Source organism: Neisseria zoodegmatis (assembly GCF_900187305.1).
Classification (GTDB): domain Bacteria; phylum Pseudomonadota; class Gammaproteobacteria; order Burkholderiales; family Neisseriaceae; genus Neisseria; species Neisseria zoodegmatis.
This window is the reverse complement of record NZ_LT906434.1, coordinates 1,838,318-1,953,660: the sequence shown is the minus strand read 5'-3', so window position 1 is coordinate 1,953,660 and position 115,343 is coordinate 1,838,318. Positions and strand designations below refer to the sequence as shown.

Annotated in this window: 93 protein-coding genes, 3 tRNA genes and 2 pseudogenes (2 of these 98 running past the window's edge); 50 read left to right on the top strand and 48 right to left on the bottom strand. The window is 50.8% G+C overall.

Going from position 1 to position 115,343, the window contains the following annotated elements; all coding sequences use genetic code 11:
• The 15 genes from CKV66_RS09155 to tagF form a co-directional block, all read right to left on the bottom strand.
• A protein-coding gene (locus CKV66_RS09155; protein ID WP_085363668.1) for a type VI secretion system Vgr family protein crosses the window boundary here: on the bottom strand, nt 1-1,237 show its 5' portion. 1,037 nt of this gene lie to the left of the window's left edge; 1,237 of the gene's 2,274 nt are visible here — the first part of the coding sequence; the start codon lies at nt 1,235-1,237; its stop codon lies off the left edge, out of view.
• A gap of 134 nt (nt 1,238-1,371) precedes the next feature.
• Nucleotides 1,372-4,929 carry a type VI secretion system membrane subunit TssM gene (gene tssM, locus CKV66_RS09150; protein WP_085363584.1) on the bottom strand — a complete coding sequence of 1,186 codons (3,558 nt, stop codon included), beginning with the start codon at nt 4,927-4,929 and terminating at the stop codon, nt 1,372-1,374.
• Between the two features lie 31 nt (nt 4,930-4,960).
• Nucleotides 4,961-6,226, bottom strand: a complete 1,266-nt coding sequence (tssL, locus tag CKV66_RS09145; RefSeq protein ID WP_085363583.1) for a type VI secretion system protein TssL, long form — start codon at nt 6,224-6,226, stop codon at nt 4,961-4,963.
• 24 nt (nt 6,227-6,250) lie between these two features.
• The gene (gene tssK / locus CKV66_RS09140) at nt 6,251-7,594 is read right to left on the bottom strand and encodes a type VI secretion system baseplate subunit TssK (RefSeq protein ID WP_085363582.1); all 1,344 of its coding nucleotides are present in this window, start codon (nt 7,592-7,594) and stop codon (nt 6,251-6,253) included.
• A gap of 31 nt (nt 7,595-7,625) precedes the next feature.
• Nucleotides 7,626-8,252, bottom strand: coding sequence for a type VI secretion system lipoprotein TssJ (tssJ, locus tag CKV66_RS09135; RefSeq protein ID WP_085363581.1), 627 nt, complete (start codon nt 8,250-8,252; stop codon nt 7,626-7,628).
• 157 nt (nt 8,253-8,409) lie between these two features.
• Complete coding sequence (gene tssH, locus CKV66_RS09130; protein ID WP_085363580.1) at nt 8,410-11,058, bottom strand: type VI secretion system ATPase TssH; 2,649 nt, start codon at nt 11,056-11,058, stop codon at nt 8,410-8,412.
• An 81-nt stretch (nt 11,059-11,139) separates the two neighbouring features.
• Nucleotides 11,140-12,180, bottom strand: a complete 1,041-nt coding sequence (gene tssG / locus CKV66_RS09125) for a type VI secretion system baseplate subunit TssG (protein WP_085363579.1) — start codon at nt 12,178-12,180, stop codon at nt 11,140-11,142.
• Entirely contained in the window at nt 12,177-14,153 is a 1,977-nt protein-coding gene (locus CKV66_RS09120) for a type VI secretion system baseplate subunit TssF (protein ID WP_085363578.1), read from the bottom strand. The genes tssG and CKV66_RS09120 overlap by 4 nt, the downstream gene beginning before the upstream one ends.
• Nucleotides 14,146-14,661: a type VI secretion system baseplate subunit TssE gene (gene tssE / locus CKV66_RS09115; protein WP_085363577.1), complete on the bottom strand. Its 516-nt coding sequence runs from the start codon at nt 14,659-14,661 to the stop codon at nt 14,146-14,148. The genes CKV66_RS09120 and tssE overlap by 8 nt, the downstream gene beginning before the upstream one ends.
• A 32-nt stretch (nt 14,662-14,693) precedes the next feature.
• A complete protein-coding gene (locus CKV66_RS09110; protein ID WP_085363576.1) occupies nt 14,694-15,509 on the bottom strand; it encodes a type VI secretion system accessory protein TagJ in 816 nt (271 codons plus the stop codon).
• Between the two features lie 160 nt (nt 15,510-15,669).
• The gene (locus CKV66_RS09105) at nt 15,670-16,152 is read right to left on the bottom strand and encodes an Hcp family type VI secretion system effector (RefSeq protein WP_009115598.1); all 483 of its coding nucleotides are present in this window, start codon (nt 16,150-16,152) and stop codon (nt 15,670-15,672) included.
• A gap of 79 nt (nt 16,153-16,231) precedes the next feature.
• Nucleotides 16,232-17,731, bottom strand: a complete 1,500-nt coding sequence (tssC, locus tag CKV66_RS09100) for a type VI secretion system contractile sheath large subunit (RefSeq protein ID WP_085363575.1) — start codon at nt 17,729-17,731, stop codon at nt 16,232-16,234.
• Between the two features lie 34 nt (nt 17,732-17,765).
• Complete coding sequence (tssB, locus tag CKV66_RS09095; RefSeq protein ID WP_085356906.1) at nt 17,766-18,284, bottom strand: type VI secretion system contractile sheath small subunit; 519 nt, start codon at nt 18,282-18,284, stop codon at nt 17,766-17,768.
• Between the two features lie 70 nt (nt 18,285-18,354).
• Nucleotides 18,355-19,422 (bottom strand): type VI secretion system protein TssA, encoded by a 1,068-nt coding sequence (gene tssA / locus CKV66_RS09090; RefSeq protein WP_085363667.1) that lies wholly within the window; start codon nt 19,420-19,422, stop codon nt 18,355-18,357.
• Between the two features lie 4 nt (nt 19,423-19,426).
• Nucleotides 19,427-19,981 (bottom strand): type VI secretion system-associated protein TagF, encoded by a 555-nt coding sequence (gene tagF / locus CKV66_RS09085; protein WP_085363574.1) that lies wholly within the window; start codon nt 19,979-19,981, stop codon nt 19,427-19,429.
• A 323-nt stretch (nt 19,982-20,304) separates the two neighbouring features.
• On the opposite strand from tagF, the pseudogene CKV66_RS12895 reads away from it, so the two are divergent.
• From CKV66_RS12895 to CKV66_RS12615, 8 genes and pseudogenes are all read left to right on the top strand, one after another.
• Nucleotides 20,305-20,901, top strand: a pseudogene (locus CKV66_RS12895) (DUF6531 domain-containing protein); the annotation flags it as partial.
• A 2,172-nt stretch (nt 20,902-23,073) separates the two neighbouring features.
• On the top strand, nt 23,074-24,576 hold the full coding sequence (locus CKV66_RS12630; RefSeq protein WP_231990547.1) for an RHS repeat domain-containing protein: 1,503 nt from the start codon (nt 23,074-23,076) through the stop codon (nt 24,574-24,576).
• Nucleotides 24,576-25,178 carry a hypothetical protein gene (locus CKV66_RS09075; protein ID WP_085364561.1) on the top strand — a complete coding sequence of 201 codons (603 nt, stop codon included), beginning with the start codon at nt 24,576-24,578 and terminating at the stop codon, nt 25,176-25,178. The genes CKV66_RS12630 and CKV66_RS09075 overlap by 1 nt, the downstream gene beginning before the upstream one ends.
• A 219-nt stretch (nt 25,179-25,397) precedes the next feature.
• Nucleotides 25,398-29,636 (top strand): DUF6531 domain-containing protein, encoded by a 4,239-nt coding sequence (locus CKV66_RS09070; protein ID WP_095197874.1) that lies wholly within the window; start codon nt 25,398-25,400, stop codon nt 29,634-29,636.
• 37 nt (nt 29,637-29,673) lie between these two features.
• On the top strand, nt 29,674-30,318 hold the full coding sequence (locus tag CKV66_RS09065; protein ID WP_095197873.1) for an Imm43 family immunity protein: 645 nt from the start codon (nt 29,674-29,676) through the stop codon (nt 30,316-30,318).
• Nucleotides 30,319-30,536: 218 nt separating this feature from the next.
• A pseudogene (locus CKV66_RS12890) lies at nt 30,537-31,580 on the top strand (RHS repeat domain-containing protein); the annotation flags it as partial.
• 380 nt (nt 31,581-31,960) lie between these two features.
• On the top strand, nt 31,961-32,359 hold the full coding sequence (locus tag CKV66_RS09055; protein WP_085363109.1) for a hypothetical protein: 399 nt from the start codon (nt 31,961-31,963) through the stop codon (nt 32,357-32,359).
• A 348-nt stretch (nt 32,360-32,707) separates the two neighbouring features.
• Nucleotides 32,708-34,051, top strand: a complete 1,344-nt coding sequence (locus CKV66_RS12615) for a DUF6531 domain-containing protein (RefSeq protein WP_331716172.1) — start codon at nt 32,708-32,710, stop codon at nt 34,049-34,051.
• A gap of 494 nt (nt 34,052-34,545) precedes the next feature.
• Here CKV66_RS12615 and CKV66_RS09045 read toward each other — a convergent pair.
• From CKV66_RS09045 to CKV66_RS09010, 8 genes are all read right to left on the bottom strand, one after another.
• Nucleotides 34,546-34,639 (bottom strand) — tRNA-Ser (locus CKV66_RS09045).
• Between the two features lie 139 nt (nt 34,640-34,778).
• A complete protein-coding gene (gene icd / locus CKV66_RS09040) occupies nt 34,779-36,017 on the bottom strand; it encodes an NADP-dependent isocitrate dehydrogenase (protein ID WP_085363098.1) in 1,239 nt (412 codons plus the stop codon).
• A gap of 267 nt (nt 36,018-36,284) precedes the next feature.
• Nucleotides 36,285-36,375, bottom strand: a tRNA-Ser gene (locus CKV66_RS09035).
• Between the two features lie 20 nt (nt 36,376-36,395).
• Nucleotides 36,396-36,486, bottom strand: a tRNA-Ser gene (locus tag CKV66_RS09030).
• Between the two features lie 81 nt (nt 36,487-36,567).
• Nucleotides 36,568-37,347: a peroxide stress protein YaaA gene (gene yaaA, locus CKV66_RS09025; RefSeq protein WP_085363097.1), complete on the bottom strand. Its 780-nt coding sequence runs from the start codon at nt 37,345-37,347 to the stop codon at nt 36,568-36,570.
• Between the two features lie 189 nt (nt 37,348-37,536).
• Nucleotides 37,537-37,980, bottom strand: coding sequence for a ricin-type beta-trefoil lectin domain protein (locus CKV66_RS09020; RefSeq protein ID WP_085363096.1), 444 nt, complete (start codon nt 37,978-37,980; stop codon nt 37,537-37,539).
• A 129-nt stretch (nt 37,981-38,109) separates the two neighbouring features.
• Nucleotides 38,110-38,313 carry a methionine-binding protein gene (locus tag CKV66_RS09015; RefSeq protein WP_085363095.1) on the bottom strand — a complete coding sequence of 68 codons (204 nt, stop codon included), beginning with the start codon at nt 38,311-38,313 and terminating at the stop codon, nt 38,110-38,112.
• Nucleotides 38,314-38,376: 63 nt separating this feature from the next.
• Entirely contained in the window at nt 38,377-39,321 is a 945-nt protein-coding gene (locus CKV66_RS09010) for a class I SAM-dependent methyltransferase (protein ID WP_085363094.1), read from the bottom strand.
• A 311-nt stretch (nt 39,322-39,632) separates the two neighbouring features.
• Between CKV66_RS09010 and CKV66_RS09005 the strand changes: the two genes are divergently transcribed.
• Nucleotides 39,633-41,132 carry a surface lipoprotein assembly modifier gene (locus CKV66_RS09005; protein ID WP_085363093.1) on the top strand — a complete coding sequence of 500 codons (1,500 nt, stop codon included), beginning with the start codon at nt 39,633-39,635 and terminating at the stop codon, nt 41,130-41,132.
• A 117-nt stretch (nt 41,133-41,249) separates the two neighbouring features.
• Here the strand turns inward: CKV66_RS09005 and recN are convergent, their stop codons facing one another.
• The gene (gene recN, locus CKV66_RS09000; RefSeq protein ID WP_085363092.1) at nt 41,250-42,917 is read right to left on the bottom strand and encodes a DNA repair protein RecN; all 1,668 of its coding nucleotides are present in this window, start codon (nt 42,915-42,917) and stop codon (nt 41,250-41,252) included.
• A gap of 393 nt (nt 42,918-43,310) precedes the next feature.
• Between recN and glyA the strand changes: the two genes are divergently transcribed.
• On the top strand, nt 43,311-44,561 hold the full coding sequence (gene glyA / locus CKV66_RS08995) for a serine hydroxymethyltransferase (protein WP_085363091.1): 1,251 nt from the start codon (nt 43,311-43,313) through the stop codon (nt 44,559-44,561).
• A gap of 192 nt (nt 44,562-44,753) precedes the next feature.
• On the opposite strand, the gene CKV66_RS08990 is transcribed toward glyA, so the two are convergent.
• Entirely contained in the window at nt 44,754-45,887 is a 1,134-nt protein-coding gene (locus CKV66_RS08990) for a PilT/PilU family type 4a pilus ATPase (protein WP_085363090.1), read from the bottom strand.
• Nucleotides 45,888-46,039: 152 nt separating this feature from the next.
• Here CKV66_RS08990 and CKV66_RS08985 point away from each other — a divergent pair, with 152 nt between their 5' ends.
• From CKV66_RS08985 to CKV66_RS08965, 5 genes are all read left to right on the top strand, one after another.
• Complete coding sequence (locus CKV66_RS08985) at nt 46,040-46,744, top strand: 5'-methylthioadenosine/adenosylhomocysteine nucleosidase (protein WP_085363089.1); 705 nt, start codon at nt 46,040-46,042, stop codon at nt 46,742-46,744.
• A 312-nt stretch (nt 46,745-47,056) separates the two neighbouring features.
• Entirely contained in the window at nt 47,057-47,377 is a 321-nt protein-coding gene (locus CKV66_RS08980; RefSeq protein WP_085363088.1) for a DUF5339 family protein, read from the top strand.
• Nucleotides 47,378-47,681: 304 nt separating this feature from the next.
• A complete protein-coding gene (gene mfd, locus CKV66_RS08975) occupies nt 47,682-51,308 on the top strand; it encodes a transcription-repair coupling factor (RefSeq protein WP_085363087.1) in 3,627 nt (1,208 codons plus the stop codon).
• A 73-nt stretch (nt 51,309-51,381) separates the two neighbouring features.
• Nucleotides 51,382-52,362 carry a hypothetical protein gene (locus CKV66_RS12610; RefSeq protein WP_231990476.1) on the top strand — a complete coding sequence of 327 codons (981 nt, stop codon included), beginning with the start codon at nt 51,382-51,384 and terminating at the stop codon, nt 52,360-52,362.
• A gap of 244 nt (nt 52,363-52,606) precedes the next feature.
• Nucleotides 52,607-53,143 (top strand): REP-associated tyrosine transposase, encoded by a 537-nt coding sequence (locus CKV66_RS08965; RefSeq protein ID WP_085363086.1) that lies wholly within the window; start codon nt 52,607-52,609, stop codon nt 53,141-53,143.
• Between the two features lie 167 nt (nt 53,144-53,310).
• On the opposite strand, the gene CKV66_RS08960 is transcribed toward CKV66_RS08965, so the two are convergent.
• Complete coding sequence (locus CKV66_RS08960; protein ID WP_085363085.1) at nt 53,311-54,780, bottom strand: DASS family sodium-coupled anion symporter; 1,470 nt, start codon at nt 54,778-54,780, stop codon at nt 53,311-53,313.
• Between the two features lie 582 nt (nt 54,781-55,362).
• On the opposite strand from CKV66_RS08960, the gene CKV66_RS08955 reads away from it, so the two are divergent.
• The 3 genes from CKV66_RS08955 to mobA are packed head-to-tail and all read left to right on the top strand — an operon-like array spanning nt 55,363 to nt 56,665.
• Nucleotides 55,363-55,611 (top strand): MoaD/ThiS family protein, encoded by a 249-nt coding sequence (locus CKV66_RS08955; RefSeq protein WP_085363084.1) that lies wholly within the window; start codon nt 55,363-55,365, stop codon nt 55,609-55,611.
• A 4-nt stretch (nt 55,612-55,615) separates the two neighbouring features.
• Nucleotides 55,616-56,077 (top strand): molybdenum cofactor biosynthesis protein MoaE, encoded by a 462-nt coding sequence (locus CKV66_RS08950; protein WP_095197872.1) that lies wholly within the window; start codon nt 55,616-55,618, stop codon nt 56,075-56,077.
• Nucleotides 56,078-56,080: 3 nt separating this feature from the next.
• A complete protein-coding gene (gene mobA / locus CKV66_RS08945; RefSeq protein ID WP_095197871.1) occupies nt 56,081-56,665 on the top strand; it encodes a molybdenum cofactor guanylyltransferase MobA in 585 nt (194 codons plus the stop codon).
• Nucleotides 56,666-56,951: 286 nt separating this feature from the next.
• Here the strand turns inward: mobA and galU are convergent, their stop codons facing one another.
• The 4 genes from galU to ampD form a co-directional block, all read right to left on the bottom strand.
• Complete coding sequence (gene galU, locus CKV66_RS08940) at nt 56,952-57,824, bottom strand: UTP--glucose-1-phosphate uridylyltransferase GalU (protein WP_085363083.1); 873 nt, start codon at nt 57,822-57,824, stop codon at nt 56,952-56,954.
• A gap of 117 nt (nt 57,825-57,941) precedes the next feature.
• Nucleotides 57,942-60,389, bottom strand: a complete 2,448-nt coding sequence (gene ligA / locus CKV66_RS08935) for an NAD-dependent DNA ligase LigA (RefSeq protein WP_085363082.1) — start codon at nt 60,387-60,389, stop codon at nt 57,942-57,944.
• Nucleotides 60,390-60,609: 220 nt separating this feature from the next.
• Nucleotides 60,610-61,878 carry a cell division protein ZipA C-terminal FtsZ-binding domain-containing protein gene (locus CKV66_RS08930; RefSeq protein ID WP_085363081.1) on the bottom strand — a complete coding sequence of 423 codons (1,269 nt, stop codon included), beginning with the start codon at nt 61,876-61,878 and terminating at the stop codon, nt 60,610-60,612.
• A gap of 54 nt (nt 61,879-61,932) precedes the next feature.
• Nucleotides 61,933-62,538 carry a 1,6-anhydro-N-acetylmuramyl-L-alanine amidase AmpD gene (gene ampD, locus CKV66_RS08925; RefSeq protein ID WP_085363107.1) on the bottom strand — a complete coding sequence of 202 codons (606 nt, stop codon included), beginning with the start codon at nt 62,536-62,538 and terminating at the stop codon, nt 61,933-61,935.
• A 206-nt stretch (nt 62,539-62,744) separates the two neighbouring features.
• On the opposite strand from ampD, the gene mltG reads away from it, so the two are divergent.
• From mltG to CKV66_RS08870, 11 genes are all read left to right on the top strand, one after another.
• The gene (gene mltG / locus CKV66_RS08920) at nt 62,745-63,740 is read left to right on the top strand and encodes an endolytic transglycosylase MltG (RefSeq protein WP_085363080.1); all 996 of its coding nucleotides are present in this window, start codon (nt 62,745-62,747) and stop codon (nt 63,738-63,740) included.
• Between the two features lie 170 nt (nt 63,741-63,910).
• Nucleotides 63,911-64,537, top strand: a complete 627-nt coding sequence (tmk, locus tag CKV66_RS08915) for a dTMP kinase (RefSeq protein WP_085363079.1) — start codon at nt 63,911-63,913, stop codon at nt 64,535-64,537.
• A 132-nt stretch (nt 64,538-64,669) separates the two neighbouring features.
• The gene (locus tag CKV66_RS08910; protein ID WP_085363078.1) at nt 64,670-65,929 is read left to right on the top strand and encodes a DUF2254 domain-containing protein; all 1,260 of its coding nucleotides are present in this window, start codon (nt 64,670-64,672) and stop codon (nt 65,927-65,929) included.
• 285 nt (nt 65,930-66,214) lie between these two features.
• Complete coding sequence (locus CKV66_RS08905) at nt 66,215-66,820, top strand: DUF4230 domain-containing protein (protein ID WP_085363077.1); 606 nt, start codon at nt 66,215-66,217, stop codon at nt 66,818-66,820.
• A gap of 33 nt (nt 66,821-66,853) precedes the next feature.
• Complete coding sequence (tpx, locus tag CKV66_RS08900) at nt 66,854-67,348, top strand: thiol peroxidase (protein WP_085363076.1); 495 nt, start codon at nt 66,854-66,856, stop codon at nt 67,346-67,348.
• A 148-nt stretch (nt 67,349-67,496) separates the two neighbouring features.
• Complete coding sequence (recD, locus tag CKV66_RS08895) at nt 67,497-69,233, top strand: exodeoxyribonuclease V subunit alpha (protein WP_085363075.1); 1,737 nt, start codon at nt 67,497-67,499, stop codon at nt 69,231-69,233.
• Nucleotides 69,234-69,310: 77 nt separating this feature from the next.
• Nucleotides 69,311-70,495: an acetylornithine/succinyldiaminopimelate transaminase gene (locus tag CKV66_RS08890; protein ID WP_085363074.1), complete on the top strand. Its 1,185-nt coding sequence runs from the start codon at nt 69,311-69,313 to the stop codon at nt 70,493-70,495.
• A 466-nt stretch (nt 70,496-70,961) separates the two neighbouring features.
• Nucleotides 70,962-71,195 (top strand): hypothetical protein, encoded by a 234-nt coding sequence (locus tag CKV66_RS08885; RefSeq protein ID WP_085363073.1) that lies wholly within the window; start codon nt 70,962-70,964, stop codon nt 71,193-71,195.
• A gap of 205 nt (nt 71,196-71,400) precedes the next feature.
• Entirely contained in the window at nt 71,401-71,706 is a 306-nt protein-coding gene (locus tag CKV66_RS08880) for a hypothetical protein (RefSeq protein ID WP_085363072.1), read from the top strand.
• Between the two features lie 508 nt (nt 71,707-72,214).
• Nucleotides 72,215-73,582, top strand: a complete 1,368-nt coding sequence (locus CKV66_RS08875) for a cytochrome ubiquinol oxidase subunit I (RefSeq protein WP_085363071.1) — start codon at nt 72,215-72,217, stop codon at nt 73,580-73,582.
• Entirely contained in the window at nt 73,582-74,577 is a 996-nt protein-coding gene (locus CKV66_RS08870) for a cytochrome d ubiquinol oxidase subunit II (protein WP_085363070.1), read from the top strand. Before CKV66_RS08875 ends, CKV66_RS08870 begins: the two co-directional genes overlap by 1 nt.
• Before the next feature lie 210 nt (nt 74,578-74,787).
• Here the strand turns inward: CKV66_RS08870 and CKV66_RS08865 are convergent, their stop codons facing one another.
• Together CKV66_RS08865 and CKV66_RS08860 are read right to left on the bottom strand one after the other, a co-directional pair.
• Nucleotides 74,788-75,384 (bottom strand): response regulator transcription factor, encoded by a 597-nt coding sequence (locus tag CKV66_RS08865; protein ID WP_085363069.1) that lies wholly within the window; start codon nt 75,382-75,384, stop codon nt 74,788-74,790.
• Nucleotides 75,377-77,098, bottom strand: coding sequence for a sensor histidine kinase (locus CKV66_RS08860; protein ID WP_085363068.1), 1,722 nt, complete (start codon nt 77,096-77,098; stop codon nt 75,377-75,379). Before CKV66_RS08860 ends, CKV66_RS08865 begins: the two co-directional genes overlap by 8 nt.
• A gap of 187 nt (nt 77,099-77,285) precedes the next feature.
• Here CKV66_RS08860 and CKV66_RS08855 point away from each other — a divergent pair, with 187 nt between their 5' ends.
• A complete protein-coding gene (locus tag CKV66_RS08855; protein ID WP_085363067.1) occupies nt 77,286-78,638 on the top strand; it encodes a cytochrome c in 1,353 nt (450 codons plus the stop codon).
• Nucleotides 78,631-79,545, top strand: coding sequence for a c-type cytochrome (locus tag CKV66_RS08850; protein ID WP_085363066.1), 915 nt, complete (start codon nt 78,631-78,633; stop codon nt 79,543-79,545). The genes CKV66_RS08855 and CKV66_RS08850 overlap by 8 nt, the downstream gene beginning before the upstream one ends.
• A gap of 796 nt (nt 79,546-80,341) precedes the next feature.
• On the opposite strand, the gene rpiA is transcribed toward CKV66_RS08850, so the two are convergent.
• The 12 genes from rpiA to CKV66_RS08790 form a co-directional block, all read right to left on the bottom strand.
• Entirely contained in the window at nt 80,342-81,007 is a 666-nt protein-coding gene (gene rpiA / locus CKV66_RS08845; protein ID WP_085363065.1) for a ribose-5-phosphate isomerase RpiA, read from the bottom strand.
• 75 nt (nt 81,008-81,082) lie between these two features.
• On the bottom strand, nt 81,083-81,562 hold the full coding sequence (gene ispF / locus CKV66_RS08840; RefSeq protein ID WP_085363064.1) for a 2-C-methyl-D-erythritol 2,4-cyclodiphosphate synthase: 480 nt from the start codon (nt 81,560-81,562) through the stop codon (nt 81,083-81,085).
• A 232-nt stretch (nt 81,563-81,794) separates the two neighbouring features.
• The gene (gene thiD, locus CKV66_RS08835) at nt 81,795-82,616 is read right to left on the bottom strand and encodes a bifunctional hydroxymethylpyrimidine kinase/phosphomethylpyrimidine kinase (protein WP_085363063.1); all 822 of its coding nucleotides are present in this window, start codon (nt 82,614-82,616) and stop codon (nt 81,795-81,797) included.
• A 401-nt stretch (nt 82,617-83,017) separates the two neighbouring features.
• Complete coding sequence (locus tag CKV66_RS08830) at nt 83,018-83,656, bottom strand: alpha/beta hydrolase (protein ID WP_085363062.1); 639 nt, start codon at nt 83,654-83,656, stop codon at nt 83,018-83,020.
• A 75-nt stretch (nt 83,657-83,731) separates the two neighbouring features.
• On the bottom strand, nt 83,732-84,064 hold the full coding sequence (locus CKV66_RS08825) for a (2Fe-2S) ferredoxin domain-containing protein (RefSeq protein WP_085363061.1): 333 nt from the start codon (nt 84,062-84,064) through the stop codon (nt 83,732-83,734).
• Between the two features lie 70 nt (nt 84,065-84,134).
• Nucleotides 84,135-84,926, bottom strand: coding sequence for a polyamine aminopropyltransferase (locus tag CKV66_RS08820; RefSeq protein WP_085363060.1), 792 nt, complete (start codon nt 84,924-84,926; stop codon nt 84,135-84,137).
• 99 nt (nt 84,927-85,025) lie between these two features.
• On the bottom strand, nt 85,026-85,517 hold the full coding sequence (locus CKV66_RS08815) for an acyl-CoA thioesterase (RefSeq protein ID WP_085363059.1): 492 nt from the start codon (nt 85,515-85,517) through the stop codon (nt 85,026-85,028).
• Between the two features lie 103 nt (nt 85,518-85,620).
• Nucleotides 85,621-86,685, bottom strand: a complete 1,065-nt coding sequence (corA, locus tag CKV66_RS08810) for a magnesium/cobalt transporter CorA (RefSeq protein ID WP_085363058.1) — start codon at nt 86,683-86,685, stop codon at nt 85,621-85,623.
• A 160-nt stretch (nt 86,686-86,845) separates the two neighbouring features.
• Nucleotides 86,846-87,445 carry a type IV secretion protein Rhs gene (locus tag CKV66_RS08805; protein WP_197697450.1) on the bottom strand — a complete coding sequence of 200 codons (600 nt, stop codon included), beginning with the start codon at nt 87,443-87,445 and terminating at the stop codon, nt 86,846-86,848.
• A complete protein-coding gene (locus CKV66_RS08800; protein WP_085363057.1) occupies nt 87,435-87,980 on the bottom strand; it encodes a DUF2062 domain-containing protein in 546 nt (181 codons plus the stop codon). Before CKV66_RS08800 ends, CKV66_RS08805 begins: the two co-directional genes overlap by 11 nt.
• A 262-nt stretch (nt 87,981-88,242) precedes the next feature.
• Nucleotides 88,243-89,706: a S41 family peptidase gene (locus tag CKV66_RS08795; protein ID WP_085363106.1), complete on the bottom strand. Its 1,464-nt coding sequence runs from the start codon at nt 89,704-89,706 to the stop codon at nt 88,243-88,245.
• A gap of 462 nt (nt 89,707-90,168) precedes the next feature.
• Nucleotides 90,169-91,530, bottom strand: coding sequence for a murein hydrolase activator EnvC family protein (locus CKV66_RS08790; protein ID WP_085363056.1), 1,362 nt, complete (start codon nt 91,528-91,530; stop codon nt 90,169-90,171).
• 335 nt (nt 91,531-91,865) lie between these two features.
• On the opposite strand from CKV66_RS08790, the gene CKV66_RS08785 reads away from it, so the two are divergent.
• On the top strand, nt 91,866-92,741 hold the full coding sequence (locus tag CKV66_RS08785) for a DMT family transporter (protein ID WP_085363055.1): 876 nt from the start codon (nt 91,866-91,868) through the stop codon (nt 92,739-92,741).
• 75 nt (nt 92,742-92,816) lie between these two features.
• Here CKV66_RS08785 and hemF read toward each other — a convergent pair whose 3' ends face one another.
• The 3 genes from hemF to CKV66_RS08770 all read right to left on the bottom strand — a co-directional run bounded on the left by hemF (nt 92,817) and on the right by CKV66_RS08770 (nt 97,843).
• On the bottom strand, nt 92,817-93,722 hold the full coding sequence (hemF, locus tag CKV66_RS08780) for an oxygen-dependent coproporphyrinogen oxidase (RefSeq protein WP_085363054.1): 906 nt from the start codon (nt 93,720-93,722) through the stop codon (nt 92,817-92,819).
• Nucleotides 93,723-93,826: 104 nt separating this feature from the next.
• Nucleotides 93,827-95,965 (bottom strand): polyribonucleotide nucleotidyltransferase, encoded by a 2,139-nt coding sequence (gene pnp / locus CKV66_RS08775; RefSeq protein ID WP_085363053.1) that lies wholly within the window; start codon nt 95,963-95,965, stop codon nt 93,827-93,829.
• A 342-nt stretch (nt 95,966-96,307) separates the two neighbouring features.
• Nucleotides 96,308-97,843: a phospholipase D family protein gene (locus tag CKV66_RS08770; RefSeq protein WP_085363052.1), complete on the bottom strand. Its 1,536-nt coding sequence runs from the start codon at nt 97,841-97,843 to the stop codon at nt 96,308-96,310.
• Nucleotides 97,844-98,713: 870 nt separating this feature from the next.
• Here CKV66_RS08770 and CKV66_RS08760 point away from each other — a divergent pair.
• The 16 genes from CKV66_RS08760 (at nt 98,714) to CKV66_RS08680 (ending at nt 113,249) form a co-directional block, all read left to right on the top strand.
• The gene (locus tag CKV66_RS08760) at nt 98,714-99,289 is read left to right on the top strand and encodes a lytic transglycosylase domain-containing protein (RefSeq protein WP_085363051.1); all 576 of its coding nucleotides are present in this window, start codon (nt 98,714-98,716) and stop codon (nt 99,287-99,289) included.
• A gap of 132 nt (nt 99,290-99,421) precedes the next feature.
• Entirely contained in the window at nt 99,422-99,778 is a 357-nt protein-coding gene (locus tag CKV66_RS08755) for a TrbC/VirB2 family protein (protein WP_197697449.1), read from the top strand.
• Between the two features lie 101 nt (nt 99,779-99,879).
• Complete coding sequence (locus CKV66_RS08750) at nt 99,880-100,314, top strand: VirB3 family type IV secretion system protein (RefSeq protein ID WP_085363050.1); 435 nt, start codon at nt 99,880-99,882, stop codon at nt 100,312-100,314.
• The gene (locus CKV66_RS08745; RefSeq protein WP_231990475.1) at nt 100,214-102,649 is read left to right on the top strand and encodes a VirB4 family type IV secretion/conjugal transfer ATPase; all 2,436 of its coding nucleotides are present in this window, start codon (nt 100,214-100,216) and stop codon (nt 102,647-102,649) included. The genes CKV66_RS08750 and CKV66_RS08745 overlap by 101 nt, the downstream gene beginning before the upstream one ends.
• A 120-nt stretch (nt 102,650-102,769) precedes the next feature.
• The gene (locus CKV66_RS08740) at nt 102,770-103,426 is read left to right on the top strand and encodes a type IV secretion system protein (protein ID WP_085363048.1); all 657 of its coding nucleotides are present in this window, start codon (nt 102,770-102,772) and stop codon (nt 103,424-103,426) included.
• A gap of 78 nt (nt 103,427-103,504) precedes the next feature.
• Entirely contained in the window at nt 103,505-103,762 is a 258-nt protein-coding gene (locus CKV66_RS08735; protein WP_085363047.1) for a hypothetical protein, read from the top strand.
• A 62-nt stretch (nt 103,763-103,824) separates the two neighbouring features.
• On the top strand, nt 103,825-104,835 hold the full coding sequence (locus CKV66_RS08730; protein WP_085363046.1) for a type IV secretion system protein: 1,011 nt from the start codon (nt 103,825-103,827) through the stop codon (nt 104,833-104,835).
• 602 nt (nt 104,836-105,437) lie between these two features.
• Nucleotides 105,438-106,310 carry an antA/AntB antirepressor family protein gene (locus tag CKV66_RS08720; protein WP_085363044.1) on the top strand — a complete coding sequence of 291 codons (873 nt, stop codon included), beginning with the start codon at nt 105,438-105,440 and terminating at the stop codon, nt 106,308-106,310.
• Nucleotides 106,311-107,347: 1,037 nt separating this feature from the next.
• Nucleotides 107,348-108,052, top strand: a complete 705-nt coding sequence (locus CKV66_RS08715) for a virB8 family protein (RefSeq protein WP_085363043.1) — start codon at nt 107,348-107,350, stop codon at nt 108,050-108,052.
• Nucleotides 108,053-108,228: 176 nt separating this feature from the next.
• Nucleotides 108,229-108,903 carry a TrbG/VirB9 family P-type conjugative transfer protein gene (locus CKV66_RS08710; RefSeq protein WP_231990474.1) on the top strand — a complete coding sequence of 225 codons (675 nt, stop codon included), beginning with the start codon at nt 108,229-108,231 and terminating at the stop codon, nt 108,901-108,903.
• A 14-nt stretch (nt 108,904-108,917) separates the two neighbouring features.
• Nucleotides 108,918-110,219 (top strand): type IV secretion system protein VirB10, encoded by a 1,302-nt coding sequence (gene virB10, locus CKV66_RS08705; RefSeq protein ID WP_085363041.1) that lies wholly within the window; start codon nt 108,918-108,920, stop codon nt 110,217-110,219.
• 196 nt (nt 110,220-110,415) lie between these two features.
• A complete protein-coding gene (locus tag CKV66_RS08700; protein ID WP_085363040.1) occupies nt 110,416-111,516 on the top strand; it encodes an ATPase, T2SS/T4P/T4SS family in 1,101 nt (366 codons plus the stop codon).
• A gap of 40 nt (nt 111,517-111,556) precedes the next feature.
• Entirely contained in the window at nt 111,557-112,225 is a 669-nt protein-coding gene (locus CKV66_RS08695) for a DUF2786 domain-containing protein (RefSeq protein ID WP_085363039.1), read from the top strand.
• Between the two features lies 1 nt (nt 112,226).
• Entirely contained in the window at nt 112,227-112,442 is a 216-nt protein-coding gene (locus CKV66_RS08690; protein ID WP_197697448.1) for a hypothetical protein, read from the top strand.
• Complete coding sequence (locus CKV66_RS08685; RefSeq protein WP_231990473.1) at nt 112,439-112,969, top strand: thermonuclease family protein; 531 nt, start codon at nt 112,439-112,441, stop codon at nt 112,967-112,969. Before CKV66_RS08690 ends, CKV66_RS08685 begins: the two co-directional genes overlap by 4 nt.
• 52 nt (nt 112,970-113,021) lie before the next feature.
• Nucleotides 113,022-113,249 (top strand): hypothetical protein, encoded by a 228-nt coding sequence (locus CKV66_RS08680; protein ID WP_085363038.1) that lies wholly within the window; start codon nt 113,022-113,024, stop codon nt 113,247-113,249.
• Here CKV66_RS08680 and CKV66_RS12230 read toward each other — a convergent pair whose 3' ends face one another.
• A complete protein-coding gene (locus CKV66_RS12230; RefSeq protein WP_157739162.1) occupies nt 113,250-113,639 on the bottom strand; it encodes a hypothetical protein in 390 nt (129 codons plus the stop codon). It abuts the gene before it with no gap.
• Nucleotides 113,640-113,675: 36 nt separating this feature from the next.
• Between CKV66_RS12230 and CKV66_RS08670 the strand changes: the two genes are divergently transcribed.
• Entirely contained in the window at nt 113,676-114,065 is a 390-nt protein-coding gene (locus CKV66_RS08670; RefSeq protein ID WP_157739161.1) for a single-stranded DNA-binding protein, read from the top strand.
• A gap of 58 nt (nt 114,066-114,123) precedes the next feature.
• Nucleotides 114,124-115,343, top strand: partial view of a type IV secretory system conjugative DNA transfer family protein gene (locus tag CKV66_RS08665; protein ID WP_085363035.1) — the 5' portion only. It continues 961 nt past the right edge of the window; only the first 1,220 of its 2,181 coding nucleotides appear in the window; it begins with the start codon at nt 114,124-114,126; its stop codon lies beyond the right edge, outside the window.

Below are 115,343 nucleotides of genomic sequence, written 5' to 3'. Positions count from 1 at the left end.
CGGCCGAGCCTTGCGTTACGCGCACCCAATTGGAGCTGTTTTCATCCATTTTGCCGTAGCGGTCCCAATGGAATTGGACTTTAATATCGCCGTATTCGTTGGTATAAACTTCTTCTCCGGCCGGGCCGGTTACCGTTGCGGCCTGCGTGCCCAACACTTTCGGTTTGGGTGTTTTCAGTGGCGGGCGGTATTGGTACGACTTCGGCAATACGCGGAATGAGATTCTGAATTTGCCGATACGGTCGCCGGTGGTATAGCCGGCTTCTTCAAAATCGTAGTTTGCCTTCAAAATCGTATATTCGGTATTGGATGACGAATGCGGGTGTCTGCTCAGAGTAAACGTATAGCCCGGAGCAACCGTTAATGCCGTGCCGGAGCCGGTAATGACTTTGGTTTGGCTCTTCAAATCTTCACTGCGCACTTGGCTGTAATTCTGCGCTTCGGAAACATCGCTGAAGCCGGTATAGAAATCATAGTGTTCCATGGTTACCGAGCTGAAATCGTGAACGGAATCCTGCGATTTCATCGGCACTTTGGCATTTTTGTAATTGTATTCTTGTGTAACGAACTGGCTGGATTTAAGAGAGTCCCGCTCTTCCCAGATGTCGATATAAGCGGTGCTGGGCGCACCCGGCGCGGTTTGGCGGGAGTGGTAAGGAATGTTGGAAGAAGGAATCGCCTGCAAAATGCCGACATCGTCGGCGATAACCAGCTCGTGCGAGCCGTTGCTGTGGGTGAAATAATAGTAAATGCCTTCTTGTTCAAACAAACGGTTTAAGAAATGAAAACTGGTTTCTTGATATTGAACGCAAAAGCCTCTGGTGCGATAACCTTTTTGGCATTTAACCTGATAAGGAAAACCGAATGCAGATAAAACTTCGTTGGCAATATCGAGCACCGATTTATCAACAAACACCCTGCTGTCTACATTTTGAGTGAGATACCACATAAACGGGCGGGCGGTACAAGCATAAGCATGGTAGCCCTCTTCGTCTTCATCTTCGCCGATGTAGCCGAAATCGGTAACCAAGCCGTTCAGGTAGCGCGGGCTGCCCGCTTCGGTATCGATTTCCAATGTTACCGGCTGGCCGATGATGTCTTTGCCTTGTAAATTGGAATCTTTAGAAACAAATGTGATATTGAATTCAAAAAGGTTGGAAACGGATTCTGTGCCGAGCATCTTTTTGAATAACAGTTGTGGTCCCAAAGGTGTATGAGCAACGATTGTTCTATTCATTTCGGGAAATTCCTTATTCACATTAAAAACCAACATTCCGTTTGTTAAGCGCCTAAACCTTTATTTTTAATCATTTGCAGGTGGATTTCGGAATGTGTTATTTCAGACGGCCTGCTTACATCCTCATTAGACGCTTAAACGCACTGAAAATTCCTTAATTTATTTAAATTAAAGGGGTTCGATGCGGTAGAAGTGGTAAATTCAACCACAACGTTTTTGCCTTGGATGTTGTATTCAACCACGGTGGTGTTCCCTGTTTGGCGGACGATTTTCCCTTTTTCAATCAGGCGGAAGATTGACCACGGCCCGGTTGCGCTGATGCCTGCGCTGTTGATTTGGGGGGAAGAAATGTCTATTTTGGCCAAAGCGTTTTCATTTTTAGACGGCCAGGTAAAAGTTGCAGGGTTAACAGGCCCGTGGCTGTATACATAGCTTTTGCCGTCATACGAAATATTCACACTTTCCAAGGCGGCATCCAGAATCAAAACCTTAACCGAAAAATCAAACGTTGGTGTTTCCGAACCCTTATCAAAATAGCCTTGTCGGATGGCCGCTATGTCGTCCAATTTGGAAAAACGGTCTTTAAACGCGCTGTTTTTGGCCGTTAATGTTTCCAGTTTGTCCGAACGGGCCAATACGGCGGCTTCGCCTGACAAGTTGGTAAACTTGCTGTAAGTGCCGTTGGGGCCGAAGATGTTGGAAAAGCTTTCCAAGGCAACATTGTTTTCCGACCCTCTTTCGAAAGGGTAGCCCTGTTGGCGGGTTTCTTGGCAACTGTCGGTTAAGGTGGCCAATTGTTTTTCCAAAGTAGACATGAGTTTTTCATCAACAATCTTATCGGTATTTTTCAAGATAATCTCAGAAAAATTGTCCAGCATTTGGCGGAAAGGAGAGGGCAGCCGGTTGACTTCGGCCTTGTATTTCACAAAAGGATCGTCGGGAGGCAGATCCACCCCTTTTTCTACTGCAACGTTAACGGCAACCAAATAAACATACAAATCGTTGATGGCTTCGGTAATACCGTTAATTGCGGGAGGTTGATCATTTGCGGTTTCTGTCAGTATATGGAAGTCTGCAAAAGCATCGTCAACAGGCGTTGCCTGCTTCAAAGCGGCCAATTCGTTTTTCACATTGGCTTCACCTTCAGCACTTAAAAGCTTGGAGAGGCCGGCTCTGTTTAACCAATCGGCAATTTTGCTGCCTGCTTTTTCTGTAACCCGATTATCAATGGTTAGCGTCGTGTTATCGCTAATTCCTTTGATGATATTAGCCAAAGGGGAATTTTTTTCAGACAGCAGTTTGGCAATCTGAATGCTCTCGCGCGATGATTTCGGCGTAACCAATGACAAGTCGGCTAAATAATGATTCCATACTCTGATGTAGTTGCTGAAATAGAGCCTCTGGGCATCGGAAAGAACGGAAGCCTTGCTTTGGCTTAAAGAGGCGTAATTACCCAGCACCCAATTATCTTCGTTAAAAAACTGTTCTGCCGATTTAACCATGGCAGGTAATACTTTGGTGATGTATGTCTCTTTGGTATAGATGAAGTTAATCGGTTCTTTTAAAGCCCCGCCTGTTTTGCGACGGAACAACAAGTGGCTTTGCACACCGCCCATGCTGGAAAAGGAAACAGGCGTCACCCCTTCTTTTCCTGAGCGGGCAACCGCATTCACGGTATCTTCCAATACCATGGTGGCAATATCCCTTTGGGCAATTTCCTGACGGCGGCGCTCTACCAAGGCTTCATCATAGGGTACGCTGGGCGTGATGCTTTGCTTGGAAAGGATTTGGTTTAACGCTTTCTCGACAGATTTTTTCTGCTGCTCGCTCATGCCTGAAGATTCTGCTTTAGACAGATTAGACATCAGCCAGTTTTGCATAAAAGCCGCATCGAAATGTTCTTTATTAAACATCATCAGATAGGCTTTTAAAGCGTTATAGCCATTGATGCCGTCTGAACCGCTGGTTGTGCGCAGAAGCTCGTCCAGCTTATAGCTGATTAAAGGCATTACGTTGTCTTGGAGAATTCTGCGGTAGGCAGATTCACCCACGTCCTCCATTTGAGCGCCTTGATACAGACCCATGCGGTAGCCGAGGGGAGGGGACGAGAGATCGGGAATTTCGCTGCTTCTGGTGGTGTCTCTAACGTGTTCTGCAAACGTTACCGCTTTAAGCAAATCGGGCGCATCCGCATATTTTTTTGCATCCATGCCCAATTTAGTTGCTTTGCTGCCGACCTGTTCCAAATAGGAACGGTTATTGGAGTAGCTGTTCAACATCATGGTCAAGCAGGTAATTACGGTAGCCGCAATCGCGCCGACGCCGAGCCAATACAGCATTTGGTTTTTGACGAACCAAGATTTATTTTCCCCGGCTAAGTTTGCTTCGCTGAGGATAACGTCGGAAAACAATCTGTTCAGGAAGAAGCTGCGATCAGAGGTCTGAGCTGCGGTTCTCTCCGAATCTAAGTATTTTCTTGATAATTGGAAATCGCTTTGCAAACCTTCCAAGATGGGATTGAGATGCTGCCCGGTTTGAGTACCGCTTGAAAAGTAAACACCTCTCCATGCAATCGGTTGCTCAAATTTAGAAGATTTGGATAGCTCTTTAAAGAGGGAAAGCACGGCTTGGTTCAGACGTTCAAACTCCTCAGGGAAAGCAAAAGCAGCAGCTTTGTCTTCAGAAGATTCCAATTGATGGATGGTACCCAACATAGACGAGCGCAATTTATCCACAATCTCCGATAAGGCATTGGATGCGGTGGCAATCGGCGTTTCCATTCCTTCTGTGTCAGACAGGGAAATGCCTAAGTATTGGTTTCTTTGCTCTTCTGTTAAATGAGTGAAGAATTTATCAAAACCATGTAGCAAATCCAGTTTGGTAATCATGAGGTAAACAGGGAAATGAATACCTAGTTTGGTATGCATTTCGTGGATTCTTTTGCGCAGCTCTGCCGATATTTCCGTGATATTGGTTTTACCGCCCAATAAGTCGTCCACACCCACAGTAACTAATACACCATTAATAGGTTGTTTGGGACGGTAGCGTTTCAGCAACGATACAAATTCTTCCCAGTCGCTGGAATCTTTATTGCTGTGGTTGTCGTGCAGAGACAATCTGCCGGCAGTATCCAGCAATACAATTTCATCAGATAAAAACCAATCGCAATCCCGTGTGCCTGCCAAGCCGCTGACAGACGTTCCCAAAGTGCTTTCCAGCGGGAAATTAAGGCCGGAGCGTTTCAGGGCTGTGGTTTTACCGGAGCCTGCTGCACCCAAAACGACATACCACGGCATTTGGTAAAGGTATTGGCCTTCTTCCAATTTCGCCAATAAGCTGTTTTTCGATTTGGAAAACTTGGCGTTTTTCAGCACTTTGTCCATCTCGGCAAATTGGCGGCTCATAGAGCTGATATCGCTTGCACTTTTCAAAATGGGTTCTTGTGCAGCTTTGATTTCTTTCAATAAAGCAGCATTACGGCGCGACTCGCGATATTGGCGGAATACGGCTTTAGCCAACCAAATACCGATAATGGCGGCACACACGGCAAAGCGCACGACTTTACTCGCTAAAGGACGGATTTCTCCTATGGAAATCAGCGGGCCGATAAACCATACCAATATAATCAGACCGGCGATACCCAACATTACCCATAAAGAACGGGAACCTAGAAAATAAAGAATTTTTTTCATGTTTGTTTTTCCGTATCAATCCAATTTCAGATTATTGACCTGCACTGACACCGCTGCTCGGTTGGGCAGCCGGAGCGTCGGTTTGTACTTCCACTGCGCTGCCCAATTTAGGGCCGCTGCCGGTCGTGAACAGGGTAATTTCAACCCGTCGGTTTTTGGCTCTGTTTTCCACCGTATCATTCGGTACAACAGGGTTGGTCGAACCGCGTCCTTCCGAACGGATACGCGTTCCGCCGTTTTTAACGTAAGTTAAGAGAATTTCTTTTACCGCATCAGCCCGACCTTGAGAAAGATGCCAGTTAGACGGGAAGGTCAAACTTTGGATAGGCTTGTCATCGGTATAGCCTGTAACGACAATTTGCCCCTCGACGCTGTCCAAAGCCTGACCGACCGTTGCCAAAACGGGGTAGTATTGGTCTTGAATCTGTGCGGAACCGGATTCAAACAAACCGTCGCCTAAAATGGTTACCGTGCTTCTGTCTTGAGAATCTTCAACAGAAACCAGTTTTCTGGCAATTTCGTTTTCCAATAAAGGCCGCAGGCGGATGGTGTTTTTGGTTTCCTGCTGTTTAGGTGCGACAGCGGGAAGTTTGAGGCTGTTTACTTTTGTGCTGGCGGTATCAAAGTCATCGCCCAACGACCATTGCATCGCGAAATAGCCTATTCCCAAAGCAACTGCGCCTAATACGCCTACTACCCATAAAGGAATGGTCAGCCGCTGTTTTCGCTGGATGGTATTGGTAACAATCGGATCGTGCTTGAAGAGATTAACGGTTTGATCCGGCCGTTTGCTGTGAATCAAGGCGAGCAAGTCTCTTTTGATTTTGTCGATTTCCAATTCGCCGCTGTTTAAAACTTGGTATTTGCCTTTGTAGCCGAACTGCAGGCACAAGTACATAAACTCTAATAAATCGATGTTTTTATCAGGGTCTTGCTTTAAGTTTTGAATAATTTCAAAAAAGCGCTCACCGCCCCATGTCTCATCGTAAAAGGACACCAGCAGGCTGTTTTTCGACCACGTTTCATCTGCCCAGCCTGCACGGACGGCCAACTCGTCTACAAAGGTACACAAGCAGTATTTCGCAGCTTGAATGGCATCATATTTCGCTCCGTTTTTCTCAGCATTCTCTTCAAAGTTATTGATTAAAAGAGAAAACTTATTAATCAGGCTGTCGGTAGGGAGTTGACTGGTGGTTTGCTGCATGGCATTCACCAAGATAAAAACGGGTTTGGCAGCTTCAATCAAAGGGTTGTAGATATTTACTGCGCTATGTGCTGCATTATTCTGGTTATTCATAATGAAATTCCAAATTAAACCAAATTAACTCAAAGACTTAATTGCCCAAAATTCAACATCTAAATTCGGAAAATTACCGGCTAAATGGAAGGCCATGCCTGAAGAAGTGTCAAACATGTCCCACATCTCGTGTTTTTTATCCAACTCGAAATAAACATAGCCGCTATGGTAGGGCAATTCTCTCGGTGCAACGGATAAGGCGTGTACTCTGATTCCGGGCAGGTGGTAGGCGACTAATTCTTTTACTTTTTCCACCGTGCCTATCTTCACCACGCTTGGAATTTTTTGGCGTAATGCTTCGTTCGGCATATCGGCTTTGATGGCGAGAACGAATGAAGCTTTATCCAGCAGGCTTTGATCAGGCGTTTGGGCAACGTGCGTTGCCTCGTCGCGCATGTCGAGAGGAATTCTGATCGCTCTTTGCTCAAGCACGATAGAAAGTGATTTACGCAGATTGAAAAATAATTTGCCGAAGCATGAGGCCAAGTCGTTGTGCTGATACACAGGAATTTCGCCTACTTTGCGGGCAGGTAAGAAAGTCATCAAATCGGCACACAACTTCGACAGATTAACAAATAATTGTTCCGGATGGGTTTGGCGGGCGCCTTCATTTTCATGGTGTAAATAGGCCAAATATCTGTTGATGGTTTGCAGCATCATGAAATCCATCACTTCAACAGAACCCCCGGTATTGGGATCGTTTACAGCATTGGCCAAGCTATTGCTTTTCTGCATCAAAAGGCCGTATATCTCTGAAATATAAGCCTTTAAATGCTGTTGCTTTTGGCTGCCGAGACAGGGTGGGATATAGGATTCGTCTAAGACCACCTCGAAATCTGCCGAACTGGAATGGATAAGCGCTATGGGGAGGGCAGTTTGTCCGCTGGTAACATCGCTTTCTAAAACCAGCATGGGGTTAAGTTCTGCCAACGTAACTTGGCGGCCGTCTAATTCGGTATTGGTGGTATCTGCAAGTGTTTTATCAAATGCTTTATAGCGGTGAGGGGCAGTTGAGTCTTGATCCGGAAAGCAAATCTCATTGTTCACGGAAGAGGGTAAGTTAACGGCCAAGCAGATTTTTGTGTCTTTAATATTGGCAGGAACGGTTAAGCTCAGATTTTCGAGTTGTTTCTGAGAAAGTAAAAAGACCGAGCCGTCGGGAAACACGCCTTCTGCTTCACGAATACCGATTACCCCGCGCTTGAGGCCGTCTGAATCCAAAACCAGTGAAGAAAATCCCCAAAAATAGCCTTCACGGGAAACGGCCAATTGACGTAAACCGGATTCAATGTAACGTTCAAATTGCTGGAAATGTTGGGGAGTAATGAAGATTCCCTCAGACCAGACTACTTTTGCTTCTATCGCCATGTTTTCAACCTAAATCTTCTATATAAAGTTATTATTTTTCTTCACGGAAAACGCCTTTGCTAAGGTCGCTGTCGTGTTTGTGAACTTTGCCGCTTTCTTTAATGCGTTTGTTGTCGGGGTGACGCTCTTTATATTCTTGAAGCATGTTTCTCATTTCTGCTTTTGACAACTGACTCAATTTGTTTTTGCCGAGATTTAAATAGAAATAATGCTTGCCGAATTGATACCAGCGTTTTTTCTGTTTCAACAATGTCAGTTGCCATTCGCTGTTATCCAAATCGCGATAACTGGCTACCACGCCTAAATATTTCAGGTGGGAATCCATTTTAATCGGCAATATCGTAACCGTATCCGGGTGCAGCATGAATTGGTTTTGCTGGATTAATTTATCGCCTAAAGTTTCTTTGGCATTGTTGGTAAGCTCGAAATAGTTTGCTTTCTTAAACTCGCCATCGGAAGACAATTGATATAAATCCAAGCGGATGGGTGAAGGGCGACCGACCAAATCGGGGTTTACATCAGGCGAAACAAGGATTTGGACATCAATCTTCTCTCCGCTTTCATCGGATTCTTTCGGCGGTTTATGATTGGAAGCACATGCGCTCAATACTAAAGGTATTGCCAAGAATAATGTATATTTCATTAATTTTTTATGCATTTCGACTGCCTAATCTTGGTTGGTAATTTATTACATTGTTTAGCATGTAATAAATCTCATCATTTATATATTATGTCGTTTGATAACTTGTGTTTACATTATACAAATTGTAAACATTAAGCGTTAGAAAGGCGAAACATATTTTAGTTTTTCCTTTTTACTTAACATTATCTTTTTTCTTGAATTTATATTTGTAGGTAAAGTCATGGTCTTTCACGCCGATGCTCACTGCCGAAGCCTGTTTGCCTTGCGTTGCGCAGGTAAGCAGTTCGCGGCTGATTTGCGGCAGAACGGTATTGGTGAGAATCGCATCGATCATACGGCCGCCCGATTCGACTTCGGTGCAGCGCGAGGTAATCAGTTTCAGCACTTCGGGTGAATAGGTCAGGTCGATGTTGTGGTTGTCCTTGATCCGTTTCACGATACGGCCCAATTGCAATTCAACGATTTTTGCGAGCATGTCGTCGGATAGCGGATAGTAGGGGATAACCTGCATGCGGCCCAGCAGGGCGGCGGGGAAAACTTTCAGCATGGGCGTGCGCAAGGCTTTGGCCAAGCCTTCCGGAGTCGGCAGCATGTCGGGGTCGTCGCACATGTCCATAATCAAATCCGTACCGACGTTGGTAGTGAGGATGATGATGGTGTTTTTGAAGTCGATGTAGCGGCCTTCGCCGTCTTCCATCCAGCCTTTATCGAATACTTGGAAAAAGATTTCATGCACGTCGGGGTGCGCTTTTTCCACTTCGTCGAGCAGGATAACGCTATACGGTTTGCGGCGCACGGCTTCGGTCAGTACGCCGCCTTCGCCGTAACCGACATATCCCGGCGGTGCGCCTTTCAGGGTGGATACGGTGTGCGCTTCCTGATATTCGCTCATGTTGATGGTAATCACGTTTTGCTCGCCGCCGTACAGGGTGTCGGCCAGAGCCAGCGCGGTTTCGGTTTTACCCACACCGGAAGGGCCGGCCAGCATGAAAACGCCGATGGGTTTGTTGGGGTTGTCGAGATTGGCGCGCGAGGTTTGAATGCGGCGGGCAATCGCATCCAAGCCGTGGCGTTGGCCGATGATGCGTTTGTTTAAAGTATCGGCCAGTTGCAATACGGCCTCGACTTCGTCTTTCATCATTTTGCCGACGGGAATGCCTGTCCAGTCGGCCACCACGTCGGCAATCGTGCGGCTGTCGACCAACGGCATCACCAGCGGTTGGATGCCTTGCAGTTCTTTCAGTTTATCGACCAGTTCTTTTTGGCGTGCGTACAACTGCTTGCTTTCATCATCGGAAGTTTCTTGCCCTGCCTGCATGATTTGTTCGCGCACGGCCAACAGCTCGGCAACCAAGCCGGTTTCTGTTTGCCATCGTTCTTCCAATTCTTTCAGACGGCCTTCAACTTCGGCCAGTTCTTTGCCGATATTCGCCATCCGTTCTTCGGAATCGAAACTGAGCTTTTTCTCACGTTCCAGATGGGCTTGTTCGAGTTTTAATGCTTCGGATTTTTTTTGCAGATACTCGATGCTGCTGGGTACGGCGTGCTGGCTGACGGCAACGCGCGCGCAGGCGGTATCGATCAGGCCGACGGCTTTATCGGGCAGTTGGCGTGCGGGAATATAACGATGGGAGAGTTTCACGGCCGCCTGAATCGCTTCGTCGAGAATAATCACATTGTGGTGTTTTTCCAGCGAGGCGTTCAACGCTCTGAGCATGTTGACGGCTTTTTCTTCGTCGGGTTCGTCTACCTGCACGACTTGGAAACGGCGGGTGAGGGCGGGGTCTTTTTCAAAATATTTTTTGTATTCCGCCCATGTTGTTGCGCCGATGGTGCGCAGTTTACCGCGGGCCAAAGCGGGTTTGAGCAGATTGGCGGCATCGCCCGTGCCGGCTGCGCCGCCCGCGCCGATTAAGGTGTGGATTTCGTCAATAAACAGCACAATCGGCGTGGGGCTGGATTCGACTTCGTCCATCACCGCTCTGAGCCGCGATTCAAATTCGCCGCTGATGCTGGCACCGGCTTTGAGCAGGCCGATGTCCAGCAGAATTAATTGCACGTCTTGCAATCCGGGCGGCACGTCGCCTGCGGCCAAGCGCAAGGCCAACGCTTCGACCACGGCGGTTTTGCCGACACCGGCTTCGCCCGTGAGAATCGGATTGTTTTGACGGCGCCGCATCAGAATGTCAATGATTTGTCTGATTTCGGCATCGCGGCCTGTGAGTGGGTCTATTTCGCCGTTTTTGGCTTTTTCGGTAAGGTTGCTGCCGTATTTGGCCAACGCGCTTTCTTTGTGAGTGGCAGTAGGCTCCGAAGATAAGGCGTTTTTAGCGGCATCGAGATTTTCTTCCGAACCGGCGGTAATGGCGATGATGTCGTCCGCCAGCGTTTCGGGTTTGATTTTGAGGAATTCCGATGAAATGTTGGCCAAGATGCCCTGCAAGGTTTTATTTTGCAGCATAGTATAGAAAATATGCGCCGTGCGGATTTTGTCGGTGCCGAATTTCAGCGAGCTGTATGTCCAAGTTTGTTCGACAAGGGTTTGGATATGCTCGGAAAAATCGATAACGGCGGTGGCGCCGGCAGGCAGTTTTTCCACGGCGGCCAATACGTCTTTGCGTACTTTCGCTTCGTCTAAATTGAAACGGTTTATCAGGCAGAAAATGTCGGTTTTTTCGGTTTGCAGCAGGGAATGGAGCCAGTGCACCAGCTCGACATAGCTGTTTTCCCGAAGGCGGCAGAATGTGTAGGCATTTTCCAGAGTTTTGTATAAGGTAGTATTCAACTTACCGAATAATACGCTGCGGCTGATGTCTGACATAAGATTTCCTTAAATAATCCAACATGTCCAAAACGGTTTGTAAGAGGCTTTTATCAGGATGAGGCCGTCTGAAAAAGCCGTTTAACGGTTGCTGACGATTAAGTCTTCAGCGTTGCGGGAAACATTGCCCAGCCAAGTCGACAAGCCGAGCTGGGTTTGCCCGCCCAAATCCATCGGGGGAACTTCTTTTTGCATCAAAACGGGCTGTATGTCCCATTCGTATTCGTCTGCGGCAAACAGGCGCACCCATTCCCGCAGGCGGGCGGTGTTGGTGCCGTCTTTAAAAAACGACCGGTAGGCCGGCAGAGTCAGCGGGCCGATGATGATGCGGAATTTGCTTTGAACATCGTAAAGTTTGTCGCCCAGCAGCAAACCTTCTCCCAGCATATAGCCGCCTGTTGCGCCGATTTGCGTTTTTTCTTCGGCAACTTCAACCCAGTATCCGACATTGGTTTGAATGGTAACGGGCGCTTTGAAATAGCGGTTGAGCAACTGTTGCAGGTTGGCGGCGGAGCGGCTTTGCTTCATCAGCAAACCGGCAAAATAACGCTTGGCAAATTCGTGAATCAGGCCTTCGTTGTGTATGGGCGGGGTATTCAGGCCGTTGAAGCTGGCGATGTATCTGCCGAAGCGGTCGTCGGCGTTTTTGTCTAAAGAAGTAATGCTCTGCGCGTTGGCCCATGCCCGATAAAACAAGACCGCCAAACGGTGTTGCAGCATATTGGCAAAGCCCGTCCATGTACGGTCGCCGTGCTGGTGTTGGCGCTCGTAGGCATATTCGGTCAAATGCAGGGGAAGGGGGCCGGAAGGGCCGAACAAACCGAAGCCGTTGATGGAAATTTCCGCATAATGGGGCGACAGCGTTACCGATTGGATGTTGCGCGGGGAAAAAATAAGCGAAGGCTCTTGGCGGATTCTGATTTTTTCCATTTTCGGGCTGACTGCCTTGCCCAACATCTTGCCGCCGGTAACAAATTTAACCGACTCAAGCTGGCGCAAGAGTGAAAAGTAGTCATATTTATACGGCTGGGAAGCGACTTTGTTTAAAAAACCGGTGAGTTTTTCATCCCAAGTATCGTCCGGCGGGTCGCCGAAATCCGTTTGCACGTTAACCGGACTCATATGATCACCCTTTCTCCCACCGCGGTCGGCCACGTGGCCACATGCCCTTGTTGGAGCGTGTCGATTTGCAGTTGTATGAATGAGTTGATCGACACCAAGCGCCGGAAATAATGGTTTAAAACCGAGCCGAACAGGAAGGGATGGATGCCCCCCAATTGTGCGTCGTCGAGCGTAACGGTGATTTTGATGCCGCGCACGGGAGCGGCGGTGCCGTGATGGCGAACCACTTTATTCACGACGGCGGTGTCCACCCGCGTGATCGATTCAATCTGTTTCTTCAGCAAATCGTTTTCGGAAGAAACAAACACCATCAATAATTCTTTCAAGGTAACGGGGGCATTTTCTTGGTCGGTGTTCAGCAGCGACAGATAGTTCAGGCTCAATTGGTTTAAAAACGGCCAAAGCGTTCTGTCTTCGCTCACCGCTGCCTGAGGCCGCGTCAGCTTCGAAATCAGTTTGATCGAGCTGACGGGCAAAAAGCCTTCGATCAGAAAATCCGACTCGCCATCACGCGGCATCATCAGCGGCAAATCCCTGCTGGTACACCAAGCATCAACGGAAAGGTGCTGGATGCCCGAATTGAAGGCGTAGTCTTTATTGTCGGCCAGCGACAGAAACACTTCGCTGCCCAGATAGGAAGAGCGGAAGCCGTTTTTAATGGTGTTTTCAGACGGCATCCTGTCTGCCCGCCGTGCCGAAAAATAAGAGTGTTGGGTTTGCGCTTCAGGAAACAAACCCATATCCGGCGCTTTGTACATCGGCGAAAAAACCACGGTTTGGCGGTTGTTGGTGTCGAAGCCTTTTACCTGCTCGATAGAGTGGACTTCGTAATTCAGCGGCTGGGTGCGGTCGATAACGACATGGTGTTCCCGATCTTGAATGTTCACGGGGAAGCGCGCGCTCTTTTTCCTGAATAGATTTACCACCGGCACGGCGTTTACGGAAAAATCTTCCACGCCGACCAGCTCCGTCAGCTCGGGTATTTTGTGGCTGAACAAAAATGACAGGCTGAAATAGCGTTTGCGGTAAGTGATGATTTTCTTATTGATGCCCTTATCGCTCACAATTTCTTCCAGCTGTTCGGGCACTTTGGGCAGATGACCTTCTTTTTCGGCCTGCCGGACAGCTTGCTTGATATCTTTTTGGGCAATAAACAGGAATTTTTCCGGTAACCGCGCATATTCCTGAAGAATCCGAAATGCGCTGACCGATTTGTCCAGATTGAAAGACAAGGCTTCGTCTTCGCTAAATCCGCTGTGTTCCGGTTTGGACGGCAGCAGGTAGTGCCATTGTTTGGGGTTTTCATAACTGTGGCAGACTACGCCCACGCATTCGGAAGCCAGCAGGAACAGCAAAGAAGACGATTTGGAAAGCTCCGTGCCTAAAAACACAGGCAATGTGTCCGGCAGCATTTCCGAACAGGCTCCGGGTACGCTGAGCGAGAAATCCAAGCGTAGGGCGGATTGCACTTTTTTACCGGAAGAGGGTTTGAGCATGGGAAGCGTACCCGGCAAATAGCCGAGCGAATCGGTATATTTGGCTTTTTCTATCCGCAGCGGCAGGATTTCGGTGGTTTTGGTTACCGAAAACGGGCAGCTTACTTTGAATTCGTCAATCGGCAGCGACCTTAATATTCTGCCGCGCTCCAGCAGATTGATAACATCGGCGTTGTATTGGCCGGCAGGTTCTAAATTGACAATGGCCGCCGCTGGTTTTTGGTTGATGAAGTCGGGGTAAACGACTTCTAAAATTCTTTGCACGAAACGGGGATATTCCGCATCCAGTTTAAGCTGGGTGCGGGCGGTGAGAAAGCTCACGCCTTCCAGCAGCCGTTCGACGTAAGGGTCGGGAATGTCGGAAGTATCCAAGGCCAGTCGGGAAGCCACTTTGGGATATTTGAGCGCAAACTCCCTGCCCATTTCTTTCAGGAAGGCCAGCTCTTTATTGTAATAAGACAGTAATTTGTTATTCACGGCCCGTTCCCCCTTCTAATAAATTAAACAGCCCGGTTTCGATATCCATACTGGTTCGCAGCAGGAATTCTTTTGGATAAGGGTTGAGTTTCAGATGGCCTTTGATTTCAATAATCAGTTTGTTGTGCAAGGCATCGTCGTCATCGTCTTCGGTGTTCACAATCACTTGCAGCGATTTGCTGTCGAGCCGCGGTTCGAAATCAATAACGGCCTGCTTGATGTTTTGCTCCACGTTCTGCCATTCTATGTCGGAAAAATTAACGCCGGAAAGGGGCGGAATGCCGTAGTTGAGCGTGGACGAACGCACGTTTTCGGGCAGGTGTTGCTCCATGGTTTCCGCTTGCAGGTTGCAGGTGTTCAGCAGGTAAAGAATATCGCGCAGCACGGCTTGCCGATATTGGTCGAGGTTGATGGCCTGATCGGGTCGTGCTTCTTTTTTTTTGCGCGGTTCTTCGTCGGTGAGTCTGTCGAACAAAGAAGGCAGCAGTTGGTTTTTGAATGGCGACATGATTAATTGCCGTGGCTGACGGATGGGTGGGTTTAACGGTGTTGTCCGAATTTAATGCTGCGGATATCCAACAGGCCGAAATCGTGGTTGTCGGTGTACAGCATCTTCTGGCCGATGCCGGTAAAAAGCTGGTCTGCCGCTTCAACCCAGTCGGTTTGCGCGCATTGCAGCAGCAGATCCGACCATTCCGATTCTGCCTCGGGTAAAACGGCATAGCGGGCGGGGCTGGTGCATTGGATGCATTCGCCGTGGCTGAATGTGATTTCAGACGGCCTCCAAATCACGTCGAGCAAGGAAGCGGGTGTTTTGAAAGCAATGCTTTCGATGGAACCCCAAGTTTGCCAGTAGTAGTGGCCGCGGTAGAAGTATTCGTAAACGAAAGCGGTACGCACGTCGCCGTCTATGATCCAACTGCCGGATGCATCGGCAACCGATTTGTCTGCCAGAAGATAGGTAATGTTTACCGGTGTTTCGTCGATGTCGTCGGATAAAGCGGCGTAGCCGTCGGCAAGAGCCGCGCTTTTTTGTTCTGCCACATGGGCGACCAAAGAGAGTTGTTTTTGCAGAATATCGAGCTTGCCGGCGTGCTGTTCCAGCGTTTTCGGCTTTTGCTGTGCCGCTAAAACAGCTTGGCGGCGCATTTCGGCTTCGATATTTTCAATAAGATAAAGCATCAGGGGCTTTTGGGTGTTGGGAAAGAGCTTTTGGTATTGCCCGATCTGTTTCAGCGCCTGGTCCCATTTTGCGCACAGGCAGAGATATTGAATCAATGCCAAACGGTGTTCCTGATTGTCGGGATTTGAACGCACCAGTTCAATCATGTCCGATAATTTAGTTTTCAAATCCATCTCAGCAACTCCTTGTTTATTTTTGTAGAAAGTGCAGTAAGAGCGAAAGCCCGAATCAACTTTTCAAGAAGGATAGAGGCCGTCTGAAAAGTGTATATATGTAAAGCCTGACTTAAAACGCCTTTTAAGCCAGGCTTCTCCAACTAAACGTGCATAAAGATTATGCAGATTTGTTTTCTTTGATGTTGAAGGCCATCTGAACTTCGGCGCCTTTGGAACCTTTATCGGTTTGTTCCCAATATTGGTTTTTCACTTTGGCAGCTTGGAATGAGTAACGCATTTTCAGCGCGTCATTGCCTTGTACGCCGATGAATTTCACACCGGTTACCAAAACGTCTTCCAATGTGGTGCGCGAATATTCGATTTGTTCGCCGCCGGCTTTGCACACGGAGATTTCTACTTTGCTCAAGTGTTGGCCGGTGGCACAGTTTTTCAGAATGGTCGGAGCGGCTTTATCGATGGCGGCCACTACGGTCAAGTCGTTAAAATTCACTTTACCGGCACCGCCGCCGCCGCCGCTGGTCATCGAACCGGGTTGCTCGGCACCCCAGTCGAAACTTTCGATATTGGTCCAGTCTTTGTGGTTGGCATCTTTTGATTCACCGTTTACACCTTCAACTTTCATGAACATATCAATAGCCATGTTTTACTCTCCTTGTTAAGAAATTTAAGCGATCAGACAACAGGGCATGAGTATGCCCGACTAAATAAACCAAACCCGACTATTCCTGTTTAGCCGAAGGCAGTTTGGAAACTAAGCGCAATGAAACGGTAAGCCCCTCAAGTTGGTAGTGCGGCCGCAGGAAGAATTTAGAAGTGTAGTATCCGGGGTTGTCTTCCACTTCTTCCACCACTACTTCCGCCGCCGCCAACGGTTTGCGGGCTTTTGTTTCTTGGGTAGAGTTAATCGGGTCGCCGTCTACATAATTCATAATCCATTCGTTCAGCCAGCGCTCCATATCTTCGCGTTCACGGAAGGAACCCACTTTGTCGCGCACGATACATTTCAGATAGTGGGCGAAGCGGCAGCATGCAAACAGATAAGGCAGGCGGGCGGACAAACGGGCATTGGCCGTAGCATCGGGATCATAATATTCGGCAGGCTTGTGCAGGGATTGCGCGCCGATAAACGCTGCCAAATCGGTATTTTTGCGGTGGATCAGCGGCATGAAGCCCAGCGCTGCCAGCTCGGCTTCGCGGCGGTCGCTGATGGCGATTTCGGTCGGGCATTTCATGTCCACGCCGCCGTCGTCGGTCGGGAAGGTGTGGCAGGGCAGGTTTTCAACGATGCCGCCGGATTCCACGCCGCGGATAGAAGTACACCAACCGTAGTATTTGAACGAGCGGTTGATGTTCACCGCCATCGCATAGGCCGCGTTGGCCCAAGTGTATTTGTTGTGATCCGCGCCTTCGGTTTCTTCTTCGAAATCGAATTCGTCCACAGGATTGGTGCTGGCACCATAAGGCAGGCGCGACAAGAAACGCGGCAAGGCTAAGCCGATGTAGCGTGAATCTTCGGAATCACGCAGGCTGCGCCACGGTGCGTATTCGGCGTTTTGGAAGATTTTGCTTAAGTCGCGCGGATTGGCCAATTCCTGCCAAGATTCCATCTGCATCAGTTTGGGCGATGCGCCGGCGATAAACGGGCAGTGTGCGGCTGCGGCAATTTTTTCGAGGCTGTTGAGCATTTCCACATCGGGTGCGGAATGGTCGAAATAATAGTCGCCAACCAAGCAGCCGAAAGGCTCGCCGCCGAACTGGCCGTATTCTTCTTCGTAAATGCGTTTGAATAGCGGGCTTTGATCCCAAGCCGTGCCTTTAAAGCGCTTCAGGTTGCGGGCGACTTCTTTTTTGGAAATCGGCAATACTTTGATTTTCAGCAGGGTGTCGGTTTCGGTATTGGTAACCAAATGATGCAAACCGCGCCATTCGCCTTCCAGTTTTTGAAAATCTTCGTGGTGCAGAATCAGATTGATTTGTTCGGAAAGTTTTCTGTCGAGTTCGGCAATGATTGCTTCGATGGTTTGATAAGTGTCGTCTGAAATCGTAACGACATTTTGCAAGGCTTGTTGAGCCAATGTTGCTACGGCGTTGGTTACGGCACTTTTGGCTTCTTCGGTTTTGGGTTTGAATTCTTTTTGCAGCAGTTGTTCAAATTCGCTCGCTGCAAACGCGGTTTGCGCGCCGCCGCCCCCTTGGATATCTAATTGCTTTTCAGCCATGATTCACTCTCGCTTTATTGGTTTTCATCCGAAATTACTGCCCGTCTTTGGGTGTTGCTTTAGGTGCGGCCGCAAGGCTTTTCAGCAGCTCGCTGTCGCCCAAGACTTTTCCGATCAATTCCTCCGCACCGCTCTTGCCGTCCATGTATGAGAGCAGGTTGGAAAGCTCCGTGCGCGCTTGCAAAAGTTCGTTTAGAGGTTCTACTTTTTTGGCTACTGCGGCGGGTGAGAAATCATCCATGCTTTCAAATTCCAGCTCTACGTTCAAATTGCCTTCGCCGGTGAGCGTGTTTTTCACGTTGAAGGCCACGCGAGGTTTGAGGGCTTTCATACGCTCGTCGAAATTATCTACGTCGATTTCCAAAAACTTGCGTTCGGCCAAATCAGGAAGCGGTTCGACAGGTTTGCCGACCAAATCAGCCATCACGCCCATTACAAACGGCAATTCGATTTTTTTCTCGGAACCGTACAGCTCTACGTCGTACTCGATTTGTACCCGCGGAGCCCGGTTGCGGGCAATAAACTTTTGACCAGATGATTTGTTTCGTGACATGTTCAGTAACCTCTAAATGATTAAAGTTGTTTTGTCCAAACAAACTTTAGCTTATTACAAATAGACTATTTCACTCGTTGGAAGTTCCTGTTTCTTCTTCCGGTTTGCCGATTAAAACTTCCAAATTGGCAATGCTTTCTGGACTGATATCTTTCATGATGTCGTAGAAGTCCATATTCATCAGACGCTGTACCCTGCGGATAAACAGCGGGGCAGGGTGGCTGGGCTCAAGGGTTTCAAAATAGACGCAGATTTTCTCCAAAACCAAATCGACATCGGCGCGGTTTTTAATATTCAGACGGCGCCACGCATCGGCATCTTGGAAAGCCGTTTGCTCTTGCGTGCCGGTTGAGGCGGAGATTTCGGCTGTGTGGTCTGTTTGTTCCGCCTGTTGCGGCTGCGGTGTGCTGCCGTCGTTGTAATTGACGGCTTTATGAATCAGAGTGAGCGGCTTTTGAATGACCTCGAAATTGAGGGAATGCTCGTCTTGCAGTTTGGTTGAGAAAGTGCTTTGGATGTCTTTCAGATGGCCTAATGCTTGGATTAAAGCCACCAATTCCGGCTTGCCGGTGTCGGCGCTTACCCTGATGTCGAGCATCAGCCGGTCTTTTCCGCCCGGATAGCTTTGCGGATCATTGCCTTGTAACACCGAAACCGCTTCTTTGACGGTAACCGGTTGCTGGGTCAGCCCGTTTACCAGCAGTTTGGCCGGAAAAATTTCTTTAACGATGCCGTCGAGCGTAGTAAAAGAACTGAGCGCATTGATGCGGTAAAACGGGTCGTATTCACCGTCTTCATCTTCGAGTTTGGGGAAGACTGAATCCCAATATGAATCAATATTGGCTTTAACGGCTTCGCAGCCGGCGCAAAAACCGGTGAGCCCGTGTTTGGCAGTGAGGGCTTGCGTGTAATAAGCCAAGACGCGCAGGTCTTTCGATTCGGCCAGCAATTGGTTGCATAATTTCTCTACCGTTGCCCAATCCGGTTCTTCCGCCGGAATAATGGTGTCGCCGTATTGCTGCTCGGGCTTGCCTTCCGCCGCGCTTTGCAGTTCCAGAAAGCGGCTGTCGTATTCGATATTCACCCCTTCAGGAGCATCGGCGGAAATAGGTTCGTCCCATCGGGAAAATGTTTTCATCAGTTTACGATCCAAATAATTTATTAAACAGAGAGCACGAGGGTTCGCCTTCGTGTTTTATATGGCGGCCGCTTTCGCTTTCCTGCCAAAAACTGCCGGTATCGCCTGAATTAGATAAATAGTTTCGGAAAGGTTCGGATAAAAGAACGGGGCTATGGCTTGTGTCGGCGTTAAAGCAATTTTCGATAGCGCACTTGCCGTTGTTTAAGGTGTTGCGGAAGAAATCTGTTTTTTCAGCAATAAAGCTGATGGAATCTGATAAGTCGGAATGAGAGTCGGGTTTGCAGAATAATACGAAAGGATATTGCCTTCCGGTTTGGTCGGCGCTGAGAGCGGTGATGCCCGTATAAGCCATACCGTCGGATAGCTTGATGCAAAATAGCCAAATTCGCGGCGCGGCAAATGTTTTTCGGGTAAACGGGATTAATCTGTCTTGGCTGGTGCAACGGCCAAACCAGCCGTCCCAAAAATGTTTATCGTCGGCTTGCAGATTATCGGAAACAATAAAATCGCGAGATTGGCTTAGTTTGCCGAAAAAATAGACTTCTCTTTGTAGCATTAATCGTAATCCCAACAATATGGATGAAATGACGATTATTCCCCTACGGATATTTTTATTTTGAATTTTTCGGCTACTTTACCATAATTTTGATTGGTGCATTAACACTATTTATTTTCAGACGGCCTAACCATTTACCTAAGTTATTCTTATTGAAAGGAACAAATATTAAGTTCTGTTGTCTGACTTAAGATTACTTTTGGCCTCTTGAAATGCAAAGCGGCATTTTCAAATGAGCAGAAGCGATTTAAAATTTACTTCAGAAACCTGCGGGCGCTCTATTTTTAATTTTAAAAACAACAGAATTTTGACGGAGTAATCTCATGGCATCTTTCGGCAACACCATAGGCATTCTCATTCCCCAGCCTTCCGCGCCGGCCATGGTATCCCAAGGCTCCGCCAATCCGCCCGAACCGCTGACCAATGCCGCCGGCCCCGTTGATGTGATTGAGATGGTGGCCGATGTCGCTTCTACCGCTTTATCGATTGTTTCCCCCGACTCTGCCGTATCCGCAGCCGTTGATGTGGCTTCTACCGTGATTTCCTTAGCCTCGATGATTCCCGGTGTGCCGGGGCCGAAGCCGCCTACTAAAAAGACCGTTAAAGGGTTCAGTGGCGGCGGTGGAATGGGATTTAACGGCGGGCTGGTTACTCAGGGGAAAGGTAAAAAAGGCAGGGGGCGTAAAGGCAGACCTGCAGGAGGAAGGGGAGCCGGTTCGGGAGGTTGTCCGTGTAAAGGCGGTGGCAAGGGCGGTGCAGTCGGTCGTCCGGTGAATGCCATACTGGGTATTAAAGTCCTTCCCGAAGAAACCGACTTTGTTTTCGATTCCCCTCTCCCCCTAATCTGGCAGCGCAGCTACTATTCCGACCAACCCGGCAACGGCTGGTTGGGGCAGGGCTGGTCGCTGCCGTTTTCGATGCGGTTGGAACGGGTGGAAGACGGTTTCCTCTACATTGACGAACAAGGCCGGGAAATTCCGCTGCCGGATATCGACGACGAGCAAGACGAACCGCAATATGCCGATAATGAAGACGACTTCGACACAGAAGAGGCCGACCCCATTGCCGACCCTGCGGAAGAAGACCCCTACGGTTTGGAAGATGCCTATTTCGACCACGAAGAGCAAATCTATTTTTCACAAGTTTCAGACGGCCTCTACCAAATCGCCTCACCTGACGGCGGTGCCCGTTTATGGTTCGCCGAAGTCGACGAGGGCGACGGCATTTACCAGCTCATCGCCCAACTCAACCGCAACCATCACCACATCCGCCTTTGCTACGGTGACAACGGACTACCGCACAGCGTTTACGACAGCAACGGCAGGCAGTTCCAATTACATTTCTCCTCCATCCGCCTAAACGACAGCGACGAAGTATTCGATGCCGCTGCCGAACACGGCGTATTTGTCGGCAAAGACGACAATCTTTACGTCAACCGCCTAACCTCGGTTACCTTCAACAGCCGCGAACTGGTGCGCTACGGCTACGACGGCTACGGCGATTTGACCGCCGTTTACGGCCGCGACGGCAAACGTCTGCGCGGTTTCGCCTACCGCAACCACATCATGATCGAGCACAACCAGCCCGACGGGTTGGTATCGCGTTACGAATACGACCGTTACGACACCGACGGCAAAGTGCTCAACAGCCATACCAATCTCGGCGAAGCATGGACGTTCGACTACCGCGAGGGCTACACCCGCGTTACCGACGCATTGGGCAGGGAAGAAATTTACGGTTTCGACGAGAACTACGAAGAAATTTACCACATCGATGCCGCCGGCCACCGTACCGATAGCGAACGTGACGACTGGGGGCGGGTTACCCTTCAACGCGACGAACTCGGCCGCGAAACCCGTTTCGGCTACGACACCTTCGGCAACGTGATCAGCATCACCGCCCCCGACGGCAGCCGCACCCAAATCGACTACCACGACACTTTAAACCTGCCGGTTGCCGTCAACGACCCCGCCGGCAGAATCACCGAATACGCCTACGACGGGCGCGGCAACCTGATTCAAATTACCGACCCCGCCGGCCACAGCACCGGGTACACCTACAACGAACAATGGCTGCCCGCCGCCATTACCGACGCACTGGGCAAAACCAAACAGCTAGAATACGATTCAGACGGCCGACTGATCCGCTATACCGATTGCTCAGGCCAATCCACCCGTTTCAGCTACACCGAATACGGCGACTTAGAAACCGTTACCGATGCCCTCGGCCATACCACCCGCCATCATTACGACGCAGCCGGCAACCACATCCGCAGCGACTACCCCGACGGCAGCAGCGAAAGTTTCGAATACGACCGCATCAACCGTCTGATTGCCCATATCGACGGCCTCGGTGCCAAAACCGAATACGAACTGGCGGTGGACGGCTTACCGGTCAAACGCACCAACGCCCTCGGCCATAGCTTCGGCTACCGTTACGACCAAGCTCGCAGATTAACCGTCCTTACCAACGAAAACGGCGACAGCTACCGCCTCGATTACGACAACACCGACAACCTGATTCAAGAAACCGGCTGGGAGGGCAAAATCACCGGCTACGCCTACGATGCCGCCGGCCAACTGAGCGAACAAACCGAATACGGCCTTTCAGACGGCCCCAAAGCCGACCGCCCCGAGATTTGGCACATCCACCGCTTCAAACGCAATATCCTAGGCCAGCTTGTAGAAAAAACCAGCCGCCGCATCGACGGCACCCCCGTTCCCGCCGAAGAGGGCAAACATTACAGCCGCACCCGCTTCGACTACGACCCGCTGACCGGCAATCTGGTTAAAGCCCGCAACCGCCACAGCAGCGTCGAACTCGTTTACGACGTACTCGACCGGCTCGTCAGCGAAACCACCGTCCACAACGGCCAAAGCGCCAGCGTCGGCTACGCCTACGACCCGCTCGGCAACCGCATTCAAACCGTTCTCCCCGACGGCCGCAGCATCAACTACCTCTACTACGGCAGCGGCCACCTGCACCAAATCAACCTCGACGGCGAAACCATCAGCGACATCGAACGCGACCGACTGCATCAGGAAATCCAAAGAACCCAAGGCGCCTTAACCAGCCGCTACGACTACGACCCGATGGGCCGTCTGAAACACCAAACCGCCACCGCCAACCGGACGTTGCAGCACAACGGCAAACTCAATACCCTGGTCGGCGGCGCAGTGCGCCGAAGCTACCGCTACGACAAAGCCGGCAACCTGATTCAAACCGCCGACCAACGCAGCGGCGTATTGGATTACGTGTACGACAAACTCGGGCGGATTGAAAGCGCCGTCAACAAACAAACCGGCAGCAGCGAAAAGTTCGCCTTCGACCCCGCACACAATATCCTGTCGGATAAGGTTTCAGACGGCCTCAAAGACACCCAAGGCCTGTCTGAACACCTTTCAGACAGGCATCACACAGGCCATCTGAAAGGCCGCAACATCGGCAAAGGCAACCGCCTCGAAGCATACAACGGCACCGAATACACCTACGATGCCTTGGGCAATATGATTTACCGCCAGCTGTCCAACGGTGAAAGCCAGTTGTTCCAATACGACAGCGAAAACCAACTTATCCGCGCAGAGATTAAAAAGCCCAAAGGCAATACCGAGATATGGGAATACGCTTATGATCCGTTCGGGCGCAGACTGAGCAAAGAGCGCAAAGACAAATTGGCGTGGACGAGCACCGCGCCGAAACGGACGCATTTCGTTTGGGACGGAACAAGACTGCTTCAGGAGTATAGCCATAAGGGCAGCTATACCTACGTTTACACCGACCAAGATTCTTACGAACCCTTAGCCCAAGTCTTTGATAACCACAAAGACCAACAACAATATCTTTTTTATTTCCACAACAATCAGATTGGCACACCTCATGAGATGACCGACATTCACGGTAATTTACTGTGGTATGGCAGTTACTCGGCTTGGGGTTCTATCGCGTCTGAAAAGCGCATCTATGAAAACATTCATCAGCCGTTCAGGTTGCAAAACCAGTATTTTGATGAAGAGACGGGGCTGCATTACAACCTGATGCGGTATTACGAGCCTGATACAGGCAGGTTTATCAACCAAGACCCGATTGGGTTAATCGGTGGAGAGAATTTATATCGATTTGCACCGAATACCCAAATGTGGATAGACAGATTGGGTCTTTGGGGAGATATGAATGGTGCAAGTGCCACAATTTCGGCTGGTGGGTTTAGTAAAACTTACCATAGTTCAAAAACTGGTCATGCAGAAATTAATGGTTTAAATGATTTTTCCCGAAGAGGGTTGTTAACCGGGCAGGATATACAGATTAGTAATATTATGGGTGAATTCCGTTCTAGCGACCCAAGGCCTGTTGGTATGTGTACAAATTGCCGTGCTGGTATTTTTGATATTTTGAAAAGCGGTGGAGCAACAAGTGTGTCTTTCCCTGAAACCAGAGGAAATGAAGTTTTGGGAACGATAAAAATTGATGCCTCAGATTTTGACAATGTGCGTAAAGAATTGAGAGATGTCCGCAATATGTCTGGAACTGACCGAATGCGCTCAGATGCAGCTTGGGCAGTTCTTCATAAGTATAACAAACATGGTAAATGCAAATAATGATTATGAAAGAAATAATTTATATAGATGAAAGTTCATTTGAATACGACCCTAAAGTAGGTTATTTAAATATAACTTGTGAATTGCCTTTTATATGTGAAAGGGATACTTTGTATGTTGAAAACCCCAACCCTGATGATGAGAAATTTACTGTACTAAATATTGCTTCTCCCTCAAATGATACTTTGGAAGTACATTTGAATTCTGACGATTGGATTGTTGTTAAGAGTGATTTGGATATAAATAAATACTTATTCAAGGAAATTATTGGAAATTTTAGATATTTCAATGAATATTGTAACAAAGATGATAAATTTAAATTTGTTTTTAAGAAAAATGATTTAGAAAGTTTCGATTTGTACAGAGATGATGATAATGGAGATTTGGTATTTTCAATTTCCCTTTTTAAAGAAAAGGAAACGTATTATCTAATTGTTTTTGAGCCTGACAAGCCGTGGAAAAGAGATAAAGTTAGTGATTTTCAATTTTCTGGTAAGCAACTTACCTGCCATCTCGAAAATGGTGATACTTTTAATTCTAAAATCATTTGCGTACCTTATATTGAAGATATTATTAATAATATATCTGAATTACTTAGATAATAAACAAGATTGGATTACCAAACCTAACAAAACCTTTCTGTTGGTAAACCCAATAAAAATTTTAAATTTAGTCAAACCTTTTCAGACGGCCTAAACCACCCAAGGCCGTCTGAAACCACGCGCCCGATAATTCCGTTATAATCCCCCTTGTTTTTTATTTTTCCAGACGGCCTACCCCCTTTGCCGTTTTAACCAACCTTTGCTTAACCCCGAACCGTCATGGCATCTTTCGGCAACACCATAGGCATTCTCATTCCCCAGCCTTCCGCGCCGGCCATGGTATCCCAAGGCTCCGCCAATCCGCCCGAACCGCTGACCAATGCCGCCGGCCCCGTTGATGTGATTGAGATGGTGGCCGATGTCGCTTCTACCGCTTTATCGATTGTTTCCCCCGACTCTGCCGTATCCGCAGCCGTTGATGTGGCTTCTACCGTGATTTCCTTAGCCTCGATGATTCCCGGTGTGCCGGGGCCGAAGCCGCCTACTAAAAAGACCGTTAAAGGGTTCAGTGGCGGCGGTGGAATGGGATTTAACGGCGGGCTGGTTACTCAGGGGAAAGGTAAAAAAGGCAGGGGGCGTAAAGGCAGACCTGCAGGAGGAAGGGGAGCCGGTTCGGGAGGTTGTCCGTGTAAAGGCGGTGGCAAGGGCGGTGCAGTCGGTCGTCCGGTGAATGCCATACTGGGTATTAAAGTCCTTCCCGAAGAAACCGACTTTGTTTTCGATTCCCCTCTCCCCCTAATCTGGCAGCGCAGCTACTATTCCGACCAACCCGGCAACGGCTGGTTGGGGCAGGGCTGGTCGCTGCCGTTTTCGATGCGGTTGGAACGGGTGGAAGACGGTTTCCTCTACATTGACGAACAAGGCCGGGAAATTCCGCTGCCGGATATCGACGACGAGCAAGACGAACCGCAATATGCCGATAATGAAGACGACTTCGACACAGAAGAGGCCGACCCCATTGCCGACCCTGCGGAAGAAGACCCCTACGGTTTGGAAGATGCCTATTTCGACCACGAAGAGCAAATCTATTTTTCACAAGTTTCAGACGGCCTCTACCAAATCGCCTCACCTGACGGCGGTGCCCGTTTATGGTTCGCCGAAGTCGACGAGGGCGACGGCATTTACCAGCTCATCGCCCAACTCAACCGCAACCATCACCACATCCGCCTTTGCTACGGTGACAACGGACTACCGCACAGCGTTTACGACAGCAACGGCAGGCAGTTCCAATTACATTTCTCCTCCATCCGCCTAAACGACAGCGACGAAGTATTCGATGCCGCTGCCGAACACGGCGTATTTGTCGGCAAAGACGACAATCTTTACGTCAACCGCCTAACCTCGGTTACCTTCAACAGCCGCGAACTGGTGCGCTACGGCTACGACGGCTACGGCGATTTGACCGCCGTTTACGGCCGCGACGGCAAACGTCTGCGCGGTTTCGCCTACCGCAACCACATCATGATCGAGCACAACCAGCCCGACGGGTTGGTATCGCGTTACGAATACGACCGTTACGACACCGACGGCAAAGTGCTCAACAGCCATACCAATCTCGGCGAAGCATGGACGTTCGACTACCGCGAGGGCTACACCCGCGTTACCGACGCATTGGGCAGGGAAGAAATTTACGGTTTCGACGAGAACTACGAAGAAATTTACCACATCGATGCCGCCGGCCACCGTACCGATAGCGAACGTGACGACTGGGGGCGGGTTACCCTTCAACGCGACGAACTCGGCCGCGAAACCCGTTTCGGCTACGACACCTTCGGCAACGTGATCAGCATCACCGCCCCCGACGGCAGCCGCACCCAAATCGACTACCACGACACTTTAAACCTGCCGGTTGCCGTCAACGACCCCGCCGGCAGAATCACCGAATACGCCTACGACGGGCGCGGCAACCTGATTCAAATTACCGACCCCGCCGGCCACAGCACCGGGTACACCTACAACGAACAATGGCTGCCCGCCGCCATTACCGACGCACTGGGCAAAACCAAACAGCTAGAATACGATTCAGACGGCCGACTGATCCGCTATACCGATTGCTCAGGCCAATCCACCCGTTTCAGCTACACCGAATACGGCGACTTAGAAACCGTTACCGATGCCCTCGGCCATACCACCCGCCATCATTACGACGCAGCCGGCAACCACATCCGCAGCGACTACCCCGACGGCAGCAGCGAAAGTTTCGAATACGACCGCATCAACCGTCTGATTGCCCATATCGACGGCCTCGGTGCCAAAACCGAATACGAACTGGCGGTGGACGGCTTACCGGTCAAACGCACCAACGCCCTCGGCCATAGCTTCGGCTACCGTTACGACCAAGCTCGCAGATTAACCGTCCTTACCAACGAAAACGGCGACAGCTACCGCCTCGATTACGACAACACCGACAACCTGATTCAAGAAACCGGCTGGGAGGGCAAAATCACCGGCTACGCCTACGATGCCGCCGGCCAACTGAGCGAACAAACCGAATACGGCCTTTCAGACGGCCCCAAAGCCGACCGCCCCGAGATTTGGCACATCCACCGCTTCAAACGCAATATCCTAGGCCAGCTTGTAGAAAAAACCAGCCGCCGCATCGACGGCACCCCCGTTCCCGCCGAAGAGGGCAAACATTACAGCCGCACCCGCTTCGACTACGACCCGCTGACCGGCAATCTGGTTAAAGCCCGCAACCGCCACAGCAGCGTCGAACTCGTTTACGACGTACTCGACCGGCTCGTCAGCGAAACCACCGTCCACAACGGCCAAAGCGCCAGCGTCGGCTACGCCTACGACCCGCTCGGCAACCGCATTCAAACCGTTCTCCCCGACGGCCGCAGCATCAACTACCTCTACTACGGCAGCGGCCACCTGCACCAAATCAACCTCGACGGCGAAACCATCAGCGACATCGAACGCGACCGACTGCATCAGGAAATCCAAAGAACCCAAGGCGCCTTAACCAGCCGCTACGACTACGACCCGATGGGCCGTCTGAAACACCAAACCGCCACCGCCAACCGGACGTTGCAGCACAACGGCAAACTCAATACCCTGGTCGGCGGCGCAGTGCGCCGAAGCTACCGCTACGACAAAGCCGGCAACCTGATTCAAACCGCCGACCAACGCAGCGGCGTATTGGATTACGTGTACGACAAACTCGGGCGGATTGAAAGCGCCGTCAACAAACAAACCGGCAGCAGCGAAAAGTTCGCCTTCGACCCCGCACACAATATCCTGTCGGATAAGGTTTCAGACGGCCTCAAAGACACCCAAGGCCTGTCTGAACACCTTTCAGACAGGCATCACACAGGCCATCTGAAAGGCCGCAACATCGGCAAAGGCAACCGCCTCGAAGCATACAACGGCACCGAATACACCTACGATGCCTTGGGCAATATGATTTACCGCCAGCTGTCCAACGGTGAAAGCCAGTTGTTCCAATACGACAGCGAAAACCAACTTATCCGCGCAGAGATTAAAAAGCCCAAAGGCAATACCGAGATATGGGAATACGCTTATGATCCGTTCGGGCGCAGACTGAGCAAAGAGCGCAAAGACAAATTGGCGTGGACGAGCACCGCGCCGAAACGGACGCATTTCGTTTGGGACGGAACAAGACTGCTTCAGGAGTATAGCCATAAGGGCAGCTATACCTACGTTTACACCGACCAAGATTCTTACGAACCCTTAGCCCAAGTCTTTGATAACCACAAAGACCAACAACAATATCTTTTTTATTTCCACAACAATCAGATTGGCACACCTCATGAGATGACCGACATTCACGGTAATTTACTGTGGTATGGCAGTTACTCGGCTTGGGGTTCTATCGCGTCTGAAAAGCGCATCTATGAAAACATTCATCAGCCGTTCAGGTTGCAAAACCAGTATTTTGATGCTGAAACGGGGCTTCACTATAACTTCTTCCGTTACTACGAAGCAGAGACAGGACGTTTTACCAATCAAGACCCAATAGGTTTGGTTGGTGGGGAGAACCTGTATTTTTTTGCGCCTAATACGCAAAGATGGATTGATATTTTAGGATTATCTCCAAGTAGTATTTTAGATAGAGCACTTGGAGGGAAAGTAGGAGATAGACTTTCTGCGCACCATTTAATTCCAGTAGAAATTTGGGCAGAAAAGAAAAATTTCTTAGATAGCATCGGACTTCAGGATCAACGAGATCGGGCTAGTAATGGCTTATTGATACCCGGCAGTAGAGCTGCTTATTTGGATGGAGCAGGGAAAGGTATGAGAGTTTATCATAGTTCCAATCATCCAAATTATAGCGATATGGTAAGGCAACGGTTAAATGCTATAGAGCAATCCAAGATGTCTGATAAAGATAAAAGAAGAGCTGTCCGAAAACTTCAAATTGAGTTAAGAAGGCGAATTTGGGCAGGGAATGTTCCCCATCTTACATGTGGCAATCAGAGAAATAGAATGAATTAGTTTAGTAATTATGTGAATTATTAAGGAGGTTTTTGTTATGGATAATTTTTATGCAATGTTAGTGGATTATGAAGGTAAAAGCTGCCCAGGAAAAATCCTTGGCTTATTTTCTACTGAAATGATGAATCCTAAAAATGAACTGTTTCATTCAGTAGATATGAATAAAGAGATATTTCAGATTAATCAGGAAAAAATATATCTAAATTTATGGAAAAAACAAAATGTAAATTTTGATTATTACTCTGATTCCTCTTCTCATATTTTTTCAAAAGAATGTTGGAGCTTAATTAGTAAATATAAAATTGCTCCTCATATATCTATTCCTTTGACTGTTGCCATTTCTGACCAAGCTATAGCTGAGGAAAAATCGTATAAACTCTTCGTATTTGAGAAAAAGCAATTTTTTGATGAACAAACATCTATTTTCCAAATAGGAGAGATGGGAACTATATTACCCTCTAAAATAAACTTTACAGATACAAAATATGATTTATTTCAGTTAAATGACACCATATTGCATAATGTGTTAATAGTAAGTATAGAGCTTATGGATGTTTTAAAAACTGCTAATTTGGATGGCTACAAATTTGTTTCTTTGGATAATTTATTAGATACATTTATGAATGACCATCATTTAGATATAAGTGATTTCATTAAACCTAAACATAGAAAATTACCATAATAAATTGTAGCCTGTATTGTATTTAGGCATATGGGTCTTGCTAATCTTTATCTTTCAAGGCCGTCTGAAAAAAACTAGCTAAAATCTTTTTCAGATGAGCTACCGTTCTTTAACAATTTCAACTTGCCAGCGACATCGAACGCGACGCACTGCACCGGGAAACCCGCAGAAGCCAGGGCGGATTAGACAGCCTGTACGGTTACGACCCCCAAGGCCGTCTGAAAAACCAACGCACCGTCGGCAACCGCAACCTCCGAAACACACACGCCGCAACCGGCGGCGCAGTACGCCGAAGCTACCGCTACGACCAAGCCGGCAACCTGATCCAAACCGCCGACCAACGCAGCGGCGTATTGGATTACGCGTACGACAAACTCGGGCGGATAGAAAGCGCCGTCAACAAACAGAGCGGCCACAGCGAAAAGTTCGCTTTCGACCCCGCACACAATATCCTGTCGGATAAGGTTTCAGACGGCCTCAAAGACAAAGGCCTGTCTGAACACCTTTCAGACAGGCATCACATCAGCCGGACAAAAGGCCGCAACATCGGCAAAGGCAACCGCCTCGAAGCATACAACGGCACCGAATACACCTACGATGCCTTGGGTAACATGATTTACCGCCAACTGCCCGACGGCGAAAGCCAGTGGTTCCAATACGACAGCGAAAACCAACTTATCCGCGCAGAGATTAAAAAGCCCAAAGGCAATACCGAGATATGGGAATACGCCTACGACCCGTTCGGGCGCAGATTAAGCAAAGAGCGCAAAGACAAATTGGCGTGGACGAGCACCGCACCGAAACGGACGCATTTCGTTTGGGACGGGACGAGACTGCTTCAGGAATATACTTACAAAGGCAGCTATACCTACGTTTACACCGACCAAGACAGCTACGAACCGCTGGCGCAAATCTTCGACAACGCCAAAGACGGCAGACAATACCTAAGCTATTTCCACAACGACCAAATCGGCATCCCGCGTGAGATGACCGACCAATACGGCAATCTGCTGTGGTACGGCAGCTACTCGGCTTGGGGTTCTCTTGCGTCTGAAAAGCGCATTTATGAAAACATTCATCAGCCGTTCAGGTTGCAAAACCAGTATTGCGATGAAGAGACGGGGCTGCATTACAACTTTTTCCGTTATTATGAGCCGGATACGGGTAGGTTTGTGAATCAGGATCCGATTGGGTTGTGGGGTGGAGATAATTTTTATTCGTTTGCACCGAATATCCAGAACTGGATTGATGTATTAGGACTTAAAAGTATCTTTGAAAAATTTAAAATTACTACTTCTGATGGCTTCTTGTTCAGGGGATTTACAATTAGAGCACCTTTCAATATTCCTGTACAAAGATTTGGTGTTTTACATTTACATTCAGGTCGTGGTGATTTTTGGGGATTGAGAATAGGCACAAATAGCTTTATAAATAGAACATTTGCTGCAATTTTACCGTCATGGAATCCATTAACTAATTATAACTCAGGGGTTATCCCGAAAGGAACCAAAATAAAATTTGGCATCATTGGACCGCAAGGATTGAGATATCCTGGTGGTTCTTTGCAGTTCATTGTGCATTCAGAAGAGGTTAAAAATGTAAAATCAAGACAAATTAATCGAAAAAAAAGAGGGAAATGTTAATGAAATCTATATTAAAAACAGTTTCTTTAGGTAATCCTATTGAATTTAAAGAGCATATTTTTATAGATAATTTGGAAATAAAGTATGTGGATTTAATGGAAGTTAATCAAGGTTCCCCTGTTGTCGGTAAGTTGTTAATTAATAAAAATCTTTTTTCGGAAGAGTGCTTATTTGGCGGGCCTTTTTTGTATGAAAATAAAATACTGTATATTCCTTTGTTTATTAGGCGATTTTGTGTAGTAGGATTTAAATTGGCAAGAATAAATTGCAATGACTTTTCAATCTCTTATTTAAGCAAAATTGAAGATTTAATTTATTTAAAAGAAATAAGAGATAATAAGATATTTTATTTTGTGGACATATACAAAAATGAGGAGAAATTTATTTTATTACCTTAAGTTAATTAACAGTGTCAGTTTCGACAGATCCGAGCAATCCAAGCTTGGTTATAAAGAAGCCGCTGAACCTATGGAATAATTGAGCTATATCATCCATTTCATAAGTAGGTACTGTGCTTTGGTATGCACACGTTGTTCCTTTTTGATTTATCAGATTTGCTTAGGCAGAGAACCAAATGCCTGTCTGAAAACTAGTTTGGAAATTAAAGTTTCAGACAGACATTTTATTAAGCTGAAATCCAACAAAACAATAATAATACTGTCTGAAAGTTTTATTCAATAACCTTGTCAGACGGCTTTTTTTGCTCTTTAACAATTTGGTTTCTTTAGTGGCGGTTTTAAAGTTGCATCTTTTTCACCAAAACCGATTTTGCCTTTGATTCCCCTCTCCCCCTAATCTGGCAGCGCAGCTACTATTCCGACCAACCCGGCAACGGCTGGCTGGGGCAGGGCTGGTCGCTGCCGTTTTCGATGCGGTTGGAACGGACGCAGGACGGTTTCCTCTACATTGACGAACAAGGCCGGGAAATTCCGCTGCCGGATATCGACGACGGGCAAGACGAACCGCAATATGCCGACGATGACGAAGACGGTTCGGATACAGAAGATGCCGATCCGCTACCTGAATCTGCGGAGGAAGATCCTTACGGTTTGGAATCGGCTTATTTCGATCCTTACGAGCAAATCTATTTCTCGCAGATTTCAGACGGCCTCTACCAAATCGCCTCTGCCGACGGCGGTGCCCGTTTATGGTTCGCCGAAGTCGACGAAGGCGACGGCGTTTACCAACTGATTGCCCAACTCGACCGCAACCATCACCACATCCGCCTTTGCTACGGCGACAACGGACTGCCGCACAGCGTTTACGACAGCAACGGCAGGCAGTTCCAATTACATTTCTCCTCCATCCGCCTAAACGACAGCGACGAAGTATTCGATGCCGCTGCCGAACACGGCGTATTTGTCGGCAAAGACGACAATCTTTACGTCAACCGCCTAACCTCGGTTACCTTCAACAGCCGCGAACTGGTGCGTTACGGCTACGACGGCTACGGCGATTTGACCGCGGTTTACGGCCGCGACGGCAAACGTCTGCGCGGATTCGCCTACCGCAACCACATCATGATCGAGCACAACCAGCCCGACGGGTTGGTATCGCGTTACGAATACGACCGTTACGATACCGACGGCAAAGTATTGAAGAGCAGCAACAACAGCGGACGGGAATGGCATTTCGATTACCGCCAAGGCCATACCCGCGTTACCGACGTACTTGGCCGCGTCGAAATCTACGGTTTCGATGACAACAACGAAATGGTGTACCACATCGATGCCGACGGCCACCGCACCGATAGCGAACGCGACGACTGGGGGCGGATTACCCTTCAACACGACGAACTCGGCCGCGAAACCCGTTTTAGTTACGACACCTTCGGCAACGTGATCAGCATCACCGCCCCCGACGGCAGCCGCACCCAAATCGATTACCACGACACTTTAAACCTGCCGGTTGCCGTCAACGACCCCGCCGGCAGAATCACCGAATACGCCTACGACGGGCGCGGCAACCTGATTCAAATTACCGACCCCGCCGGCCACAGCACCGGGTACACCTACAACGAACAATGGCTTCTCACCACCATCACCAATATCTTGAGTAAAACTAGACAGTTCAAGATCTTTGAAGAATAGCTCTTTGCTCAATAGCCGATAACTGTGTTTGAATTTGGGTTATAGGGGGGCTTATTTTGTAACGGCCCAGGTGGTGTGTTTTAGTGGATTAGAGTTTGTGAGAAGGTTTTCGGCTTTGTTGTAGTCGAAACGTGATACTGTGCTGCCGGGAGAGGCTGATTTTCGTTGCTGTATTTAAGAATGAGTAATGTGGCTCTTAATGGAAGAACCAAACTGTTACATTCCGTCAGATTGGTACTATCTGTTGGCAATACTTGTTTGGTCATTTCGTTATGTTAATACTAACAGTAAGAGTGTTGTGCTGCTGGGTTTCGCAAAGCCAAGAATAGTATTTCGTTTATTACGGAAGCTATCTAAAGTTAGCGATATATTGACGATTGAATATTTACATATAATAAGAAAAGCCAGTGATTAATCACTGGCTTTATCTTTTAGGTGATACAAATATAACCAAGAATTTATTATTTCAATATTCATTCGGTTATAACAAAATTTGGCGGAGTAGGAGGGATTCGAACCCTCGATCCAGGTTTTAGCCCAGATGCACCCTTAGCAGGGGTGTGCCTTCAGCCTCTCAGCCACTACTCCGTTTCAAAGAAGTGGGAAATATAAAGGTTTCCGAAGATACTGTCAATAGCTTAATGCGGTATGATTTTTAACTACTTGAAGTATCATTGAATAAAACCCACTGCCTTTCGGTAGTGGGTTTGTTTTTATCATTTACAGATTACATGCGTTCGATCATGGCTTTGCCGAAGGCTGAGCAAGACACTTCGTTTGCTCCGTCCATCAGGCGGGCGAAATCGTAGGTAACTTGCTTGTCGCCGATGGCTTTTTCCATTGCTTCGATTACTAAGTCTGCCGCTTCAAACCAACCTAAGTGGCGCAACATCATTTCGGCGGAAAGAATCAAAGAACCGGGGTTTACTTTGTCTTGACCGGCGTATTTGGGTGCAGTGCCGTGGGTGGCTTCAAATACGGCGTATTTGTCGGAAATGTTTGCACCGGGAGCGATACCGATACCGCCTACTTGGGCGGCCAGGGCATCGGAAATGTAGTCGCCGTTCAGGTTTAGGGTGGCGATTACGTCATATTCGGCGGGGCGCAATACGATTTGTTGGAGGAAAGCGTCGGCAATGGCATCTTTCACGATGATTTCTTTGCCGGTTTTCGGGCTTTTGAATTTGCACCACGGGCCGCCGTCAATCAGTTCTGCGCCGAATTCTTTTTGCGCTAATTCATAGCCCCAGTCACGGAAACCGCCTTCGGTGAACTTCATGATGTTGCCTTTGTGAACCAATGTTACGCTGTCACGGTCGTTGTCGATGGCGTATTGGATGGCGGCGCGTACCAAACGGGTGGTACCTTCTTTGGAAACGGGTTTGATGCCGATGCCTGATGTTTCAGGGAAGCGGATTTTTTTCACGCCCATTTCGTTTTGCAGGAAGTTGATGATTTTTTTAGCGCTGTCGCTTTCGGCTTCCCATTCGATACCGGCGTAAATGTCTTCGGTGTTTTCACGGAAAATCACCATGTCGGTTTTGCTGGGGTCTTTGAGCGGAGAAGGTACGCCGTTGAAATAACGCACGGGGCGCACGCATTGGTATAAGTCTAATTCTTGGCGTAGGGCTACGTTTAATGAGCGGATGCCGCCACCTACGGGTGTGGTCATCGGGCCTTTGATGGATACGGAATATTCTTTCAGGGCTTCCAGAGTTTCTTCGGGCAGCCAAACGTTGTCGCCGTATACGCGGGTTGCTTTTTCGCCTGCGTAAACTTCCATCCAATGGATTTTTTTCTCGCCACCATAAGCTTTTTCAACGGCTGCATCAATAACGTCTTTCATAACGGGGGTGATGTCTACGCCGATGCCGTCGCCTTCGATAAAGGGGATAATCGGGTTGTTTGGAATCGCTTGGCCGGGAATGATTTTTTGGCCTTCTGCGGGTACTTTAATGTGACTCATGGTGTCTCCTGTTCTGTGGGGTCTTTTTTTCTTTGCGGTTGGAAATATTGTGATTGATTTACGTTTTCTAAACACTTCTTCCGTGCGCATAATGCCTGCCGATTATGCTTGATTTTTGATGATTGCGCTAGGGGAAAAGAGAGTGTGAAGGTTCGGAATGGTGGTTGAGGCCGTCTGAAAAATTATAAAGACGGTTTAGGTAGTCTTAGATTGGGAAAAGGGTGCAAATAAAATAACCCGCTGAATGAATCAGCGGGTTTTGAATTTTGGCGGAGGCGGTGAGATTCGAACTCACGGAGGGCTATCAACCCTCGACGGTTTTCAAGACCGTTGCATTAAACCGCTCTGCCACACCTCCGGTTTTATTTGTTCCAAGATTGGCGGAAGCGGTGAGATTCGAACTCACGGAGGGCTATCAACCCTCGACGGTTTTCAAGACCGTTGCATTAAACCGCTCTGCCACGCTTCCGTTTCTTGAAGACGGGGATATTATCGGAAATCTGCCGCATTGCCAAGTGTTTTGCTGATATTGCGGATTAGTTTTTTGTTTTTATTTGGATTGTTCTTTTCGCAGAAAAACCCATTCGTTTTCATTGGAAGTGGCAGCATTGAAAGCATAGCCTTCGTAATCGAAGTTTTTGAGCTGTTCCGGCTCGGTAACGGCGTGTTCGGCGGCGTAGCGTACCATCAGGCCGCGGGCGCGTTTGGCGTAGAAGCTGATGATTTTGTATTGGCCGTTTTTTTCGTCTTTAAACACGGGGGTGATGATGCGGGCGTTGAGTTTTTGGGTGTCGACCGCTTTGAAATATTCTTGTGAGGCGAGGTTAATTAGGGTGTTGTCGCCTGTTTCGGCAAGGGTGCGGTTGAGGGTGTCGGCGATGCGGCCGCCCCAATATTCATAAAGGTTTTTGCCGCGCGAGTTGGCAAACGGGGTGCCCATTTCCAAACGGTAGGGCTGCATGAGGTCGAGCGGGCGCAAGACGCCGTATAAGCCGGAGAGCAGGCGTACGTGGTTTTGCAGGTAGCTGATGGCGGTTTCGTTTAGCGACACGGCATCCAAACCTTCGTATACGTCGCCGTTAAACATGTAAACGGCTTGTTTGGCGTTTTCGGGAGTGAACGGGGTGTGCCACGCGCTGTTGCGTTCGGCGTTGAGCAGGGCGATTTTGTCGGAAACGTGCATCAGTTCTGCCAGTTGTTGTGGTGAGAGTGGACGCAGTTCGGCCATTAGTTTTTCGGCTTCGGTCAATAATTCGGGCTGGGTGTATTGGGAAGTGGGGGAGGGGTCTTTTTCGTTTAGGTTTTTGGCGGGGGAAAGTACGAACAGCATGGGGAGCTTGCCTTTGAAAATGGGAAATATGGCGTACTTTAGTGGTTGGCTGCGGGTTTGGCAAGACGGGGTGGATTGGGATATTTTATGGCGGTTTATGTGGTTTTTATATTGAGGCCGTCTGAAAAATGTTGTGCCGGCAACAGAGCTTTATATGCGTTGCTGTGCTGTTGCCGGCTGCAAGTGCGGTTAATGGGAGAAGCTGAATTGCTGTGCTTGGCTGTGGTTGCAGCGTGAGAGGCGCAGTGTGTTGGATTTGGCGGCGTCCAAACATAAGCCGTTGAGGCTGCTGCGGATGGTTTGGCCGTCGCGGTACCAGTTTTGGTTGGGTTGGCCTGTGCATTGTGCGGCGGCTACGGTGTGTGTTTTGTTGGTTTTGCCTGATGCGGCTTGGAGGCATAGGCCGTTAACTCGGATGTCGTTGCCAGCGACGGCAAAGCGTTGGGTGTCGTGTTTGCTGCAAGAGGCGGCGGAAAGTGTGTGTTTGGTGGTGTTGTGTTGGAGACATTTTCCGTTGGCTGTTTTGATGCGGTAATCGTAGGCTTGGAGTTTGGCTTTGTTTTTGGCGGCGGGTGTGGCTGCGCAGCCGCTGATGATGAGGGTGGAGAGGAGGATAAGGCCGGATAGTTTCATGAGTTTTCCTTTTCTTGGTGTTATGGGTAATGGGAACGCAGGCTGCTTGAGGCAGGTTGATTTTGAATGTTTATTATTTATGTCGTTGTGCCTCAAGTATGCGGTATGGAGGCCGTCTGAAAAATGTTGCTAACGGCGGTAGATGGGCTGTATGGGTTGCGCTTCTTGATAGATTACGGTCGAGCCGGGTGGGGCGTGGATGTGGATGTTTTTATGGACAACGGTTTGGTTTTGAACGGGTAAATCTATCACGGCAGCTTTTCCGTAGGGTGTTTCTGTGTACACGCAGGCGTTGAGCATCAATATGTTTAGCATAATTAATGCTTTTTGCATGGTTTTTCCTTTCAGACGGCATTAATTTTCGGTAAGCGGCGATAGCATTAATGATAGTTGCTTTTACTTATGTTTTAGTTCCCAGCATTGGTGGATTTTTTTGTTGCGGAAATCTTCGGGTACGGAATGTTTGGAAATGTTTTTGACGGCATATTTTTGTTCAATGCTTTTGTCTAGCTCAAAGCTGCGCAGGTTGTTGGAAAAATACATGATGCCGTCTGAAGAAAGCAGCTTCATGGCGTCGTCGATTAATCTAACGTGGTCGCGCTGGATGTCGAGTATTTCAAGCATTTTTTTGCTGTTGGAGAAGCTGGGCGGATCCATCACGATCAGATCAAACTGCTTGCCTTCTTTGGAGGCCGTCTGAAGATATTGGAAAACGTCGGCACGCACGATTTGGTGCTTTTCGGTATCGATGTGGTTCAGCTCGAAGTTGCGCCGCGCCCAATCTAGGTATGTGTTGGACAAATCAACGGTTTCGCTAGCGCTTGCGCCGCCTGTGGCTGCGTAAACGGTGAAGCTGCCGGTGTAGGAAAAGAGGTTGAGAAAGCGTTTGCCGTGTGCGCTGTCGCCGACTTTTTTGCGGGTGTTGCGGTGGTCAAGAAAGAGGCCAGTGTCGAGGTATTTGTCGAGATTGACCCAAAACTTCCTGCCGTTTTCATGCACGATAAAATCTTCGCTTTGCTTGCCGGTTTTTTCGTATTGCTGCGTTCCTTTTTGGCGTTCGCGACGTTTGAAGTGGATGTGTTCCGCGTTGAATCCGGTGGTGAAGGAAATCGCTTCCAATACTTCCGCCAGCCATGCTTCGTATTCTTCGGGCTGCATCAGCCAGCCTGTATCGTATTCCTGTAAGTGGATTTGGTCGCCGTAAATATCTATGGCAAAAGGAAATTGCGGAATGTCGCGGTCGTACATGCGCCATGCTTCGATGTTGTTGCGTCTGGCCCATTTCAAATAGTGCTTGATGTTTTTGCCTAAGCGGTTGGCGAATGAAGTGATGTCGGTCATGGAGGATACTTTCAGACGGCCTCGTGAGGTTTATGGAAAAGCGGCTCTTTGAGGAGCGTTGTAAAATGTTATTCTACCGTAAAGCAGATTGTCGGCTGCGTTGAATTGAAACCTAATCTATAAGCAGGTTGGGTAAGAGTGCGGCGCCAGGTTTGCAAGAGGATTTTTAATTGTATTTGAAATCAAGGTGGTGACAATCATGGAACGCACTTTTTGTATGAATATGTTAAAATGCTTGTCAAAATGTAAAGATGAATCTGCGGGATTTGTCTTTTTAAATTATGTTTAAAATAATCAATTGCTTAATCTAGATGAAATACACATTACTTTTTCTTTCTATCAGCGGTTTGTTTTCCCAAGCTTTTGCCAATCCCGAGCCTGCCGATAAATCTGTTCCGCCCGAACCGGAACTGGAATTGAACATACATGCCGCCGAGCCTTCTCCCACCCAGCAAGTCGGCAAGGTAAAAACAGATGCTAAGCCTGAGCAGGAAAAGGTGCTGGAAGTGGATGAAAAAACGCTGCTCGATAATCCGGAGCTTTTATCCCGCGCCATGTATTCTGCCGTGATGACGCAGAATGTTGACGGTATCAAAGTGTTGCTGCCGATTTACCGGCAATGGCCCAAGCACGATAAGGAGATGGCGGTGTTTGCACAGGCTTTGGTGTATCAGCACAACGGTCAAGCTGCCGAAGCCATTAAGCTTTACCGTATTTTGATTTCGGCGCAACCTGATTCGCAGATTATCCGTTTACAGCTGGCGCAAGCTTTGTTTGACAACCAACAGAATGAAGCGGCAGCAGATCAGTTTGACCGTTTGAAGACCGAACAACTGCCCGAACCTGTGTTGCAGCGCGTGGAAGCATACAGACAAGCTTTGCGCCAGCGCGATTCTTGGCAGGTTTACGGCGGATTTAACATTACCCGCGAGCAAAATATCAACCAAGCACCCAAGAATCAGCGGTTGGGCAGACAACTATCTGGGACGGAGTGTGAAGAGCGTCGTAAAACCAATCCTGCCAGCGATTGCTTCGACGGTTGGACGTTTGATAAGCCGATTAATGCGACGGGTTTCAATTATCAGTTGGGCGCAGAGAAAAAATGGTCGCTGAAAAAAAGTTTGTATGCCAAAGCCGGTGCGGACGTATCCGGTAAAGCTTACCGCTCTTATTCGCGCTACAACGATGCAACGGCGCGCGTTTCGGCAGGCTTGGGCTATGCCGATCAGCGCAACGATGTGGGCATAACGCCTTTCCACGAACGCAGGGTTTACGGCGAGCATGCGTACAGCTATTCAAGCGGCGCGCGTATCCATTGGAACCGTTGGCTAAACCATAGTTTGCAGAGCCTGACTGCGGTTGAAGCGTCGCGCCTGAAGAATCAGCAGCGCAAACGTTCCGACGTGAACAGCCTTTTAGCGAGCGGCTCTTTGGTGTATTACCGCAATGCGCGCCAATATTGGCTGGGCGGTGCCGACCTGTATCAGGAGCGTAACAAAGAAGACCGTTCCGACGACTTCAACCGTTATGGCGTGCGTGCCCTTTGGGGGCAGGAGTGGGGCGGCGGTTTTTCTACCCGCGTGCAGGTAGGTGTGGCCAAGCGTTTTTATAAAACGCCCAGCTTCTTTAGTAACGGCGAAGAGCGCCGCGATAAAGAGTTGAACGCTTCTGTTTCCGTGTGGCACCGCGCGTTGCATTATGGCGGCGTGACACCGCGTATCACGTTTAGCCACCAGCGAACTTCCAGTAATGATGCTTATTACACCAACAGTAGAAACCGCATGTTTATCGAGTTGAGCAAAACGTTCTAAGCATACTTTCTATTTGTTGTGTTGCATGATGAAAGGCCGTCTGAAAATGTTTTCAGACGGCCTTTTTCAGACGGCATTAATGATTTGTGGTGCTGTGCTTCGGCTTTTATCAAGAACCTAATTGCAGCCTGCCGCCATTTCCAGCAATTCCGCGGCATGGCTGCGGGTGGTTTCGGTAATGGTTTCACCGCCGAGCATACGGGCCACTTCCTGAATGCGTCCGGCTTGATCAAGCACGTTGATTTCGCTCACGGTTTGGCCGTCGCTGCTGTGTTTGTGTACTTGCCAATGGTTTTCGCCGCATGCCGCCACTTGGGGAAGGTGGGTAACGGCCAAAACTTGGTGTTTTTTCCCCAATGAACGTAAAGCCTTACCTACGGTTTCGGCAACGCCGCCACCGATGCCGGTATCGACTTCATCGAAGATCAAAGTCGGCACTTGGGTGTATTGGCTGGTAACAACTTGAATCGAAAGGCTGATGCGCGCAAGTTCGCCGCCTGATGCGACTTTGTTCAAGGGGCGCAGGGGGCTGCCCGTGTTGGCGGCGACTTGATATTGAACTTGCTCCAATCCGTGTGCGGTAGGGGAAGAAGGCAGGAGTTCGATATGGAACTTGGCGCCTTTCATGGCCAGCTGTTGCATGTGCTGGGTGGTTTCGTTGCTGAGTTTTGCGGCGGCCTGATGGCGCATGGCCGAAAGTGTTTGCGCCGCTTCCATGTACTCGGTTTCGCTTTGAGCAACGGCGGATTCGAGTGCGGCGATGTCGGCGGCAGCTTGGAGCGTGTGCAGTCGGTTGCTTAATTCTTCGAGTTTTGCCGGCAATTCTTCCGGCTCGACGCGGTATTTCCGAGCCATGCTCATCAATTCGCCCATACGGCGCTCTTGTTCTGCAAGCTCTTCGGGATTGATTTCCACGCGGTTGGTAACATCGCGCATGTTGGCGCTGATTTCGCTGAGTTCCGCTTCGATGCTGGCGAGCATATTCAGACTCTCGGCAAAGCCCGGTTCTATTTCTTGCAGGGTGCCCAGCAGTTTTTGGCATTGGTAAAGTTGCTGCTGCATGCCGTTGTCGCCGTTGATGTAGTCGGCGGTTTGTGCTGCGGCTTGCAATAATTCTGCGGCGTGGGCAAGGCTGCTGTGGCTTTGGTTGAGTGTTTCCCATTCCCCTTGTTTGAGGTCGAGGCGGTTGAGTTCGTTGAATTGCCATTCCAGCCTTTCGCGTTCGATGGCGATATTTTCGGCTTGGTTTTGCGCTTCGCTGAGGGCTTTTTGTGCGTTGTGCCAGCTTTGGTAGCGTTGTTTGACGGTTTCCGCCTGCTGCTGGCTGCCTGCAAACGCATCCAGCAGCGAGCGCTGTGCGGATTCTTGGTTGAGCGAATGGTGGGCGTTTTGGCCGTGGATGTCGATAAGCTGCTCGCCGATGGCTTTTAATTGGGCGAGTGTGGCGGTTTGGTTGTTGATGAAACTGCGGCTTTTGCCTTTGGCATCAATAATGCGGCGGATGCTGAGTTCTTCGTCGCCTTCTTCGATTAATCCTTGCTCGTAAAGATTTTTTTTCAGCTCGTGTAAATCGCTGATATCGAAAAGAGCGGAGAGTTGCGCTTCTTTGGCTCCGGTGCGGACTTGGCTGTAATCGGCTTTGTCGCCCAAGAGCAGGCCGATGGCATCAAGCGTAATGGATTTGCCTGCGCCGGTTTCGCCGGTGAGCACGGTAAAGCCGCTTTGAAAGTTTAAATTCAGTTTTTCTACGATGACAAAGTCGCGTAATGAAAGTGCCAGCAGCATGGGATTTCCTTCGGTTTGGAGGCCGTCTGAAAATGAAGTTGGTTTAGAAAATCTGATTATAACTAAGATTTATCGTAGTTTAAATAAGTTTTTGTTGATTTTGATTGCGTGAGTTTAATTTTATGGCATTTTGGAATCGCCTGAAACAGTTTGATTATCCATTTTGTAGGCTTTCGGCAGAGAAGGCCAGAGTAATTTTTACCAACAGAAAGAATGGCTTTTATCAAAATAAGGTATAACGGCAGGCCGGGAGAAGGGTAGGGAAGCCGAGGTTGCTATGAACCTGTTTTGTTGACAATATCTGATTTTTTCATCCGCGACGGCAATAAATTCAGTTACAATAGCTTGGATTTTTTGCTTGATTGTTCCCAACATCTGAAGGATGCCCAAACCATGTTTTCAAAAAGCGTAACCATTGAGAAATACGATCCCGAACTCGCCGCCGCGATTGCCAAAGAAGTGCAACGCCAGCAAGATCATGTCGAGCTGATTGCTTCGGAAAACTACGTCAGCTGCGCCGTGATGGAAGCGCAAGGCAGCCAGCTTACCAACAAATACGCCGAAGGCTACCCCGCCAAACGCTATTACGGCGGCTGCGAATACGTGGACATCGCCGAGCAACTGGCCATCGACCGCGTGAAAAAACTCTTCGGTGCCGAATACGCCAACGTGCAGCCGCATTCCGGCTCGCAAGCCAACCAAGCCGTGTATGCTTCGGTGTTGAAACCCGGCGACACCATCCTCGGCATGAGCTTGGCACACGGCGGCCACCTCACCCACGGCGCATCGGTCAACATTTCCGGCAAACTGTATAACGCCGTTACCTACGGCTTGGACGAAAACGAAGTGCTGGATTACGCCGAAGTGGAACGCTTGGCTTTGGAACACAAACCGAAAATGATTGTGGCCGGTGCTTCTGCCTACGCTCTGCAAATCGACTGGGCGAAGTTCCGTGAAATCGCCGACAAAGTGGGCGCATACTTATTTGTGGATATGGCGCACTACGCAGGCTTGGTGGCCGGCGGCGAATATCCCAACCCCGTTCCGTTTGCCGACTTCGTGACCACCACCACCCACAAAACCCTGCGCGGCCCGCGCGGCGGCGTGATTCTGTGCCGCGACAACACGCACGAAAAAGCCCTCAATTCCGCCATTTTCCCGAGCCTGCAAGGCGGCCCGCTGATGCACGTGATTGCCGCCAAAGCTGTGGCATTTAAAGAAGCGTTGGAGCCGGAATTCAAAGCATACGCCAAACAAGTGAAAATCAACGCCGCGGCCATGGCGGAAGAGTTGGTGAAACGCGGTTTGCGCATCATTTCGGGCCGCACCGAAAGCCATGTTTTCCTAGTAGATTTGCGCTCGAAAAACATCACCGGTAAAGCCGCCGAAGAAGCCTTGGGCAGAGCGCACATTACCATCAACAAAAACGCCATTCCGAACGACCCGGAAAAACCGTTTGTTACCTCCGGCATCCGCGTCGGCGCCGCTGCGATTACCACCCGCGGTTTCAGCGAAGCCGATGCCCGCGAGTTGGCCAACTTGGTTGCCGATGTATTGGAAAACCCCGAAGACCAAGCAACGTTGGCGCGTGTAGCCAAAGCTGCGACTGCTTTGTGTGAGAAAAATCCGGTTTACGGTGCTTGATTCGATTTAATCGGATAAATGATAAAGAGGCCGTCTGAAAATAGTTTTCAGACGGCCTTTAGATATTTGAGACTTTACCCGCTTGCTTCTGCAAGGTGCATCGGCATGGTTTACGGATGCCGATGCTGGGCGGAATTAAACGGTATCTTTCAAAAAGATGGGTAAAGCTTTATCGGGCTAGAAATCCCTGCTTTAAATCAACTCCAAGTCCGGCCCTGCATTTTGGGCGCGGCGGCTGCGTAGCTGGATGTCGAGGCGCAAGTCGTGGGCGGAGTCGGCATTCTTAATGGCGTCTTGGAAGCTGATGTGCCCGCTTTCATACAGTTCGTATAACGCTTGGTCGAACGTCTGCATGCCCAAGCTTTGCGATTTTTTCATGATTTCTTTAATGGAATGCACGTCGCCGTTGTGGATTAATTCGGCAATCAGAGGCGAATTCAGCAACACTTCCACGGCGGCCACACGGCCTTTGCCGCCTTCGCGCGGAATCAGGCGCTGTGAAATGAAGGCTTGCAGGTTGAGCGAAAGGTCGGTAAGCAGCTGGGTTCGACGTTCTTCCGGGAAGAAGTTGATGATGCGGTCGAGTGCTTGGTTGGTGCTGTTGGCGTGCAGCGTAGCCATGCACAAGTGGCCGGTTTCGGCGAAGGCAATGGCGTAATCCATGGTTTCGCGGTCGCGGATCTCACCGATCAAAATCACGTCGGGGGCTTGGCGCAGCGTGTTTTTCAGCGCGGCAAACCAGTTTTCGGTGTCCACGCCGACTTCGCGCTGGGTAATGATGCAGTTTTTGTGGCTGTGTACGAATTCGATCGGATCTTCGATGGTGATAATGTGGTCGAAGCTGTTTTCGTTGCGGTAGTCGATCATAGAGGCCAGCGAGGTCGATTTACCCGAGCCCGTGCCGCCGACAAAAATCACCAAGCCGCGTTTCTGCATGGCGATTTGTTTTAAAACCGGCGGCAGGTTGAGATTTTCAAATTTGGGGATGTTGCTGGTAATGGTACGGAATACCAAAGCCGTTGCACCGCGCTGAACCATGGCATTGACACGGAAACGGCTGGTGTCGGGCAGGCTGATGGCGAAGTTGCATTCGTTGGTATTGGTAAATTCTTCCATCTGTTTGGGGCCCATGATGGAGAACGCGATTTCCATGCAACGCTCGGGCGTGAGCGGTGTCTCGTTGATGCGGGTGATTTTGCCGTCCAATTTCATGGCCGGCGGAAAATTGGCTGTGATGAAGAGATCGGAGCCTTTGTATTTGTTTAAGGTTCTCAGCAGTGAATAGATTTCTTCTTTTGCGGGTAAAGGGTTTTCGTTTTCAACCATTGTTCAGCCTGTATGATAATTTGATAAAACGGACGTAATTATAACAAGTTCGGGACGGTATTTTAAGCGTGCGAATAAGGCTTTACAGAAGGTAGAGGAAATAATTCATTGAGGGTATAATCTTTGAAATGATTATTTATAGGAAAAGATAAATGTTTGAGCAGCAAAAAAGCGGTACGGTCGCGGTAATCGGCGCGATGGAGCAGGAAATCGAACTGCTGAAAAGTAAAATGGAGCAGGTAAAAACCGAATATTTCGGCAAATTTACCGTGTATTCCGGCCTTTTGTGCGGCAAGCATGTGGCTTTGGTGTTGAGCGGTATCGGCAAAGCAAACGCGGCGGCGGTGACTGCATTGGTTGTGGGCAAGTATGCGCCCGATTATGTGATTAACACCGGCAGTGCGGGCGGTATCGGGCAAGGTTTGAAAGTAGGCGATGTGGTGATCGGTACGCGCGTGGCGCATCATGATGTGGATGTGACGGCATTCGGTTATGTGCCGGGGCAGATTCCGCAAATGCCTGCCGAGTTTGAAAGCGATGCCGAGTTGGTGGACAAAGCTGTAGTGGCGGCAGATGCGTTTGACGGAGCCACGGTGCACAAAGGTTTGATTGTAAGCGGCGACCAATTTATTCACAGCAGCGAAAAAGTGGATTTTATTCGTCGCAATTTTAACGGCGTGTTGGCTGTGGAAATGGAAGCGGCTGCGATAGCGCAAGTCTGCTTTCAATTGGACGTGCCGTTTGTGACCGTGCGCGCAGTGTCGGATTCTGCGGACGAACAGGCTGACATCAGCTTTGATGAGTTTTTGAAAATCGCGTCGGTTAATTCTGCGCGTATGGTGATGAACTTGATTTAAGCTGTATTATTTATTGTATTGAGCGGATTGCCGTTGGAATAATCATGGTTCCAACGGCAATCCGTTTTGTTTTGCAGCAATTGTTTTCTTTTGATTTTCATATATTTAATATAGGCGCCTGAAACTTAGATCTAATTAATACACTCTTACGGCTTAAGCCTCGTTTTGCGGTTGTGAAAAAAGCGTGTGTACACGGTGAAAGCCGGCAATGTATGAAACGCAGCTTCATGGCTGAATATGCTTGGCTGTGCAAACAGAATGAATTCAATCGTTTTTATTTCGAAATGTATATCTCTTTAAGGAGTGTAGGTAATGAATAAAACTTTATTGGCTTTTGCCGTAATCGCTTTAGGATTGAGCGCATGTTCGGAGAAAAAAGAGGCTGCTCCTGCTGCTGCCGAGCCGGCTGCTGCTGAAAGCACGGCTAATTTGCATCCTACTTGTACAGAATATTTCAAACGTGTTGAAGCCTGTATGGGCAAAGCGGATAAAGCCGCTGCCGAGCAGGTGAGAGTAGGTTTGGAGCAAACTAAGCAGTCTATCGCCGCTGCGGACTCAAGCACTCAAGAAACGATTTGTAAGCAAAGCAACGACATGTTTGGCGAAACTGCCAAAGCCATGCAGTGCGAGTAATACAGTGTTTCAAACCCTGCCTCAGGCAGGGTTTTTTAATGGCTGTCGGACGGGAAGAGTGGGGCGGCTATGTCTTTTTGTGAATCATGCTCCGTTTTCTTTGGCAGGTATTTTCTGATAAAACTTTTGTCATTTCTCTTTGAGGCCGTCTGAAAATTTTGGTGCGGGCTGCGGCTGTTTCCCGCTGAATGGCGCTAACTTAATCTGATAAAATAAGCTTTTTTCAACACAGGCCGTCTGAAAACGGGTTTTGCGGGTTTCGCCAAAACTTTTTCAGACGGCCTAAACTGCTGTCCATACCGATATGAACCATCCTATCCCCACCCCCGCCCAAAAATCCCGCTGGCTCGGCCTTTCGCGCGGCAGCCTGCCTTTGATGCTTACCGAATGCCTGCCTGAACAACCTGTAAAAATCATTCTCACGCAAGATGTGGAGCAGGCTTTGCGGCTGCAAACCGCGTGGCAGTTTTTCCGCCCGCAGGATAATGCGGTGTTTCTGCCCGATTGGGAAACGCTGCCCTACGAACGTTTTTCGCCGCATCAGGATTTGGTTTCGGAGCGGCTTTCTGCCTTGTGGCAGATGAAAAACGGGCAGGCCGACGTGTTGGTGGTGCCGGTGGCCACCGCCATGCAGAAGCTCGCACCGGTGTCGTTTCTGCTCGGGCGCACGTTTTGGCTGAAAACGGGGCAAACGCTCGATATCGACGCGTTGCGTGAAAACTTGGTGGAGGCCGGTTACAGCAATGTTTCCAACGTGATTGCCGCCGGCGAATTTGCCGTGCGCGGCGGCATTTTGGATATTTTTCCGATGGGCGCGGAATTGCCGTACCGCCTCGATATGTTCGACGATGAAATCGACAGCATCAAAACTTTCGACCCCGACACCCAGCGCACGCTTGCTCCGGTAAGCGAAATCCGCCTGCTGCCCGCGCACGAGTTCCCCACCGATGACGACGCGCAAAAAATCTTCCGCAGCCGTTTCCGCGAAGAAATCGAGGGCGACTACAACGCCGCCGCCGTGTACAAAGCCGTGAGCAACGGCCATTTCGGTGCGGGCGTGGAATATTATCTGCCGCTGTTTTTTGAAAATGAATGCGCCACATTGTTCGACTATATCGGCGAAGAAGCCGTTGTCGTGTGTCTCGGCGACGTGCGCGCCGAAGCTGCGCGCTTTTGGGCGGACGTGAAAACCCGTTATGCGATGGCGCAGGGCGATGATGCTTACCCGCCTTTGCATCCACAGCATTTGTATCTCAGCGAAGACCAGTTTGCAGGCCGTCTGAAACCTTATCCGCAAATCCTGCCCGACTTTCACGGCAAGCAGCACCAATTGCCCGATGTGGCCGTGAACCGCCAATCCGAAACCCCGCTCGCCGCCCTGCACGGCTTTCAGACGGCCTTTGAGGGCAGAATTCTGTTGTGTGCCGAAAGCGCAGGCCGCCGCGAAACCATGCTCGGCTTTTTTGCTCAACACGGTTTGAAACCGAAAAGTGTGGACGGCTGGCAGGCATTTTTAAACAGCGATGCGCCGCTGTGCATTGCCGTAACGCAGTTGGCTTATGGGTTTCAGCTGCCGTCTGAAAACGCGGGCGGTGTTTCCGAATCGGCCGAACCCGTAGGTCGGATTCTTGAATCCGACAAAACACAATCAGCGCAAATGTCGGATACAAGTATCCGACCTACGGCAGCCCATCTTTCAGACGGCCTTTCAGGTAGCCTGTCTGAAAATGTTGGTCAGACACACGAACCGGACGAAGTAGGTCGGATTCTCGAATCCGACAAAACACAATCGGCACAAATATCGCGGCCTACAACCGGCCTCGCCGTCATCACCGAATCCGACCTCTACCAATACGTCGCCCGCAGCCGCACCGCACGCCGAAAGAAACACGCCCAAGTTTCAGACGGCCTTTTGCGCGATTTGGCCGAAATCAACATCGGCGACCCCGTGGTACACGAAGAGCACGGCATCGGCCGCTATATGGGCTTGGTCAGCATGGATTTGGGTGAAGGCAGCACCGAAATGATGCTGCTCGAATACGCCAACGAAGCCCAGCTTTATGTGCCCGTGTCGCAGCTGCACCTGATCAGCCGCTATTCCGGCCATGCCTATGAAAACGTGCAACTGCACCGCTTGGGCACCGCCGCGTGGAGCAAAGCCAAACGCAAAGCCGCCGAAAAAGCCCGCGACACCGCCGCCGAACTGCTCAATCTCTACGCCCAACGTGCCGCACAAGAAGGCTTTAAATTCCAGTTTAACGAATTGGACTACCAAGCCTTTTCAGACGGCTTCGGCTACGAAGAAACCGAAGACCAAGCCGCCGCCATCGCCGCCGTACTCAAAGACCTCACCCAAGGCAAACCGATGGACAGGCTCGTGTGCGGCGATGTCGGCTTCGGCAAAACCGAAGTCGCCCTGCGCGCCGCCTTCGTGGCCGTAATGGGCGGCAAACAAGTGGCCGTGCTCGCCCCCACCACGCTGTTAGTCGAACAACACGCACAAAATTTCAGCGACCGCTTCGCCGATTTCCCCGTTAAAGTCGCCCAGCTTTCCCGCTTCAACAGCAGCAAAGAAACCAAAGCCACGCTTGCCGGCATGGCCGACGGCACCGTCGATATCGTTATCGGCACGCACAAACTCGTGCAAGACGATATTCAATTCAAAAACTTAGGCTTAGTCATCATCGACGAAGAACACCGCTTCGGCGTGCGCCAAAAAGAGCAACTCAAACGCCTGCGCGCCAACGTCGATATCCTCACCCTCACCGCCACCCCCATTCCGCGCACCCTCAGCATGGCGCTCGAAGGCTTGCGCGATTTCTCGCTCATCACCACCGCGCCCAGCCGCCGTTTGGCCGTTAAAACCTTCGTCAAACCCTTCAGCGAAGCCAGCGTGCGCGAAGCCGTGCTGCGCGAACTCAAACGCGGCGGGCAAGTATTCTTTTTGCACAACGAAGTCGAAACCATCGAAAACATGCGCGAACGCCTGCAAGAGTTGCTGCCCGAAGCCCGCATCGGTGTCGCCCACGGCCAATTGCGCGAGCGCGAACTCGAACAAGTGATGCGCGACTTCCTGCAACAACGCTTCAACCTGCTGCTGTGTTCCACCATCATCGAAACCGGCATCGACATCCCCAACGCCAACACCATCATCATCAACCGCGCCGACAAATTCGGCCTCGCCCAACTGCACCAATTGCGCGGGCGCGTCGGCCGCAGCCACCACCAAGCCTACGCCTACCTGCTTACGCCCGAATACATCACCAAAGATGCCGAAAAACGCCTCGATGCCATTTCCGCCGCCGACGAACTCGGCGCAGGCTTCACGCTGGCCATGCAGGATTTGGAAATCCGCGGCGCAGGCGAAATCCTCGGCGAGGGGCAAAGCGGCGAAATGATGCAGGTCGGCTTTACCCTCTACACCGAAATGCTCAAACAAGCCGTGCGCGACCTCAAAAAAGGCCGACAGCCCGACCTCGACGCACCGCTGGGCGTAACCACCGAAATCAAACTGCACAGCCCCGCGCTCTTGCCCGAAAGCTACTGCCCCGACATCCACGAGCGCCTCGTTTTATACAAACGTCTCGCCACCTGCGAAACCGAAGCCCAAATCAACACCGTGCACGAAGAACTCGTCGACCGCTTCGGCCTGCCCGAACAACCCGTCAAAACCCTGATAGAAAGCCACCGCATCCGCCTGATTGCCAAAGAAATGGGCATAGACGCAATCGATGCCACCGCCGAAGCAGTTACCCTCACCTTCGGCAAACACCACAACATCGACCCCGCGCAGATTATCCTGCTGATGCAAAGCAACAAAAACTACCGCATGGCCGGCGCGGACAAATTACGCGTAAGCGCGGTGATGGAAGATGTGGAAACACGGATTCAAACGGTGAAGACGGTTTTGAAGAAGTTGGGGAAAAGATAGAGGAAATGTATTTTTGTTTAATTATTTTCTTTAAACTCAAATTCGTATAAGTTTTGAATATTAGAGTATGCATATGAATAACATATTGTTTAATTTATTCTTTTCTTTTTTATTATTTTTCATGGTAAATTGGTTTGGTAGAAGTTCAACAAAATTTGGATATTATCAATTGTCATTTAATGAAAGTGAGGAAAAACCAATATTTAATATGTTATATCGCTCTTTTACTCCTGTCATTTTCATATTAATATTATCAATTATTCTAAATCAATTAAATCTTTTTTATTTGACAAAAAACATTTATCTTACAGTAATGTTTTATTTTTTAATAAGATTTATTTTTATCTTTCTTATCGAAAGATCAAAAATCACAAATTGGGCAAAACACATCCTGATAGCTCTTATTTCTATACTCTTAGCATACGTAGTTTACAAAAATTTTATTGAAAAAAGGTATTTCCCATTACCAACCGAACAAGAGATTACGACAGCATTATGGTTTGCAATAATTGGTTATGTATATAAAGTTATTAATAATATCTCAATGTTATCTTCAAATGACAGTAGAAAAATAAATTATATAAAACATATGCACAATCATTTTTCTTGTAAATATGGTTCTGTTATTGACGAAGCAATTGGGATTGGTTTGGAAGAGATGTTTGTTGAAAAACAAAAGGCATTAATCTATTCGATTTTAATTTATGAAAACTTCAACAGGCACAGATTACACAGGCTTATAGAAAGATTATTTTTTTGGACTGGAAAAATTAAAACATCCGGTATTATGCAGGTAACTTCAGAGACATACTTATCTGATGAGGATAGCATAAAAAAAGGTGCTAATATTTTAATTGGCAAATACAATCAGGTATATGAAAAAGAATACAGTAATACTCAAAATAAGTATCATTGTTTCTATACAGCTAGGAGAGAAAGTATTAAGCATTATAATCCAGATCAATCATATATTGATGAGGTTGAATCTATTCACACTTTATTAGAAGATATTTATCCTAAATCTTCAGATATGTATGGATGCGAGGGCGAGTAATTAGCTAATTCTAATAGCTCCCATCATATTGAAATAAATTAGATTCCCATAAAATTACTTTTTACACTAAAACCATAGATGGCCTGATACCATATATATGTAGGGGGGGTATCCCTGCCCGCCGCTTGCGCGGGGAGCAAGACAACATAAGGTGATAACAGTATCTTGGTCAAACGGCGGGCAGGGATGCCCGCCCTACAAAATGGTAAGAGCCAATAAACAAAACACAAAAAAGGAAAACGTCATGCCCAATTTCCGCCGCCATTATGTGCCGGGCGGTATGTATTTTTTCACGGTGAATCTGAACGATCGTTCAAAGGATTATCTTATCCGCTATATCGACGAATTTCGGACGGCCTACCGTGAAACGCTGCGCCATTTGCCGTTTGAAACCGTGGCCGTCTGCATTTTGCCCGACCACTTTCATTGCATTATGCGCTTGCCCGAACATGACCGTGATTTTTCACGGCGCATTCAAAATCTGAAAATCAACTTCAGCAAACGGTTGCCCGAAGAAATCCGTTCGCCCAATACGGCCCAATCCAATAAGCGGGAAAGCGGGATTTGGCAAAGCCGTTTTTGGGAACATGCCATCCGAAACGAGCGGGATTTGGAAAACCATATTCATTACATTTATTACAACCCTGTGAAGCACGGTCATACCGAGAAAGTGTGCAACTGGCCTTATTCTTCGTTTCGTCATGACGTGGCTTTAGGCTTATTCGATGCGGCTTGGGGTGGCAATATGCCGTCTGAAATTCAAAATTTATATCACGATTAAGCCGTAGGGCGGGCATCCTTGCCCGCCGTCTACTCTCGGCAGAGCAAAAAACTCAAGATGGCAAGTGGTACAAGCTCGTACAAGTGAACGGCGGGCAAGGATGCCCGCCCTACATTACATTGAGGCCGTCTGAAATTTCAGACGGCCTCATTAACATAAACACTATGTTACCAATAACCTAAAACTTTCCACCAAACGCCGCCGATAAAAATGAATACCAGCAGGTTGACGACGCTCATCACGAAGCCGGCTTTCCACCACTCGCTGAGTGTGGTGTAGCCCGAACCGAAAATCACGGGCGACGTGCCGGTGGCGTAGTGGGTAAGCGTCATCATGATGCTGGAGGCGGCGGCCATCAACAGGGCGAACAGCATGGGCGGCGCACCCAAGGCGATACCGGCGGCGTAGAAAGCGCCGAGCATGGCGGTGATGTGGGCGGTGGTGCTGGCAAACATATAGTGCGCGTACATATAGGCCAGCAATAACAGTGCCGATGCACCCACCCAGCCCAAACCGAGATGTTCGATGCTGTTTTCCAATACGCCGGAAAACCATGCGATCAGGCCGAGTTTATTCAAGAAAGTGGCCATCATCACGAGTGCGGCGAACCAAGTTACGGTGTCCCACGCACTTTTTTCTTTGAGAATGTCGTCCCAAGAAAGCACGCCGGAAAGCAACAGCAGGGAAAGGCCGATAAAGGCGGTGGTGGTGGCATCGACTTTCCAACCGCTGCCGAACAGCATGGCAGGCACGCCCGCCCACAAGATCAGCAGCAGCGCGAAAATGCCCAGCATGATTTTTTCGCCGCGGTTCATTTTACCCAATTCTTTCAGCCGCTCTTTGGCAAACTGGGCGGCGTTCGGCGTTTCTTTGATTTCGGGCGGATAGATGAAATAGAGCACCAACGGCATCAAAAACATGGCGGCCAAGCCGGGCAGCAGCATGGCCAGCGCCCAAGTGCCCCAAGTGAGGTGAATGTCGGAGTTGGTGGCTTTGGCAACGATATCGACCACCAGCGGGTTGGGCGCGGTGGCGGTGATAAACATGGCGGAGCTGATGGGATTGCTGTGGTAGTTCACCAGCGCCAGATATTTACCGATGCGGCCTTGCGTGCCTTTTTCAGGGTCGGAATCGTAGCTGGAGGCAATCGCTTTCATCACGGGGTGGATGATGCCGCCGCCGCGTGCGGTGTTGCTCGGCGTAACGGGGGCGAGCAGCAGCTCCGACAAGGCCAAGCTGTAACCGATGCCCAAGGTTTTTTTGCCGAACAGGGAAATAAACAGATAACCGATACGCGCGCCCAAGCCGGTTTTCAGGATGCCGCGCGAAATCATGATGGACACGCCGATCAGCCAAATCAGAGGGCTGGCGAAACTGCTCAAGGCATCTTTAATGGCATCGGCGGGCTTTTCGGCGGTAACGCCGGTAACGGCCACCAGCATAATCGCCACCATCGAAAGTGCGCCGATCGGCATGGCTTTGCCGATAATGGCGGCAATCACGCCGACAAACATCGCCAGCAGATGCCATGCTTGGGGCGTTACGCCCTCGGGTACGGGAATCACGAACCAAATCAATAAGGCCAAACCTACTGCAATGGCAGCGGGTATCGGTTTGAAGCCGAGTTTGTTGTCCATATCGGTATCCTTTTTGTGTTTAAACGGGAAGCATAATGTGAATATGGTGTTGAGATAAAAATGCTTATTTATTCTACCGAAAAGGCCGTCTGAAAAGAACCGCGGCTTTCAGACGGCCTCGTCTCTTTAGCCGATGATTTGTTTGAGATCAAAAGCCGTTCGCATAGTTCGCTATATTTAGGACTTGGAGGGCGCTGAAAAAAATAGGGTAGGAATACGGTTTTATGCTGCCGCTTTTTCAATAAAAGTTTTGCTAAAAAAGGGGGTAAGAAAATACTTGTTTTGGCGTTTTTATCAACCGATAAAAACCGGTTGTTTGACCTATATCAAGCATAAAAACAGTATGGCGGTTTGCGAGAAAAAATAAAATTTTTCAGTGTGTTAAATATGCCAAAGTTAAACTTTAATCGAGCGGATTTACTGGAAGCTTGTTCTGTTTCGTGTAAAATCACACTTATAAAAAAGTGTATTTATCTTAACAAACTGAAACTTTATGTAATATACGGCAGGCTTGCAGCAGGGCGGCTGGAGAGGCTCTTGCGGGCGGCGTGTATTTGATGGGTTTCAAACGGTTCTGTGCTTATGATTACGATTTTATATTTCGGCGTGCTGAAGCAGGATTTGAATACTGCCCGTGAGTCTGTGGCGTGGCAGGGAGGAAGCGGGCGTGATTTGCTTGAGATGCTGCGGGCGCGCGGCAGTGATTGGGAGCGTGCGCTGACAGAGGGCAGGGTATTCCGCTTGGTAATCAATAAAAAAATCAGCACTTGGGAAGAGGAGATTCCCGACGGTGCGGAAGTGGGGCTGCTGCCTCCGGTAACGGGGGGCTGACGATATGAAGGCAGTAATCAGGGTTCAGACCGAAGATTTCAACCTGCAAAGCGAATACGATGCGTTGTTGGAAAAGGGAGCCAACACCGGTGCGGTCGCGGGCTTTGTGGGTTTAGTACGCGACCGCGATACCGAAACGCCTTTGGCGCATCTGTTTTTAGAGCATTATCCTGAAGTTACCGAAAACGAAATCGCCCGTATCGTTCAGACGGCATCGCAGCGCTGGCCGTTGAGTGCGTGTACGGTGGTTCACCGCGTCGGCAGTTTGTCGGCCGATGACCAGATTGTTTTGGTGCTGACGGCATCGGAGCACCGCAAAGCGGCATTTGCGGCTGCTGAGTTTATTATGGACTACTTGAAAACCGAAGCACCGTTTTGGAAGAAGGAAACTTTTTCAGACGGCCTTGAGCGTTGGGTAGAGGTCAAACAAAGCGATGCGGAGGCAGTGTTTCAATGGGAGAAATAAACAATGACGGTAAGTGCATTGATTATGGCCGGTGGAGAGGGCCGGCGCATGGGCGGGAAAGACAAAGGTCTGATGATGTGTCAAGGGAAAGCCTTTGTCGATCATGTGATAGATGCCCTCAGGCCGCAAGTCGACAATATTGCCATTAGCGCAAACCGCAATATCGAGGAATACGCCAAGCGTACGCCGCATGTGTTTGCCGATGCGCGCCAATGGCAGGGTTTGGGGCCGCTGGCGGCTTTGGGAACGGCAGCCAGTGATATCCAGTTTGCCAAGGCGGATTGGTTGCTGATTGTGCCGTGCGATACGCTGAGGTTGCCGCCCGATTTGGTGGAGCGTTTTCTTCAAACGGCGGGAAAGTCTTTTTCAACCCACGCGTTTTATGCTGAAACGCCTATGAAACAGCATTACAGCGTGATGTTTGTACGGCCGCAAACGCTTCAAAGTACGCCGGCTTATCTGCAAACGGGTTTGCGTACCATGCGCGGCTGGCTGGAGCAGGAGCATGCTTTGCCTGTAACGTTTCCGTTGGAAGAGGCGTTTGTTAATTACAATTCGCCGCAAGACATGGCAGCCGTGCCTTGTTAGATGTTGTGCAAGCAGCTTGAGGCCGTCTGAAAGCTAGCTATTCGAATAATGGCAGATACGATGGGAAAACAGGTCTAGCAGGCTGAGTTGGGGCCTTACAAGTGCTTTAGCCGTTGGTTTGTATCAATGATGCCGCTGCAAATCACGGTTCAACATGGAAATATTGGGAAAAGCGTAAGCACCTCAATGTAATGAACTATCGGGAAAACGCAGGGCCGTCTGAATTTTCAGACGGCCCTTTATTTGTATGATGCGGTTATCAGTTGTTAAACCATCATCTTGGTACTTAGAGCTTTTCTGCGTATTGTTTCAGCAACTCGCGGAAAGCGTCGCCGGTTTCGGGGTGTTTCAAACCGTAGGCGAGGGTGGCTTCCAGATAACCGATTTTGCTGCCGCAATCGTAGCGCGTACCTTCAAAAGCATGTGCCAGCACAAACTCGTGATCCAGCAGGCGGGCGATGCCGTCGGTAAGTTGGATTTCGTTGCCTGCGCCGCGCGGCAGGTTGGTGAGCAGGTCGAAAATACGCGGCGTGAGAATGTAGCGTCCGACCACGGCCAGATTGGAAGGCGCTTCTTCGGGCTTCGGTTTCTCAACGATATTGGTGATGCGCTTGTAGTTTTTCAGATTTTCGATTTCAACGATGCCGTATGAACCGGTTTGCGACGGATCGACGGTTTCTACGCCCAAAACGCTATTGCCGGTTTGGTTGTAGATATCCACCATCTGCTTCAATGCGCCTTGCGGTGCGTCGATCAAGTCGTCGGCCAGAATCACGGCAAACGGGTTGTCGCCGACAGCGGCTTTGGCACACAGTACGGCGTGTCCCAACCCCAATGCTTCGGCTTGGCGGATATACAGACAGGTAATTTCGGGGGGGAGAATATCTTTAACGTGGGCAAGCAGTTTTTCTTTGTTGCGGTATTCCAGCTCGGTTTCCAACTCGTAGGCTTTATCGAAGTGGTCTTCTATACTGCGTTTGTTGCGGCCGGTTACGAACACCATTTCGGTGCAACCGGCGGCCACGGCTTCTTCTACGGCATATTGGATCAGTGGTTTGTCGACGATCGGCAGCATTTCTTTCGGGCTGGCTTTGGTAGCCGGCAGAAAGCGGGTGCCCATACCGGCAACGGGGAATACGGCTTTTTTAATCGGTTTCATTATGTCTCCTTAAATGTGCTTGGCAATACGACAAGTTTTTAATAATAAAGTTTGAAATGAGTTCCAAATTTAAGCGATAAATTTTGTACCGCCTTCATCATTAATGCGGTTTTATCCTCAAGCCAATAAAGTCATCAACTGCGCTTCATCCAACACCGCCACCCCCAGCGCATGGGCTTTTTCCAGTTTGCTGCCCGCCGCTTCGCCCGCGACCACATAATCGGTTTTTTTCGATACGCTGCCGGACACTTTCCCGCCCGCCGCTTCAATCATGGCTTGTGCTTCGTCGCGTTTCAGAGTCGGCAAAGTGCCGGTAAACACGAAGGTTTTACCGGCAACGGCTTGGTTGAGGCCGTCTGAAACGGATGCTTCGTTTTCAGACGGCATTTGTTCCAGAAACTGCCGCATAGACAATAAAAGGGCTGCATTTTCGGGTTGGTTGCGCCATTGCTGCCAGTCGGCATTCAACGCATTGTCGTTCAATAGGCCGTCTGTATTTTTGCCCGCCAAATCCCACAAGGCGGCGGCTTTGGTTTCGCTGATTTTGAAACCGGGCAGGCGGCTGAGCCATTTGGCCGGAGTAACATATTGGGAAAGGGGCAGGGTAACGGTTTGGTTTTGTGGAACAACGCCTACGGCAAGCAGTTCGTCTATCATGGCCTGCTGCTCCGGTTGGGCGAAGAAATGGGCGATGGAACGGGCAACGATGGCACCGATGTCGGGCAGGCAGGCCAGCACGGGTTCGGGGGCACGGCGCACGATTTCCAGCGTGCCGAAGGCTTGAGCCAGCGATTTGGCCGTGCGCTCGCCGACATGGCGGATGCCGAGGGCGAACAGAAAACGGGCGAGTTCGGGCTGCTTGCTGGCTGCGATACCAGCGAGAATGTTTTCCGCCCATTTGGTCGGCGACTGTTTTTTAGACGTTGTTTTGAGGCCGTCTGAAACTGTGCCGCCGGTGTCCGCAGCCTGCTCTTTATCGGCGTTTTCTTTCATCAACTGCAAAGTCGGTACGTCCAAACGGTAGAGGTCGGCGAAATGCTGCACCAGATTTTGGGCGACCAACTGCTCGATTTGGCGTTGTCCCAAGCCTTCGATGTCCATCGCTTTACGCGAAGCAAAATGAATCAGCCCTTGCGCGCGCTGGGCTTGGCACAACATGCCGCCGCTGCAACGGGCCACGGCTTCGCCTTCTTCGCGTTCGATTTCGCTGGCGCAGATCGGGCAGTGTTCGGGCAGGCGGTATTGGGGATAAACGGGCTGCTCGGTGGCGGTTGCGGCGGGTTCGGCAAACAAATCGTTTTGCAGGCCGTCTGAAACGGTTTCGGCAATAGTTTCGGCAATGGTTTGCATCGGGCGGCGTTCGAACACCACGCGCACCACTTCGGGAATCACGTCTCCCGCGCGGCGCACTACCACGGTATCGCCGATGCGTACGTCTTTGCGCTGCGTTTCGCCTTCGTTGTGCAGCGTGGCGTTAGTTACGGTAACGCCGCCGACAAACACCGGCTGCAAGCGGGCGACGGGGGTAACGGCACCGGTGCGGCCGACCTGCACATCAATCGCCTCAACCACGGTTAAGGCTTCTTCGGCGGGGAATTTGTGCGCGATGGCCCAGCGCGGCGCGCGGGAAACGAAACCCAAAGTTTCCTGCTGCGCCAAGCTGTTCACTTTTACCACCATACCGTCGATTTCATACGGAAGTTCGGGGCGTTTTTGCGACATGTGTTCGTAAAATGCCAGTATTTCGGCGATATTCGGGAAAACGCCGAATTGCCCGTGCGGCAGGCTGAAACCGAGTTCGGACAAATAAGCCAGCTCCTGAATGTGCTCTTCCAAACGTGCGCCGCCTTCGATGCGGGCGATGCCGTAAGCGAAAAAATGCAGACGGCGTTTGGCGGTGATGCGCGAATCGAGTTGGCGCAGGCTGCCTGCCGCGGCATTGCGCGGGTTGGCAAACAGTTTTTGGTTGTCGGCAGCCTGTTTCTCGTTTAAGGCGGCAAAATCCGCTTTGAGCATCAGCACTTCGCCGCGCACTTCAAGCAGCGAGGGCAGGTTGTCGCCGCGCAGTTTCAGCGGGATATTGGCAATGGTTTTGATATTTTGGGTAACGTCTTCGCCGGTGGTGCCGTCGCCGCGCGTGGCCGCCTGAACCAGCACGCCGTTGCGGTAGAGTAGGCTGATGGCGAGGCCGTCGAATTTGGGTTCGATAACGTATTCGGGTTGAACGCCGGATAATCCGCCGCGCACGCGCTCGTCAAACGCCAGCATTTCGGCGTGATCGAATGTGCCGTTTTCGTCTTGCGGCGAAAAAGCATTGTTCAGCGACAGCATCGGCACGGTATGGCGCACGCTTTCAAAGCCGTCCAAAGGCATACCGCCGACGCGCTGGGTGGGGCTTTCGGGCAGGCGTAAATCGGGGTGGGCGGCTTCTAGGGCTTCGAGTTCGCGGAAAAGCCGGTCGTACTCGGCATCGGGCACGGTGGGTGCGTCGAGGGTGTAGTATTCGTAGGCGTAGCGGTTGAGCTGTTCGGTAAGTTCTTGAATGCGGCGGGCGGTGTTGTTCATGGATGAGGCCGTCTGAAAAAGGTAAGCGGTTTTTCAGACGGCCTCTGGTTTTCGTGAATAGATGCTGAAGGCCGTCTGAAACAGATAGGCCGTATTGTATAGAAAAAGGGGCTGTCTGCCATGCCCCTTCTTGATATAGGCATGTTTCGGCAAATAAAAAAGGCCGTCTGAAAAGTTTTCAGACGGCCTTTGATGATGGTTTGCGCTGCTGTTGCGCAGATTAAGAGAACAGGCGTTGTGCCAATTGTCCGCTCGGTTCGATACCGACTTTTTTCATTTCGTCCTGACGGGCCAGCACATAGCTGCGGACATCTTTCAGCCATTGGGTGGACAATTCTTCCAGTTTGTCGTTTACCAAATCCAAGCCCAAGTTGCTGGAGAGTTTGACGGCCAAATCCATGAAGCGGTTGAACTGTTTTTCGCCCGCGGGTACATGCGGGATGTCGAACAGCATGCTGAAGCCGCGGTAGGTTTGGCTGTCGAGCAGGCTGGAAGTGAAAGGCGAGTTGTCGAGCGTAACGATGGTAAACAGCGGTTCGCCTTTTTCGTTGGGGAAGTGGAATGCGCCGTCCACGCCCAGTTCAAAGCCCAATTGTTCAACGGCGGAGCGCAGTTCTACGCCGCTGACGGTGCCGCGCGAAACCAAGTGCATGGCGATGGTTTGATCAACGCGGGCGCACAGTTCGTCGAGCGGGCGGGCGACGTTAAGGAAGGTTTCCACATCGGTGAGCAGCAGCCCGCCGTTCATTTTCTCGGCAAACTGGTTAACCTGCTCGCCGAATTGCTCCAGCTCTTGAGTGGTGGCCAAGCCGCTGCGGCTGATGGATTGCAGGCCGATGATAAAGCCTTGGTAATACACGCTGGGAATCGGCTCGGCGATCTGGAAGCGGTCGTCCATGGTGCAGCCGGCGATTTGGAAGCGGTGGCGGCTGGAGAGACGGGGAATGGTGTGCAGCTCTTGCGGTTCGCTCAGGGAAATATAGGCCATGTAGTCGAAACGCGGGTCGAACCACGGCAGCTCGAGTTTGGGGAGGTCATGCAGGTCGAGCAGCAGTTTGCGTTTGCCGTGAAGTTTGGTTTGGGAATAAACGGGTGCGGCCACGCGTTTGAAATCGTAGGCGGCATCGGCTTCTTTTGTTTCCGGTTCGATAACGCTTTCTTTGAAGTCGTCTTCGTACTCGATTTCCACATCGGGTTTGTTGGCGGCGGCTTGTGAAACTTTGGCGGCAAACAAGTCGTCTTTAGGTTCGAATGCGGGAGCGGAAATGTCTTTTTGGCGGACGGGACGCAGAGGCACGCCGGTTTGGTCTTGCGATTTGCCGTCGCGCACGAAGTCGGTTTTGCTGCCGAGCAGGGCGTCTTTATCGGAATGGCCGAACTGGCGGCGTACCTGCTGGCGGTACTGGTTTTCTTGATACATGTTGTAGGCGATGACACCAAGGATGATGACAAGGGCTAAAACGATAATGATCAGGATTGTTTCATTCATAAGTTTGAAAACCTGTGTTGATGGGTTGAACGGTGCATTATGCCGGGATTATAGCTAAATTTGTGCTTCATTACAGCTTGAGGCCGTCTGAAACTGCGGATTATTTTCTGTGCGGACGATGTTTATGCCGCTTTCATGTATTTTAGACCAATTGAAAAAATGACCGGGGTCACTTTTTCTGTCTGGTGCAATATCCTGATGACCGGTAACGGCTTCGATGGGATAGCGGTCGCAGAGGGTTTGCAGAAGCCGGTTAAGAGATTGGTATTGGGCTTCGGTAAACGGTTCGAAATCACAGCCTTCCATTTCGATGCCGATGGAGAAGGTATTGCATTTTTCGCGCCCGCGGAAAGACGACACTCCGGCATGGTAGGCCATGTCGTCGCAGGAAACGAATTGTACGGTTTCGCCGGTGCGGGTGATGAAAAAGTGGCTGGAAACGCGCAGCCGGTGGATAACGCTGAAAAACGGATGTGCGTTGGGGTTGATGCTGTTGGTAAATAATTGTTCTACCGCACCGTTGCCGTATTCGAACGGGGGCAGCGAGATGTTGTGCACGACGACCAGTGCAACGGTTTCGTTGTCGGGGCGGGGCGAGAAGTTGGGCGAATCGGTGCGCCGTGCAGGCTGCCACCAGCCTTGTTGCCAGTTGTTTTCCATCATCGGGTTTCTTTGCAGGGGCTGTTCAGACGGCCTTTATATAGGGAGGCCGTCTGAAAACGGTTGGTTTGTTCAGACGGCCTTTTGTCGGAAAATCAACGGCCGCTCCGAAGCTTGGGCGATAATTTAAAATTTACAGGAATTACCACTCGCGGCGGCTTTTACGTTTTATACTGTCGCCGAATTTCGATAGGACGAATCCTACCATGTTGAAAAAATTGTTTAAATGGCTTGCCGGCCTTTTTGTTTTGTTGGTTGCCGCATGGTCGGCTTTGTTGTTTATACCGAAAGACAACGATAAAGCCTACCGCGTTAAAGTTGAAAAAAATCAAGGCATTGCTTCGGTGAGCCGCAAGCTGGCCGACGACGGTGTGATTTACAACCGCCATGTGGTGTTGGGTACGGCGTATCTGCTCGGCGTGCATAACCGTTTGCGCACAGGTACTTACCGTCTGCCTAAAAAAGTGTCTGCCTGGCAGATTCTGCAAAAACTGCGCGGCGGCCGCCCCGATTCGGTAACCGTGCGGATTGTAGAAGGTATGCGTTTCTCGCAAATGCGCAACATCATCAACAACACCGCCGACATCGAGCATGAAACCCGCGGCTGGAGTAATGAAAAGCTGCTGAAAACCATTGATCCCAACCCGTTGAGCGACAACCCGGAAGGGCTGTTTTTCCCCGACAGCTACGAAATCGACGCGGGCAGCAGCGACCTTCAAATTTATAAAACCGCCTACCGCATGATGCAGCGCAATCTGCAAGCGGCGTGGGATGAGCGCCAAAGCGGGCTGCCGTATCAGAATCCTTATGAACTGCTGATTATGGCCAGCTTGATTGAAAAGGAAACCGGCCACGAAGCCGACCGCCGCCACGTTTCCGCCGTGTTTGCCAACCGTATTGCCATCGGCATGCGCCTGCAAACCGACCCTTCGGTGATTTACGGCATGGGCAGCGCGTATAACGGGCGCATCCGCAAAGCCGACCTGCAACGCGACACGCCTTACAACACCTACACCCGCGCCGGTTTGACGCCGACGCCGATTGCTTTGCCGGGCAAGGCCGCGTTGGAAGCCGCCGCCCATCCTTCGCAGGAAAAATATCTGTATTTCGTATCGAAAATGGACGGCACGGGCTTGAGCCAGTTCAGCCATACTTTAGACGAGCATAATGCTGCGGTACGCAAATATATTCTCAAGCGTTGATGCGGGCGCATCTTGAAACTAGGCCGTCTGAAAGCGGGCTTGGCGGGTTCGCTAAAACAGCTTTCAGACGGCCTTAGCGTTATAATGCAGCGTTTTACCGTAATGTGTTTTCAGACGGCCTTGATGGAACTGTTCCGCAGAGGCCGTCTGAAATTATCTGAAAGCTTTGTATGCAAGCACAATTCATTACTCTCGACGGCATTGACGGTGCGGGTAAATCCACCAATCTGGCCGTGATTAAAGATTGGTTTGAACGCCGAAAGCTGCCGGTTTTGTTTACGCGCGAGCCGGGCGGCACGCCGGTGGGCGAGGCTTTGCGGGAGATTCTGCTCAACCCGTCCACCCAAGCCGGCCTGCATACCGAAACGCTGCTGATGTTTGCCGCGCGCTGCCAGCATATCGAAGACGTGATTCTGCCTGCGCTCGAACGCGGAGTGAATGTGGTTTCAGACCGCTTTACCGATGCCACATTCGCTTATCAGGGCGGCGGGCGCGGGGTGCCGCTGGAAAAAATCGCCGTGCTGGAAAACTGGGTGCAGGGCAGTTTGCGGCCGGATTTGACGATTTTGCTCGATGTGCCTTTGGAGGTGTCGATGCAGCGTATCGGAAAAAGTCGCGAAAAAGACCGTTTCGAGCAGGAAGAAGCGGCGTTTTTTAACCGGGTGCGCGAGGTTTATTTGAACCGAGCCGCCGCTGCGCCTGAGCGTTATGCCGTTATCGACAGCAGCAGAAGCCCCGAAGACGTGAAAAGCGGCATCGAAGCCGTGCTCGACCGCCATTTCTCTGCGCACGGATAAGTTTTTCAGACGGCCTCTTGCCGTTTTAACCAAACAACAACCGCCATTCCGACAGGGGTCAGACGGTTTGTTTGGATGCAGCACACACTTTAATCATTAAGATAAACACAAGATAAAAGGACAATAACCATCATGATGTACCGCTGGATTCTGGCATTTAAAAAGCCGAGCAACAGGTTGTGGGTAACGCCTGCTTTGTGGGCGCTGGTGGCCGTTTTGTTTGCATTCGGCGCACGTTTGGCCACTATTTGGCTGCCCGCGGGGATTTTCCCGCAAATCAGCTTGGCCACCCTTGAAAGCCTGTTGGAAGTGATTGCTTCCAGTATGCTGGCGGTGAGTACGTTTTCATTGTCGATTATGGTGTCGGCCTTCTCGTCGGCCGCCAACGGTGCCACGCCGCGCGCCACCGAGCTGGTGATGAGCGACGACAACACGCGCACGGCGATTGCCAGCTTTATTTCCGCCTTCATCTACGCCATCATCGCCAAAACCGCTTTGGGTATGGAGTTTTACGGGCAGAACGGGCGTTTTGTACTCTTTGTAAGTACCGTGCTGGTGTTGGTATATCTGATTGTGACCCTCATCCGCTGGGTACATACCATTTCGCAATTGGGCGGCATGGCGCACACCGTGAATAAAATCATGAAGGCGGCTGAGGATTCATTGGAAAAATACCGTGCCAACCCGAACATGGGCGCCGGTTGGCGCGGCTCGTGCAGCCACCATGCCCGCATGGTTAAGGCAGGCTTCAGCGGTTATCTCACGCATATTGATATGTCCACGCTGCAAAACCGCGCCGAAAGCGCTGATGTGCGCATTCATATTTTGGTGCGCCCGGGCGAATTGGTCGGCCACGATACGCCGCTGATGTTGGTGGAAGGCGGCGAAGTGGAAAGCGAAGATTTGCTGAAATGCTTCGTGTTCGGCGGCACGCGCGGCTATGATTTCGACCCGAGCTGGGGCTTTGTGGTGTTGAGCGAAGTGGCGCAACGGGCTTTGTCTCCGGCGGTGAACGATCCGGGCACGGCTATTAATGTGATGACGGGCATGATGCGTATTTTGACCGAGCAGCCGCCTGAAAACGAACCGGGCGATAAAGCAGACAAATACGACCGTTTGTCGATTAAACCCGAAGAAACCGGCAAATGGGTAGAAGAAGCGTTTTACCCCATCGCACGCGACGGCGCCGGTATTTTGGAAGTCGGCATCGTGATGCAGAAAGTGCTGGCAGGCATTTGGCGCAATGCTCCCGAAGCCGGTGTGTCGCAAGCCGCGGCAAAAGTGGCGGAACGGTCTTTGCAACGCGCGTTGAGTGAAATGTCTTTCGAGCCGGATGCGGAAGAGTTGCGCGCCAAGCATGAAGCTTTGTTTGGTAAGAAGTTGACTGCTTAAGATTCGTGTATAGAAAGCAAGCCGAACCTTGAGGCCGTCTGAAAATGTGTTTTAGCGAAACCCGCCAAGCCCGTTTTCAGACGGCCTTTGTCTTTGCTTAGTCTTATGAAAACAATAAAACCATGTTGAAGCAAATGCCGTTTTAGCAAATACAGCTTTGTGTGATTTTCACAGAAACCGCCTGCCCGAATCAAACGCCGCACCGATGCAAAAACACGGCCGGCTATTGAAATTTGCGTGAAGCGCATCATATTGTTGCAGCTACGTTTATTGAAACTTTGAGATATGAAAGCATTTTTCCGTTTGATATTGACTGTGTTGCTGCTGGCCGCGGCGGGCGTTGCCGCATGGTATTTCTGGCAAAACCGGCCTCAAGAAGCCCGTCAAGTGCTCACGCGTGAAAGCGTGTTGACGCAAATCCAAGACCTGAACCGCTTGGAAAGCACGGCCTTTCATATCGATACCATTATCAAAACTGAGAAAAAAGGCAATTGGTATGCTTTGTGGCAGGATTCGCAAACCGGCCTCTTTATCGCGCAGGGCCGGGTGCTGGCGGGTTTGGATTTAAACAAACTCAAGGCGGAGAATGTGAATGTGGTGGACGATAAAGTGATTATCAGCCTGCCGCCGGTAGAGATTCTGAGCGTAGGCTTAGACAATATCGAAGTGTACGACATCAAAACCGGATCGCTCGGTCTGCATCCGATAGATAAAAGCGTGTTCCAAGAAGTGCAGGCGCAGGCTAAAAAACAAGTGCTGGAAAGCGCCTGCAAAGCCGATATACTGGCGCATGCACAGGCACAGGCGCAACGGCAGCTGGAAACGCTGTTTGCCCTCACGCAAACCAACGTATCGATTTACCCCGCCGCCTTGCCGCCGTGCAAGGCATAAACTGTTTGACGATTTGATGATTAAGGAGATGTTATGGCTCAAGTAACCCTGCAAGGCAACCCCGTTGAAGTGGGCGGCGCTTTCCCGCAAAAAGGCCAAGCCGCGCCCGATTTCCAACTGACTGCCGTTGATTTGTCGGAAAAAACGCTGGCCGATTACGCCGGCAAGCGCAAGATTTTGAACATTTTCCCGAGCGTGGACACCGGCGTGTGCGCCCAATCGGTACGCACGTTTAACGAAAAAGCCGCCGGTTTGGACAACACCGTAGTGTTGTGCGTTTCTGCCGATCTGCCTTTTGCCCAAAAACGCTTCTGCGGCGCGGAAGGCATTGATAACGTAGCGATGTTGTCCACATTCCGCAGCGGCTTTGCCAAAGATTACGGCGTGGCTTTGGAAAGCGGCGCGCTCAAAGGTTTGACCGCCCGTTCGGTAGTGGTATTGGACGAAAACAACCAAGTGCTGCACAGCGAGTTGGTAAGCGAAATCGCTCAAGAGCCGAACTACGAAGCTGCTTTGGCGGTGTTGTAATGTAAGCTGCCGCAGTTGCATGAGGCCGTCTGAAAAGATATTTTTCAGACGGCCTTGATTCTTTGTAGAATACCTCTCTTTCGGGCAAGATGTTTCAAATGCCTTCTTGCTTGTTTTAGCTTTCCGATTGAAAACAACGGTGTCTTCCATGTCTTACGATGATTTGAACCAAGCGGCTGCCGATGCGGCGGTGGCCATGCTCCGACGTCATGCGCCCGAAGAGGCGGAGGTGGTGGAGCCTTATGTATTCAAGCTGTTTGCCGCTTTACAGGAAGGGCATGCGTATATTTGGCTGGAAGAACACGAAGCGCGCTCTTTGCAGCGGGCGCAGTCGGTAGCGGGCAACAGCGGTGATACGCCGTTGATTTTAGCGGGCAGAAAGCTTTTTCTGGGGCGGATATGGCAGCTTGAACGCGATTTGGCCGCAGAGATTGTGCGTTTGGCCGGTGCTGCCGTGCCGCCGGTGGACTGGTTGCAGGCAGGGCGGAATTTGGAGGCTTGGTTCGGTTTGGAAGGCAGCAACGGCCAGCGTGATGCGGCGGCATTGGCTTTGTTGAAACCTTTTATGCTGATCAGCGGCGGGCCGGGCACGGGCAAAACCACGACGGTGGCGAAACTGCTCGGTTTGTTGTGCGGCCATGCGGGCAAGCTGCCGCGCATTGCGTTGGCCGCGCCTACGGGCAAAGCGGCGGCACACATGGCGCGGGCTTTGCATAAGGCGTTGGCTACATTCGATTTGCCCGACGCGGTGCGCAACCATCTGCTGCAACTCGAAGGGCAGACCGTGCACCGTTTGCTGAAACTGCGTCCGCCGCAGATGTTGCCGCTGTTTGATCGCGATCAGCCGTTGCCGCTGGATATTTTGATTATCGACGAAGCGTCTATGCTCGATATCGCTTTGCTGTTGCAGCTTTTGCAGGCGGTGCCGTCGGGCTGCCGTGTGGTGCTGCTGGGCGATGAAAACCAGCTGCCCTCGGTGGGCGCCGGTGCGGTTTTGTCGGAGCTGGCTCAAAAAACGGTGCTGACTGCCGAAGCGGCGCAAGAATTGGAAGCAATGTTGCCGCAGCATGGTTTTACGGTGGCGGAACACGCGCCGCTGTTGGCCGAAAACGTGGCGCGTTTGCAGGTGAGCCACCGCTTTGGCGACGACAGCGGCATCGGCTGTTTGGCGCGGGCGGTGGCGGCGGAAAATGCTGACGAAGCGTGGGCGCAGTTTGCCCGTTTCCCCGACGTGCTCGAAGTGAGGGCGGGCAGCGGCAAGCAGCAGGCGGAAGAGCTTTACCGTTGCCAGCAGCGTTATTGGCAGGCGGTGGACGCGGGCGATGTGGCGGCGGCATTTCAGCATCAGGGTGATGCGGTGGTGTTGGCGGCGAGGCGCGACGATGCGCAGGCGTTTAACGAAGAATACCGCCGCTGCCTGCAACGCCATAGGCGCTCCCATGCAGATGCGCCGTGGTTTGCGGGGCAGGTGGTGATGGTGTCGCGCAACGATTATGCGTTGGACGTGTTTAACGGCGACATCGGCCTGATTTTGCCCGACGACGAACAGCCAGATGTGCTGGCAGCTTATTTTCCCGTGGCGGGCAGTTACCGCAAAATCGCCCTCAGCCGCCTGCCCGTGCATGAAACTGCTTTTGCCATGACCGTGCATAAAAGCCAAGGTTCGGAGTATCACGAAGTATGGCTGTTGCCGCCGCGGCAGGCAGAAGCGGGCAATGCTCACGGTTTGAACAAAGCTTTGCTGTACACCGCCATTACCCGCGCCCGCGAGCGGTTTGTGTTTTGGGGCGGCAAAGAGGTTTTTCAGACGGCCTGTACGCTCAACGAACGGCGCCGCAGCGCTTTACGCGAAATGATACAGAGCAACGGCTTACTCGCAGGCTGAATTTATGATTACAATGTGCGGCTTAACCGAACCACCTCAGGCCGTCTGAACACAATAACGAATTACGAGAGAACATCATGCAAAATTATCTGACTCCCAATTTTTCCTTCGCCCCCGTTATTCCCGACCGCGCAGCCGGCAGCCGCGTGTGGGACACCGAAGGGCGGGAATACATCGACTTGGCCGGCGGCATTGCTGTTAACGCTTTGGGGCATTGCCACCCCGCTTTGATTGAAGCATTGCACGAGCAGGCCGCCAAACTGTGGCACATCTCCAATATCTACACCACCGAAGCCGCGCAACAGCTTGCCAAAAAACTGACGGAACATACCTTTGCAGACAAAGTATTTTTCTGCAATTCCGGCGCGGAAGCGAACGAAGCGGCGTTGAAACTGGCGCGAAAATACGCCCGCGACCATTTCGGCGCAGAGAAAAACGAAATCATCGCCTGCGTGAACGCCTTTCACGGGCGCACCCTGTTTACCGTGTCGGTCGGCGGCCAACCCAAATACAGTCAGGATTTTGCACCGCTGCCGCCCGCGATTACGCATGTGCCGTTTAACGATGCTGAAGCTTTAGCCGCCGCCGTTTCCGACAAAACCTGCGCCGTAATTATCGAGCCGGTTCAGGGCGAAAGCGGCGTGTTGCCTGCCGAGGCCGCGTTTTTACAAGCCGCCCGCCAAGCTTGCGACAAGCACAATGCCTTGCTGATTTTCGACGAAGTGCAAACCGGCATGGGGCGCACGGGCAAACTGTTTGCCTACGAACATTACGGCGTGCAACCCGACATTCTTACCAGCGCCAAAGCACTCGGCAGCGGCTTTCCCATCGGCGCGATGTTGACCACCGATGCCGTTGCCCCCAGCTTCGGCCCCGGCACGCACGGTTCGACTTTCGGCGGCAACCCGCTGGCCTGCGCCGTGGCCGGCCGTGCTTTCGACTTGATTCATGACCCGAAAACGCTGCAACACGTCGAGCGCAGCGGTGAGCTGCTGAAAACCGAATTGGCGGCTTTGGGCAAAGAAACCGGCGTGTTTAAAGATGTGCGCGGCGTTGGGCTGCTGATCGGCTGCGTGCTGGCAGACGAATACGCGGGCAGGGCGGGCGAATTGACGCAGGAAGCGCTCAAGCACGGTTTGATGATTTTGGTGGCAGGCGGCAATGTGGTTCGCTTGGCGCCGAGTTTGCTGTTGAACGATGAAGACCGACAAGAAGGCTTGGCGCGCTTAAAAGCAGCCGTGCAGGCTTGGTTGCAGGCATAAGTTGCTTTAAAACACCCAAGAGGCCGTCTGAAAAATTTCAGACGGCCTCTTTTGCATCCGCTCAATTCGGCAATGTAACGTATGAAACAGTATAAAAAATGGTTAAAAAAGATAAAGTTTGTCTTTTGCAAAATTTTTATCTTATGACATGAACTAATCCCAAGTCATAAAACAGGCGGATTGATGATGCGACAAACGGGCTAAGTGTGTATAAATAAAGCGTAATGATATGGACATTTTTTGGATATAAAACGCAAAAATGTTAATTTTAATTGTAAATTCTATGATATTTTTAGCATTATCTTGCGATTGTTTAGAAACTAAACCCGGCTCCGTCCACTCTCATTACCCAGTGCGGTTCAATCTGCATAAGCGGCTTTAATGCCCGATATAGCCGCCCGGCCCCTTCCCGGGCGGTTGAAACCAAACAGAAAATAAACTGTCGATGTAGAAAGGAAGTATTTTTATGAATAAATTATGGATCACCGCAGTAATGGCCGGTTTGATGTTGGCCGCTTGTTCGAGCAACAAAGAGAAAACTGCGGCTCCCGAAGCCAACCTGACTGTTGAGCAAGCTATGCAAGAATGCCAAAAAACAGTTGGTGCAACTCAAGATCAAGCCGCATTTGATGCGTGCATGAAAGAGAAAGGTTTTGAGCGTCCCGCAAACGCCTCAGCTCCCGCTGCTCCTGCCCAATAAAAAGGACGGCACTGCAAGGGAAAACGGCTGCCCCACGGCGGCCGTTTTTCTTTGCTTGCTGCGTGCGGAATCACGGCGGCGGGTAATCCGGTTGGGCGGGACGGCGGTTTTGTGTGTATCATGGCCGTCTGAAATGTATTCAACAACAAAAACACAGACGTTAAACGTCGGCACAAGATCAAGATGCTAAGAGAAAGGAAACAAGATGAAGTACAACAAAAAACTGTGGTTGCTGTGCCTGACTGCCGTATTTGCTTTGGGCGCGTGCGGCGGTGATGGCGACGAAGATTCCGATCGTCGCGACCGAGGCCAACGCTTTGAGCGCGACAGCGACGACAGACGCGATCGAGACTATCGCGATGACGACAACCGCCGTGATAGAGATGACGACCGCGACCGTCGCGACCGCTACGACGACAGAGACGATGATCGTGATGATGACCGCGACGACGACCGCCGCCGTAGAGATCGCGACAGAGACGATGATCGCGATGATGACGACCGCCGTTAAATCACTTATCTAATTCGCTATCAGGCCGTCTGAAAATGTTTTCAGACGGCCTGAATGCTTTCGGCGAACCATTCCGTTTTATTGATGATGGTGCGGCATTTTAGCGAAGCCCGCTAATGGTTGCTTTCAGACGGCCTGAGACCTTGCAAAACCCCCATCTGCGGCGTATTTCTGCGTTGTGAGCTGCTCGCTCGTTTAGCCTTGTATTGATATGTCTGCACTCGCTGTGCTGCTACGCCTTGAACTGTATCCGCATCTGAGGGTTTGCAAAGGTCTCGGCCTGTGTACCGGAGTTTGCCTAAACTTAGGCTGAATCAAAGCGCGTTTTTGCGATCTTTACCTTTGATTTGAATCATGATTTTGGTTTGAGGGCTATAATCCTGCATGGAGTCGGAGCGAAAAAGCGGTTTGGCATACGCTCCAGCCTACCGCTTGGCCGCACGGCGATAAAAATACTGCGGGCGCAAATAAGACGCACTGCAGACGCACATCAAAACAGGAAAATCCAATGGACGCTTTAATCCTCAGCCGCATTCAATTTGCGGTCAACATCAGTTTTCATATTCTTTTCCCCGTGATTACCATCGCCTTGTCTTGGTTTGTGGTTTATTTCCGCTACAAAGCAGGTAAAACGGGTAACGACGGCTGGCTTCAGGCTTACCGTTTTTGGACTAAGGTTTTTGCCGTAACCTTCGCGATGGGCGTGGTGTCGGGCGTAACCATGAGTTTTCAGTTCGGCACCAACTGGCCGGGCTTTATGGAGCGGGCGGGCAACGTGGCCGGGCCGCTGCTGGGCTACGAAGTGCTGACGGCTTTCTTTTTGGAGGCCGGTTTTCTCGGCATCATGCTGTTCGGGCGCGAGCGCGTGAGCCAGCGCGTCCACATGATTGCTTCGACCATTGTCGCCGTCGGCACCAGTATTTCGGCTTTCTGGATTCTGGTGTTGGATTCGTGGATGCAGACGCCGCAAGGGCATTGGGTGGATTCAGACGGCATCATTCATGTGGCTGATTGGTTGCAAGTGGTTTTTAATCCTTCTTTCCCTTACCGTTTCGTCCACATGATGCTGGCTTCGGTGTTGACGGCATCGTTTTTGGTGGTCGGCCTTTCCGCTTGGCAGATTCTGAAAAAATCGGCCAACTCCGCCACCGCCAATGTGATGAAAACCGGCTTGACTACCGCCGCCGTCGCCATCGTGCTGCAAATCTTCGCGGGCGACGCGCACGGTTTGAACACCAAAGAATACCAACCGGCCAAGCTCGCCGCCATCGAAGCGGTATGGCACACTGAGCAAAATGTGCCGCTTACCCTAATCGGTTGGCCGAACGAAAAAACGCAGGAAACCGACTACGCCGTCAAAATTCCTTATCTCGGCTCGCTGATTCTCACGCACAGCATGGAGGGCGAAATCAAAGGCTTGAGCGAGTTTGAACACAAGCCGCCGGTTGCGCCCGTGTTTTTCGCTTTCCGCATCATGGTTGGTATCGGCATGCTGATGTTGTTGGTGAGCTGGTACGGCTGGTACCGCCTGCGTAAGCACCGCTGGCAGCCGCACACTTTGCCGCGCTGGTTGCTGCACACTTTTGCGGGCATGACGTTTATCGGCTGGGTCGGCACGCTGGCGGGCTGGTACGTTACCGAAATCGGCCGCCAACCGTTTTTGGTGCAGGGCATTTTGCCGACCGCCGAAGCCGTAACCAAAATTGTGCCCGCGGGCGATGTCGGTTTAACGCTGGTGATGTATCTCGTGCTTTACGCCGCCATGCTGCTTTCTTATCTGATGGTGTTGAAATATATGGCGGAACACCCCGAACACGAAATCCACAACAAAGGCCGTCTGAATCCGGTAGGCCGTCTGAACGCGGAGGAAAAATAATGGACTGGAATTACTGGCTGCCTTTGGTCTTTTTAGGATTGCTCGGCTTCGTGATGACCGTATATGTGGTGTTGGACGGCTTCGATTTGGGCGTGGGCATGCTGATGCCGCGTGCGAAAGCCGACGAGCAAAACGTGATGGTCGGCTCCATCGGCCCGTTTTGGGATGCCAACGAAACTTGGCTGGTGCTCGGCGCAGGCGTGCTGTTTATCGCCTTCCCCAAAGCCAATACCATCGTGTTGGGCAATCTTTATCTGCCCGCCACTTTTATGCTGTTTGCCCTGATCGTGCGCGGCGCGGCGTTCGATTTCCGCGTGAAAGCTGACGACAACCACAAAGAATTGTGGAACATCGCCTTTATGCTCGGCTCGGCGGGCATGGCGCTCACGCAAGGCTGGATGCTGGGGCGTTACATTACTGCGTTCGGCACCGACGTATCCGATTACTTATTTTCACTCGGCATCATGGTCACCGTGCCCGCCGTATATGTTTTGCTTGCCGCCTGCTGGCTGGTGGCGAAAACCGAAGGCGACTTGCAACATAAAGCCCGTCGTTGGGCGAATCAGGCATGGTGGCCGGTGGTGGGCTGTCTGCTGCTGATTTCGCTGGCCACGCCGTATATCCGCCACAGCATTTTCGAGCGGTGGTTCACCCTGCCCAACATGCTTTGGCTCGCGCCCGTGCCGCTTCTGAGCGCGTTTTGCCTGCTGCGCGCCAAACTGCTGCTGCAAAGCGAAAACATTCTGCACTGCCGCATTTGGCAGCCGTTCGCCCTCACCATCTTTGCCCTGATCTTGTGCGCCGTCGGTTTGGGCATCAGCCTCTATCCTTACGCCGTGATCGGGCAGCTTACAGTGTGGGAAGTGGCCGCCAGCACGCCTACCTTGGTGGTAACGCTGATCGGCGTGTGCGTTACCGTGCCGTTGATTATTGCGTACAGCATCTTCGCTTACTGGGCGTTTAGAGGCAAGGCGACACACCTTACTTACGGTTAAGCCTAGCCAACGGTATTGAGGCCGTCTGAAAAGTTTTCAGACGGCCTCTTGTTTATTCAAGCTGAGACCTTTGCAAACCCTCAGATGTGGATGCAGTTCAAGGCGTAGCAGCGCAGCGAGTGCAGACATATCATACAGATAGGCAAACGAGCGAGCAGCGCACAACGCAGAAATGCGCCGCAGATGGGGGTTTGCAAAGGTCTCAGCTATTTATTCAATACCCAATAGCATCAATTGGCGCAGCAGGTCGGCCAAGCTGTCGGCCTGCATTTTCTGCATTAGGTTGGCGCGGTGGACTTCGATGGTTCGCACGGCGACGTTTAATTCGTCGGCCATGTGTTTGTTGGTATAGCCTTTCACGAGATACGCGGCGATGGCTTGTTCTTTTGCGCTTAAGAGTTTGAAGCGTTGTTTGCTTTGCCATTGGGCGTAGTTGTCGAGCGTTTGCTTGGTGGCGGCGTTTAAGGCGCTTTGGAGGCGGTGGAGAGAAACGGGTTTTTCTAAAAAGTCCGCCGCGCCTTGTTGCAGCATATCAACTGCCAACGGCACGTCGCCGAAAGCGGTCATTACGATGAGGGCTAAGGGGCTTTCGCGTTGGATTAAGGCTTGTTGGAGCTGCTGGCCGTTGAGCCACGGCATGTTCCAGTCGGTGAGCACGATACCGGGTTGATCCAGCTCGGCTTGTTCGAGAAATATTTTAGGGTCGCTCCAGAGTGTGGGGCGGTAGTCCAAACTTTCAAGCAGAAAACCGCATGCGTCCAACACGGCTGCATCGTCATCGACAACGTGGATATCGAGTTCAGGCATCGGTGTTCCTTTCGGGTAAAGAGATTTCGATTCGGGCGCCGGCAATGTCGTCAGAGCGGTTGGCTAAGGTGATGCTGCCGCCGATGCCGCGCAGCAGGCGGTCGCAGATGACTAAGCCTAAACCCAAGCCGTCGGATTTGGTGCTGCGGAACGGGATAGAAGGTTGGGCCAAGATGTCTTGGTTAAAGCCGCCGGCATCGTCTTCAATACGGATCACCAGCTCTTCGGATTCAGGCCGTCTGAAAACGGTGATGTCGATCCGCTTGGCTTGTTGCTGTTGGCAGTTGAGCAGGCAGTTCATCAAAACTTGTTCGACAATGCCGGCAACGGTGCGGATGGAAGATAAGCCGCTGTGGTTTTGCCAATGCAGCTGCGGGGCGTGTTTTTGGCAGGCCAGCCAGTCGGCGCAGTGTTGCAGGATGTCTTCTATGCGCGCGTCGGTATAAACGTGTTCGGGCGTTTTGCTCCATTGCCGCAAATTGCGGATGATGTGGCTGCCGTGCTCGGTGGTTTGGATGATGTTGTGCAGGGCTTTGCGTATGGATTCGGGCTGTTTGCCGGCTTCCAATAATTGCAGGCAGGCTTCGGCGTAGTAACGGATGGCGGCCATCGGCTGGTTGAGTTCGTGCGCGAGACCGGCCGCCATTTCGCCGGCGATGTTCATGCGGTCGGCGTGTGCCAGCAGGCGGTCGCGCTCTAATAGTTGACGGTAGGCTTGTTCCAGTTTTTTTCTGCGACGGTAGGCCAACCAGCCCATCCAGCCGTAGTTGATGAGGGAAATCACCAGCATCAGCGCAACGGCGCCGACAAGTATCGTGTTTTCATACAGCCAGTTTTTCCATTGCATCTGCCAGTTGGGATGCAGGGGATGCCGCCCTAAACTCGCCAACACTTGCTCTGCCTCTACAAACGAAACCGGCGGAGACCACGACGGCATGCCTGCTGCGGCGCTGCCGAGCAGCAAGGCCGCGATTTGCGAGGCGGTTTGCTCCGGCACGGAGGGCAGGGCGGCCAGCATCCAATGCGGGAAAACGGGCGTGCCGGAGATGCAGTTGTTAACGATACTGTGCACGGATAAGGGTTTGAAAACATGCTCGGACAAACCTTGCTGCGCGCGCCACTCTTCCATTAAACACAAAGGTGCAATGGCTGCATCGACTTCTTTTTTCTGCAAAGCGGTTAAGGTTTGTTCTACCGGATACCCGGTAAAGACAATCTGATAATCTTTTCCCGAGCGTAAGCCTTTTTTGAGCAGCGCGGATTCTGCCAGCATAAACCCGCCGAACGCCTGAATATCGACGGCGGCGATTTTCAGGCCGCGCAAATCGTTTTCGCTGTTTATTCTCGAATCGGCATGTACCCAAATCGTGCTGCCCACTTGCTCCGCCGCTTTCGGCCTATGCCCGCTGGGAAAACGTGCCGTTGCCAGCCAACGCCAGCCCTGCGTGTCGGGCAGGGCAACAAACTGCGCCTGCGGCCCCAATGCGAAATCAATCCGCTGTGAAGACAGCTCTTTCTGCCAATTGTTCAAACTTAAAGGAACGAGCACAAACTGTTCGCCGTTCTGCTTCTTACCCAGCCAATCCAACCACGGCTGCCATTGGTTGCGCGCAACTGCCGCACCTTGCGGCGCCAACACGCCGACATACCATGTTTTCGCCGAAACGCTGGATACGGCCAGCAGGATGATGCAGAAAAGCAGCCGGATGCCCATGCTTATCCCTATGTTTTATTGCTTTATGTCAAATATGGTTTTGTTATGTGGTTTTCCACAATAGAGCCGTTATGCCCTGTGGCCGACAATGTGCTCAAGCACAAATAAATATTCTTTTAAGCATCGAAGCACAGATTCATTAAACTGTAAATATAACGATGCCGAAGGGTAAAAAAAAGGAGCACATATGAAAATGTTTACCAAAGCGGCTCTGGCTGTGGCGATATTGTTCGGCGCGGCATACGGCGGAGCCAAATGGATAACCCACAGCCGCAGCCCTCAAAGCGTGACGGCGGTTGAGGCAAGTTCGGAGACGATCAAACGCGGCGAATACGTTGCCCGTTTGTCGGACTGCTTTGCCTGCCACACCGCACCCAAAGGCAAACTCTATGCGGGCGGTTTGGCGATGCAAACGCCTTTGGGCGCGGTGTACAGCACCAATATCACGCCGGATAAAGAAAACGGCATCGGCAATTATACTTACGCCCAATTCAAAAACGCCGTGCAACACGGCATCCGTTCAGACGGCACACCGCTTTATCCCGCCATGCCTTATCCGTCTTATGCGATTATGCCCGACGACGATATGCGCGCAATGTATGCTTATTTTATGCACGGCGTGGAGCCGGTCTCCCAAAAAAATGCCGACAGCACCCTGCCGCCCGTATTGAATTGGCGCTGGCCTCTCGCGTATTGGCAAGCGATGTTTGCACCGCAGCGGCAGTTTGAAGCCGACCGCCGTTTTGATGCCCGCATCAACCGCGGCAAATATCTGGTCGAAGGCCCCGGACACTGCGGCGCCTGCCATACGCCGCGCGGCTTTGCTTATCAGGAAAAAGCCTTGAGCGACGATAAACGCCATTTCTTGAGCGGTGCCGTGATTGACGGCTGGCGCGCGAAAAGCCTGCGCGGCGAAGAACGCGGTTTAGGCACATGGAGCGAAGCCGAGTTGCAGGATTTCTTTGCCAGCGGCCGCACCGATGTTACTGCCGCATTCGGCGCTATGGCCGAAGTGGTGGAACACAGTACGCAATATTGGACGGACGAAGACCTGAAAGCCATGTCGGCTTATTTGAAAACGTTGTCTCCGTCGCCCGATAAAGCACAAGGGCTGCCTAAACGTGAAGACACGACCACAGCCATGCTGAAAAGCGGCAAATACAACAGCCGCGGTGCCATGCTGTATGCCGAACACTGCATCGCTTGCCACCGTGCCGACGGCAACGGCATGGCGCGCATTTTCCCGGCGTTGAATAAAAACAGCGCGGTTTACGCCAACAACGCCCAATCCGTGATTCAAGTGACGCTCGAAGGCGGGCGCACGCCGCACACCAAGCACGACGACATGACCTTCAGCATGCCCGGATTCAGGCACTTGAGCGACGAAGACATCGCCGAAGTCGTGAACTTCGTCCGCAACAGCTGGCACAACCAAGCGCCGGAAGTCAAAGCGGGCGACGTTGCCGAAATCCGCCGTTTTGTCAACACCAAAGCACCCAACATCGTGCCTCAAACCGCATCGGGAGACCATCATGAATAAAACACTCGCTTTATTGGGCATGACCGTCGGCGCGGCTCTTCTCGGATTGGCAGGCTGCAACGAGAGGCCGTCTGAAAAAACAGCCGAACACCCCTACACCTATCCGATTGTGACCGGCAAGGGCGACCAGAAAAAAGTAGTCGGCCAATACACCGTACCGGCCGACAGCGACATCGACAAAGAGCCGAATGCCGAGCAAATCCGCTACGGCCAACGCCTGATGAACGAAACCCCGCGCCTGCTCCCCGAGCATGTCGGCAGCAAAATGAATTGCAGCAGCTGCCATATCGCACAAGGCAAAGTGCCGGGCGGCAACCCCTACATCAACACCTACAACCGCTATCCGCGCGTGATGCCCCGTCCGGGTAAAGAAATTGACTTGGTCGGCCGCATCAACGGCTGTTTCCAGCGCTCCATGAACGGCAAACCGCTGCCGAAAGACAGCGAAGCCATGCAGGCGATGGTGGCCTATATCAAATGGGTCGGACAAGGCGTGCCCAAAGGCCGGCAAGTGGATATCGTGAACGCCGTGAAGATAGACACCAACCTCGTGCCCAATCCCGAACGCGGTAAAAAACTGTATGCCCAACATTGCGCCGCATGCCACGGCAGCAACGGCGAAGGTAAAAAAGACGGCACCGGCGTCTATGCCTTCCCGCCGCTGTGGGGCGACGAATCCTTCAATATCGGCGCAGGCATGGCGCGCACCTACAAAGCCGCCGCCTTCATCAAAGCCGCCATGCCCATGGGTGCACAAATGCACGGCATGTGGGGCGAAGGCAAAGTCTTGACCGACCAAGAAGCCGTGGACATCGCCGAATATTTCACCCACCAACCGCGCCCGGACTTTGCCGGTAAGGTTAAAGACTGGCCGAACGGCGACAAACCGAAAGACGCACGGTATTGAGTTAGATATTTCTGAACAACTTGTTTAGTAAACGTACCGCCATGCCCGAGTGAAGTTTTGGGTGTGGCGGTTTGTTTTTGGGAAGGCCGGTGTTAAGAGGATGGAGGCCGTCTGAAAACTCTTTACGCGGATTTTGAAACATTTTCCGAACGGCAAACAGCCTGAGACCTTTGTAGGGGCGGATTCAATATCCGCCCGCAAACGGCATTCGGTAGCGCCTACGTGGATTTTGAAACATTTTCCGAACGGCAAACAGCCTAAGACCTTTGTAGGGGCGGATTCAATATCCGCCCGCAAACGGCATTCGGCAACGCCTATCGAAGCAACCAAAAGGTTGGTTTGATTTGTTTTTCAAGCACAGTTGCGGCGGGTGAAATCATATTTTCAGGTATCCAACCACGGGCGGATATTGAATCCGCCCCTACGGTTCGGGTGTGGCTATTTTAAGGTTGTTCCCGATTTTGCCAAGACTTCAAGCGGTGCGGGTTTGGCAAAATATCTTCTGAACGATACACAAGGGTTCGTCATACTCGGGCTTGACCCGAGTATCTCGGTTTCCTCCAGTAAGTTGGGGGGATACTCGGGTCAAGCCCGAGTATGACGTACAATGTTTTGTAAATTGATGCACCATCAATATTGTGGAATGCAGGCCGTCTGAAATGAGATGGGGGGATTGGGATATTGCCCGCGCTTTGACTATTAAAGAAAGGTTGTTTAAATAAACTAAAGGCCGTCTGAAAAACATTTTCAGACGGCCTTTAGCCTTCAGACGATAAAGCCGAATCGGCAGCAAAGATTAGTTCGGTTTGATCACTTTCACGCCGTCTTGGGTGCCGAGTACCAAAACATCGGCGGCGTTGTGGCCGAACAAGCCGTTTTCTACCACGCCGGGGATTTTGTTGATTTCGTCTTCCAAAGAAACGGGCAGGGTAATGTTCAGGCCGTGTACGTCAACGATTTGGTGGCCGTTAAACGTGATGAAACCCATGCGCAGTTCGGGGTTGCCACCCAAAGCCACCAGTTTGCGCGAAACCATGGAGCGCGCCATCGGAATCACTTCTACGGGCAGCGGGAATTTGCCCAAGCGCGAAACGTATTTGCTTTCGTCGGCGATGCACACGAATTTGTCGGCAATGCTGGCAACGATTTTTTCGTTCAGATGCGCGCCGCCGCCGCCTTTGATCATTTGCAGCGAGTGGTTCACTTCGTCGGCGCCGTCGATGTAAACGGCCAGATGTGAAACTTCGTTCATCTGTACTTCGGGGATTTCGTAGCGCGCCAACAGTTCGGAAGTGGCTTTAGAGGTAGAAACCGCGCCTTTGATTTTTTTGCCGCTGTTGCCGAGAGCTTCGATAAACATATTGACGGTAGAGCCGGTGCCGATGCCGATGTATTCGTTTTCGGGTACAAACTCTACCGCTTTTTCTGCCGCAATGCGTTTCAATTCATCTTGTGATGCCATGTTTTCTCTCTCCATGTATAAAAAACGGGTTGCAAATGAGCTTATGGTAACAGCTTTCTGCCGGATATGCAGTATTCAGGCGGCCTGTAACAGCACGGCGGCCTGCGCTTCGATGCCTTCCTGCCTGCCGAGATAGCCGAGCTTTTCGTTGGTTTTGCCTTTGATGTTGACGGCTTGTTCGGGCAAACCCAAATCGGCGGCGATATTGGCGCGCATGGCGGGGATGTGCGGGGCGAGTTTGGGTTGTTGCGCGATGATGGTGGTATCTACGTTGACCACGCGCCAGCCGGCGGCTTGTACGCTGCGGTATGCTTCGCGCAGCAGCACGCGGCTGTCGGCATCTTTGAATTCGGCGGCGGTGTCGGGGAAATGGCTGCCGATATCACCCAATCCGGCGGCACCCAGAAGCGCGTCGGTGAGGGCGTGCAGCAGTGCGTCGGCGTCGGAATGGCCGAGCAGGCCTTTGTGGAAGGGAATGGTAACGCCGCCCAAAATCAGCGGGCGGCCTTCAACCAGTTGGTGGACATCGTAGCCTTGTCCTACGCGGATGTTCATAAATCTTCCTTCAATGTGAAGCAGCACGGTTTCAGACGGCCTTTGAAAAGTGCTTTTAAAACGGTGTGTTAAAACCGTAACGCATTGCGCGTAAGCCGTACTGCGGTTGGATTTACGGCGGTATTGTACACAAAAAGATTCAGGCCGTCTGAAAGCTTTCAGACGGCCTGAGACCTTTGCAAAAAACCCATCTGCGGCGCATTTCTGCGTTGTGCGTCGCACAAGCGCGGCTTTAATCGCGGTACTGCCGCCAGAAGTGCGCCAGCGGCCCTGCACCTTTGCCGACGCGCCAGCCTGCGCCGGCTTCGATGGCGCCGTGCAGATAATTTTTGGCAGCGGCCACGGCGGTGCTCAGGCTTGAGCGTTGGGGGCGCAGGGCGGCAATGGCGGCGGCGAGGGTGCAGCCTGTGCCGTGGGTGTTGGGGGTGTCGATGCGGCTGTTGCGGAAGCATTGCGGGTCGTATTCTTCGGTCAGCAGCCAATCGCGCGCTTCTTTGCTGTTTTCCCAATGGCCGCCTTTTAAAAGTGCGGCGGCCGCGCCTTTTTCCATCAGTTGTTTGCCTTGCGCGAGCATTTCCTTCTCGTCTTTGGCCAGACTGTTGCCGGTGAGTTTGGCGAGTTCTTCAAGGTTGGGGGTAATCACGTCGGCCAGCGGTAAAAGCTCGCTGCATAAGGCTTCTACGGTGTCTTCTTGAGAGAGGGAATCGCCCGAAGTAGCGACCAAAACGGGGTCGAACACCACGAATGCGCCGCTGTATTTTCTTAAGGCGGCGGCAACGACTTTGATGGATTCGACATCGGGCAGCATTCCGATTTTGACGGCATCGATGCGGATGTCGGAAAAAACCGACTCGCATTGGGCGGTGATGATTTCGGGCGGGATAACGTGAACGCTTTGTACGCCGCGTGTGTTTTGGGCGGTAACGGCGGTGATGATGCTGGTGCCGTAAGCGCCGAGTGCGCCGAAGGTTTTTAAATCAGCCTGAATGCCGGCTCCGCCGCCGGAATCTGATCCTGCGATGGTTAATGCGCGGACAAGGGGTTTGCTGGCCATGAAGTATCCTCATTTCTATTGATGCTGCGCGTGATTATGGTTCACGTTGGTGTTTGGGGCGGTGAAATCTGCCTATTTTTAGGCGGGCTGCATTATAGAGGTATCGCCGCAGTGCAGGACATAGAAAATGCTGTTTGGTATTTTTTTACGATGACTGTATATGCGCAAAAACGGGCGGTTTGTTTGCAATCGGTATATCGGATTGTTATGTAAGTGTTTTCGGTGTTAAAGCTGGAAAAGCGACGGTGTGCATGCGGGCGTTTGCGTTGCGGAAATACAGGCTCTGATGGGATGGATAATATTTTGCCTGGATAGTTCCGTGTGATACTTTATCTTTCATGATGATTTAAACGCCGCTGCCTGTAAGTAAGGGGCAGCGGCGCGGGTTGGTGCCGGACGGTTTAGTGATCGAGCAGGGACGGGGCGAGGCGCAGGATGGTGTCACGCAGGGGAATCAGTTTGCCGTGGAAAAAGTGCGAGGATTCGGGCAGCACGACCACGGGCAGGTCTTGCGGGGCGGCCCAGCGCAGGGCTTTGTTTAACTCGACCACTTCGTCTTGCTCACCGTGTATCAGCAGGGTTTTGGCGACGTCGGGGGCGTTGGGTTCGGGCGTGCGCGTGTAGTGTTTGACGGCGGGCGCGAGCAGCAGCAATAGGTCGGGTTGGCGTTGTTGGGCGGCAAAGAGGGAAACGTAGCCACCGAACGAGAAGCCGCTGAGTACGAACTGCTTGGCTTCGGGGTGTTGGGCGCGGGCGTAGTCGATAACGGCGATGCAGTCTTCGGTTTCGCCGCGCCCGTAATCGTGTTCGCCGTCGCTGCCGCCGACGCCGCGCAGGTTGGGCAGGTAGCAGTGGAAGCCGAGTTTGTTGAGGGCTTTGGCGGCCGTCTGAATCACTTTGTTGGTGTTGGTGCCGCCTTGCAGGGGATTGGGGTGGTTGATCACGGCCACGCCGCGCGCGGTGCTTTGCGGGGGCAGGTAGATGGTTTCGAGTTGGCCGGCGGGGCCTTGAATGAGGTGTTGGTTGGCGATTTTCAGCATAATGTTTCTTAGATGGGTATGCGGTTGGGGATGAGGCCGTCTGAAAGTTTCAGACGGCCTGTCGGTATTTGGGGTTTATGCAGACTCGGGCGGATCAATCAGTAGGCGTTCTACGGCTTCTCCGCCGGCGAGGTCTTGCCAGAGGATGTCTTGCAAGTCTTCTTCATCAACGTAGGTGTACCAGCGGCCTTCGGGATAAATCACCATGGCGGGGCCGGATTCGCAGCGGCCGAGGCAGCTTGTGCTGCTGATGCGCAGTTTGCCGGGGCCGATCAAGCCCATTTTTTTGGCGTTGCCTTTGAGAAAATCGACGGCTGCGGTGCCTTCGCCGTTGTCGTTGCAGCTTTGTTTGCAGGTGTCGTGACGGGCGTTGGTACAGATAAAGAGGTGGCGGTTGAAGTAAGTCATAATGGTACTTTCTGCGGCGGGCGTTTTAGCGAAGTTCTTTAAAGTTCGCTTTCAGACGGCCTGCGGCGGTTTAGAGGTAAAAGTGTTTGCCGTTGTTGGTGTTGCCGGCTTTCAGCTCGGACAGCATGCGTTTGAAGTCGAGGTCGTATTGCTTGCTGAGTTTGTCGGCACGTTTTTTCAGGTTGTCGAGGCGTTGTTCTTTGGGGCTGCTTTGGAAGGCCATCACGGCGACGTTGCCGTGGCTTTCGGCGGGCAGCTCGAGTACGCGGCCTTCGAAGACGTTGAGCAGGCGTTCGACAAAGCGTTGGTAGCGTCTGTCGCCGCTCCACCAGTTGGTAACGAAAATGCCGTTGGGCGAGAGTGCTTGGCGGCAGTCTTGGAAGAAGGGTTCTTCGACCAAGGCGTCGATGATTTGGTGGCCGTCGAATCCGTCGGTGAGGATAACGTCGGTGCTGCCGCGCAGGGTTTTGATGTATTCGGCGCCGTCGGCTTCGATGATTTCGAAGCGTTCGTCTTCAAAGGGTAGCTCAAACAGGCTGCGGGCGACGTTGATAACTTGGGGGTTGATGTCGATGGCGGTTTGGCGGGTTTCGGGCAGATAGGCGTCTATCCAGCGGGCAAACGAGCCGCCGCCCAAGCCGATTTGGGTGATGTGCGCGGGGGGCTGCTCGGCAAACAGCAGCCAGCCCATCATGGCGCGGCTGTATGAAAGCACCAGCTCGGCAGGATGGTCGAGGTTCATGGAGCTTTGCACGGTGCTGCTGCCTAAGTGCAGCGAGCGGATGTTGCCGGATTCGGAAATGCCGACTTCGGACAGCGCGGTTTGTTGGGCGCGCAGGCGGCGGTAGGGGTGGTGTGCCATGAGCAGCTTACGGTGGGTTGGGAAAGGGGTCTATTTTAATACAGTTTGAGGCCGTCTGAACGTTTCAGACGGCCTGAGTTTGTTTTATGCGGCAGGTGTTTAGCCGCACGAGCTGCAGCTGCTGACGTTGTCGGCTTGCAGGCGCAGTTTTTTGCGTTGCTCGGCGGCTTCGAAACGGCAGCGTTGTTCTTCGGTTTTCAATTCGAGCGGGGGTACGGCGACGGGGCGGCCGTTTTCAACGGCAACCATGGTGAAGAAGCAGCTGTTGGTGTGGCGCACGGTGCGTTCGCGGATGTTTTGGGCTTCGACGCGGATGCCGACTTCCATTGAGGTGCGGCCGACGTGGTTGACGCTGGCGAAAAAGGTAACGAGTTCGCCCACATGAATGGGTTCTTTAAAGGTTACTTTATCGACGGAGAGGGTTACGCAGTAGTGGCCGCTGTAACGGCTGGCGCAGGCGTAGGCAACTTGGTCGAGCAGTTTGAGCAGGTCGCCGCCGTGTACGTTGCCGCTGAAATTGGCCATGTCGGGCATCATCAATACCGACATTTGCAGTTCGTGTTGGATTTCTACGGGGTGGTTTGAACTCATGATTGGGTGTCCTTTTGATGTGTTTTTTAGATTGGTGTTTTAGCAAAGCCTGTTAAAGTCGGTTTTCAGACGGCCTGTCGGGTTTGAGGCCGTCTGAAAAGGTTTACAGCCATTTTTTGCGCGAGAAGAAAACGAGCAGGCCGATGATGACGCAGGCCATCAGGCCGAGCACCATGTAGTAGCCGTAATGCCAGCGCAACTCGGGCATGTTTTCAAAGTTCATGCCGTAAATGCCGGTGATGACGGTGAGCGGCATAAACAGAATGGTAATCACGGTAAGCATGCGCATTTGCTGGTTGAGGCGGTTGGATTGGAACGATAAATGCACGTCCATCATGCTCGATACGGTGTCGCGCGAGGCGTCGAGCGATTCGGTAAGCTGCATGGTGTGGTCGTACACGTCGCGCAGGTAGATTACCGGTTCGCCTTTAAAAATGGCAAAGTCGCCGTGGGTGAGGCGGTAGAGCACGTCGCGCAGGGCTTGCAGGGTACGGTGCAGACGGGTGGCGTCGCGTTTGAGTTTGTGGATGCGGCCGAGTAGGTCGCTGCTGCCGCTGTCTGCGCTGAACAGGGTTTTGTCTATGCTTTCTACGCGGCGGTCGTATTGGTCGAGCGTGATGAAATAATCGTCTATCAAACGGTCGATGATGCGGTAGGCGAGAAAAGCGGCGTTTTTGCTGCGCAGGTCGCTGTGTTCGCTGTCCATGTGGCTGCGGATGCTGCTGAGCAGCCCCAAAGGTTTCTGCTGGAAGGTAAACACGAATTGCTCGCCCACAATCAGATACACTTGATCGGATTGCAGCCTGCCCGATGTGTATTGGTACACGCGGCCGGCGATGAATACATAATGGCCGTAGTCTTCAATTTTCGGGCGTTGGCGGCGGCTGAGGATGTCTTCCAGCACCAAATCGTGTATGCCGTAGGGGGCGAGCAGGGTTTTCAGCAGGGCGCCGTCGTTGATGCCGACGAAATGCAGCCAGTTGGTTTCGTGTTCTTGGGGGCGGTGTAAGTCGGGTACGCTTTCTTGCAACAGGTAGTCTTGCTGGAAAAAGCTGTCGGCAGAATAAACGGTTTGATGTAGGGCGTGTTTCGGCACGCCTGAGGTGCTGCTGCGCGGGGCGGCGATGTCGGTGTGGATGGGAAAAGTGTCTGTGTCGTTCTGATTCATGGTGGTTAAAGCGTTTCAGACGGCATCATGGTTGAGGCCGTCTGAAAAACGGTTGCGCCATTGAGGGGCGGATGCGCTATTTTATACCTATTTGTGATTGAGTGCGGCTATGAACTGCCGAACGGTAGCCGTGCCGCGCTAAACAGACGCTTGGGGGCGCTTAGGGGTGTTTGGCAAATTTCTTTTTCACGGCTTCGGAAAGGTCTTTTGTCCAGCCGAACCACGGCAGGTTGTTGGAATAAGCGGGCAACAGCGAGACTTGACGGGGGTTGTGCAGCAGCGGCGCCAACACTCTTTCGTAATGCGGCAGGTTGGGCAGGTAGGCCGGCCATTTCAAATAGCGCGCGGCGTAATAGTGGGCAACAAAATCGGCCTGCTGTTCCATGTTTAGCCCGGAGAACGATTTAACTTCGGCGGGCGGCGGGTAAGCATAGCTTTTGCGGTTGATGTAGCCGCCTTTGACCGACAGCATCATGCCGCCCAGCCAAGTGCGGTAGCCCATTTGGTATTGCCAAACATGGGTAATTTCGTGCATGAGCCAAACTTGGTAATACTCTTTTGAAGCGGTGAAATCGCAAGGGCAATCGTCGGGCGGGAAATAAATATTGCCGTTGGGCACCATCGCCACTTTGAGGGCGGGCATCATGGGAATGCCGCGGCACACTTTAACGCGGGTGTAGTCGATGCCGTCTGAAAACACCAAACGAGCCATGTCGATTTCTTTGTCGGTAAGCAGACGGGAGCGGTTGCTATTGTTCACGGCGCTCCTTCCGTTTTTGCCAAAGCCGCGCGGTGCGCAGACGCCAAAAGCCCAGCACGGCGAAGTAGCCGATTACCGCCAGCGTTGTGCCTAAAACGGGCACACCCACCAGCAGCGGTTTGCCTGCACCGGCCAGCCAGCTGAGGGTTTCTGAGAAAAATTGGCCGCTGCTCCACGAGGGAAAAGTCAGGTCGCCGCCGTTGGTGCCTAAAATCAGCGAGCCGATTTTATAGGCGGTGTAGTAAAGCGGCATGTAGGTCAGCGGGTTGGTATAAAGGGTGGAAAACACGGCCACAGGCAGATTGGTGCGCAAAAAATAAGCCACAATCAGCGCGCTCATCATCTGCGTGGGGCCGGGCATCAAACCGCAAAACATCCCCACGGCCACCGATACGGCAGCTTGGCGGCGGTTGAGCGTCCAGAAATAAGGCTTGTCGAACAGCGGGGCGAAAGGTTTGCTCCAGCGCGAAGCGAAAATCTGCTCGCGTTTGGGAAGTTTCTGGCGGTAGGACGTGCGGCGGGGTTCTTCGGTCATGTCGGCAATATATTGGAAAAGTAGCGTTATATTACTTCAGATGAAGGCGGAAGAGGATATTCCAAGAGCGCGGCTTGTGTCGGCAGGAATAACGAGGCCGGTTTTACTTAATTTATAGCAAATAAACTGATTTTTTATTACGGCTCGTTGTATTCGGGTCAAGCCGCGGGTATGACGGATTTTCGCGTTTATATCCTTGGCGCGGATAATCATCAGGCCGTCTGAAAAGATTTTCAGACGGCCTGATGGCTTCAATCACGGTTTATTTGCTTTCGCCGTTGTCTTTTTTAGGTGCCGGTTTTTTGGCAGCCAAGCCCAGCGATTTTTGCCATTGGTCGGGTGATTTCACCAATTCCAAAGCTTTTCTCAACTGGTCGTCTTTGGCGGGGTTGGGAATGCGGCGCGAAGAAAGGTCTTCGTCTTTCGCTTTCTCTTTTTTGCCTTTGGCGCCGGGCGTTTCTTGCAGGCTTTCAGACGGCACATAATCGTTGCCGTTCACTTCTTTGCCGCCGAGCGGGTTGCCGATGTGGCCGATGAGGTCGGCTTCGCGGCTTTCAAACAGGCGGTCTTTGTCTTTCACTTCCACGTCCGGCACGATACCTTGCGCCTGAATCGAGCGGTCTTTGGGTGTGTAGTACAAAGAAGTGGTCAGCTTGATGGCGCTGCCGTTGGAAAGCGGCAAGACTGATTGCACCGAACCTTTACCGAAGCTTTGGGTGCCGACCACAACTGCGCGGCGGTGGTCTTGCAGCGCACCGGCCACAATTTCGGAAGCGGACGCTGAACCTGAGTTGATCAGCACGGTTACGGGGATGGTTTTCAGCTCGGCTGGCAGGCCGGAGAGCGGGTCGCGGCCGGAAGAGAGCATGTAGTCTTCAGGCGTGGCTTTCAGGCTCATGCCGCCTTTGCCGTCGCGGCCTTTGGTGCTGACCACGGTGGAATCGGCAGGCAGGAAGGCAGCGGATACGCCCACGGCGCCGTTCAACAAGCCGCCGGGGTCGTCGCGCAGGTCAAGCACCAAGCCTTTCAGCGCGCCTTTGTTTTGTTTCACTAAGGCTTGTGCGGATTCGTTGAGTGCGGGCACGGTGCGCTCTTGGAACTGGCTGATACGGATGTAGCCGTAGCCGGGTTCGAGCAGGTGGTGGCGCACGCTTTTCACTTTGATGATGGCGCGGGTGATTTTCACGGTAATCGGTTTGGCGGCATCTTTGCGCGACAAGGTCAGCACGATGTCGGTGCCGGGTTTGCCTCGCATTTTTTTCACGGCTTCGTTGACGGTCATGCCGCGGGTGGATACGCCGTTGATTTTAACGATGAAATCGCCGCTTTTCACGCCCGCGCGTTCGGCCGGGGTGTCTTCAATCGGGGAGATGACTTTCACAAAGCCGTCTTCCGCGCCCACTTCCATGCCCAAGCCGCCGAATTCGCCGGTGGTGGATTCTTTCAGGTCGGCGTAGTCTTTTTTGGTCATGTATTCGGAGTGTGGGTCGAGGCCGGCAACCATGCCTTTCATGGCGCCTTCGATGAGGTCTTCGTCGGATTTGTCTTGGTAATAATTGGCTTTGATTTGACCGTAAACTTCCGCCATGGTGCGGATGGATTGAACGGGTAGGGCTTCGTTGTTTTTTTCGCCCGCGGCGTAACTCTGTACGCTCAGGCTCAAGGCAACGCCGCTGAGGGCGCCGAGTGTGTAGAGTGCGACTTTTTTCAAAGTGGAATTAGACATCTTGTTGCTTTCTCTTTCTTCTGTAAGCATCAGGCTTTCAGACGGCCTGTTAGGATAATGGCGAAACTTTATGTGATTTATCGGCGGCGGGCAACCTTATCCGCGTAAAAAAATACTAATTCAGGTAGGTTAAACAAGATTTAAGTGCTATTTTGAAACAGATAGATAGCATAGATAAACGGTTTTTGTCATGGTTTCGTCATGCTCTGGTTTGATCGGGTTATCTCTTGAGCTTATCGGAACGCTAGATACTCGGGTCAAGCCCGAGTATGTCGAGCCCGAGTATGACGACTGTGCCATATCTTTAAATCTTTAAAGTTTGCTTGTCATGGCTTTGCCGATCGGGCTTTCAGGTATGTTTCACAGTATGCCTTTTCATTTTTCAGACGGCCTTTGTACCTGTGATGAAAGCATTGGATTGAGGCCGTCTGAAAAAGGTTTGTGCGGGCAAAAGCCGGTTTGTCAGCGTATCCACGACAAGGGGTTCATCTGCTGGCCGTTGCGGCGGATTTCAAAATACAGACCTTGTTCGCCTGAGGGCAGGCTGCCGCTGGTGCCGATGGTTCGCCCTGCGCTGACGCTGCTGCCTCCGGAGACGGAAATGCCGCTCAAGCCTGAATACACGCTGACATAGCCGTTGCCGTGGTCGATGACCACCATATTGCCGTAGCCTTCAAGCGAGCCGGCGTGGGCGACGATGCCGGGGGCGATGCTTTGCACTGCTGCACCGGCGGTGGCGAAGAATACGCCTTTCCATGTGCCGCCGCCGGGGCGCGGTTGGCCGAATCGTCCGCTGATGCTGCCGCTTACCGGACGGTTCAGACGACCGTGCATACGGCTGAAGCCGCCGGACGGTTCGACATTCTCTGCCGGGGCTTGCAAGGCGCGGTCTTCGGCGGTGAGGGTGGAGCGGGGTGCTTGCGGCGCGCGCGCGGTTTGAGTAGGTTTGTTATCGCGTTTGTTGGCTTTGTTGTCAGCTTTGTTTTGCGCTTTGGCTGTTTTGGTTTTTGCTTTGCGTGCTTTTTCAGCGGCGGCTAAACGCTCTTCGGCGGCTTTTTTGCGCGCCGCGGCTTCCTGCCTGCGCTTTTCGGCATTGCGGCGGGCAATGTCGGCAATGAGGCGGTTGAGCTGCTGTTCGTTTTCACGCAGGTTGGCGATGCGTTTGTTTTGGTTGTCGATTTGGGCGGTAAGCTGGCGGCTTTCGCGTTGCGCGGCGGTGTTGGCGCGGCCGAGTTTGCTCATCGCGGCTTGTTTTTGGGCTTTGATTTTATTCAGCCGTGCCAATTCGGCGTCGATGGCGGCTTCCTGCTTTTGCAGCTCGCCCTGCTGGCGTACCAAATCTTGAATCACTTTTTGGTTCGCTTCGTTAATGTAGCGGCTGTATTGCAGATAACGTGCTTTCTGGCCCGGCTCGGCGTTTTTCAAAAACAGCACGACGGCGTTGGGCTGGCGGTTTTTGTATTGGCCCGACAGCAGGCGTGCAAGCTGGGCTTTGGTGCCGGTTACTTCGGTTTTCAGACGGCCTAATTCGTTTTGCAGCTTTTGCAGTTTTTGCCATGCGTCGTTTTGCTGTTTGTTGACGGCGGCAAGCTCTTGCTGTGCTTTTGCCAGCGCGGCACGGGTGCGCTCGAGCGTGGCGCGGGCATTTTTGCGGGCGGTCTGTTTTTGCTTTAAATCGGCCTGTGCCGCGTTGATGGCTTGTTGAACGTCTTTCAAGTCACCGGCGGCTTCGGCTGCCGTAGCCGGTGGTGATTCGGGCTGGGCAAAAGCAGCGGCGGAAAAACAGAGCAGGGCGGTTGAGAGCAGCAGCGGTTTGAAAGACATGGCGTATGGAGGATACGGTTTATGAAAGCTGCAATTATAGCGGATTGGCAGGCCGTCTGAAAATGTGCTTGCTTTGGTGGTTGGCTTTTCAGACGGCCTGAGTTGCCGCTTGATGTAACATGCGGTGCCGCCTGGGTTTTCGGGCGTTACTGCCGGTTAAAGTAGCCGGGTTCGGCCTTGTGTGAGCTTGTTGCGGTAGGACATTTTTTGGCGGCGGCGGGTATAATCCGCGGCTGACGGTTGGTTTGAACCTGCCGGAAAACGCGTTCGGCTGCGATAGGTTTTACAGGTGGCGGCGGGCGGTTCCGGCTTTTTGACGGGTGGATGTATTCCTTATGATTTATTTGATTATCAGTATTCTGTGCAGCGTGTCGGTGTCGGTTTTGCTGAAGGTGGCGCGTTCTAAAAAAATCGATATCGAGCAGGCGGTGGCGGTGAACTATATCGCGGCCATTGCTTTGTGTATGTATTTTCTCAAGCCCGACCTTTATGCTTGGAAGGCTTATCTGCCGACATGGTGGCTGTTTGCGGCTTTGGGCGTGCTGCTGCCGGTGGTGTTCATCATTATGGGCAGAGCGGTAGATAAAACGGGGATTGTGAAGTCGGACGCGGCGCAGCGGCTGTCGCTGTTTTTGCCGGTGGCGGCATCGTTTACGCTGTTTGGTGAGCAGTTGACGCAAGGCCGTTTGATCGGCTTGGCACTGGCGTTTACGGCTTTGTTCTGCCTGCTGTGGAAATCGGACGGCGGTAAGAAATCGGCAGGCTTCGCCGCCGGTGCGCTGTTGCTGCTCGGCGTGTGGGCGGGCTATGGCGTGATTGATATTCTGTTTAAACAGGTGGCGAAAAGTGGCACGGCTTTTTCGGGCAACTTGTTGATTGCTTTCTGTTTGGCGGCGGTGCTGATGTTTGCGTATCTGTTTTCCAAATCAACCAAATGGACTGCGGCGGGCGTGCTGGGCGGCTTGGTGTTGGGCTGTTTGAATTTTGCCAACATTTTTACTTATGTACGGGCGCATCAGGTAATGAGCAGCAACCCTACGCTGGTGTTTGCTGGCATGAACATCGGTGTGATTGTGTTGGGCACGCTGGTGGGTGCGTTGGCGTTTAAAGAAAAAATCAGCACCATCAATGCGGCCGGTATCGTGGTGGCGGTGTGCGCGATAGGCTGTTTGTTTTACTGGCCGGTGGTATCGGGCTGGTTGGGCATATAGTGGTTTGAGGTAAATATTATTGAGGCCGTCTGAAAATCTTTTTTCAGACGGCCTCTCTCGTTATAAGGATTCGCCTTAAGCCAATTCTTGCAACCAATCGCGCGGTTTCAGAAATTCGTTCAAGCATGCTTCGGATGTGTCTGCTTCCGGCTCGTAGGCATATTCAAAACGCACCAGCGGCGGCATCGACATCAAAATGCTTTCGGTGCGCCCGCCGCTTTGCAGGCCAAACAGCGTGCCTCTGTCCCACACCAAATTAAATTCCACATAGCGGCCGCGGCGGTAAAGCTGGAATTGGCGTTCGCGCTCGCCGTATGCGGTATCTTTGCGTCGGGCAACGATGGGGCGGTAGGCTTCGATATAGCCTTCGCCGACGGCGCGGATGAAATTCAGGCAGGTATCGAAATCCCAGCGGTTCAAGTCGTCGAAAAACAGCCCGCCCACGCCGCGCGTTTCGCCGCGGTGCTTGAGATAAAAATACTCGTCGCACCATTTTTTGTATTGCGGATAAACATCTTCGCCGAAAGGCGCACACACGGCGGCGGCGGTTTGGTGCCAGTGCAGAATGTCTTCTTCAAACGGATAAAACGGCGTTAAATCAAAGCCGCCGCCAAACCACCACACCGGCTCTTTGCCTTCGGGATAGGCAATAAAAAAGCGCACATTGGCATGGCTGGTGGGCACATAAGGGTTTTTCGGATGGATAACCAACGATACACCCATCGCTTCAAACCGCGCGCCGGCCAGTTCGGGGCGGTGTGCGGTGGCGGATGCGGGCATGGCATCGCCTTTCACATGCGAAAAATTAACCCCCGCCTGCTCAAAGACGGCACCGTTTTTCAAGACGCGGCTCTCGCCGATGCCGAGTTTGCTCTGCCATTGGTCGGCAACAAAACGGGCTTCCCCGTCTTCCGCTTCCAAAGCGGCGCAGATATGGTTTTGCAGCGTTTTCAATACTGCCAATACGGATTCTGTATGCATGATTTTTCCTTATTTTTCCGTCAACCGTTTTTTCAGACGGCATCGGTCATAAATGGAATAAGGCCGTCTGAAATTTTTTCAGACGGCCTCTTGTACAGACTGGATTACGACTCGCCGTCAGCCTGTTGCTCTTGGCGCGGTTCGCGTTCGGGCGCTTCGATCAAGGCTTTCATCGACAGGCGCACGCGGCCGCGGTCGTCCACTTCCAATGCTTTCACTTTCACGTTTTGGCCGACTTGCAGGTAGTCGCTCACGTTTTTCACGCGCTCGTGGGCGATTTGGCTGATGTGTACCAAGCCGTCTTTGCCCGGAATCACGGAAACGATGGCGCCGACGTTGTTGTCGAGCAGCTTCAATACCGTGCCGTCGTACACTTTGCCCACTTCCACTTCGGCGGTGATTTCTTCGATGCGTTTTTTCGCCGCATCGCCCGCTTCTTGAGTGGTGGCGGCAATGGTTACCGTGCCGTCGTCGGCGATATTGATTTCGGTGCCGGTTTGCGCGGTAATGCCGCGGATGGTTTCGCCGCCTTTACCGATCACATCACGGATTTTGTCGGGATGGATTTTGATGGTAAACAGGCGCGGAGCGTGTTGAGACAGCTCTTGCGGGCCTTCAACGGCTTCTTTCATTTGCGCCAGAATGTGCAGACGCGCTTCTTTGGCCTGCTCCAAAGCAATCTGCATGATTTCTTTGGTAATGCCTTGAATCTTAATATCCATTTGCAGCGCGGTAACGCCTTCGGTGGTGCCGGCTACTTTAAAGTCCATATCGCCCAAGTGGTCTTCGTCGCCCAAAATGTCGGTTAACACGGCGAATTTGTTGTTTTCCAAAATCAAGCCCATGGCGATACCGGCAACGTGTGCTTTCAGCGGCACACCGGCAGACAGCAGGCTCAAACAGCCGCCGCACACGGAAGCCATCGAAGACGAACCGTTAGACTCGGTAATTTCGGAAACCACGCGCATGGTGTAGCTGAATTCTTCCGGCGAAGGCAACACGGCAACCAGCGCGCGTTTGGCCAAGCGGCCATGGCCGATTTCGCGGCGTTTCGGCGCACCCATGCGGCCCACTTCGCCGGTAGAGTATGGCGGGAAGTTGTAGTGCAGCATGAAGCGGTCGGTGTATTCGCCGCTCAAGGCATCAATGATTTGCTCGTCGCGCTGGGTGCCCAAAGTGGCTACTGCCAAAGCTTGGGTTTCGCCGCGGGTAAACAGGGCGGAACCGTGGGTGCGCGGCAATACGCCGGTTTGGATGTTGATCGGGCGCACGGTGCGGGTGTCGCGGCCGTCGATACGCGGTTGGCCGTCCAAAATCTGACCGCGCACCACGTCGGCTTCCAGTTGTTTGAAAATGCCTTTGATTTCGTTGGCGGTGAGCGTGTCGGTTTCTTCGGTAATCAACGCATCTTTAACCGCATTCCAAGCTTCGTCCAATTTGGCGGAACGGGCTTGTTTTTGGCGGATTTTGAACGCTTCGGCAATCGTGGTGCCGGAAATTCCACGAACTTTGGCCACCAATTCTTCGTTGGTTTCCGGTGCTTTCCAATCCCAAACTTCGGGGTTGACTTCGTCGGCAAATTCATTGATAGCGTTAATTACGGCCTGCATTTGCTCGTGGCCGTAAACCACCGCGCCCAACATCACGTGCTCGGGCAGCTCTTGCGCTTCGGATTCGACCATCAGCACGGCTTTTTGCGTGCCGGCAACCACCAAATCCATTTGCGATTTAGCCAGTTGCGCTTTGGTCGGGTTCAGCACGTAAACATTGTTCACATAACCCACGCGTGCGGCACCGATCGGGCCTGCAAACGGCACGCCGCTCAACACCAGCGCAGCAGAAGCACCGATCATGGCGGGGATGTCGGAGTCGATTTCGGGGTCAACGGAAACAACCATCGCTACGATTTGAATGTCGTGGTAGAAACCTTCGGGGAACAGCGGGCGGATGGGGCGGTCGATCAAGCGGCTGGTGAGGATTTCTTTTTCGCTTTGCTTGCCTTCGCGTTTGAAGAAACCGCCGGGGATTTTACCCGCAGCATAAGTGCGCTCGAGATAATCAACCGTCAGCGGGAAAAAGTCTTGGCCTTCTTTAACGTCTTTATTGGCGGTAACGGCCACCAAAACCACAGTGTCGCCCATAGAAACTTTCACGGCCGCCGCGGCTTGGCGGGCGATTTCGCCGGTTTCGAGGGTAACGGTGTGCTCGCCGTATTGGAAAGATTTAACGTGTTTGTTGAACATTTCGTTCCTTTCGGTAAGAGCCGCAGCCGCTAAAACACTAATGATGCACACAAGCTGAATATATGTGCATGGTTAGGGTTTCAGGCAGGCTTTGGCAGGTTAGATACGTTTTCAGACGGCCTGTGTTGATTCAGGCCGTCTGAACGCGGATTATAGCCTTAAAAGGCATCTTCATCTACCCGAAAGACGCTAAATAATGGCCATGACGGGTAGGTTGACTGCGGTTTGAAAAGAAGAGCGGAGTAGGCCTTGAGTGTTTTTTACAGACTTGCGTACTTGAGCCGCCTGAATCTCGTTTCAACGCCATTTTTTAGAAACGTTTTTTCAGACGGCCTCTGCTGTTTACAGCAACCACTCAATCGGCAGCAGCGAGCAGAACCATACGGCAAACCGTTTGAACACGCTGCTTTTCGGCTCTTGCTGATAGACAAGCGTTTTGCCGTTTTCTTCGGTTTGCCATTGCAGGCCGCCTTCGGAAAGTTTAGTTACAGTGTAGGTATGCACGGCGTGATGCTGCTTGAGGCCGTCTGAAAGCTGTGTTGCCAGCTCGGGGCTGTCGAGGATAAAGCCCATTTCGGTATTCAAGGCGGCCGAGCGCGGATCCATATTGAACGAGCCGACAAAAAGCTTTTTGCCGTCCACCGCAAAAGTTTTGGCATGCAGGCTGGCACCGCTGCTGCCGTGGATTAATCCGCCGTGGTCGTCTGTGGTAACGGTGGCATCCGGTTTCAATTCAAACAGTTTCACACCGGCGGCAAGCAAGTCTTTGCGGTATTTGGCATAGCCCGCGTGAACGGGCGCAACGTCGGTAGCGGAGAGCGAATTGGTCAGCACCTGTACGTTTTTACCGCTTCGGGCAATGTTACTGAGCAGTTCAGCCCCTTTTTTCGTCGGCACAAAATAAGGCGACACGATAAGCAGTTCTTTTTCGGCCGCCGCCATCACAGGGCTGATGTGCGCCACCACGGTGTTGCCCGGCAAAGCTTTGCCCAAGCCTTTGGCTGGGTCGTCGCTCACGAGCTGGGTTTTCGACCAGATAAGCGGCAAAGTACCGGTTTGCAACTGTTGGGCAAAGGCGGATTGCGACAAGGCTTTCAAGTAGTCTTGGGTTTCCGCATTGGCAGACGGCGTGGTGTCGAATGTGGTGTTGGCATGGTTTTCCAAAATCATTTCGGCAGGGTAGCTGGATTCGCTCGCCCAATAGCGGTCGAAGTCTTGCTCGACATCATTCGCGGCAGCACCGACGGCGGCTACATCCAAGTCGGCAAACATCACGCCCGTGCCTGCGCCGAAGTATTCATCGCCGACATTACGGCCGCCGATAATGGTCACGATGCCGTCTGCAGTGAAAGATTTATTGTGCATGCGGCGGTTGAGACGGAAAAAGTCGCTCAAATAGCCCAAAGGCCGAAAACCGCGCTGCATGAAAGGGTTAAACAAGCGTATTTCGATATTGGGGTGGGCATTGACTGCCGACAGCAGCTCGTCCATGCCGCCGGTGTTGTTATCGTCAAGCAAAAGACGTACGCGCACACCGCGCTCAGCCGCTTTGTACAAACTCTGTATGAGCAAACGGCCGGAAATATCGTCATGCCAAATGTAATACTGTACATCCAGCGTGTGCTGCGCCGTTTCCGCCAGTGCCAACCGAGCCAAAAACGCATCACGCCCGTCGCGCAGTGCATAAATACCCGAAAGACCAGGATGCGCCTCCGCTTGCGGCAGCAAATGCCGCACCAGCGCACTTTCAGATTGGGGCAGCAGATAGTGCGAAGGCTTGCGCCGGCTGTTGTCGGGAAGTTTTTTATGGGTTACGAGTGCGGTAATCGCCAATACGGTGACAATGAATAGCAGGAATATAAAGATTTTCTTTAGCATATTGTTTTTGTTTTAAAGTTGTTTAGGGTTGAGTTGCAGCAAGGTATGAACAATTATCGCTTGGCCATTGAAACAATGGATGAGGGAAGTTGGAGGATAATTTAATTAGACATGAAAATGTTGAGAAGTTTTCTGCTTGATTATTGTTCAATGAGTTTTGAATCATTAGCGTTTTGAAACTTTTGAAAGTACGGTAAAAATTTTAGTCGTTTTTGGTTTTCAGATTTTGATTGAGGATAAGTTTTTAAAAAATGATGAGGAGTAAGTGATTGTGAAAATGTGGTATTGAAATAAATGATTCGGATGTCGTTTGAAATCAAGCTAAAGTTATGTAGATAAAACAAAACAGGCTGCAATTGCTTGCAGCCTGTTTTGTTTTATCTGGCTCCCCGACCTGGGCTCGAACCAGGGACCTGCGGATTAACAGTCCGAAACTAAATATGTAACTATTTGATAAATATAATTCTGATGCCTGCACAACACAGTATTATACAGTAAAAAACCACTATATACGGACACAAATAGGACACACTGTATGGAAGTAACTAGTAATGATAACTTTATCTCGCAGGATTTTTACAGAACAGCCCGAAAATTGGCAGGGGAAATATGTTTTAAAGTGTACCCACTCATTGAATAGGCGGTCAGAAATTCTTTACCTGATGTATTGCGACGTGATAAAGCAAATGCCCAATAATCGTTTGAAAGTCCGTGTTTACGGAGAACGATATAAATCAATTGAAGGTAACAAAATCCGATATGTTCCTGCCGAGCAGGTAGATATTGCTGCGGATTGGAATATCTAAATTCAAACTAAATAAGGCCGTCTGAAATTCAGTCGGTCTTTTTGCTTTTAAAGGAGATTAAATTTTGAACGCTAAAAATCTGTTCGCAATTGTGGTGGCATTGGCATCTGGTATCTGTGTCTCCGCGCCTTATCCGCAATATCAACATCTAGTCGAAAAACACGCAGCTGCACAGGGTTTAGATAAAAATCTCGTGTGGGCGGTTATGGCGCGCGAAAGCGGTGGCAACCGTTACGCCCTGTCCAACAAAAATGCACGCGGCCTGTTGCAGGTTATTCCTCCAACGGCAGCGCGAATGGGGGTTAATCCCAAATACTTGTACAAACCCGAACACAACATCATCGCCGGTACGCGTTATCTGCGTTTTTTGCAAGATCGGTACAAAGGCAACATTGATTTGATGCTAGCCGGATATAACGCGGGCGAAGGTGCGGTGGACAAGTACAGGGGCATCCCGCCCTACCGCGAGACGCAAAAATATGTGAGGCTGGTCAAAGCCCGCTATGCCCGATTGAACGGTGGTGTGGTTCGGGTGTCTTCTCCGGCGATGAAACCCGCTGTGGCCAAAGCCGTCCGCCAAGAGCAAATCGCCTTGCATCAGCCTGAGCGTCAGCCTTGGGATGCGTTTGGCGATTTTTAAATTATATAGAGTAACTCATTCCCTTAATTTAGCCGCCTGTTTGACCGACAGGCGGCTAAGTGCTTTCAGACGGCCTGAAAGTATTTCCCGCCCGTAACGGGCTTTTTTATTTTATTGACTTGGAGTTATAACATGAAACGAAAAAATGCAGCTTTACGGCTGTTTGATGCGGCTAAGTGCAAATTGATGGGGACACATTTTCTGCGTTCTTTGCTGATGTGTACGTTGGCTTTCGGCGCACAGTATGCAATGGCAGCAGGTGGATTCGACCAAGGTACGGATATCCTCGAAAAAATCCGGGATACGATTTATGCGCTTGTCGGAATAGTTGCCACTATTGCACTGGTTTGGCAGTTTGCTTTGGGATTTATGAATAAGAAAGAGTGGCCGGATGTGATGGGAACTTGCCTGTGGATTTTAGGTACAGGTGCCGCAGTTGCATTTGCAAACTATCTGTTCCTATCAGGCGGCAAAATGACATTCAGCTAAATACTATTTATTGGCCATTCAGGTTGTACAGCGACATTGTTTAACAGTTAACAGTAATCGTAAACAGCCTGAATGTCTGCTTACCGGCAAGGGAACCAACCATGCTAGATGAAAACATCCATACGGAATTTCCAACCTACAACGGCATGAATCGTCCGGCCATGATGTTTGGCGCACCACTAATGCCGATGGTTATTGCTATCTTTATTTTGATGATGGTTGCCATGATAGCGCAATTTATTATCGGCAAAACAGGATTACTGTTGGTAGGTTTGATTATTCCGATTTATTTCGGTCTTAAAACCATCAGCCAAAACGATGACCAAGCATTCAAAATCTATGCTTTGGAAGCCAAGTGGTTACTGAGGAGGATTGCTGCGGGTGCAAAACTGGCCACTTTTACTTTACACGCAGGCAAATACGGAAGGCATTCTGATGACTACAAAGATTACCAGCGATTATTGGAGCAAGACGCTCAACCGCACAGCGGCAATGGCAGATTTCGTCCCGAAAATCTGCCAACACGTTACCAATGAAATTGTTTATTACGAAACAGGACATTACGGTTTTGTCCTAAAAATGGACGGGTTGCCGTTTGACGGCGTGGACGACAACCGTCTTTACGCTTATTTTGCCAACTTGCGCAAAGTTTTAACGGGGGTAGGCAAGAGTTTGGGCAACCGTGGTGCGATATGGACAACGCTTAAACGTGAGCGGATTAATTTTGACCGTGAATATGGATTTACAACCGAGTTCAGCCGCCGTTTTTCAAACGACTACCTGAAGCGTTTCCGTGAAGAAGACTATTACGAAAACCTTTTTTATCTGACAGTCTTAATCAAAAACAGCGATATGGATTCAGGTATCAAAGAATGTAACGAGCAAATGCAGATTCTTCTGCGTGCCTTAGAGCCTTATTCTCCACAAGTATTGAGTGCATGGCAAAATCCCGAAGAAGTGGCATTTTCCGATGTATATCGTTTCTACGGTAGCCTGATTAACGGCAAAGCAGACAATATTCCGCTTTCACCTCAATCGGCCTATAAAAGCATCCCAGCCGCTAGCTTACACTTCGGTACGGATATTTGCGAAATCCGTCCGGAAAGCGGCGGCCGCAAATATGCCGTGATGTACGATTTGCGCGATTTTGGGTTGTCCAAGCCCAAAGTGTTGACTAACCTTCTTACTCTGCCTTGTGAATTCACGCTGACACAGAGCCTGATATTCATCAATCCGTATGATATGCAGCAAAAAATCAAACGGCAACTGCATAATTTCGCATCAGTAAATGATAAAGCTGCTGATCAACAGGCAGAATTGGAAAATGCATTGGGCAGATTGACAGCGGGCGAAATCATGTTTGGCGATTATTCGTCTGCCTTGACCGTATTCGGACGCACACCTGAAGAAGTATCTGGCAACGGAGCAAAAGCCTATTCTGCCTTTTTGAATTCGGGCGGTTTCCGTTTTATGAAAGCGGGTTATTCTGCACCGTCCACTTGGTTCAGCCAAATCCCCGGTTGCAAAGACAAGCCGCGCAGTTTCCCAAAAACCACGGAAAACCTCGCCTGCACTTTCGGCATCCACAATTATTCGCACGGCAAGAAAACGGGTAATCCTTTGGGCGACGGCAGCGCGGTTATGCCTTTGCAGACCTTATCCAAAACGGTTTATGACTTCAATTTTCACTTTACCAATCCGAAAGACGATAATGTCGGCGAGAAAATCGCAGGGCATACCTTGATATTAGGTGCGACAGGAGCGGGTAAAACCACACTGCAATGCGCACTGATGGCTTTTGCCGAAAGATTTGAGCCGTATATTTTCGCCTTGGATTTAGACAGGGGTATGGAAATTTTCATCCGTGCCATCGGCGGCAGCTATTTTGCTTTGGATGCGGGTATGCCGACTGGGCTGAATCCGTTCCAACTGCCCGATACCCCGTCCAATAGGGAATTTCTCTATACCTTAGTCGGCATCTGCGGACAGAATGAAGCGGGACGACTGACGGCAGCGGAAGAGAAACAGATTCAGGATGCTGTGGACGCGTTGATGGATTTGGATTGGCCAATGCGCCGTTTCAGCCATCTGCTGCAACATATTCCCAGCCTGCCTGACCCTGACTGCCTATATGTGCGTTTGGCCAAATGGTGTGAATCGGAAAACGGACGCTTTGCATGGTGCTTGGATAATCCCGAAAACCTGTTTGACCCTGCCGACTTTTGGCGTGTTGGTTTCGATTTAACCGACATCCTGAAAGACGGCTATCCGCCGACCGCGCCTGTTCTCGCCTATATGTTCCATCTGCGCAATATCATGATGGATAAGGTAGCGGAGCAAAACGGACTGCTTGCCAGTATTATTGAAGAATTTTGGTGGCCGTTGCGCTTTTCGGCAACGGAAGAATTGATGCTGAAAATCCTGAAAACCGACCGTAAACGCGGCGGTTTTTTAATTTTGGTATCACAGTCCCCCGAAGATGCCATCAACAGCCGTATTTTTCCCGCTATTGTGCAGCAGACGCCAACCAAGGTGTTTCTGCCTAATCCCGATGCCGAGTATGAAGGCAGCTATCAACGTTGCGGTATTTCCAAAAAAGAATACCAACAACTTGTGGAGTTGCCATTGGAGAGCCGTACTTTCTTGGTCAAACAGTCCAAACAGTCTGCTTTTGCCAAACTGGATTTGTACGGTATGCACGAAGCTATTGCTGTTTTATCGGGCAATACAGCTAATGTGGAGTTGTTGCACCGCATTATGGCCGAATACGGAAACGATGTACGGGACTGGTACGAACCGTTTATCCGAGCCGCTACCAAAGGACGGGTAGAGTTTGGCCAGCCTGAAATTGCCGATACCGAAATACCATAACGTTCGGTTTTGATTTTCAGGCCGTCTGAAAACCGCAGATTTCTGTGGAACGACACGGGCGGGTAATACCGCCTATCCTGCCGCATTAGCGGCTTTTTTCATTTAAACAGGAGTATTGTTATGCAAAATACCAAAAAACCGCTTGTCCGCAAACTAGCCGCCGTCTTAATTTCAGGCAGCCTTGCCGTTTCCATGCCTGTTATGGCAGGAGGTATCCCGGTATTTGACGGTGCGGCGGTTACCCAAGCCATCAATCAGGGTATTCAAATGGCCGAACAAATCCAAAATCAGGTCAAGCAGATTGAACAGTTGAAAAAACAGGCTCAAGCACTGACCAGCCAAAACAACTACGGCAATATGTTTAAGACCCAAGTCCAAGAGCAACTGCCGAACGATTGGAAAGACTTTTACGATGCATTGGGCAAAGCAAATAACCAAGATCTGCTTAAAGGCAAAAGCTATGACCCTAAAGCAGCAGCAAACAATCTGAGCAAACAGTTTGACCTGATGTTGAAAGCGGCACGCGATTCCGAAATCCGCATGGACAATCTGAACAAACTGATGGCAGAAGTGAGCCGCACCCAAGATGCAAAAGCGGCCGCCGATTTGGGCAACCGCATTGCGGTTGAGCGTGCCATCATTTCTCAAAATCAGACCAATTTGGATACCATGTGGCGGATGTTTGAGATGCAGAAAGAAAACAACCGAAAACAGCTTCGTATGGCTGTCCGTTGCTCTAAGGCTAAACGAGCAGATATAAAGGTTAATGACTGCTAGTAATTATATTATGACGTATTCAGGCGGTCTTAATGTATTTGAGGCTGTCTGAATCCCAATTTCATAAGGATAATATTTATGAATAAAGTTCTAATCTTTTCAGTTGGTTTGATGCTTATTCTGTTCGCGGGTTGCCAGCCAAAATTAAGTGCAGAAGAAGCTAGAGAACTAGATAAGCGTATTCTCCGACGTGTGGCTGGTTGTGTACATGCTCAGAAAGTAGATGTACAAGATTCAAATCTTTGCATCCAATTACAGGAGTCCTGTAACGAAGCCAAAGAAAACAATCACGAAAATAAATATTGTACGGCATTAGAGACGGGGGCAATCATGTAATTAAATCACTCTAAACCTATGTCGGCATGTAGAAGCGCATACTAATTTTTAAAGGAAAAAATATGGCCAATAGTGTATTTCAAGGTATTGCTGATGAATTTGTAGTTAAATTCGGAGCTGATTTATTCAAAGATATTGGTAATTTTATTTCTCATATTTCTCCACTATTTGCAGCAGGTTTCGGTATATATATCTGCATTATTGCTTTAGATGCCTATAACAGGGGATTAGACGAAAATGCCGTGGATTTGAGTAAAAGAATGTTTGGATGGATGGTAATTATTGCTGCTGCTTTTAATGCTTCGCAATATGGTGTGATTGCAGAGTGGGTTTATGGATTACCTGATGCCACAGCAGCAGCATTTGGTGGAAACTTAGAAGCGGGATTGTTTGATAAAGCTACTGATAAGATAGAAGCGATTTCCGTGCAGTTTGAATTACTCCGTGAGCCTTTTGATGATTTAGATGAGTTAGGTTATGTATTGATGCTTTTCGGAGTTGAGTATGCCATAAAAATTTTAGCTTATCTTTTATTGGGTGTAATATTTGCCTATTATGTTGTAGGCAAGATATTATTATCACTGAATTTAATGGTTGGACCTTTGTTTGTTGGAACAATGCTTTTCCCCGCAACACGACAGTATGGTATGAATTGGATAGGGCAATGTCTAAACAGTATTATTACTATTGCCTTGTTAGCGGTATTATCTGGTTTGCAAATGGAATATTTTTCAGGAAAAATAGACGAATATGCAACACTCTTGACAAATGATATGGGAACCTCTTTAGGAGCTGCTGGTGCAGTAGGGACGGCAGCCGCATTAATTCCAATATTTATGACAATGACTATCGCTTTTGTATTGGCAGTTTGGAAACTACCTGCAATGGTTTCTGCTTTAACAGGGGGAGCCAGTATGGAAGGATTTGGTGGCAATTTGGGAAGAATGGCTGGCAATACCCGTACTGCACAAGCCATAAATAGATTGCCTGCCAATATTGGAAAAGCCTTTACTCAAGCTTTTACGAAAATATTTGGTAATAGCAATAAAGGAGGCGGTATTTCTCCTAAATGAGCTTTGAATTATAAATTATATTTGTGGCCTTTAAGAGAGAGGACAAAACGATGGAGAGTAAGACTATTTTGTGTGAGTATTGCCATACTCCCGTGCCATACCGTGCAAAGGTGTGCACAGGTTGTCAAGCAAAGGTTTCATATGGCACACCTGCTTTTTTAATTTTTCTACTTGCCACCTCTCCATTTTTAATTATGTTTATGTCGGCAAAATATGATATAGAGTTAGGTTTCTATCTAATGTTTCCCTTACCTATATTCATAGGTATTCTGTGTAAAAAGCTATTTAGAAATAATGTGTCTTTTACTAGATATACTAGGTCTGACCGACTGTATTAACATATCGATTGACAAACTGCCGCAAAACAGGCACGATGACTGTACTACTAAAAACGTAAGCGGTTCATTCGCACCCGTTAGTTGCGGCTTTTTTATGCCCGTCTTTCAGGCTGAAAGCGGCGCGGCCATTCTTGCAATGGCGGGTCGAGAGAGCCTAATACAATACCCGCAAGGGGAATAAGTTCCGCCGTCTTACGTCGGTAGTTGAAGCCCGCCCACCTACTTAAGTGGGTAACTCAAAACTAAAACGTAAGGAGTTCAGCAATGAACAATCAAAACCTCATTCCCGTATTCAGCGGCAAAATCTCCCGTTCCGAAGCTTTACTTTGCGATGCGCGAAAACTGCATGAGTTTTTGCAAGTGTCCAGCCGTTTTAATGACTGGATTAAAAAGCGAATTGAAGAGTACGGATTTCAGGAGAATCAAGATTTTATCAGTTTTACTGAAAATTCAGTAAAACCCCAAGGTGGCAGAAAAAGCACTGAATACCACATCACTTTGGACATGGCGAAAGAACTGGCGATGGTCGAGCGCAACGAGCAGGGCAGAGCCGCCCGCCGCTATTTCATCGAGTGCGAGAAAAAGCTAGCCGAAGCACAAAGGCTGTCTGAAAAGAAACAGCTTCCCGCCAAAATCAAACGCCGCATACGGAACAGGGACGATTTATCTTTTACCCGCCGCGATGTGCAGGGCAGGTTCATCAACTGGCATCCGCCGACAGACGAAAACGGTATTTATTGGCAGGATGCCTATATGATTGGGCAGGCATGGTTTGATGAAGTAAGGGAGTTGGCAAAGAACAATCCCGAAGAAGCATTTTATGTTCTTACGCACGCAACACGTCTGATGGCGGTGCATACCGCACTTTATGATGGCGGTAACGGGTTTGGTTATGTAGAAGGCTTTTTCAGTAAAATGGCACGTTACACTCTAACTGCGGTTTTGTCGCACCAAGAAGAAATTGCTTTTCCGTTTGCATCAGATCTAGGTTCTGCGGTTGATTTAGCCGTTTATCTGAAACAGGCCGCGCCACTATCCGACGACGAATTGCGCTGGCAGGCGTGGACGGAAAGCGAAGCCTGCCGCCGCAGGTGTTTTGAAATGAAATTGGCTGAGTTATCGGGTTTGCATTCCTGATAATCTGATGCCGTCTGAAAATAAGATGTTTCAGACGACATTTGTTGTATTTAACTTTTCTGAAGGAAAGAAAACTGCCCACTCTTAACAGAGCAGGCGGAAACGCAAGGTTTTTTGTTTGCCGTTCTTAGTTGACTAAGAGCAGGAACAGGGCTAAGATAATCTTAACGACTGTTCTCAGTCTCAGCCATGAACGACCGTCTAGCGTGGTTTGTTTCATGTTGAAACTCTCCTTTCTAGGGAGGTTCAAATAAAACAGCCCCATTGCCGTGGGGCTGTTTTACTACCTAGCCCCACGAACATTATACCGAAACCCGTAAAGCGATTTGCGAGTTTTTTATTGCCTTGCGGAAAGAAAACCGCCCACTCTTAACAGAGCAGGCGGAAACGCAAGGTTTTTTGTTTGCCGTTCTTAGTTGACTAAGAGCAGGAACAGGGTTAAGATAATCTTAACGACTGTCCGTAGTCTCAGCCATGAACGACCAGAGCGAGTGGTACGTTTCATACTTGAAACCATCCTTTACTAGGGCGGTTTCAGCACAAAGCCCCACGGTCATGGGGCTTTGTTGCTACCAGCCCCGACGCAATTATACCCGAGAAACCCGTAAAGCGATTTGCGGGTTTTCTGTTATCTGGAGGAAAGCCTCCACTCCTTACAAGTCAGGTGTAAGTTTTCAATATTCTCCGACAGCCGGAACGTTTAAACGATCCGGCTGTTTTTATTTCTACCTTTACTTCATCACGAAAGGCAAACTTATGTTTTTCAAAACCTGTACCGCTGCGTTGACGGCAGCTTTTTTATTGTCCGCTTGCGCCCACCGTGCACCTAAACCCTACGGTAAACCGTTCCCGATTAATGCCAAACAGATAGCCGATTCAACACACAAGACCCTACATCATGTTTCAACACACAGGGCGATACTATAAAAGTACATCGCTCTATGTGTTGTCCTTCTTTGGAAAGAGGTTACGCCTCTCGCAGACAGACCCAACACTACCGCCGTGAACGGCGGGGTTTCAACCATTAAGGAATTTCGATGACCAAGAACACACAACAGGCCGAACGCCATAAGCCGATGCCGCCGCTTAAGTTCATTGAAGCTGCCCGTGCTTTTGAGACGGCAGAGATAGATCGTGTCCGCAAAACCGCTAAAACCGCATGGCGCATTACCGCCGCCTCTCTTCTGATAACAGGGTTGGCAGTCGGTGCGGTAGCCGGTTTGACACCGCTTAAAACCGTTGTACCGTTTTTAGTGCGGGTGGATAACAACACAGGGGCAACCGATATTGTTACCACGCTGAAGAACCAACAGCAAAGTTATGGAGAAGTGATAGATAAAGCAAACTTATCCTTCTATGTGAAGAGCCGTGAGGGCTATGATTGGTATGCGGTTCAGGATATGTTTGATGCGACAAACCTGATGTCGGATAGCTCGCTACAATCTGAATTGGTACGGCTTTATAAAGACAGCCCGAATGCTCCTCATAGGATGTTGACCGACAAATTCCGTATCAATGTCAAAATTTTGTCTATCAGTTTTATCGGTAAAACTGCGCAGGTACGCTACGAAAAAACCATGATACCGCTTACTGCGGACAAAAACGTGATACCGCCGCAACGCTATGTAGCTACCATCAGTTATGAATACCGTGATGCGTCCATGTCTGATGAGGCACGGCTGATTAATCCGCTCGGTTTTACGGTAACAAGCTGGCGCACCGATAAGGAGGCTGCACAATGATGTTTCTTTCCTCATTTGTAAAACGAAAGTTCAGATCATCTGAAAACAAACAACGAAATAAAAACAGCTATATGACCGCCTTTGCATTGAGTGCTTGGGCAGTTTTGTTTTCTAGCCAAGCTGTCGCCGATCCGCGTATACGTACGGAAAATTACAGTGAAAAGCGTGTTTATACCGTGTATGCCAAAGTTGGACGGGCGGCATTGGTGCAGCTTCAAGATGGCGAATATTTGGATTCCCGTTCGTCAGCTCTCGGCATGGGAGATGCATTGGCTTGGAAAATGTCGGTTCGTGGCAACAATATCCTGTTCAAACCGTCTGAAGCGAAGCCTGCTACCAACATGATTGTGGTTTCGGATAAGCGGACTTATGTGTTTGACTTGAAGATAGCCACAGCCAAGCAACCGCCAACTTATGTACTTCGCTTCCGCTATCCAGAGGACATCCGCCGTATCAGGGAAGCTCAGGCAGGGAAACGCCGTACCGCAATGGTTGCATTGGCTGCGGCAGGCGGTGTGAGGCCGACAGGTAAATCAAACGTCAATTACTGGGGACGCGGCGACAAAACGCTTGCGCCGACCGCATTATGGGATAACGGCCGCTTTACCTATTTCCGTTTTGATAACGGCCGCGTTTTGCCTGTGATTTACCGCATCAACAACGATGGAACGGAAAGTTTAGCGGATTTCCATGTGGAAAAAGACACCGTTATCGTTCATGAAACTGCTGCAAAATTTGTGCTGCGTTCGGGTAAGTCCGTCTTAGGAATCGAAAACCGTAGTCATGATGGTACGGGTACATTTAACCGAACAGGCACAGATGACGGCGCAAGTGTGCGCCTATTGAAATAGAAAGGACAGAAAATATGGGTTTTTTTGACCGTTTCCGTCGTCGTAAAAACCAAGATGACGGTAATTCAGTAGAAGAACAGGTGGCCAACAGTACAACAATGTACGACAAGGTAGATAACCCTGAATTGGAAGGCGGCGTACCCGATGTCCAATCGTCCGGAGGTGTATCTAAAAGCCCGCAACAGTTGGTTTTACTGGGTGTTGCACTACTTGGCTCGGGTTTGGCAATTGCGGGGCTCATGGTATGGCTGAACCGTGAGCCTGCTGTTGAAGAAGAACCGCAAGAAAAACCTGAAATTTCAAGCGATAGCCAATATGATTTTACTGCCGACCAAGTACGTCTGCAACAACAGCAGGAAGTTTCTGCGGCATCTGCTCCTGAAGGTATCACAACGACACAGCCTGCATCGGCAGCTTCGACCGTTGCAACGGTGGAAGCCGTATCTGAGCCTGTTGCTTCTCCTCCTACCGAACCGCCACCTAAAGACCGTAAATTAACTGGCGATGTTTTGGTAGCGACAGACGGAGGGGCAACACAAGCGGCAGCGGGTGCGGCTTCGGGCAGTGCATTCACAGAACCTGTTATCAGCGGCTTGGATAACTCGGAGTTGTCGGGTTTGCGTTCAGATGGAGATACGCTGCAAAAAGGCAGTTTTGCGGACAAGTTAAATCCCACGTCAACCGCATCTGTACAAGCATCACGAAGCCCGTCTGGCGACTACCTGTTGGCCAAAGGTACGAATATTTCCTGCACCATGCAGACTAAAATCGTTACCACCCAACCCGGCTTTACACGTTGTATCGTAGATAAAGATGTTTACTCTGCCAACGGCAAAGTGCTGTTACTGGAACGCGGAACCAAAATTACGGGTGAGCAGACTGCTGCGCTGCTTCAAGGCCAAGCGCGGGTTTTTGCTCTTTGGAATGAGGCGGAAACACCGTACGGCGTAAGAGTTTCTTTGGCCAGCCCTGCTGCGGGACAGCTTGGCCAAGCCGGCATCGGTGCACGGGTCAATAATCATTTTTGGCAACGTTTCGGCGGTGCAGTCATGATTAGTCTGATTGGCGACTTGGGCGATTATGCCGCCAACCGCCGAAATAGTCATGGCGAAGGTCAGACTTTCAATTTTGATACTACGTCGGAATCCGCACAGGACATGGCGACAGAAGCCTTGAAAAACAGTATTAATATCCCGCCGACAGGCTATGTAAACCAAGGTAGCCGAATTAACATCATTGTTGCCCGTGATGTTGATTTCAGCAGGGTATATGAGCGTGTTAATCCTTTGGAAACGTCGATATTGCCCACAGATTAACTTGTTTTGCAACAAGCTGATTTAGGCAGTCTGAAGTGTTTTCAGACTGCTTTTTTATGGGCACTGTTAATTCCATAGACTGAGCCTAGAAAATAGGTGTCAATTCCATTCCAAAACTGAGCCACAGTTGTGGTCTAAAAATGAGCCAGATAAACGGAGAGTGGCTCAGTTTGCACGATATTTTACTGGAACGAAAATGAACAATAACACTATCAAGGCAGATGCTTCAGCCCTGAATTTTTTGGATAACCTCGGTATTAGCAAACAGCTTGCTCGAGAAGGGTTGACCGAAGTTATGATAAACCGCCCATTTGAAATGTTTGTAGAGGGCAGTTTCGGTGTCGAGCGTTTGGATGCTCCCGAATTATCCTTGGACAGGCTCAACAAGTTGGCCAATGTGCTATGCAATTTGAATGGCAAGCATATTTCTACTGCAAACCCCATCCATTCGGTAACTTTACCCCACGGTGAGCGCGGGCATATCATGTTGCCACCCAGTTGTGAAGATCGTACTGCTGTTTTTGCCATCAGAAAACCCTCTACCAGCCGTTTTTCTTTAGACGGCTACATCGATAGCGGAAGACTGCAAGGCTTTACCGATTATTCGCGCTACGGAAATGCCAACAGTACGGATAACGGTATTGAAATAGACGGTTCGCGGTTCAGAGATGTGTGCGACAAAATGAAACTGCCGCATGACGTACCGCTGGCATCTTGGCAGTATCAAATGCTGGAAGCCAAAGCCAACCGCGATTTGGCAACGTTTTTCAAAATTGCGATTGAACAGAAACTCAACATCTGCATGGTCGGCGGCACGGGTTCGGGCAAAACCACATTTACCAAAGCCCTAGTGGACATGATTCCGAACAACACCCGTCTCATCACAATTGAAGACACGCACGAACTGAATACACCCAATCATCCCAACCATGCGCACTTGTTCTACAAAGAGCATATTACGGCCAAACAAATCATCGCCGCCTGCATGCGGCTCAAACCCGACCGTATCCTGCTGACCGAACTTCGCGGCGATGAAGCATGGGATTATCTGTCGGCACTTAATACCGGACATCCGGGCGGATTGACTTCTGTCCACGCCAATGATGCCCGGAGCGTACATTACCGCATCGCACAACTGGCAATGGAATCTCCTGCGGGAAAATCCATGCCTTATGAATACATACTCAACACCGTGCGTACCACAATTGACGTAGTGTGCTTTTTCCACCGTACCTATATGACTGAACTGTATTTCGATCCGGTGGAAAAGTATCAGGCTCTACGCGGTAAAGCATAAGGGCTTGCATCTTTTTTTCAAATTTTAAGAGAGCCATATTATGGATAAAGAATCAGCATTGCAGCGAATCAAAAAATGCTTGGCTTTGGGTAAGTCTTCCAACGAATACGAAGCGGCACAAGCCATCAGGCACGCACAAATATTGATGGACAAATACGGTCTGACCGCTTCGGATGTGGAACTGGCGGAAGTTACCGAACACTACACCCGTGCGCCGCTGACCGTACCTCAATGGCATTGGAATTTGGTTCATCTTTGCGCCCGTGCGTTCGGTTGCGAACGGTGGCACCGCAAAATTGCTACGGGCAGTGGATTTGTCTTTTGCGGTATCAACGGCCGCCCCGAACTGGCTTCCTATGCCTACGAAGTTTTGCTGCGCCAACTCAAAACCGCACGGCGCGGATACATGAAAACAGAATTGTCTCGGGTACGCATCGGCAAAAACAAAACCGCCCGTGCCGACAAATTCTGCGAAGGCTGGGTAGCGAACGTTTCGGATACCGTACACGAATTTGCCCGTACCGAAGCGGAGACCGAACTGCTCGCACGCTACAAAAGCGAAAAATACGGCGTGATGAAAAAAGCCAAAACACGCGATATTAAAACCAACATCGGTCTCGGAGATTATTGGGCAGGGCATGATGCTGCCGACGGTGTACGGTTGGATATACCGCTTGGACAAGCAGGACACAAACGATTGGGAGCATGATATGGAAACCGTCAAAACCTACAACGTCCGCATCCGGCTGACCAAACAAAACGGCCGCTATGGTGCGGCTGCGGAAACTCTGTCAGGCGAACTGCTTGAATCCTTACCGCCGTTGTCCGCCGCCGAAAACGATGCCCTGTATGCGCTTTTGCACGCATTGGCATTGCAGAACAATTTTTCAGACTGCCTGAAAGCGGCGGAACAGGATATGCTGTGAAATTCCGTGTCCAATCCTGCCGCCGTTCGGTAGTCTCGTTGACGGTTGCTCTACTGTCCGCTGCCTGCGATTGGAGCTTGTTCGGAGAGCCGTCGGCGATTCGTCCGTCTGCGGAAGAACAAACAGTTTCCTGTCGTATTGTTGGCATTTCGGACGGCGATACGCTTACTTGCCTGACCGAACAGAAACGGCAAATCAAAGTGCGTCTGCACGGTATAGACGCACCCGAAAAAGCCCAAGCCTACGGGCAGAAAGCCAAGCAGCATTTGTCAGACTTGGTGTACGGCAAAACGGTCATGCTCGACGTTACCGATACCGACCGCTATGGCCGCACAGTTGCCGTTGTGTTTTCAGGCAGCCTGAACGTGAACCGGCAAATGGTCAAAGACGGCTACGCATGGGCATACCGCCGATACGGCAGTACGTATGAGGCAGATGAAACGGTGGCCAAATCTGCCCGCAAGGGATTGTGGTGGGACACGAATCCCATTGATCCTGCCGAGTTCAGACAAAACGAGCGCAAATAAAACCGCCTGAGTGCGGTTTTATTTATTGAAAACAATCCAAAGGATATGTGTAATGAATATTTTCTTCTCTCAAACCGAACAATTATTTGACGGTTTCCTACGTTTTGGCTTTATTCCTGAAGCCGCATACAGCCAAGAAGATAAGACGATATTGGTTAAATATTACCTAACCGTTCGCGAAGGTTTGGATTTTTCTTTGCCTGAAAATGCTTGCGCTTATAACAATGCCTTGCGGGACAAACTGTATCCGAAGGCAGAACAGTTGCTGACCGGACACTAGTCAATCTGCGTTTTTTGACGGTTTGCTCAGATTCTTCAATACTCGGGTATCTGCCATCTTGCCGCAGGCTTCGACCAACTCCCTCCAAACTTCGGCAGACATTGAGCATTGGGTTTCAAATACCTCTGATTCTTTAATAAGCTGTTTCAATTTTGTTTCTGCGGCGGCCAGGTCTGATTCATTTTCATCTTTGATATATCTCAGTAACAGAACCGACAACAGCATTGTTTCGCCAAATAGTTTGTTGCGCTTTGCTTGCAAGGTCTGCTCTATACGGATTGCATGTTGTATCTCATACAGTTCCGTTCGCAGACTGTCTATTTCATCGAGCATTTTTTCAACAAACAGTTGGCCTACATCCGCCGCATCCAGTTCATTCCAATCATCCATTCATTTTCCTTACCAACATTTGAGAGAGGTTTCATTATGCCATACGACAACACCCTGCACCTGATGGGCTTTCTCGGGAGCGACCCTGAAGGCGGTTATTTTAACGACGGTACGGCTCATGCCAAATTATCGCTGGCCGTTAACGAAAAGCGGCGTGGCAGAAACGGAGAACAGATAGAACACACGGAATGGTTTTCCATACTGCTGCGCGAAAAATCCGCCGAATTTGCCATGCAATATTTGAAAAAAGGCAACTGTGTATCGGTTTGGGGAAGCATCTGGTCAAGACACTTTACCGATAAGCAAGGTAGTGAACGTACCCTGTATGAAGTACGCGGCAATAAAGTGAAATTCATCTCGGCCAAACAGTCTGAAGTCTCGGAAAGAGACACCGGAGACGGCGGCGCGGCGGCATATTTGGGCTGACAGCCTATGCGCTACGTTTTTCAGACGGCCTGAACCGCTTTTATGGAGAAAAACAGATATGTCAGACACAAAAAAACTGCCCGCCGTCCTGTTCGGTTTGGGTCTTACTCCTTTTGCCGCAGCAGGCGGCCTGTATCTTGCCTCTTGGCTGTTTACCCGTTGGCTGTCTCTGAAAAGTGCGCCGTCCGTATTGATGCTGCCGCGCTATTGGCCATATTACGACAGGCTGCCTGAAAACATGGTTTTTCCTTTGCAGGCTACATCTGCCATTGCCCTGCTACTTGCTGCCGTCCCGCTTGCCGCCATACTGGCGGCTTTATTTATGAAACCGAAGCGGGAACTGCACGGGTCGGCACGTTTTGCCAATACTGCCGAAATAGCCAAAACAGGGTTGCTGAAACCGCCCGAAAAGCATAAACCGTCCGAGCCTCTGCCGCTGCCCAGCCTATTGTTGGGCAGATACAGGGGCAGGTTTCTGCGTTGGGTTGGTAATGAATTCCTCTTCGTTGCCGCCCGTACCCGTGCGGGTAAGGGTGTATCACTGATTATTCCGAACTGCCTGCATTACCGCGACAGTATGGCAATCTATGACCCGAAATTTGAAAACTTTCTGCTGACGGCAGGCTATCGTGCCAGCGTCGGACAGAAAATTTTTCTGTTCAATCCGGGCGGTTTGATGCCGGGAATGAGCAAAGCCGATTTTGATTCGGGCGATACCGCTCATACTGAAAGACTGTTCAAACAGGCCAAACTGATTAAGGGGTTGCGCAGCCACCGCTGGAATCCGTTCAGCTATGTATCGCGCAATCCGCTGTTTATGTACAAAGACATCAGCAATATGGCAGCCATTATGCTGCCGATGAGTACCAAAAGCAGCAGCGGTGACGGCAACAGCAGTTTTTGGGTGGAATCCGCCCGTAAACTGTTTGTCGGTTTGGCACTTTTTATGCTGGAAACCGAAGATGAGCGTGAAAACCGCGATACAGACTATCGGGAACGCAGTACCTTGTCCTATCTGTACCGCCTGACCAGTCCGAAAAACGGTAAAGGCCTGACCGAATGGATCAAGGACGAGCTGGACAGACGTAACAGGACGGGCAGGCCGCTTTCGGATGCCTGTCAAACCCTGCTGGGTGGTTTTGCCAGCGGCAATGCCAAAACCAATGCCGATATTTTGGCTACCATGACCGCGCCTTTGGGGATATTTTTAGACCCTGTTGTGGAAACGGCCACATCAGGCGACGATTTCCGCCTAGACGACCTCCGCAGCCAGCGAAT

Excerpts from the sequence above, each read along its gene's own strand:
- tssM (WP_085363584.1), bottom strand. The coding sequence starts at position 4,929 with ATGAAAAAAATTCTTTATTTTCTAGGTTCCCGTTCTTTATGGGTAATG.
- tssL (WP_085363583.1), bottom strand. The coding sequence starts at position 6,226 with ATGAATAACCAGAATAATGCAGCACATAGCGCAGTAAATATCTACAAC.
- tssK (WP_085363582.1), bottom strand. The coding sequence starts at position 7,594 with ATGGCGATAGAAGCAAAAGTAGTCTGGTCTGAGGGAATCTTCATTACT.
- tssJ (WP_085363581.1), bottom strand. The coding sequence starts at position 8,252 with ATGCATAAAAAATTAATGAAATATACATTATTCTTGGCAATACCTTTA.
- tssH (WP_085363580.1), bottom strand. The coding sequence starts at position 11,058 with ATGTCAGACATCAGCCGCAGCGTATTATTCGGTAAGTTGAATACTACC.
- tssG (WP_085363579.1), bottom strand. The coding sequence starts at position 12,180 with ATGAGTCCGGTTAACGTGCAAACGGATTTCGGCGACCCGCCGGACGAT.
- tssE (WP_085363577.1), bottom strand. The coding sequence starts at position 14,661 with ATGTCGCCATTCAAAAACCAACTGCTGCCTTCTTTGTTCGACAGACTC.
- CKV66_RS09110 (WP_085363576.1), bottom strand. The coding sequence starts at position 15,509 with ATGGATTTGAAAACTAAATTATCGGACATGATTGAACTGGTGCGTTCA.
- CKV66_RS09105 (WP_009115598.1), bottom strand. The coding sequence starts at position 16,152 with ATGGCTATTGATATGTTCATGAAAGTTGAAGGTGTAAACGGTGAATCA.
- tssC (WP_085363575.1), bottom strand. The coding sequence starts at position 17,731 with ATGGCTGAAAAGCAATTAGATATCCAAGGGGGCGGCGGCGCGCAAACC.
- tssB (WP_085356906.1), bottom strand. The coding sequence starts at position 18,284 with ATGTCACGAAACAAATCATCTGGTCAAAAGTTTATTGCCCGCAACCGG.
- tssA (WP_085363667.1), bottom strand. The coding sequence starts at position 19,422 with ATGAAAACATTTTCCCGATGGGACGAACCTATTTCCGCCGATGCTCCT.
- tagF (WP_085363574.1), bottom strand. The coding sequence starts at position 19,981 with ATGCTACAAAGAGAAGTCTATTTTTTCGGCAAACTAAGCCAATCTCGC.
- CKV66_RS12630 (WP_231990547.1), top strand. The coding sequence starts at position 23,074 with ATGGGCCGTCTGAAACACCAAACCGCCACCGCCAACCGGACGTTGCAG.
- CKV66_RS09075 (WP_085364561.1), top strand. The coding sequence starts at position 24,576 with ATGATTATGAAAGAAATAATTTATATAGATGAAAGTTCATTTGAATAC.
- CKV66_RS09070 (WP_095197874.1), top strand. The coding sequence starts at position 25,398 with ATGGCATCTTTCGGCAACACCATAGGCATTCTCATTCCCCAGCCTTCC.
- CKV66_RS09065 (WP_095197873.1), top strand. The coding sequence starts at position 29,674 with ATGGATAATTTTTATGCAATGTTAGTGGATTATGAAGGTAAAAGCTGC.
- CKV66_RS09055 (WP_085363109.1), top strand. The coding sequence starts at position 31,961 with ATGAAATCTATATTAAAAACAGTTTCTTTAGGTAATCCTATTGAATTT.
- icd (WP_085363098.1), bottom strand. The coding sequence starts at position 36,017 with ATGAGTCACATTAAAGTACCCGCAGAAGGCCAAAAAATCATTCCCGGC.
- yaaA (WP_085363097.1), bottom strand. The coding sequence starts at position 37,347 with ATGCTGTTCGTACTTTCCCCCGCCAAAAACCTAAACGAAAAAGACCCC.
- CKV66_RS09020 (WP_085363096.1), bottom strand. The coding sequence starts at position 37,980 with ATGAAACTATCCGGCCTTATCCTCCTCTCCACCCTCATCATCAGCGGC.
- CKV66_RS09015 (WP_085363095.1), bottom strand. The coding sequence starts at position 38,313 with ATGCAAAAAGCATTAATTATGCTAAACATATTGATGCTCAACGCCTGC.
- CKV66_RS09010 (WP_085363094.1), bottom strand. The coding sequence starts at position 39,321 with ATGACCGACATCACTTCATTCGCCAACCGCTTAGGCAAAAACATCAAG.
- CKV66_RS09005 (WP_085363093.1), top strand. The coding sequence starts at position 39,633 with ATGAAATACACATTACTTTTTCTTTCTATCAGCGGTTTGTTTTCCCAA.
- recN (WP_085363092.1), bottom strand. The coding sequence starts at position 42,917 with ATGCTGCTGGCACTTTCATTACGCGACTTTGTCATCGTAGAAAAACTG.
- glyA (WP_085363091.1), top strand. The coding sequence starts at position 43,311 with ATGTTTTCAAAAAGCGTAACCATTGAGAAATACGATCCCGAACTCGCC.
- CKV66_RS08990 (WP_085363090.1), bottom strand. The coding sequence starts at position 45,887 with ATGGTTGAAAACGAAAACCCTTTACCCGCAAAAGAAGAAATCTATTCA.
- CKV66_RS08985 (WP_085363089.1), top strand. The coding sequence starts at position 46,040 with ATGTTTGAGCAGCAAAAAAGCGGTACGGTCGCGGTAATCGGCGCGATG.
- CKV66_RS08980 (WP_085363088.1), top strand. The coding sequence starts at position 47,057 with ATGAATAAAACTTTATTGGCTTTTGCCGTAATCGCTTTAGGATTGAGC.
- mfd (WP_085363087.1), top strand. The coding sequence starts at position 47,682 with ATGAACCATCCTATCCCCACCCCCGCCCAAAAATCCCGCTGGCTCGGC.
- CKV66_RS12610 (WP_231990476.1), top strand. The coding sequence starts at position 51,382 with ATGAATAACATATTGTTTAATTTATTCTTTTCTTTTTTATTATTTTTC.
- CKV66_RS08965 (WP_085363086.1), top strand. The coding sequence starts at position 52,607 with ATGCCCAATTTCCGCCGCCATTATGTGCCGGGCGGTATGTATTTTTTC.
- CKV66_RS08960 (WP_085363085.1), bottom strand. The coding sequence starts at position 54,780 with ATGGACAACAAACTCGGCTTCAAACCGATACCCGCTGCCATTGCAGTA.
- CKV66_RS08955 (WP_085363084.1), top strand. The coding sequence starts at position 55,363 with ATGATTACGATTTTATATTTCGGCGTGCTGAAGCAGGATTTGAATACT.
- CKV66_RS08950 (WP_095197872.1), top strand. The coding sequence starts at position 55,616 with ATGAAGGCAGTAATCAGGGTTCAGACCGAAGATTTCAACCTGCAAAGC.
- mobA (WP_095197871.1), top strand. The coding sequence starts at position 56,081 with ATGACGGTAAGTGCATTGATTATGGCCGGTGGAGAGGGCCGGCGCATG.
- galU (WP_085363083.1), bottom strand. The coding sequence starts at position 57,824 with ATGAAACCGATTAAAAAAGCCGTATTCCCCGTTGCCGGTATGGGCACC.
- ligA (WP_085363082.1), bottom strand. The coding sequence starts at position 60,389 with ATGAACAACACCGCCCGCCGCATTCAAGAACTTACCGAACAGCTCAAC.
- CKV66_RS08930 (WP_085363081.1), bottom strand. The coding sequence starts at position 61,878 with ATGAATGAAACAATCCTGATCATTATCGTTTTAGCCCTTGTCATCATC.
- ampD (WP_085363107.1), bottom strand. The coding sequence starts at position 62,538 with ATGGAAAACAACTGGCAACAAGGCTGGTGGCAGCCTGCACGGCGCACC.
- mltG (WP_085363080.1), top strand. The coding sequence starts at position 62,745 with ATGTTGAAAAAATTGTTTAAATGGCTTGCCGGCCTTTTTGTTTTGTTG.
- tmk (WP_085363079.1), top strand. The coding sequence starts at position 63,911 with ATGCAAGCACAATTCATTACTCTCGACGGCATTGACGGTGCGGGTAAA.
- CKV66_RS08910 (WP_085363078.1), top strand. The coding sequence starts at position 64,670 with ATGATGTACCGCTGGATTCTGGCATTTAAAAAGCCGAGCAACAGGTTG.
- CKV66_RS08905 (WP_085363077.1), top strand. The coding sequence starts at position 66,215 with ATGAAAGCATTTTTCCGTTTGATATTGACTGTGTTGCTGCTGGCCGCG.
- tpx (WP_085363076.1), top strand. The coding sequence starts at position 66,854 with ATGGCTCAAGTAACCCTGCAAGGCAACCCCGTTGAAGTGGGCGGCGCT.
- recD (WP_085363075.1), top strand. The coding sequence starts at position 67,497 with ATGTCTTACGATGATTTGAACCAAGCGGCTGCCGATGCGGCGGTGGCC.
- CKV66_RS08890 (WP_085363074.1), top strand. The coding sequence starts at position 69,311 with ATGCAAAATTATCTGACTCCCAATTTTTCCTTCGCCCCCGTTATTCCC.
- CKV66_RS08885 (WP_085363073.1), top strand. The coding sequence starts at position 70,962 with ATGAATAAATTATGGATCACCGCAGTAATGGCCGGTTTGATGTTGGCC.
- CKV66_RS08880 (WP_085363072.1), top strand. The coding sequence starts at position 71,401 with ATGAAGTACAACAAAAAACTGTGGTTGCTGTGCCTGACTGCCGTATTT.
- CKV66_RS08875 (WP_085363071.1), top strand. The coding sequence starts at position 72,215 with ATGGACGCTTTAATCCTCAGCCGCATTCAATTTGCGGTCAACATCAGT.
- CKV66_RS08870 (WP_085363070.1), top strand. The coding sequence starts at position 73,582 with ATGGACTGGAATTACTGGCTGCCTTTGGTCTTTTTAGGATTGCTCGGC.
- CKV66_RS08865 (WP_085363069.1), bottom strand. The coding sequence starts at position 75,384 with ATGCCTGAACTCGATATCCACGTTGTCGATGACGATGCAGCCGTGTTG.
- CKV66_RS08860 (WP_085363068.1), bottom strand. The coding sequence starts at position 77,098 with ATGGGCATCCGGCTGCTTTTCTGCATCATCCTGCTGGCCGTATCCAGC.
- CKV66_RS08855 (WP_085363067.1), top strand. The coding sequence starts at position 77,286 with ATGAAAATGTTTACCAAAGCGGCTCTGGCTGTGGCGATATTGTTCGGC.
- CKV66_RS08850 (WP_085363066.1), top strand. The coding sequence starts at position 78,631 with ATGAATAAAACACTCGCTTTATTGGGCATGACCGTCGGCGCGGCTCTT.
- rpiA (WP_085363065.1), bottom strand. The coding sequence starts at position 81,007 with ATGGCATCACAAGATGAATTGAAACGCATTGCGGCAGAAAAAGCGGTA.
- ispF (WP_085363064.1), bottom strand. The coding sequence starts at position 81,562 with ATGAACATCCGCGTAGGACAAGGCTACGATGTCCACCAACTGGTTGAA.
- thiD (WP_085363063.1), bottom strand. The coding sequence starts at position 82,616 with ATGGCCAGCAAACCCCTTGTCCGCGCATTAACCATCGCAGGATCAGAT.
- CKV66_RS08830 (WP_085363062.1), bottom strand. The coding sequence starts at position 83,656 with ATGCTGAAAATCGCCAACCAACACCTCATTCAAGGCCCCGCCGGCCAA.
- CKV66_RS08825 (WP_085363061.1), bottom strand. The coding sequence starts at position 84,064 with ATGACTTACTTCAACCGCCACCTCTTTATCTGTACCAACGCCCGTCAC.
- CKV66_RS08820 (WP_085363060.1), bottom strand. The coding sequence starts at position 84,926 with ATGGCACACCACCCCTACCGCCGCCTGCGCGCCCAACAAACCGCGCTG.
- CKV66_RS08815 (WP_085363059.1), bottom strand. The coding sequence starts at position 85,517 with ATGAGTTCAAACCACCCCGTAGAAATCCAACACGAACTGCAAATGTCG.
- corA (WP_085363058.1), bottom strand. The coding sequence starts at position 86,685 with ATGAATCAGAACGACACAGACACTTTTCCCATCCACACCGACATCGCC.
- CKV66_RS08800 (WP_085363057.1), bottom strand. The coding sequence starts at position 87,980 with ATGACCGAAGAACCCCGCCGCACGTCCTACCGCCAGAAACTTCCCAAA.
- CKV66_RS08795 (WP_085363106.1), bottom strand. The coding sequence starts at position 89,706 with ATGTCTAATTCCACTTTGAAAAAAGTCGCACTCTACACACTCGGCGCC.
- CKV66_RS08790 (WP_085363056.1), bottom strand. The coding sequence starts at position 91,530 with ATGTCTTTCAAACCGCTGCTGCTCTCAACCGCCCTGCTCTGTTTTTCC.
- CKV66_RS08785 (WP_085363055.1), top strand. The coding sequence starts at position 91,866 with ATGATTTATTTGATTATCAGTATTCTGTGCAGCGTGTCGGTGTCGGTT.
- hemF (WP_085363054.1), bottom strand. The coding sequence starts at position 93,722 with ATGCATACAGAATCCGTATTGGCAGTATTGAAAACGCTGCAAAACCAT.
- pnp (WP_085363053.1), bottom strand. The coding sequence starts at position 95,965 with ATGTTCAACAAACACGTTAAATCTTTCCAATACGGCGAGCACACCGTT.
- CKV66_RS08770 (WP_085363052.1), bottom strand. The coding sequence starts at position 97,843 with ATGCTAAAGAAAATCTTTATATTCCTGCTATTCATTGTCACCGTATTG.
- CKV66_RS08755 (WP_197697449.1), top strand. The coding sequence starts at position 99,422 with ATGAAACGAAAAAATGCAGCTTTACGGCTGTTTGATGCGGCTAAGTGC.
- CKV66_RS08750 (WP_085363050.1), top strand. The coding sequence starts at position 99,880 with ATGCTAGATGAAAACATCCATACGGAATTTCCAACCTACAACGGCATG.
- CKV66_RS08745 (WP_231990475.1), top strand. The coding sequence starts at position 100,214 with ATGACTACAAAGATTACCAGCGATTATTGGAGCAAGACGCTCAACCGC.
- CKV66_RS08740 (WP_085363048.1), top strand. The coding sequence starts at position 102,770 with ATGCAAAATACCAAAAAACCGCTTGTCCGCAAACTAGCCGCCGTCTTA.
- CKV66_RS08735 (WP_085363047.1), top strand. The coding sequence starts at position 103,505 with ATGAATAAAGTTCTAATCTTTTCAGTTGGTTTGATGCTTATTCTGTTC.
- CKV66_RS08730 (WP_085363046.1), top strand. The coding sequence starts at position 103,825 with ATGGCCAATAGTGTATTTCAAGGTATTGCTGATGAATTTGTAGTTAAA.
- CKV66_RS08720 (WP_085363044.1), top strand. The coding sequence starts at position 105,438 with ATGAACAATCAAAACCTCATTCCCGTATTCAGCGGCAAAATCTCCCGT.
- CKV66_RS08715 (WP_085363043.1), top strand. The coding sequence starts at position 107,348 with ATGACCAAGAACACACAACAGGCCGAACGCCATAAGCCGATGCCGCCG.
- virB10 (WP_085363041.1), top strand. The coding sequence starts at position 108,918 with ATGGGTTTTTTTGACCGTTTCCGTCGTCGTAAAAACCAAGATGACGGT.
- CKV66_RS08700 (WP_085363040.1), top strand. The coding sequence starts at position 110,416 with ATGAACAATAACACTATCAAGGCAGATGCTTCAGCCCTGAATTTTTTG.
- CKV66_RS08695 (WP_085363039.1), top strand. The coding sequence starts at position 111,557 with ATGGATAAAGAATCAGCATTGCAGCGAATCAAAAAATGCTTGGCTTTG.
- CKV66_RS08690 (WP_197697448.1), top strand. The coding sequence starts at position 112,227 with ATGGAAACCGTCAAAACCTACAACGTCCGCATCCGGCTGACCAAACAA.
- CKV66_RS08680 (WP_085363038.1), top strand. The coding sequence starts at position 113,022 with ATGAATATTTTCTTCTCTCAAACCGAACAATTATTTGACGGTTTCCTA.
- CKV66_RS12230 (WP_157739162.1), bottom strand. The coding sequence starts at position 113,639 with ATGGATGATTGGAATGAACTGGATGCGGCGGATGTAGGCCAACTGTTT.
- CKV66_RS08670 (WP_157739161.1), top strand. The coding sequence starts at position 113,676 with ATGCCATACGACAACACCCTGCACCTGATGGGCTTTCTCGGGAGCGAC.